89 protein-coding genes, 2 tRNA genes and 2 pseudogenes (2 of these 93 only partly in view) are annotated in these 115,343 nt (G+C 66.2%); 59 read left to right on the top strand and 34 right to left on the bottom strand.

The features are described 5' to 3' along the window. From MAAFP003_RS19010 to MAAFP003_RS18990, 5 genes are all read left to right on the top strand, one after another. Nucleotides 1–239: the final stretch of a single-stranded DNA-binding protein gene (locus MAAFP003_RS19010; protein WP_096291274.1), read on the top strand. 247 nt of this gene lie to the left of the window's left edge; 239 of the gene's 486 nt are visible here — the last part of the coding sequence; its start codon lies beyond the left edge, outside the window; the stop codon is at nt 237–239. A gap of 80 nt (nt 240–319) precedes the next feature. After that, nucleotides 320–1,996 (top strand): energy-dependent translational throttle protein EttA, encoded by a 1,677-nt coding sequence (ettA, locus tag MAAFP003_RS19005; RefSeq protein ID WP_096289369.1) that lies wholly within the window; start codon nt 320–322, stop codon nt 1,994–1,996. 103 nt (nt 1,997–2,099) lie between these two features. After that, nucleotides 2,100–6,926 carry an NAD-glutamate dehydrogenase gene (locus tag MAAFP003_RS19000; RefSeq protein ID WP_096289367.1) on the top strand — a complete coding sequence of 1,609 codons (4,827 nt, stop codon included), beginning with the start codon at nt 2,100–2,102 and terminating at the stop codon, nt 6,924–6,926. After that, nucleotides 6,923–7,336, top strand: a complete 414-nt coding sequence (locus tag MAAFP003_RS18995; RefSeq protein ID WP_096289365.1) for an acyl-CoA thioesterase — start codon at nt 6,923–6,925, stop codon at nt 7,334–7,336. The genes MAAFP003_RS19000 and MAAFP003_RS18995 overlap by 4 nt, the downstream gene beginning before the upstream one ends. A gap of 32 nt (nt 7,337–7,368) precedes the next feature. Further along, the gene (locus tag MAAFP003_RS18990) at nt 7,369–7,995 is read left to right on the top strand and encodes a DUF8185 domain-containing protein (protein WP_096289363.1); all 627 of its coding nucleotides are present in this window, start codon (nt 7,369–7,371) and stop codon (nt 7,993–7,995) included. A gap of 10 nt (nt 7,996–8,005) precedes the next feature. Here MAAFP003_RS18990 and MAAFP003_RS18985 read toward each other — a convergent pair whose 3' ends face one another. The 3 genes from MAAFP003_RS18985 to MAAFP003_RS18975 form a co-directional block, all read right to left on the bottom strand. Next, nucleotides 8,006–9,022, bottom strand: coding sequence for an FAD-dependent oxidoreductase (locus tag MAAFP003_RS18985; protein ID WP_096291273.1), 1,017 nt, complete (start codon nt 9,020–9,022; stop codon nt 8,006–8,008). Nucleotides 9,023–9,097: 75 nt separating this feature from the next. Beyond that, a complete protein-coding gene (locus MAAFP003_RS18980) occupies nt 9,098–10,663 on the bottom strand; it encodes a glycoside hydrolase family 13 protein (protein WP_096289361.1) in 1,566 nt (521 codons plus the stop codon). A 25-nt stretch (nt 10,664–10,688) separates the two neighbouring features. Continuing rightward, complete coding sequence (locus tag MAAFP003_RS18975; protein WP_096291272.1) at nt 10,689–11,084, bottom strand: globin; 396 nt, start codon at nt 11,082–11,084, stop codon at nt 10,689–10,691. A gap of 143 nt (nt 11,085–11,227) precedes the next feature. Between MAAFP003_RS18975 and MAAFP003_RS18970 the strand changes: the two genes are divergently transcribed. The 3 genes from MAAFP003_RS18970 (at nt 11,228) to MAAFP003_RS18960 (ending at nt 12,630) form a co-directional block, all read left to right on the top strand. Next, nucleotides 11,228–11,884, top strand: coding sequence for an HNH endonuclease (locus tag MAAFP003_RS18970; protein WP_096289359.1), 657 nt, complete (start codon nt 11,228–11,230; stop codon nt 11,882–11,884). A 67-nt stretch (nt 11,885–11,951) separates the two neighbouring features. Next, nucleotides 11,952–12,176, top strand: coding sequence for an aa3-type cytochrome oxidase subunit CtaJ (gene ctaJ / locus MAAFP003_RS18965; RefSeq protein ID WP_096289357.1), 225 nt, complete (start codon nt 11,952–11,954; stop codon nt 12,174–12,176). Next, on the top strand, nt 12,163–12,630 hold the full coding sequence (locus MAAFP003_RS18960; protein WP_207768555.1) for a DUF5130 domain-containing protein: 468 nt from the start codon (nt 12,163–12,165) through the stop codon (nt 12,628–12,630). Before ctaJ ends, MAAFP003_RS18960 begins: the two co-directional genes overlap by 14 nt. Before the next feature lie 86 nt (nt 12,631–12,716). Here the strand turns inward: MAAFP003_RS18960 and pepN are convergent, their stop codons facing one another. Next, nucleotides 12,717–15,320 carry an aminopeptidase N gene (gene pepN, locus MAAFP003_RS18955; RefSeq protein ID WP_096289353.1) on the bottom strand — a complete coding sequence of 868 codons (2,604 nt, stop codon included), beginning with the start codon at nt 15,318–15,320 and terminating at the stop codon, nt 12,717–12,719. Between the two features lie 118 nt (nt 15,321–15,438). Here pepN and MAAFP003_RS18950 point away from each other — a divergent pair, with 118 nt between their 5' ends. The 4 genes from MAAFP003_RS18950 to MAAFP003_RS30230 all read left to right on the top strand — a co-directional run bounded on the left by MAAFP003_RS18950 (nt 15,439) and on the right by MAAFP003_RS30230 (nt 17,841). Beyond that, nucleotides 15,439–16,062: a mycothiol-dependent nitroreductase Rv2466c family protein gene (locus MAAFP003_RS18950; protein WP_096289351.1), complete on the top strand. Its 624-nt coding sequence runs from the start codon at nt 15,439–15,441 to the stop codon at nt 16,060–16,062. Nucleotides 16,063–16,131: 69 nt separating this feature from the next. Further along, on the top strand, nt 16,132–16,611 hold the full coding sequence (locus tag MAAFP003_RS18945; protein ID WP_096289349.1) for a ribose-5-phosphate isomerase: 480 nt from the start codon (nt 16,132–16,134) through the stop codon (nt 16,609–16,611). A 1-nt stretch (nt 16,612) separates the two neighbouring features. Continuing rightward, nucleotides 16,613–17,413, top strand: coding sequence for an Fpg/Nei family DNA glycosylase (locus tag MAAFP003_RS18940; RefSeq protein ID WP_096289347.1), 801 nt, complete (start codon nt 16,613–16,615; stop codon nt 17,411–17,413). A gap of 86 nt (nt 17,414–17,499) precedes the next feature. Then, complete coding sequence (locus tag MAAFP003_RS30230; protein WP_480212829.1) at nt 17,500–17,841, top strand: Mtp family mycobacterial-type pilin; 342 nt, start codon at nt 17,500–17,502, stop codon at nt 17,839–17,841. 69 nt (nt 17,842–17,910) lie between these two features. Here MAAFP003_RS30230 and MAAFP003_RS18930 read toward each other — a convergent pair whose 3' ends face one another. Together MAAFP003_RS18930 and MAAFP003_RS18925 are read right to left on the bottom strand one after the other, a co-directional pair. Further along, nucleotides 17,911–19,101 carry a serine hydrolase domain-containing protein gene (locus tag MAAFP003_RS18930; protein WP_096289345.1) on the bottom strand — a complete coding sequence of 397 codons (1,191 nt, stop codon included), beginning with the start codon at nt 19,099–19,101 and terminating at the stop codon, nt 17,911–17,913. Nucleotides 19,102–19,132: 31 nt separating this feature from the next. Next, nucleotides 19,133–19,203: transfer RNA gene (locus tag MAAFP003_RS18925), tRNA-Gly, on the bottom strand. Nucleotides 19,204–19,337: 134 nt separating this feature from the next. Here MAAFP003_RS18925 and MAAFP003_RS18920 point away from each other — a divergent pair. The 4 genes from MAAFP003_RS18920 to clpP2 all read left to right on the top strand — a co-directional run bounded on the left by MAAFP003_RS18920 (nt 19,338) and on the right by clpP2 (nt 22,201). Next, nucleotides 19,338–19,414: transfer RNA gene (locus tag MAAFP003_RS18920), tRNA-Pro, on the top strand. A gap of 40 nt (nt 19,415–19,454) precedes the next feature. Further along, nucleotides 19,455–20,843 carry a trigger factor gene (gene tig, locus MAAFP003_RS18915; RefSeq protein ID WP_165796437.1) on the top strand — a complete coding sequence of 463 codons (1,389 nt, stop codon included), beginning with the start codon at nt 19,455–19,457 and terminating at the stop codon, nt 20,841–20,843. A gap of 126 nt (nt 20,844–20,969) precedes the next feature. Continuing rightward, nucleotides 20,970–21,560, top strand: coding sequence for an ATP-dependent Clp protease proteolytic subunit (locus MAAFP003_RS18910; protein ID WP_090604644.1), 591 nt, complete (start codon nt 20,970–20,972; stop codon nt 21,558–21,560). After that, nucleotides 21,557–22,201, top strand: coding sequence for an ATP-dependent CLP protease proteolytic subunit ClpP2 (clpP2, locus tag MAAFP003_RS18905; protein WP_096289341.1), 645 nt, complete (start codon nt 21,557–21,559; stop codon nt 22,199–22,201). Before MAAFP003_RS18910 ends, clpP2 begins: the two co-directional genes overlap by 4 nt. Nucleotides 22,202–22,220: 19 nt before the next feature. On the opposite strand, the gene mmuM is transcribed toward clpP2, so the two are convergent. Continuing rightward, nucleotides 22,221–23,132 carry a homocysteine S-methyltransferase gene (mmuM, locus tag MAAFP003_RS18900; protein ID WP_423790925.1) on the bottom strand — a complete coding sequence of 304 codons (912 nt, stop codon included), beginning with the start codon at nt 23,130–23,132 and terminating at the stop codon, nt 22,221–22,223. A gap of 288 nt (nt 23,133–23,420) precedes the next feature. Here mmuM and clpX point away from each other — a divergent pair, with 288 nt between their 5' ends. The 17 genes and pseudogenes from clpX to proB all read left to right on the top strand — a co-directional run bounded on the left by clpX (nt 23,421) and on the right by proB (nt 45,402). Continuing rightward, nucleotides 23,421–24,701, top strand: coding sequence for an ATP-dependent Clp protease ATP-binding subunit ClpX (gene clpX, locus MAAFP003_RS18895; protein ID WP_036470433.1), 1,281 nt, complete (start codon nt 23,421–23,423; stop codon nt 24,699–24,701). Nucleotides 24,702–24,750: 49 nt separating this feature from the next. Further along, entirely contained in the window at nt 24,751–25,950 is a 1,200-nt protein-coding gene (locus tag MAAFP003_RS18890) for an MFS transporter (RefSeq protein ID WP_096289337.1), read from the top strand. Nucleotides 25,951–26,221: 271 nt separating this feature from the next. After that, a complete protein-coding gene (locus MAAFP003_RS18885) occupies nt 26,222–28,177 on the top strand; it encodes a 2-oxoacid:acceptor oxidoreductase subunit alpha (protein WP_096291271.1) in 1,956 nt (651 codons plus the stop codon). 73 nt (nt 28,178–28,250) lie between these two features. Beyond that, nucleotides 28,251–29,345 carry a 2-oxoacid:ferredoxin oxidoreductase subunit beta gene (locus MAAFP003_RS18880; RefSeq protein WP_096289335.1) on the top strand — a complete coding sequence of 365 codons (1,095 nt, stop codon included), beginning with the start codon at nt 28,251–28,253 and terminating at the stop codon, nt 29,343–29,345. Between the two features lie 12 nt (nt 29,346–29,357). Further along, nucleotides 29,358–29,951 (top strand): molybdenum cofactor guanylyltransferase, encoded by a 594-nt coding sequence (mobA, locus tag MAAFP003_RS18875; protein ID WP_096289333.1) that lies wholly within the window; start codon nt 29,358–29,360, stop codon nt 29,949–29,951. A gap of 1,110 nt (nt 29,952–31,061) precedes the next feature. Further along, entirely contained in the window at nt 31,062–31,502 is a 441-nt protein-coding gene (locus MAAFP003_RS18870) for a transglycosylase family protein (protein ID WP_165796436.1), read from the top strand. A 111-nt stretch (nt 31,503–31,613) separates the two neighbouring features. Further along, nucleotides 31,614–32,870, top strand: coding sequence for a saccharopine dehydrogenase family protein (locus MAAFP003_RS18865; RefSeq protein ID WP_096289331.1), 1,257 nt, complete (start codon nt 31,614–31,616; stop codon nt 32,868–32,870). A gap of 241 nt (nt 32,871–33,111) precedes the next feature. Continuing rightward, nucleotides 33,112–33,744 (top strand): LysM peptidoglycan-binding domain-containing protein, encoded by a 633-nt coding sequence (locus MAAFP003_RS18860; protein ID WP_096289329.1) that lies wholly within the window; start codon nt 33,112–33,114, stop codon nt 33,742–33,744. A gap of 85 nt (nt 33,745–33,829) precedes the next feature. Continuing rightward, nucleotides 33,830–36,487 carry a valine--tRNA ligase gene (locus MAAFP003_RS18855; protein ID WP_096289327.1) on the top strand — a complete coding sequence of 886 codons (2,658 nt, stop codon included), beginning with the start codon at nt 33,830–33,832 and terminating at the stop codon, nt 36,485–36,487. A 27-nt stretch (nt 36,488–36,514) separates the two neighbouring features. Then, nucleotides 36,515–37,947, top strand: a pseudogene (gene folC, locus MAAFP003_RS18850) (bifunctional tetrahydrofolate synthase/dihydrofolate synthase). Beyond that, nucleotides 37,944–38,321, top strand: coding sequence for a DUF4233 domain-containing protein (locus MAAFP003_RS18845; RefSeq protein WP_096289323.1), 378 nt, complete (start codon nt 37,944–37,946; stop codon nt 38,319–38,321). Before folC ends, MAAFP003_RS18845 begins: the two are co-directional and overlap by 4 nt. Nucleotides 38,322–38,350: 29 nt before the next feature. Next, nucleotides 38,351–38,761 (top strand): nucleoside-diphosphate kinase, encoded by a 411-nt coding sequence (ndk, locus tag MAAFP003_RS18840; protein ID WP_096289321.1) that lies wholly within the window; start codon nt 38,351–38,353, stop codon nt 38,759–38,761. A gap of 319 nt (nt 38,762–39,080) precedes the next feature. Further along, nucleotides 39,081–41,894, top strand: a complete 2,814-nt coding sequence (rne, locus tag MAAFP003_RS18835; RefSeq protein ID WP_096289319.1) for a ribonuclease E — start codon at nt 39,081–39,083, stop codon at nt 41,892–41,894. 332 nt (nt 41,895–42,226) lie between these two features. After that, a complete protein-coding gene (gene rplU, locus MAAFP003_RS18830) occupies nt 42,227–42,538 on the top strand; it encodes a 50S ribosomal protein L21 (protein ID WP_096289317.1) in 312 nt (103 codons plus the stop codon). Nucleotides 42,539–42,553: 15 nt separating this feature from the next. Further along, complete coding sequence (rpmA, locus tag MAAFP003_RS18825) at nt 42,554–42,820, top strand: 50S ribosomal protein L27 (protein WP_096289315.1); 267 nt, start codon at nt 42,554–42,556, stop codon at nt 42,818–42,820. Between the two features lie 42 nt (nt 42,821–42,862). Beyond that, nucleotides 42,863–44,305: a GTPase ObgE gene (gene obgE / locus MAAFP003_RS18820; protein WP_096289313.1), complete on the top strand. Its 1,443-nt coding sequence runs from the start codon at nt 42,863–42,865 to the stop codon at nt 44,303–44,305. After that, nucleotides 44,302–45,402 carry a glutamate 5-kinase gene (gene proB / locus MAAFP003_RS18815; protein WP_096289311.1) on the top strand — a complete coding sequence of 367 codons (1,101 nt, stop codon included), beginning with the start codon at nt 44,302–44,304 and terminating at the stop codon, nt 45,400–45,402. Before obgE ends, proB begins: the two co-directional genes overlap by 4 nt. Nucleotides 45,403–45,406: 4 nt before the next feature. Here the strand turns inward: proB and MAAFP003_RS18810 are convergent, their stop codons facing one another. After that, entirely contained in the window at nt 45,407–46,057 is a 651-nt protein-coding gene (locus MAAFP003_RS18810; RefSeq protein WP_096289309.1) for a TetR/AcrR family transcriptional regulator, read from the bottom strand. A 93-nt stretch (nt 46,058–46,150) separates the two neighbouring features. Here MAAFP003_RS18810 and MAAFP003_RS18805 point away from each other — a divergent pair, with 93 nt between their 5' ends. Continuing rightward, nucleotides 46,151–47,419: a cytochrome P450 gene (locus tag MAAFP003_RS18805; protein WP_096289307.1), complete on the top strand. Its 1,269-nt coding sequence runs from the start codon at nt 46,151–46,153 to the stop codon at nt 47,417–47,419. On the opposite strand, the gene MAAFP003_RS18800 is transcribed toward MAAFP003_RS18805, so the two are convergent. Beyond that, a complete protein-coding gene (locus MAAFP003_RS18800) occupies nt 47,416–48,273 on the bottom strand; it encodes an SIR2 family NAD-dependent protein deacylase (RefSeq protein ID WP_096289305.1) in 858 nt (285 codons plus the stop codon). The two genes, MAAFP003_RS18805 and MAAFP003_RS18800, sit on opposite strands and share 4 nt — an antisense overlap. 120 nt (nt 48,274–48,393) lie before the next feature. Here MAAFP003_RS18800 and MAAFP003_RS18795 point away from each other — a divergent pair, with 120 nt between their 5' ends. Next, nucleotides 48,394–49,887, top strand: a complete 1,494-nt coding sequence (locus MAAFP003_RS18795) for an FAD-dependent oxidoreductase (RefSeq protein ID WP_096289303.1) — start codon at nt 48,394–48,396, stop codon at nt 49,885–49,887. A gap of 44 nt (nt 49,888–49,931) precedes the next feature. On the opposite strand, the gene MAAFP003_RS18790 is transcribed toward MAAFP003_RS18795, so the two are convergent. The 3 genes from MAAFP003_RS18790 to MAAFP003_RS18780 all read right to left on the bottom strand — a co-directional run bounded on the left by MAAFP003_RS18790 (nt 49,932) and on the right by MAAFP003_RS18780 (nt 53,321). After that, nucleotides 49,932–50,429, bottom strand: a complete 498-nt coding sequence (locus MAAFP003_RS18790; RefSeq protein ID WP_096289301.1) for a CHAP domain-containing protein — start codon at nt 50,427–50,429, stop codon at nt 49,932–49,934. Nucleotides 50,430–50,516: 87 nt separating this feature from the next. Further along, entirely contained in the window at nt 50,517–52,454 is a 1,938-nt protein-coding gene (locus MAAFP003_RS18785) for a serine/threonine-protein kinase (protein WP_096289299.1), read from the bottom strand. 327 nt (nt 52,455–52,781) lie between these two features. Then, nucleotides 52,782–53,321: a cysteine hydrolase family protein gene (locus tag MAAFP003_RS18780; protein WP_096289297.1), complete on the bottom strand. Its 540-nt coding sequence runs from the start codon at nt 53,319–53,321 to the stop codon at nt 52,782–52,784. Nucleotides 53,322–53,379: 58 nt separating this feature from the next. Here MAAFP003_RS18780 and MAAFP003_RS18775 point away from each other — a divergent pair, with 58 nt between their 5' ends. Then, nucleotides 53,380–55,422, top strand: a complete 2,043-nt coding sequence (locus tag MAAFP003_RS18775) for an NAD(+) synthase (protein WP_096289295.1) — start codon at nt 53,380–53,382, stop codon at nt 55,420–55,422. A gap of 53 nt (nt 55,423–55,475) precedes the next feature. Here MAAFP003_RS18775 and MAAFP003_RS18770 read toward each other — a convergent pair whose 3' ends face one another. The 6 genes from MAAFP003_RS18770 to MAAFP003_RS18745 form a co-directional block, all read right to left on the bottom strand. Then, on the bottom strand, nt 55,476–55,883 hold the full coding sequence (locus MAAFP003_RS18770; RefSeq protein WP_096289293.1) for a hypothetical protein: 408 nt from the start codon (nt 55,881–55,883) through the stop codon (nt 55,476–55,478). A gap of 124 nt (nt 55,884–56,007) precedes the next feature. Further along, nucleotides 56,008–56,553: a YbhB/YbcL family Raf kinase inhibitor-like protein gene (locus MAAFP003_RS18765; RefSeq protein ID WP_096289291.1), complete on the bottom strand. Its 546-nt coding sequence runs from the start codon at nt 56,551–56,553 to the stop codon at nt 56,008–56,010. Then, nucleotides 56,553–57,122, bottom strand: a complete 570-nt coding sequence (locus MAAFP003_RS18760) for a LeuD/DmdB family oxidoreductase small subunit (protein ID WP_096289289.1) — start codon at nt 57,120–57,122, stop codon at nt 56,553–56,555. Before MAAFP003_RS18760 ends, MAAFP003_RS18765 begins: the two co-directional genes overlap by 1 nt. Then, nucleotides 57,113–58,366 (bottom strand): aconitase/3-isopropylmalate dehydratase large subunit family protein, encoded by a 1,254-nt coding sequence (locus MAAFP003_RS18755; RefSeq protein ID WP_096289287.1) that lies wholly within the window; start codon nt 58,364–58,366, stop codon nt 57,113–57,115. Before MAAFP003_RS18755 ends, MAAFP003_RS18760 begins: the two co-directional genes overlap by 10 nt. Further along, nucleotides 58,357–59,241 (bottom strand): isocitrate lyase/PEP mutase family protein, encoded by an 885-nt coding sequence (locus MAAFP003_RS18750; protein WP_096289285.1) that lies wholly within the window; start codon nt 59,239–59,241, stop codon nt 58,357–58,359. The genes MAAFP003_RS18755 and MAAFP003_RS18750 overlap by 10 nt, the downstream gene beginning before the upstream one ends. Before the next feature lie 10 nt (nt 59,242–59,251). Continuing rightward, nucleotides 59,252–60,682 (bottom strand): MmgE/PrpD family protein, encoded by a 1,431-nt coding sequence (locus MAAFP003_RS18745; protein ID WP_096289283.1) that lies wholly within the window; start codon nt 60,680–60,682, stop codon nt 59,252–59,254. 79 nt (nt 60,683–60,761) lie between these two features. Here MAAFP003_RS18745 and MAAFP003_RS18740 point away from each other — a divergent pair, with 79 nt between their 5' ends. Continuing rightward, on the top strand, nt 60,762–61,580 hold the full coding sequence (locus MAAFP003_RS18740) for a GntR family transcriptional regulator (protein ID WP_096289282.1): 819 nt from the start codon (nt 60,762–60,764) through the stop codon (nt 61,578–61,580). On the opposite strand, the gene MAAFP003_RS18735 is transcribed toward MAAFP003_RS18740, so the two are convergent. Next, nucleotides 61,577–62,185 (bottom strand): methyltransferase family protein, encoded by a 609-nt coding sequence (locus tag MAAFP003_RS18735; protein WP_096289280.1) that lies wholly within the window; start codon nt 62,183–62,185, stop codon nt 61,577–61,579. The two genes, MAAFP003_RS18740 and MAAFP003_RS18735, sit on opposite strands and share 4 nt — an antisense overlap. Further along, nucleotides 62,185–63,060, bottom strand: a complete 876-nt coding sequence (locus MAAFP003_RS18730) for a ribokinase (RefSeq protein ID WP_096291269.1) — start codon at nt 63,058–63,060, stop codon at nt 62,185–62,187. The genes MAAFP003_RS18735 and MAAFP003_RS18730 overlap by 1 nt, the downstream gene beginning before the upstream one ends. A gap of 125 nt (nt 63,061–63,185) precedes the next feature. On the opposite strand from MAAFP003_RS18730, the gene MAAFP003_RS18725 reads away from it, so the two are divergent. From MAAFP003_RS18725 to MAAFP003_RS18680, 10 genes are all read left to right on the top strand, one after another. Then, entirely contained in the window at nt 63,186–65,399 is a 2,214-nt protein-coding gene (locus MAAFP003_RS18725) for an adenylate/guanylate cyclase domain-containing protein (protein ID WP_096289278.1), read from the top strand. Continuing rightward, complete coding sequence (locus MAAFP003_RS18720) at nt 65,399–66,802, top strand: mechanosensitive ion channel domain-containing protein (protein ID WP_096289276.1); 1,404 nt, start codon at nt 65,399–65,401, stop codon at nt 66,800–66,802. The genes MAAFP003_RS18725 and MAAFP003_RS18720 overlap by 1 nt, the downstream gene beginning before the upstream one ends. A gap of 58 nt (nt 66,803–66,860) precedes the next feature. Further along, nucleotides 66,861–68,108 carry a glutamate-5-semialdehyde dehydrogenase gene (locus MAAFP003_RS18715; protein WP_096289274.1) on the top strand — a complete coding sequence of 416 codons (1,248 nt, stop codon included), beginning with the start codon at nt 66,861–66,863 and terminating at the stop codon, nt 68,106–68,108. Between the two features lie 30 nt (nt 68,109–68,138). Further along, nucleotides 68,139–69,014, top strand: a complete 876-nt coding sequence (locus MAAFP003_RS18710) for an AAA family ATPase (protein WP_036470381.1) — start codon at nt 68,139–68,141, stop codon at nt 69,012–69,014. Continuing rightward, on the top strand, nt 69,014–70,462 hold the full coding sequence (locus MAAFP003_RS18705) for a vWA domain-containing protein (protein ID WP_096289272.1): 1,449 nt from the start codon (nt 69,014–69,016) through the stop codon (nt 70,460–70,462). Before MAAFP003_RS18710 ends, MAAFP003_RS18705 begins: the two co-directional genes overlap by 1 nt. A gap of 143 nt (nt 70,463–70,605) precedes the next feature. Continuing rightward, entirely contained in the window at nt 70,606–71,286 is a 681-nt protein-coding gene (gene nadD / locus MAAFP003_RS18700) for a nicotinate-nucleotide adenylyltransferase (RefSeq protein ID WP_096291268.1), read from the top strand. Beyond that, nucleotides 71,283–71,672 (top strand): ribosome silencing factor, encoded by a 390-nt coding sequence (gene rsfS / locus MAAFP003_RS18695; protein WP_096289270.1) that lies wholly within the window; start codon nt 71,283–71,285, stop codon nt 71,670–71,672. Before nadD ends, rsfS begins: the two co-directional genes overlap by 4 nt. Continuing rightward, nucleotides 71,669–72,343: a glucosyl-3-phosphoglycerate phosphatase gene (gene gpgP, locus MAAFP003_RS18690; protein WP_096289268.1), complete on the top strand. Its 675-nt coding sequence runs from the start codon at nt 71,669–71,671 to the stop codon at nt 72,341–72,343. Before rsfS ends, gpgP begins: the two co-directional genes overlap by 4 nt. After that, on the top strand, nt 72,333–73,070 hold the full coding sequence (octT, locus tag MAAFP003_RS18685) for a diglucosylglycerate octanoyltransferase (protein WP_096289266.1): 738 nt from the start codon (nt 72,333–72,335) through the stop codon (nt 73,068–73,070). The genes gpgP and octT overlap by 11 nt, the downstream gene beginning before the upstream one ends. A gap of 3 nt (nt 73,071–73,073) precedes the next feature. Further along, nucleotides 73,074–73,910, top strand: coding sequence for a DegV family protein (locus tag MAAFP003_RS18680; protein WP_096289264.1), 837 nt, complete (start codon nt 73,074–73,076; stop codon nt 73,908–73,910). On the opposite strand, the gene MAAFP003_RS18675 is transcribed toward MAAFP003_RS18680, so the two are convergent. The 7 genes from MAAFP003_RS18675 to MAAFP003_RS18645 all read right to left on the bottom strand — a co-directional run bounded on the left by MAAFP003_RS18675 (nt 73,893) and on the right by MAAFP003_RS18645 (nt 86,057). Beyond that, nucleotides 73,893–76,829, bottom strand: coding sequence for an MMPL/RND family transporter (locus MAAFP003_RS18675; RefSeq protein ID WP_096289262.1), 2,937 nt, complete (start codon nt 76,827–76,829; stop codon nt 73,893–73,895). The genes MAAFP003_RS18680 and MAAFP003_RS18675 overlap by 18 nt on opposite strands. Further along, nucleotides 76,826–77,254 carry an MmpS family transport accessory protein gene (locus tag MAAFP003_RS18670; protein ID WP_165796459.1) on the bottom strand — a complete coding sequence of 143 codons (429 nt, stop codon included), beginning with the start codon at nt 77,252–77,254 and terminating at the stop codon, nt 76,826–76,828. Before MAAFP003_RS18670 ends, MAAFP003_RS18675 begins: the two co-directional genes overlap by 4 nt. A gap of 200 nt (nt 77,255–77,454) precedes the next feature. Then, nucleotides 77,455–78,513 (bottom strand): NAD(P)H-dependent amine dehydrogenase family protein, encoded by a 1,059-nt coding sequence (locus MAAFP003_RS18665; protein ID WP_096289258.1) that lies wholly within the window; start codon nt 78,511–78,513, stop codon nt 77,455–77,457. Between the two features lie 70 nt (nt 78,514–78,583). After that, a complete protein-coding gene (locus MAAFP003_RS18660; RefSeq protein ID WP_096289256.1) occupies nt 78,584–80,323 on the bottom strand; it encodes an AMP-binding protein in 1,740 nt (579 codons plus the stop codon). Nucleotides 80,324–80,333: 10 nt separating this feature from the next. After that, on the bottom strand, nt 80,334–81,449 hold the full coding sequence (gene pe / locus MAAFP003_RS18655; RefSeq protein ID WP_096289254.1) for an acyltransferase PE: 1,116 nt from the start codon (nt 81,447–81,449) through the stop codon (nt 80,334–80,336). 57 nt (nt 81,450–81,506) lie between these two features. Beyond that, complete coding sequence (locus MAAFP003_RS18650) at nt 81,507–84,494, bottom strand: MMPL/RND family transporter (protein WP_165796435.1); 2,988 nt, start codon at nt 84,492–84,494, stop codon at nt 81,507–81,509. A gap of 141 nt (nt 84,495–84,635) precedes the next feature. Then, nucleotides 84,636–86,057 (bottom strand): condensation domain-containing protein, encoded by a 1,422-nt coding sequence (locus MAAFP003_RS18645; protein ID WP_096289252.1) that lies wholly within the window; start codon nt 86,055–86,057, stop codon nt 84,636–84,638. Nucleotides 86,058–86,358: 301 nt separating this feature from the next. Here MAAFP003_RS18645 and MAAFP003_RS18640 point away from each other — a divergent pair, with 301 nt between their 5' ends. After that, nucleotides 86,359–97,374 carry a type I polyketide synthase gene (locus MAAFP003_RS18640; RefSeq protein WP_096289250.1) on the top strand — a complete coding sequence of 3,672 codons (11,016 nt, stop codon included), beginning with the start codon at nt 86,359–86,361 and terminating at the stop codon, nt 97,372–97,374. A gap of 10 nt (nt 97,375–97,384) precedes the next feature. Here MAAFP003_RS18640 and MAAFP003_RS18635 read toward each other — a convergent pair. The 3 genes and pseudogenes from MAAFP003_RS18635 to MAAFP003_RS18625 all read right to left on the bottom strand — a co-directional run bounded on the left by MAAFP003_RS18635 (nt 97,385) and on the right by MAAFP003_RS18625 (nt 100,107). Beyond that, nucleotides 97,385–97,817, bottom strand: a pseudogene (locus MAAFP003_RS18635) (PPOX class F420-dependent oxidoreductase). Between the two features lie 3 nt (nt 97,818–97,820). After that, on the bottom strand, nt 97,821–98,939 hold the full coding sequence (locus tag MAAFP003_RS18630) for an acyl-CoA dehydrogenase family protein (RefSeq protein WP_096289248.1): 1,119 nt from the start codon (nt 98,937–98,939) through the stop codon (nt 97,821–97,823). Between the two features lie 7 nt (nt 98,940–98,946). After that, nucleotides 98,947–100,107 (bottom strand): acyl-CoA dehydrogenase family protein, encoded by a 1,161-nt coding sequence (locus tag MAAFP003_RS18625; protein ID WP_096289246.1) that lies wholly within the window; start codon nt 100,105–100,107, stop codon nt 98,947–98,949. A 198-nt stretch (nt 100,108–100,305) separates the two neighbouring features. Here MAAFP003_RS18625 and MAAFP003_RS18620 point away from each other — a divergent pair, with 198 nt between their 5' ends. The 3 genes from MAAFP003_RS18620 to holA are packed head-to-tail and all read left to right on the top strand — an operon-like array spanning nt 100,306 to nt 103,716. Further along, nucleotides 100,306–101,148 carry a ComEA family DNA-binding protein gene (locus MAAFP003_RS18620; protein WP_096291266.1) on the top strand — a complete coding sequence of 281 codons (843 nt, stop codon included), beginning with the start codon at nt 100,306–100,308 and terminating at the stop codon, nt 101,146–101,148. Continuing rightward, nucleotides 101,141–102,751 (top strand): ComEC/Rec2 family competence protein, encoded by a 1,611-nt coding sequence (locus MAAFP003_RS18615; RefSeq protein WP_243394127.1) that lies wholly within the window; start codon nt 101,141–101,143, stop codon nt 102,749–102,751. Before MAAFP003_RS18620 ends, MAAFP003_RS18615 begins: the two co-directional genes overlap by 8 nt. 14 nt (nt 102,752–102,765) lie before the next feature. Then, the gene (gene holA / locus MAAFP003_RS18610; RefSeq protein WP_096291265.1) at nt 102,766–103,716 is read left to right on the top strand and encodes a DNA polymerase III subunit delta; all 951 of its coding nucleotides are present in this window, start codon (nt 102,766–102,768) and stop codon (nt 103,714–103,716) included. Between the two features lie 8 nt (nt 103,717–103,724). Here the strand turns inward: holA and rpsT are convergent, their stop codons facing one another. Next, nucleotides 103,725–103,985 (bottom strand): 30S ribosomal protein S20, encoded by a 261-nt coding sequence (rpsT, locus tag MAAFP003_RS18605; RefSeq protein ID WP_025736070.1) that lies wholly within the window; start codon nt 103,983–103,985, stop codon nt 103,725–103,727. A 150-nt stretch (nt 103,986–104,135) separates the two neighbouring features. Between rpsT and MAAFP003_RS18600 the strand changes: the two genes are divergently transcribed. From MAAFP003_RS18600 to MAAFP003_RS18565, 8 genes are all read left to right on the top strand, one after another. Continuing rightward, nucleotides 104,136–105,854: a circularly permuted type 2 ATP-grasp protein gene (locus MAAFP003_RS18600; RefSeq protein ID WP_423790924.1), complete on the top strand. Its 1,719-nt coding sequence runs from the start codon at nt 104,136–104,138 to the stop codon at nt 105,852–105,854. After that, nucleotides 105,854–106,831 carry an alpha-E domain-containing protein gene (locus MAAFP003_RS18595; protein WP_096289240.1) on the top strand — a complete coding sequence of 326 codons (978 nt, stop codon included), beginning with the start codon at nt 105,854–105,856 and terminating at the stop codon, nt 106,829–106,831. The genes MAAFP003_RS18600 and MAAFP003_RS18595 overlap by 1 nt, the downstream gene beginning before the upstream one ends. Continuing rightward, nucleotides 106,831–107,670, top strand: coding sequence for a transglutaminase family protein (locus MAAFP003_RS18590; RefSeq protein WP_096289238.1), 840 nt, complete (start codon nt 106,831–106,833; stop codon nt 107,668–107,670). Before MAAFP003_RS18595 ends, MAAFP003_RS18590 begins: the two co-directional genes overlap by 1 nt. A gap of 157 nt (nt 107,671–107,827) precedes the next feature. Continuing rightward, nucleotides 107,828–109,267, top strand: coding sequence for an EspB family ESX-1 secretion system-associated protein (espB, locus tag MAAFP003_RS18585; protein ID WP_096289236.1), 1,440 nt, complete (start codon nt 107,828–107,830; stop codon nt 109,265–109,267). A 193-nt stretch (nt 109,268–109,460) separates the two neighbouring features. Further along, complete coding sequence (locus tag MAAFP003_RS18580) at nt 109,461–110,690, top strand: EspA/EspE family type VII secretion system effector (protein ID WP_096289234.1); 1,230 nt, start codon at nt 109,461–109,463, stop codon at nt 110,688–110,690. 25 nt (nt 110,691–110,715) lie between these two features. Further along, on the top strand, nt 110,716–111,033 hold the full coding sequence (locus MAAFP003_RS18575; RefSeq protein WP_096289232.1) for a type VII secretion target: 318 nt from the start codon (nt 110,716–110,718) through the stop codon (nt 111,031–111,033). Between the two features lie 41 nt (nt 111,034–111,074). Continuing rightward, nucleotides 111,075–111,692, top strand: coding sequence for a secretion protein EspD (locus tag MAAFP003_RS18570; protein ID WP_096289230.1), 618 nt, complete (start codon nt 111,075–111,077; stop codon nt 111,690–111,692). Between the two features lie 12 nt (nt 111,693–111,704). Then, nucleotides 111,705–112,067, top strand: a complete 363-nt coding sequence (locus tag MAAFP003_RS18565) for a YbaB/EbfC family nucleoid-associated protein (protein ID WP_096289228.1) — start codon at nt 111,705–111,707, stop codon at nt 112,065–112,067. 27 nt (nt 112,068–112,094) lie between these two features. Here the strand turns inward: MAAFP003_RS18565 and MAAFP003_RS18560 are convergent, their stop codons facing one another. From MAAFP003_RS18560 to MAAFP003_RS18550, 3 genes are all read right to left on the bottom strand, one after another. Then, on the bottom strand, nt 112,095–114,035 hold the full coding sequence (locus tag MAAFP003_RS18560; RefSeq protein WP_096289226.1) for a secretion protein EspK: 1,941 nt from the start codon (nt 114,033–114,035) through the stop codon (nt 112,095–112,097). A gap of 193 nt (nt 114,036–114,228) precedes the next feature. Continuing rightward, entirely contained in the window at nt 114,229–115,266 is a 1,038-nt protein-coding gene (locus MAAFP003_RS18555) for a glycosyltransferase family 9 protein (protein ID WP_096289224.1), read from the bottom strand. A 5-nt stretch (nt 115,267–115,271) separates the two neighbouring features. Beyond that, nucleotides 115,272–115,343, bottom strand: partial view of a ribonuclease Z gene (locus tag MAAFP003_RS18550; RefSeq protein ID WP_096289222.1) — the 3' portion only. 771 nt of this gene lie beyond the right edge of the window; only the last 72 of its 843 coding nucleotides appear in the window; its start codon lies off the right edge, out of view; it ends in the stop codon at nt 115,272–115,274.

Below are 115,343 nucleotides of genomic sequence, written 5' to 3'. Positions count from 1 at the left end.
GCGAGTACGAAGACCGCGACGGCAATCGCCGTTCGTCGCTGGAAATGCGCGCGACATCGGTCGGCCCGGACTGCTCGCGCGCGATCGTGCGCATCGAAAAGCCCGGCTACGCCGGTCCCGACGCGGAGTCCGCGCCGGCCAATAGCGCGGAGGAGCCGGTTAATAGCGCGGAGGACGCGGGCTCGGTCGGATCCGGTGACGGCGCCGAGAACCCCAGCGCGCTGCCTCTGTCGGCTTAGCGGGCGGGTCGGGCATCCCGGGCGATGCATAGGATGGTCCGCGAGATCGTTCTCGAAGACCAGAAAGGCATAACCCCGGCATGGCTGAGTTCATCTACACGATGAAAAAGGTCCGCAAGGCGCACGGCGACAAGGTGATCCTGGACGACGTCACGCTCAGTTTCTTCCCGGGCGCCAAGATCGGTGTCGTCGGCCCCAACGGCGCCGGTAAGTCGAGCGTCTTGCGGATCATGGCCGGACTGGACAAGCCGAACAACGGCGACGCGTTCCTGGCCACCGGTGCCACGGTCGGCATCCTGCAACAGGAGCCGCCGCTGAACGAGGAGAAGACCGTTCGGGGCAACGTGGAAGAGGGCTTGGGCGAGATCAAGGTCAAGCTCGACCGCTTCAACGAGGTCGCCGAGCTGATGGCCACCGACTACTCCGACGAGCTGATGGAGGAGATGGGCCGGCTGCAAGAAGAGCTGGACCATGCCGACGCGTGGGACCTCGACTCGCAGCTGGAGCAGGCGATGGACGCGCTGCGCTGCCCGCCGCCCGACGAACCGGTGACCAACCTGTCCGGTGGTGAGCGACGCCGGGTGGCGCTGTGCAAACTGCTGCTGTCCAAGCCCGACCTACTGCTGCTCGACGAGCCGACCAACCACCTGGACGCCGAGAGCGTGCAGTGGCTCGAACAGCATCTGGCCAGCTATGCGGGCGCGATCCTGGCCGTCACCCACGACCGCTACTTCCTGGACAACGTCGCCGAATGGATTCTGGAACTCGACCGCGGCCGCGCCTACCCCTACGAGGGCAACTATTCGACCTACCTGGAGAAGAAGGCCGAGCGGATCGCGGTTCAGGGCCGCAAGGACGCGAAGCTGCAGAAGCGGCTGCAAGAAGAACTGGCCTGGGTGCGCTCCGGCGCCAAGGCGCGCCAGGCCAAGAGCAAGGCCCGCCTCGGCCGCTACGAAGAAATGGCCGCGGAGGCGGAGAAGACGCGCAAGCTCGATTTCGAGGAAATCCAGATCCCGGTCGGGCCGCGGCTGGGCAATGTGGTGGTCGAGGTCGACCACCTGGACAAGGGCTTCGAGGGACGCACCCTGATCAAGGATCTGTCGTTCACCTTGCCCCGCAACGGCATCGTCGGCGTCATCGGTCCCAACGGTGTCGGTAAGACCACGCTGTTCAAAACGATCGTCGGTCTCGAGCAGCCGGACAGCGGCACGGTCAAGGTCGGCGAGACCGTCAAGCTCAGTTACGTCGACCAGAGCCGCGCCGGCATCGATCCGAAAAAGACCGTCTGGGAAGTCGTCTCCGACGGGCTGGACCACATCATCGTCGGCCAGAGCGAAGTCCCGTCGCGGGCTTACGTGTCGGCGTTCGGCTTCAAGGGCCCCGATCAGCAGAAGCCGGCGGGTGTGCTGTCCGGTGGTGAGCGCAACCGGCTCAACCTCGCGCTGACCCTGAAGCAGGGCGGAAACCTGATCCTGCTCGATGAGCCGACCAACGACCTCGACGTCGAAACGCTGAGTTCGCTGGAGAACGCCCTCGAACAATTCCCCGGCTGCGCGGTGGTGATTTCGCACGACCGCTGGTTCCTCGACCGCACCTGCACACACATCCTGGCTTGGGAGGGTGACGAGGACAACGAGGCCAAGTGGTTCTGGTTCGAGGGCAACTTCGGTGCATATGAGGAAAACAAAGTCGAACGACTTGGAGCCGAAGCCGCCAGGCCGCACCGGGTGACGCACCGCAAGCTCACGCGGGACTAGTGTCACCTTTGCCAGCAGCCCCGCAACGATGCGCCCGGTTCGGTCGCCGAGATGTGGGGTGACTGCGCGTAGTGCCAACCGTCCTGAGTAGGGAGCTAACGGCATGACGATCGGTTCCGGACCGAAGCAGGCAACCATCCCGTGGACCGCGTTCTCCACGATGTCGGACGTTCCTGACTGGATTTCCAAGGCCTACGTCGAGACCTATCGCGGCCCCCACGACAAAGAACCCGGAACCCTCGAAACCGGCGTCATCGACCTGACCATCCCGGCCACCATCCTCACCCCGGCGCTGCTGAACGCGCACTACCGGCTGGGCCAGCACCGACCGCCCGGCGAGAGCTGCGTGGCGGTCTATCCGCCCGAGGATCCCGCGGGCTTCGGGCCCGCGCTGCAGGTCGTCACCGACCACGGCGGCATGCTGATGGACTCCGTCACCGTGCTGCTGCACCGGCTCGGTGTCTCCTATTCCGTGCTGATGACCCCGGTGTTCGATGTGCAGCGCAACCCGGCGGGCGACCTGATCAGCATCGAACCCAAGGCGCCGGGCACCCCGCAATACGTCGGCGAGGCGTGGATCCACATCCAGTTCGTGCCAACCGTCGACACCAAAGCGCTCGCCGAGGTCGAGAGGGTGCTGCCCAAGGTCCTCAGCGACGTCCAACAGGTGGCCGCCGACGCCGCGGCGATCATCGCCGCCCTGAGCAACCTGGCCGCCGACGTCGAAAACAACCCCGGCGGGCGTTTCACGGCGCCCGACCGCGAGGATGTCGCGGCGCTGCTGCGCTGGCTGGGTGAGGGGAACTTCCTGCTGCTGGGCTACCAGCGGTGCCGGGTGCACGACGGTCTGGTCTCTGGCGACGGGACCAGCGAGCTCGGCGTGCTGCGCAGCCGGACCGGTTCTCGCCCGCGACTGACCGATGACGACAAGCTGCTGGTGTTAGCCCAGGCCACCGTCGGTAGCTACCTGCGCTACGGCGCCTATCCCTACGCCATCGGGGTGCGCGAATACGTCGACGGTGGCGTGATCGAGCACCGCTTCGTCGGGCTGTTCACCGTCGCCGCGATGAACGCCGACGTGCTGGAGATCCCGTCGATCTCGCGCCGGGTCCGCGAAGCCCTGGCGCTGGCCGACAGCGACCCCGTCCACCCGGCTCAATTGATCCTCGACGTGATCCAGACCGTCCCGCGTTCGGAGCTGTTCACCCTCAGCGGCGAACGGCTATTCACGATGGCCAAAGCCGTGGTGGATCTGGGATCCCAGCGCCGGGCGTTGCTGTTCGTCCGGGACGACCGGCTGCGCTACTTCGTCTCCTGCCTGGTCTATGTGCCCCGCGATCGCTACACGACTGCCGTGCGGTTGCAGATCGAGGACATCCTGGTCCGCGAATTCGGCGGTACGCGACTGGAATTCACTGCGCGGGTCAGTGAATCACCTTGGGCGCTCATGCATTTCATGGTGCGACTGCCCGAAGATGCGGGCCCGGTCGACGTCTCCGAAAAGAACCGGATGCGAATCCAGGCGCTGATCAGCGAGGCCGCGCGCACCTGGTCTGACCGGCTCGTCGCGGCCGCACCCACCGGAGCGATCTCGCACGCCGACGCCGAGCACTACGCCGGCGCCTTCTCCGAGGCCTACAAGACGGCGGTCACCCCGGCCGATGCCATCGGCCACGTCAACATCATCAACGACCTGACCAGCGATTCGGTCAAGCTCGTGTTCACCGATCGCGGCGAGGGAACCGCACAGCTGACCTGGTTCCTGGGCGGGCACAGCGCCTCGCTGAGCCAGCTGCTGCCGATGCTGCAGAGCATGGGTGTCGTAGTGCTCGAGGAACGGCCGTTCACGGTCATGCGACCGGACGGATTGCCGGTGTGGATCTACCAGTTCCGGATCTCGCCGCACCCGACCATCCAGGTGGCGCAGACGCAGGCCGACCGCGACGCCACGGCACAACGCTTCGCCGAGGCCGTCACCGCGATCTGGCACGGCCGGGTCGAAGTCGACCGGTTCAACGAGTTGGTGATGCGCGCCGGGCTGAGCTGGCAGCAGGTCGTGTTGCTGCGTGCCTACGCAAAGTACTTGCGGCAAGCCAACTTTCCCTACAGTCAGTCCTACATCGAATCGGTGCTCAACGAGCACCCCTCGACAGCGCGATCGCTGGTGCGGCTGTTTGAGGCATTGTTCGATCCCAGCGGATCGGCGACGAGCCGCGACGCGCAAACGGCCGCCGCCGCCGTCGCCGCGGACATCGACGCATTGGTCAGCCTGGACACTGACCGCATCCTGCGTGCCTTCGCGTCACTGGTGCAGGCCACGCTGCGCACCAATTACTTTGTGACACGCGAGGGTTCGGCCCGCGTCCGCAACGTGCTGGCGATCAAGCTGGATGCCCAGCTGGTCGACGAGCTGCCGTTGCCGCGGCCCAAGTACGAGATCTTCATCTACTCACCGCGCGTCGAGGGCGTGCACCTGCGGTTCGGCCCGGTGGCCCGCGGCGGGCTGCGCTGGTCGGACCGGCGCGACGACTTCCGCACCGAGATCCTGGGTCTGGTCAAGGCCCAGGCGGTCAAGAACGCCGTCATCGTTCCGGTCGGGGCCAAGGGCGGTTTCGTCCTCAAACGCCCGCCGCTGCCCACCGGCGACGCCGCGGCCGACCGTGACGCGACCCGCGCCGAGGGCGTCGCCTGCTATCAGCTCTTCATCTCCGGGTTGCTGGACGTCACCGACAATGTCGACCACTCAACCGGAAAGGTAAGCCCCCCACCGCAAGTGACACGCCGCGACGGTGACGACGCCTACCTGGTGGTCGCCGCGGACAAGGGGACCGCGACCTTCTCCGACATCGCCAACGACGTCGCCCACTCCTACGGGTTCTGGCTGGGTGATGCCTTCGCCTCCGGCGGATCGGTCGGCTACGACCACAAGGCCATGGGAATCACTGCCAAGGGCGCCTGGGAGGCCGTCAAACGACACTTCCGCGAGATGGGCGTCGACACCCAGACCCAGGACTTCACGGTGGTGGGCGTCGGCGACATGAGCGGTGACGTATTCGGCAACGGCATGCTGCTGAGCAAGCACATCAGGCTGGTCGCCGCGTTCGATCACCGGCACATTTTCCTGGACCCCGACCCCGACGCGGCGAGAACGTGGCCGGAGCGCCAGCGGATGTTCGACCTGCCGCGCTCCAGCTGGGAGGACTACGACAAGTCGCTGATCAGCGAGGGCGGCGGGGTGTACAGCCGCGAGCAGAAGTCGATCCCGATCAGCCCGCAGGTGCGCGTGGCCCTGGGCATCGACGACGAGGTCACCGAGATGGCCCCGCCCAACCTGATGAAGGCAATTTTGCTCGCACCGGTGGACCTGCTGTTCAACGGTGGTATCGGCACCTACGTCAAGGCCGAGTCCGAGTCCGACGCCGACGTCGGCGACCGGGCCAACGACCCGGTGCGAGTCAACGGAAACCAGTTGCGCGCCAAGGTAATCGGCGAGGGTGGCAACCTCGGCGTGACGGCCTTGGGCCGCGTCGAGTTCGACCTCGCGGGTGGGCGGGTCAACACCGACGCGATGGACAACTCCGCCGGCGTGGACTGCTCCGACCACGAGGTCAACATCAAGATCCTGATCGACTCGCTGGTCACGGCCGGCAAGGTCCACCGGGACGAGCGCAGCGCGCTGCTGGAATCGATGACCGACGAGGTCGCGAAACTGGTGCTCGCCGACAACGAGGACCAGAACGACCTGATGGGCACCAGCCGCGCCAACGCCCCGAGCCTGCTGCCGGTGCACGCCATGCAGATCAAGTTCCTCGAAGAGAACGGCGTCGACCGCGAGCTGGAAGCGTTGCCGTCGGAAAAGGACGTCGCGCGGCGCACCGAAGCCGGTCTGGGGCTGACCTCACCCGAGCTCTGCACCCTAATGGCCCACGTGAAGCTGCTCCTGAAAGCGGAGATGCTGACCACCGAACTGCCAGAGCAGGACGTCTTTGCGTCGAGGTTACCCCGCTATTTCCCGACGCCGTTGCGGGAGCGATTCACCCCGGAGATCCGCACTCACCAGCTGCGCCGCGAGATCGTCACGACGATGTTGATCAACGACATGGTGGACGCCGCCGGCATCAGCTACGCGTTCCGGATCACCCAGGACGTCGGGGTCGGGCAGATCGACGCGGTACGCACCTGGGTGGCCACCGACGCCATCTTCGGGATCGACGAGATCTGGCGCGGTATCCGCGCGGCGGATATCCCGGTCGCGCTCTCGGACCAGATGACGCTGGATACCCGACGTCTGATCGACCGCGCCGGACGCTGGCTGCTCAACTACCGCCCCCAGCCGCTGGCCGTCGGCGCCGAAATCAACCGCTTCGCCGCCAAGGTCAAAACGCTGACCCCCCGGATGTCGGAGTGGCTGCGCGGTGACGACAAGGCCATCGTCGAACAGGAAGCCGCGGCGTTCGCTGCCGGGGGTGCGCCGAAAGAGTTGGCCTACCTGGTGGCGGCCGGCCTGTACCGCTTCAGCCTGCTCGACATCATCGACATCGCCGACATCACCGATACCGAAACCGCCGACGTCGCGGACACGTATTTCGCGCTGATGGACCGGTTGGGCACCGACGGCCTGCTCACCGCGATATCAGCGCTGCCCCGATACGACCGCTGGCATTCCTTGGCGCGCTTGGCAATCCGCGACGACATCTACGCCTCGCTGCGGTCGCTGTGTCTCGACGTGCTCGCGGTGGGGGAGCCGGACGAAAGTGGGGAAGAGAAGATCGCGGAGTGGGAGCACATCAGCGCGTCCCGGGTGGAGCGGGCCAGGCGAACGCTCACCGAGATCTATGCAAGCGGCGCCAAGGATCTCGCGACGCTGTCGGTGGCCGCGCGCCAGATCCGCCGCATGACCCGCACCAGCGGACGGGGGACTTCCGGGTGACCGTCGGATTCGTCGCCCAGGTGCCGGTGCGCTGGTCGGACATCGACATGTACCAGCACGTCAACCACGCCACGATGGTCACGCTGCTGGAAGAGGCGCGGGTTCCCTTCCTCAAACCGGCGTTCGAGGTCGATATCTTGGAGATCGGGCTGTTGATCGCCGACGTACGGGTCACCTATAAGGCGCAGCTGAAGTTGGTCGATTCGCCTCTGCAGGTCACCATTTGGACCAAACAGCTGCGGACTGTCGACTTCACGCTCGGCTACGAGGTGCGTTCGGTCGGCGCCGATCCGCAGTCCAAGCCGGCCGTCATCGCCGAGTCACAGCTGGCCGCGGTTCACATCCAGGAGCAGCGGTTGGTGCGCCTCGGGCCACAACATCGGGAGTACTTGCAACGGTGGCTGCGTTAGCTGATCGCGGATTGTGGCTGGGCCCGGCATCGATGGCGGCCCATCGCTCCGATCTGGCTGCGTTCGTCGACCGTGCTCTGCGCCTCGACGATGCCGCGGTCGTTCGGCTGCGGACTCGCTCATCCGGTTTGCTAACAGCTTGGATGGCAACGGGTTTCGACGTGCTCGCCAGCCGGGTAGTGGTGGGCCGGGTGAGCCCGGACGACATGACGGTCGCCGCGGACGGATTGGGTCGCGGGCTGTCGGCGATGGATGACACCGGCTACGTCGACCCGGGTTTCGCGATGGACTCGTCCTGGCGCGGTGCACTGCCGCCGGAGTCCGGCTTCACCCACCTCGACGACGTGCCGGCCCAGGTGATGCTGGATCTGGCCCAAGAAGGTGCCCGGCTGGCCAAGGAGCACAGCAGCTCGCACGGCCCGCCGGCCTCGCTGCTCGACCAGGAGGTGATCCGGGTCAGCTCGGCCGACACCAGCGTCGGGTTACCGATGCGTTGTGTGTTCGCTTTGACCGCAATGGGTTTCCTGCCGCAGTCAAGGGATGCAATCGACGCGAGCGAAATCATCCGGGTTCGTACCCTTCCGGCCTGGTTGCGTCTGGACGCCCGCTTCGGATCGGTCTACCGCCGGCGCGGCGAGGCGGCGATGGTGCTGCGCTGAGTGAAGCGGCTCAGGTCGGGTACAGCAACCACAACGGCAAGACGGCATCCAGGTAATCCATAAACTTCTTGAGCCCCACCCGGTATTGCCCGAATCCGTACGGATCTTCGGCATATTCCGGAAACCCGATGCCCAGCCCGAAGAGTCCCGGGGCAAGGATTCCGTTTCTCCTGTTGTAATCCAGCGGGCCCCACTGCGGCGTCTCGGGCAGCTTTCTGCGCTCGAAACCGACGGTGTAGACCACGCGATCGCATTGCGCGAGTTTGTCGTCGAACTCCGGGCTTGATACCCAGCATCTGTCCAGCCGTTCCGGATAGACGCCGTCGATGTTCTCCCGCGCCCACGCGGCCGCCTGGCCTTTGAGGCCGGTGTCGTCGAACAGAATCCAATCATCCAGATACACAGCGTATTTCAGCGGGCTCTGGTAGAAGTTGATCACCCGTTCGACGGGGTTGCGCAGCAGATTCGGCAGCACGATCATCGACGAGTGCGACGAGCCGAAGACGGCCACCGTCGCGCCGTCGAGTGACTGCTCGGCCAGCCGGTCGGGATCCAGCGCGACCTCGACGTCAATCTCCTGCAGGCCGGGGTAAGCAAGCTTCTTGGGCACGGCGCCGACGGCGAGGATCACATTTTCGGCGACGACCTCTTGTTGTCCGGTTTCAATTCTCCATTGCCTGTTGCCCAGGAAAAGCGAGGTCGCCGTTGTCTGAAAAACGTGTACCCGCTCGCGCAGGTGCGAAGTAATCCACACCAGCGGATCGGCCACCAGGTCCAGGGCGCACGTCTGGCCCGGCTCGACGTCTCGCAGCGGCAGCGGCGGTGCCTCCGAGAACCGAAATGCCGCAGAGCCGTTCAGGAAATGCAGGAAGGTTTCGGCGATGGTATTACTCGACACCGCTCGCCACTTCTGGCCGAGATCGCCTGCCGCAAAGGCGGGATCGATCCAGGCGATCTTCTCCGCCGCGATGCCGTGATCTAAAAGCCTTCCCACCGCAGCTATTCCGGCGGGGCCGGCTCCGATCACTGCCCACGCATACGCTGCCATGTAACACATATAGGCCAGCGCGGGCCGCGGCGCGAATCGGCCCCCGGTGGAAGGTTAGGCCAACCAGGCCGCCGCATCGGCCGGCAACTCACCGTCGACCAACGGTGCACTGGCGAAAATGAGTTCGCCGGCGGGCAGCGCCATCGGACGATCTCCGGTATTCAGCGCGCACACCAGGCCGCCCGGCCGCCGGAATACCAGCGCATCGTCGGTTGCCGTCAGCCACTGCAGCTCGACGCCGTCGAATTCGGTGCGCTCCCTGCGCAATTTGAGCACCGTGCGAAAAAACGCCAACGTCGAATCGGGATCCGTGTCCTGCTTCTCGACCGTCAGCGACGCCCAGTCGGCCGGCATCGGCAACCAGGTGTCGGGCGAACTGGAGAACCCGAATGGGGGAGTGTCGCCCGACCACGGCAGCGGAACCCGGACCTTGTCGCGGCCCCGCTCGGTGTGCCCGGACCGTTCCCAGGTCGGGTCCTGCAGCACCTCTTCGGGCAGGTCCAGCACGTCGGGCAGCCCGAGCTCCTCGCCGTTGTAAATGAACACCGTGCCGGGCAGTGCGAGCATCGCCATCGCCATCGCCCGCGCCCGGCGCAGCCCGATCTCACCGCCGCCGTAGCGGGTGACCTCGCGGTCGATGTCGTGGTTGGACAGCGTCCAGGTCGGAACGGAGTCGTATATGGCGGTGGCCTTCAGCGAGTTCTCGACGGCGTCGTGAATTTGGTGCGCGTCGAAGGCGACCTTGGTGAGCCGGAAATTGAAGCCGAGATGCAGTTCGTCGGGCCGCAGGTACTCGGCCCAGAGCATGTTGTCCAGCACCCACACTTCGCCGATGGTCACCGCGCCGTCGTACTCGTCGACGATCTTGCGAATCTTGCGATGGATGTCGTGCACGGCCGGGTTGTTGAAACGCGGGTCGTCGTCGCGGTGCGACAACACCTTGACGGCTTCCTGTGCGTCGGGCAGGCCGGCCGGCTTGGCCATCCCGTGCGCCACGTCGATGCGGAAGCCGTCCACCCCACGCTCCAGCCAGAACCGCAGCGACGCCTCGAAGTCGTCGAAGACCTCGGGGTTTTCCCAGTTCAGGTCCGGCTGGTGGGTGTCGAACAGGTGCAGGTAGTACTGGCCGGGATTGCCGTCGGGCTCGACCACCCGCTCCCAGGCCGGCCCGCCGAACACCGACGTCCAGTTGTTCGGGGGCAGTTCCCCGTCGGGTCCCTTGCCGTCGCGGAAGTAATACCGCTCCCGCGCTTCGGTGCCCGGGCCGGCGGCCAGCGCCGCCTGGAACCACGCGTGCTGGGAGCTGGTGTGGTTGGGCACCACGTCCATGGTGATCTTGATGTTGCGCTCGTGGGCCGCCGTGATCAGCCGTTCGATCGCCGGCATCCCGCCGAACAGCGGGTCGATGTCACGCGGATCGGCGACGTCGTAGCCGTGGTCGGCCATCGGCGAGACGGTGACCGGGCTGAGCCAGATCGCGTCGATGCCCAGCCGCTCCAGGTAATCCAGATGGGCGACGATGCCGTCGATGTCCCCGACGCCGTCGCCGTTGCTGTCGGCGAAGGAGCGTGGATAGACCTGGTAAAAGACGGCGTTCGACCACCATGCGGCGGGGCTCATATTGCTCCGTTCGGTTGCGAGGTATCTACAAGGGCGAATTGACGAGCGAGTGAGCTGCCATTTCCAGATAGTTGAGCAGCTCTCGGCGATGCTCGTCGTCGAGAGTGTGTGCGTCGATCGACGCGACGGCGGTGTGCATGCAGCGCAACCATGCATCGCGCTCGATCGGGGTGATCCGGAACGGCACGTGACGCATCCGCAGCCGCGGGTGCCCGCGCTGGTCGGAATAGGTGCGCGGGCCGCCCCAGTACTGCTCGAGGAACATGCGCAGCCGCTCTTCGGCGCCCTGCAGGTCATCCAGCGGATAGAGCTCACGCAGGATTTCGTCCTCGGGGACCTGGGCATAGAAGCGCGCCACGATCGTTTTGAAGGTCTCGGCACCGCCGACGGCGTCGTAAAAGGACTGTTGTACCTGATCCATCACCCCCCATTGTGGTGCATCGGCAAGCCGGCGCAGTCAAACGGGCGGAGTCGCTCCTGCTGTTCACCGGTTCGACACGGCGTGCACCAGCAATTAGGCGTGCGATTGGCGACGAATCATGGTGGACTATCGGCGGAGGATTTATGGCGCAGGGCAAGAGACGCCGCAGCCACCGAAGTTCAGGGGCCGCGGCAGGGCTGACCGGACCCACACCCGCGTCGTCCCTGCATAGTCTTTCCCACCGCCCCGCCCCCGGCGTCGATACCCACGAAAGCGCTTCGATCTGGAGTCGCCGCCGGGTTCTGCTGCTGAATTCCACCTACGAACCGCTGACCGCGCTGCCGATGCGGCGCGCGATCGTGATGGTGATCTGCGGCAAGGCCGACGTGGTGCACCACGACCCATCCGGGCCGGTCATCCACTCGGCGAGCGAGTCGATCCCGGTGCCGTCGGTGATCCAGCTGCGGACCTACGTCCGGGTTCCCTACCGGGCCCGGGTCCCGATGACCCGCGCGGCCCTGATGCACCGCGACCGCTTCTGCTGCGCCTATTGCGGAGCGAAGGCCGACACCGTCGACCACGTCGTGCCGCGCAGCCGCGGCGGCGGCCATTCCTGGGAGAACTGCGTCGCCTGCTGCTCGACCTGCAACCACCGCAAGGGCGACAAGCTGCTCGCCGAACTCGGTTGGGCACTGCGCCGGGCGCCGCTGCCGCCGACCGGGCAGCACTGGCGACTGCTGTCCACCGTCAAGGAAATGGATCCGTCCTGGGCCCGATACCTCGGCGAGGGCGCGGCCTGACGGCCAATCTCGTGTCCAAGCGCGCCGCGGGATCACTCGGTGGGATACGGTTTCCGTCGTGAGCGCTATGGAGATTCACCTGTACTTAATCGGAATCCCGGCGTTGCTGGTGATCGTGCTGGCGGCGCTGATCTGGTCGCGCAAGGGGCCGCACCCGGCGACTTACAAGATGTCCGAGCCGTGGACGCATCCGCCGATTCTGTGGGCGGCTACCGACGAATTCGTCGGCCACTCGCACGGACATCACGCATCGGAGTTCTCAGTCGGAGGTGGCGCCAGTGGCACATGGTGAGGTAGCGACGAAGGCCCCGGCGGAACTGCCTGCCGGCTTTGCGATCACGTCCAGCGGCCGGGTTTCCGGCGTCACCGAGCCCGGTGAGCTGTCGGTGCATTACCCGTTCCCGATCACGGACCTGGTCGCGATCGACGACGCCCTGAAGTACGGCTCGCGCCAGTCGATGACGCGGTTCGCCATCTACATCGGCGACCTGGGTAGCGACACCGCGGCCCGGGCGCGCGAGATCCTGGCCGACGTGCCGACGCCCAACAACGCGGTGCTACTGGCCGTTTCGCCCGACCAAGCGGTCATCGAGGTGGTCTACGGCTCCGAGGTCCGCGGACGCGGCGCCGAATCGGCCGCCCCACTGGGCGTTGCCGCGGCCTCGTCGGCGTTCGAGCAGGGGCACCTGGTCGACGGTCTGGTCAGCGCGATTCGCGTGCTGAGCGCGGGTATCAGCCCGGCTTAGAGCCATGAGCCACTGCACGTCCCGGTTCGCGACCACGGGGCGCGCCATTGCGGCGGTGACGTTCGCTGATGGTGCTCGGCCCGCCGTTACTGCTGGCCCGCGTCGAACGTGCGCGCGCGCAACGCCCGCTTCACCCCGGCCTGGCCCTCCAGCACCAGGCGGCGCAGCGCTGGGGGCACCTCGGAGTCCGGCGCCGACAGGAACTCGTCGGCGGCGGCGATACCCTCCTCGCTGATGTTCCAGGACGGGTACAGCCCGATCACCACGGTCTGCGCGACCTCGCTGGAACGCCGCGCCCAGACGCCGGGAATGGCCTGGAAATAGCGCGCGGTGAACGGCTTGAGCAACTCACCCTGGCCGGGCGCCGCGAATCCCCCGACGATCGAACGCGCCGACGTGTTGGCCACGGTGTCGTCCTCGACCACCGTGATGAACGCCTGCTCCTTGACCTCAAGCTGGGGACGGGCCGCGGCAGCCTGGGCGCCGTGGCGCTTGCCGGTCGCGGTCGGGTCGCGTCGCACCTCGGCGTCGATGAACGGCGTCTCGATGCCGTCGGCGTCGATATCGCCGGCGGTGGCCAACGCGGTCACGATGCGCCAGCGCAGGTCGGTGTCGATCTCGAGGCCCGCCAGGCCCAATTCGGACGGATCCCGATCGAGCAGATCGGCCAGCGCCGCGATGTGCCGGTCGGCAAGCACCGACGAGCACAGCGTGTTGACGAAGGCGAGCTGGTGATCCGATCCCGGTTCGGCCGCCCGCGCCAGCGCCAGCACCCGATCGGTGAACTGCGGCCAGCCGTGCTCGCGGGCCCAGCCCGGCTCGGCGTAGGAACCCAGCGCGGTCTGCGCCTGCATCAGCAACCGTTGTGCCACACCGACTTCCGTCTCGGCCTGCACGCCGCCGGAGACCAGCGCGACGAAGTCGCGGGCACGCAGCTCGGCCTCGCGGGTCATCTCCCACGCGGCCGACCACACCAGCGAGCGGGGCAGTGGATCGGCGATGTCGGCGACGCGCTCCAGCGCGGTCCGCAACGACTGTGCGTCCAGGCGAAGCGAGCAGTAGGTCAGGTCGTCGTCGTTGACCAGAATCAACTTGCCTGACGAAATACCAACCAGTCCAGGCACTTCCGTCTGTGGCCCGTCGACGTCGAGTTCCTCACGGTGCACCCGCACCAGCTTGCCCGCACCGTCGTCGTCGTAGATCCCGACCGCCAGCCGATGTACCCGGGTTTCACCGGCCCCCGGGGCCGCGCCGCTCTGGGTCACCGCGAAACGGGTGAACTTCCCGTCGGCATCGGTGTCGAATTCGGGCCGCAGCGTATTGAGCCCGGTGGTCTTCAGCCACTGCTGTCCCCAGTTCGACAGGTCGCGGCCCGAGGCCTGCTCGAGCGCGGACAGCAGGTCGCTGAAGGTGGCGTTGCCGAAGGCATGCGTGCGGAAGTAATCGCGCAGTCCGGCCAGGAAGTGCTCCAGCCCGACGTAGGCCACCAGCTGCTTGAGCACCGAAGCGCCCTTGGCGTAGGTGATGCCGTCGAAGTTCACCTCGACCGCGTGCAGGTCGGGGATGTCGGCGGCGATGGGATGCGTCGACGGCAACTGGTCCTGGCGGTAGGCCCACGACTTCTCGACCGTCGCGAATGTCGTCCAGGCTGAGGTGTATTCGGTCGACTCGGCCTGGCACAGCACCGACGCGAACGTCGCGAACGACTCGTTGAGCCACAGGTCGTCCCACCACGTCATGGTGACCAGGTCGCCGAACCACATGTGCGCCATCTCGTGCAGCACCGTTTCGGCGCGCCGCTCGTAGGAGGCGCGGGTGACCTTGCTGCGGAAGACGTAATCCTCCAGGAAGGTCACCGCCCCCGCGTTTTCCATTGCGCCGGCGTTGAATTCGGGAACGAACAGCTGGTCGTATTTGCCGAATGCGTATGGCACCCCAAAGTTCTTGTGGTAGAAGCTAAATCCCTGCTTCGTCTCGGTGAACAACCGCTCGGCGTCCATGTGTTCGGCCAGCGAGGACCGGCAGTAGATGCCCAGCGGGATCTCGCCGTGCTCGTCGCGATAGGAGTCGGTCCACTGCGAGTACGGGCCCGCGATCAGCGCCACCAGATAGGTGCTCATCCGCGGGGTGACCGCAAAACTGTGCACGCCGTCCTCGACCGACGTGGTGGCGCCGTTGGAGATCACCTTCCAGTGCGCGGGCGCGGTCACCCGCAGGTCGAACGTCGCCTTGAGGTCGGGTTGGTCGAAGCAGGCGAACATGCGCTTGGCGTCCGCGGTTTCGAACTGCGAGTACAGGTAGGTCTCGTCGTCGACCGGGTCGACGAAGCGATGCAGTCCCTCGCCGGTGTTCGAGTAGCGGCAGTCGGCGTCGACGACGACCACGTTGCGGTCGGCCAGTCCCCGCAACGGGATGCCGGTCGACTCGTCGTAGCCCGAGACGTCCACGTCGCGCCCGTTGAGGGTGGCACTGCGCACGGTCTCGGCCGACAGGTCGATAACCGTGTCGGCGCCGGCGAGTGCGTCGAACACCACCGTGGTGGTGGACCGGAAAGTACGCGAGGTTCGTTCGCCGGGCCCGCCTGAAACACCGGAGCCGTCGGTGACGTCGAGGCTGATCTGGTAGCTGTCGACGGTGATCAGAGCCGCGCGTTCGACGGCTTGGTCGCGGGTGAGGTTAGGAAGGGCCACCCGTCCAACTTAATAGCGTCGCGGGCTCACAGTGCGGAACGGGAACACGCGCGCGGCGACTACGGTTGTGCACAACGGTGCCCTAACCGTTTCCGATCTCTTCCGAGAGGACTGCGCAATGTCCGAGAAGGCCCCCGCGAAAGACAAGGCCGATTTCTGGTTCGACCCGCTGTGCCCCTGGGCATGGATCACGTCGCGCTGGATCCTCGAAGTCGAAAAGGTGCGCGACATCGAGGTGAACTTCCACGTGATGAGCCTGGCGGTGCTCAACGAGAACCGCGAAGACCTGCCCGAGCAGTACCGCGAAAACATGAAGCGGGCCTGGGGTCCGGTGCGGGTGGCCATCGCCGCCGAGCAGGCGCACGGCGCCGAGGTGCTGGCCCCGCTCTACACCGCGATGGGCACCCAGATTCACAACAAGGGCAACAAGGAACTCGGTGACGTCATCAAGCTGGCGCTCGACGAGGTCGGCCTGCCGGCCGAGCTGGCTGCCGCCGCCGACAACGACTCGTACGACGAGGCTCTGCGCAAGAGCCACCACGCCGGCATGGACGCGGTGGGCGACGACGTCGGAACGCCCACCATCCACGTGAACAACGTCGCGTTCTTCGGGCCGGTGCTGTCGCGGATCCCGCGCGGCGAGGAAGCCGGCAAGCTGTGGGACGCCTCGGTGACCTTCGCCGGTTACCCGCACTTCTTCGAGCTCAAGCGGTCGCGCCACGAAAAGCCCGAGTTCGACTGAGCCGTCTGGCGCCGCCCGGCGTGACCCCGCGCGTTGCGTCGCCCGGGCGACCAGGTAAGGATTGCGGTCATGCGCGTCTACCTGGGTTCAGACCACGCTGGATTCGAGCTCAAGCAAGCGATCATCGACCACCTCAAAAAGACCGGCCACGAGCCGATCGACTGCGGCGCGTTCACCTATGACGCCGAGGACGACTACCCGGCCTTCTGCATCGACGCCGCGAGCCGCGCGGTGGCCGACCCCGACAGTCTGGGCATCGTGATCGGGGGATCGGGCAACGGCGAGCAGATCGCCGCCAACAAGGTGCCGGGCGCGCGGTGCGCGCTGGCCTGGAGCGTCGAGACCGCGTCGCTGGCGCGCCAGCACAACGACGCACAGCTGATCGGCATCGGCGGCCGGATGCACACCGTCGACCAGGCGCTGACATTCGTCGACGCCTTCCTCTCCACGCCGTGGTCGAAAGCCGAACGCCACCAACGGCGTATCGACATTCTCGACGAGTACGAGCGCACTCACCAGGCTCCGCCGGTGCCCGGCGCGCAGGTTTAAGGTGCCCGAAGGCCATACCCTGCACCGCTTGGCCCGGTTGCACCAACGGCGTTTCGGTGGCGCGCCCGTCGCCGTGTCCAGCCCACAGGGCCGCTTCGCCGATGCGGCGTCCGTGGTCGACGGTCAGGTGCTGCGCACGTCCAACGCCTGGGGCAAGCACCTGTTCCACCACTACGCCGGGGGCCCGATCGTGCACGTGCATCTGGGTCTCTACGGCACCTTCACCGAATGGCAACGCTGCGACGAGCTTCCCGAACCGGTCGGGCAGGTGCGGATGCGGATGGTCGGTGCCGAGTTCGGAACCGACCTGCGCGGCCCGACGGTGTGCGAGGTGATCGACGAGGCTCAGGTCAGCGACGTCGTCGCGAAGCTCGGTCCCGACCCGTTGCGCAGCGATGCCGACCCGGCGTGGGCGTGGAACCGAATCACGAAGTCCCGCAGGCCTATTGGCGCGTTGCTGATGGACCAGGGCGTCATCGCCGGGGTGGGAAATGTGTACCGAAGCGAGTTGTTGTTCCGTCATCGCATCGATCCGTACCGGCCCGGGCGAGGGGTCGGTGAAGCGGAATTCGACGCCGCATGGACCGATCTGGTCGCGCTGATGAAGGTCGGCTTGGGGGGCGGCAAGATCGTCGTGGTGCGCCCCGAACACGACCACGGCCCGCCGTCGTATGCACCCGACCGCCCCCGCACGTATGTGTACCGGCGCGCCGGCGAGGCGTGCCGCGTGTGCGGCGGCCCGATCGGCACGGCAGTCCTCGAGGGCCGCAACGTGTTCTGGTGCCCGAACTGCCAAAAGTGACGCGTTCGAACTGCCAGGAAACTGACAGGAAGAAACGCTGGCGTCTCTAGTTTTCGATCGTCTTATCGTGGGTAGAAGTTGCGCTTGTGAAACCGATACCGCGTTTAGCTGCAACGATTTTCGCGGGAGCCGCGTTGGCTCTGGCGGGCGTGGGCGTGGCCGCCGAGGCTGCGGCACAGCCCGGCCCGTTCCCGCAATGGTGTCCGGGGGAGTGGTGGGACCCGGGCTGGGGCAACAACTGGGACTGGAACAACTGCCATGACTGGCGCGGAGGCCCGCCGGGGCCGCCCGGAAATCCGTGGGACCGTGGGCCCGGATGGGGGCCGCCCGGACCTCCGCCGCCGCCTGGCTGGGGCCCGCCCGGACCTCCGCCGCCGCCCGGCTGGGGCCCGCCTGGACCGCCGCCGCCTCCCGGATGGCACCCCTGATTCACACGTCCGTAGTGACAACTGCGCCCTGCCGGCGTTGTCCGGCAGGGCGCGGTTAGCTCGGGTGACTCAGCAGACGTCGACACCCAGCACGGTGTACACCGCGTTGGACAGGGCGAGGCTGCGGGGGTCCGCGTTGGCCTTGGTGGCGTCGAAGCGGTTCGCCACATACGCGTAGCCGATGCCGTGCTCCAGGTCGACGAACCCGAACGAGCCGCCCAGCCCGCCGTGACCGAAGATGCGCGGGTTCGGGCCGTTGACGCACCGCTGGTTGAGCATGTAACCCAGGCCCCAGCCGTGGTCGGCGACACGGGGGCCGAGCACCAGATCGTTCTCCAGCCCGCCCTGCGACACCCGGATCAGATCCATGTGTTCGCGGCTGAGCAGCTTCTCCTGGGCGAGCGCGTTGTAGAACGTGGCCAATCCCAGGGCCGACACCTGCCCGTTGGTGCCCGGGAATTCGAGCCGGCGCCACAGCTCGAGGTCGTAGGAGCTGACCTCGTCGTCGGGCGCGAAGCCCATGGCGACCGCCAGCCCCGCCTTGGGGTGGTCGGACAGGCTGGTCGGGTCGCTGGGGATATGGGTGAGCAGGTCGCGCATATGCGGCTTGTTCACCCGCTCGGCGCAACGCCGTTGCTCGGCGTCGGACAGGCCGATGTGGATATCGGCGCCCAGCGGCTCGGCGATCTCGGTGCGCAGGTACTGACCGATCGTGCGGCCCGTCGTGCGGCGGAAGACCTCACCACAGATGAAGCCGAAGGTCGTCATGTGGTAGCCCTGCGCGGTCCCCGGCTCCCACCACGGTTCGGCGGCGGCGATCTGTGCGCAGGCGTAGTCCCAGTCGGTGACCTGTTGCCAGCTCATCGGCACCCGCGGTCCGATGACCCCGGATCGGTGGCTCATCACCATGGCCAGCGTGATGTCCTGCTTGCCGGCTTGGCCGAACTCGGGCCAATAGCGCGCTACCGGCGCGTGCAGGTCCAGTTCACCGCGGTCGATGAGCTGGTGCACACAGGTGGCCGACAGGCCCTTGGTGCCGGACAGCACCGTCGTCAGCGTGTCTTGCTCCCAGGGCCGGGTGCCGGCCGCGTCGGCCCAGCCACCCCAGAGGTTGACGACGAGGTTCCCGTCGACCCATACCGCGACGGCCGCGCCTTGCTCCAGACGCTCGGCAAAGTTGCGCTCGAACGCGTCGCGGACTCCCGCGAAGTCCGGCGTGCATGAGCCCTTGATGTCCACGTCCAGTTTCAGGTCGCTCATGGCGCCTTTCTGTGGAGCACTACTTACCCGGAGCGGGCGACGGGAATCGAACCCGCGTAGCTAGTTTGGAAGACTAGGGCTCTACCATTGAGCTACGCCCGCATGTATTAGTCGAGCGTGACTTTATCTGGCGGCGAACATCAAATCTAATCGACGCGGCCTTGTGACCGCTCTGTTAGGTCTGCGAGGCCGTTGGTGGGCCGACGCCGTCGCGCCGTAGGATCGCGAGGTCAGCGCGGGGTGTAGCGCAGCTTGGTAGCGCATCCGCTTTGGGAGCGGAAGGCCGCAGGTTCAAATCCTGTCACCCCGACCACGCGCCGCACCACCGAAAACAAAGAACGAGGAGCACATCCGTGAAGAGCAGCGTCGAGCAGTTGAGCCCCACCCGGGTGCGCATCAACGTGGAGGTGCCGTTCACCGAACTCGAGCCCGACTTCCAGCGCGCTTATAAGGAACTGGCCAGGCAGGTCCGGCTGCCCGGGTTCCGGCCCGGCAAGGTGCCGATGAAGTTGCTGGAGGCGCGCTTCGGCCGCGAAGAGATGCTCGACCAGGTCGTCAACGAGGCGCTGCCCACCCGGTATGGACAAGCGGTCACCGAGACCGAGGTGCACCCGATCGGCCGGCCCGAAATCGAGGTGACGAAGAAGGAGTACGGCGAGGACCTCGCATTCACCGCCGAGGTCGACGTCCGTCCCAAGATCACCCTCCCGGACCTCAGTGCGCTGAAGGTGTCGGTGGACCCGATCGCGGTCAGCGACGACGATGTCGACGCCGAGCTGCAGTCGCTGCGGGCCCGATTCGGCACCCTGACCGGAGTGGACCGTCCGGCGGCGGAGGGCGACTTCGTCTCGATCGACCTGTCGGCGACGATCGACGGCGAGGAGGTTCCGGGCGCCGCCGCGCAGGGCCTGTCGCATGAGGTTGGCTCTGGACGGCTGATCGAAGGCCTCGATGACGCGATCGTCGGGCTGTCCGTCGACGAGTCCAAGGAATTCACCGCCAAGCTGGCCACCGGCGAACACGCCGGCAAGGACGCGTTGGTGACCGTTACCGTCAAGACGATCAAGCAACGCGAACTGCCCGAGCCGGACGACGAATTCGCGCAACTGGCAAGCGAATTCGACACGATTGAGGAGTTGCGCAGCAATCTGCGCGATCAAGTGGCCAACCTCAAGCGCGCCGAGCAGGCGGGCAAGATTCAGGAAGCCACGATGGACGCCCTGCTTGAGCAGGTCGAGGTGCCACTGCCGGAGGGCATCGTCGCCGAGCAGTTCGACAGCGCCATGCACGGCGCCATCGACAGCGTCAACCATGACGAAGCCAAGTTCGTGGAGGTGCTTGCCGAGCAGGGCAAGACGCGCGAGGAGTTCGAAACCGAGACGCGCGCCGCGGTAGAGAAGGACGTCCAGCGCCAGCTGTTGTTCGACGCGCTGGCCGATGAATTGGAAGTCCAGGTCGGCCAGGATGACCTGACCGAGCGACTGGTGGCCACGTCGCGGCAGTACGGCATCGAGCCGCAACAACTGTTCTCCTATCTTCAGGAAAACAACCAGCTGCCGGCCATGTTCGCCGATGTGCGGCGCGGTCTGGCGATCGCCGCGGTGGTGTCCAAGGCGACCGTCACCGACACCGACGGCAACACCATCGACACGAGCGAGTTCTTCCCGGACCGCACCAAGAACGCCGATGCCGAGGACGCAGAGGACGCTGACGACGCGGCCGAAGAGTCCAGCGAGGAATGACCCGACCGTGACGCTGTGAGCGAACGCGCCCGTTTCGGGGGTGCGTGGCCGCGAAACGCTGCGCTTGGTTGGTTAGTGTCGTCAGTACAGATCGCAAAGAAAGCAGGTAACCCAGTCGTGACTGATATGCGTTCGAATTCGGTGGGTCTCAACCTCACGGACTCGGTCTATGAGCGCTTGCTCTCCGAGCGCATCATCTTCCTGGGTTCGGAGGTGAACGACGAGGTCGCCAACCGGTTGTGCGCGCAGATTCTGCTGCTCGCCGCCGAGGACAGCGACAAGGACATCAACCTCTACATCAACTCCCCGGGCGGATCGATCAGCGCGGGCATGGCGATCTACGACACGATGGTGCTGGCGCCGTGCGATATCGCCACCTACGCGATGGGGATGGCCGCGTCGATGGGCGAGTTCCTGTTGGCGGCGGGGACCAAGGGCAAGCGCTACGCGCTGCCGCACGCCCGCATCCTGATGCACCAGCCGCTGGGTGGGGTGACCGGTAGCGCGGCCGACATCGCCATTCAGGCCGAGCAATTCCACGTCATCAAGAAGGAGATGTTCCGGCTGAACGCGGAGTTCACCGGTCAGTCGATCGAGCGCATCGAGGCCGACTCCGACCGCGACCGGTGGTTCACCGCGCAGGAGGCCCTGGAATACGGCTTCGTTGACCACATCATCACCCGCGCCGCCCACATCACCAATGGAGAAGCCCGATGAGTTTCCAGAACCCCGAAACCCAGCCCCAGGCGCGCTACATCCTGCCGTCGTTCATCGAGCACTCGAGCTTCGGCGTCAAGGAATCCAACCCGTACAACAAGCTGTTCGAGGAACGCATCATCTTCCTCGGCGTGCAGGTCGACGACGCCTCAGCGAACGACATCATGGCGCAGTTGCTGGTGTTGGAGTCGCTGGACCCCGACCGCGACATCACCATGTACATCAACTCGCCCGGTGGCGGATTCACCTCGCTGATGGCGATTTACGACACCATGCAGTACGTGCGCGCCGACATCCAGACGGTTTGCCTGGGTCAGGCCGCCTCGGCCGCGGCGGTGCTGCTGGCCGCCGGCACGCCGGGCAAGCGGATGGCGCTGCCCAACGCGCGGGTGCTGATCCACCAGCCATCGCTGCAGGGAGTGATCCAGGGGCAATTCTCCGACCTGGAGATCCAGGCCGCCGAGATCGAGCGGATGCGCACGCTGATGGAGACCACGCTGGCCCGGCACACCAATAAGGAGCCCTCGGTCATCCGTAAGGACACCGACCGGGACAAGATCCTGACCGCCGAAGAGGCCAAGGACTACGGGATCATCGACACCGTTCTCGAGTACCGGAAGCTGTCCGCTCAAACGGCATGAGTTTGCGCCGAACGTGCGCTCACTGCGAATTTTCGGCGGCGGTTTCGCGCTGAGTGCACACTCGGCGAACATCGGCAATGTCGGCAATGTCGGTGGGCCCGACCCGGCAGCATCCGCCGACGATGCGCGCGCCGGCGGCGATCCACTGCCGGACGAGTCCGGCGGAGAACCGCGACGTTCCGGTCCAACCATGGCCGTCCCACCGTTGGCCGCTGTTCGGGTAGACGATCACCGGCTTGCCCAGCGTCGAGGCGATCTCGATGGCTCCCAGCACGTCGTCGGGTGCGCAGCAATTGACACCGACCGCGACGATCTCGTCGACCCCGGCAGCCACCGCGAACGCCTCGGCGAGCGGCTGGCCGGCACGCGTGGTCGGCCCGTCGATCGTGTAGCTGAGCCAGGCCGGCACGCCGACCGTACGCACCAAGTCGACCAGCGCCTGGGCCTCGTCGGCGTCCGGCACGGTTTCGCAGGCGAGCACATCGGGGCCGGCCGCGGCCAGGGTCTCCAGTCGCGGCCGATGCCAGCGCCGCAGCGCCTCAACCGAGAGGCCGTAGCGACCCCGGTATTCGGATCCGTCGGCCAGCATTGCGCCATAGGGCCCGACCGAGGCGGCGACGAGAAGGCCGGCGGCGCCGTTCTCTTCGCGCGCCACCCGGGCGAGTTCGACACTGCGGCGCAACAATTCGGCGGAGCGGTCGCGGTCGAACCCGCGGGCCGCAAAGCCGTCGAACGACGCCTGATAGCTGGCGGTCGTCGCGATCGCGGCGCCGGCCCGAAAGTAAGCGGCATGCACCGCGACGATTTCCTCCGGGGCATCGGCCAGCAGCCGCGCCGACCACAGCGGGTCGGACAGGTCGTGACCGCGTGCTTCCAGCTCGGTGGCCAGACCGCCATCGCTGATCAGGACCGATTCGTCCGCCCTGAAAATTCCCCCAGCCAATCCCACCTGGCCACTGTATGGTGGTGGCCTGGCAACCAGCCCGTTTGGTGTTAGCAGCCTCGGTGGGGTAACGACCGCGACACGCCAAAGACACGGAAAGCGCGTCTGCGGCAGTGACGGGGGTTGTCGGGCTATATGTTTTCGGACAGGCATGAATACCACCGACGCGATTCGGCGCTAATGGTCGCGGCGGGCCCGATCCAACGGGTAGCGTCGGGGGAATACATGCGGCACGTTAAAAGACGTACGGCAACAGGAAGTAGGCACTGAGGCACCATGGCGCGCATCGGAGACGGCGGTGATCTGCTGAAGTGCTCATTCTGCGGAAAGAGTCAGAAGCAGGTCAAGAAACTCATTGCGGGCCCCGGGGTCTACATCTGCGATGAGTGCATCGATCTTTGTAACGAGATCATCGAAGAGGAGCTGGCGGACGCCGACGACGTCAAGCTCGACGAGCTCCCCAAGCCCGCTGAGATCCGGGAGTTCCTCGAGGGCTACGTGATCGGGCAGGACACCGCCAAGCGCACGCTGGCCGTCGCGGTCTACAACCACTACAAGCGAATTCAGGCCGGCGAAAAGGGCCGTGACTCCCGGTGCGAGCCGGTCGAGCTGACCAAGTCCAACATCTTGATGCTCGGCCCCACCGGCTGCGGCAAGACCTACCTCGCCCAGACCCTGGCCAAGATGCTCAACGTGCCGTTCGCCATCGCGGACGCCACCGCGCTGACCGAAGCCGGTTACGTCGGTGAGGACGTCGAGAACATTCTGCTCAAGCTGATCCAGGCCGCCGACTACGACGTCAAGCGCGCCGAGACCGGCATCATCTACATCGACGAGGTCGACAAGATCGCCCGCAAGAGCGAGAACCCTTCGATCACTCGCGATGTCTCCGGCGAAGGCGTCCAGCAGGCCCTGCTGAAAATCCTGGAGGGCACGCAGGCGTCGGTTCCGCCGCAGGGTGGCCGCAAGCACCCGCACCAGGAGTTCATCCAGATCGACACCACCAACGTGCTGTTCATCGTCGCGGGTGCGTTCGCCGGTCTGGAGAAGATCATCTACGAGCGCGTCGGCAAGCGCGGCCTGGGCTTCGGCGCCGAGGTTCGTTCCAAGGCCGAGATCGACACCACGGACCACTTCGCCGAAGTGATGCCCGAGGACCTGATCAAGTTCGGTCTGATACCCGAGTTCATCGGCCGGCTCCCGGTCGTCGCCTCGGTCACCAACCTCGACATGGAGTCGCTGGTCAAGATCCTGTCCGAGCCGAAGAACGCGCTGGTCAAGCAATACACCCGCTTGTTCGAGATGGACGGCGTCGAGCTGGAGTTCAGCGACGACGCGCTCGAGGCGATCGCCGACCAGGCGATCCACCGCGGCACCGGTGCCCGCGGCTTGCGCGCCATCATGGAAGAGGTGCTGCTGCCGGTGATGTACGACATCCCGAGCCGCGACGACGTCGCCAAGGTGGTCGTGACCAAGGAGACCGTGCAGGACAACGTCTTGCCGACGATCGTGCCGCGTAAGCCCTCGCGCACCGAGCGCCGCGACAAGAGCGCCTAACTAGGACTCGGGCACGCCCGTTCCGTCCAGCGACGCAGTTCCGCGCCGACTGGCTCGTCCGCTGGACCTGCTGAATTTCCTGCTGGCCGACGTGCGCGACGGGCTGGGGCCCTATCTCTCGATCTACCTGCTGCTGACCCACCACTGGGACCAGGAGTCGATCGGCTTCGTCATGGCGATCGGCGGTGTCGGCGGCATTCTTGCGCAGGCACCGGTGGGCGCGCTGGTCGACAACACCACCGCCAAGCGAGCCCTGATCATCGCCGGTGCCTCGACAGTCACGGTCGCGTCGCTGGCGATGCCGATGTTTCCCGGCTTCTACTCGATCTCGGTGCTGCAGGTGCTGGCCGGAATCGCCGGCTCGGTATTCGCGCCGGCGCTGGCCGCGATCACCCTGGGCATCGTCGGGCCGAGATGGTTCTCGCGCCGAATCGGCCGCAACGAGTCGTTCAACCATGCCGGAAACGCCACGGCCGCAGCCATTACCGGGGGGCTGGCCTATTTCTTCGGTCCGGCGGTGGTCTTCTGGGTGCTTGCCGTGATGGCGGCGGCCAGCATCGCCGCGACCCTGGGTATCCCGCGCGATGCCATCGACCATGACGTCGCCCGGGGCATGGATCACGTGCCCGGCGCGCAGCACACCGAGCCCTCACACCTGAGCGTGCTGTGGCACAACCGCAGGCTGATGATCTTCGCCGCCTCGGTTGTCGCGTTTCATTTTGCGAACGCCGCGATGCTGCCGCTGGTCGGCCAGTTGCTCGCGCTGCATAACAAGCAAGTCGGGACCGCGCTGATGGCTCTCTGCATCGTCGCGGCGCAAGTGGTGATGGTGCCGGTTGCCTATTTGGCCGGCGCCAAGGCCGACTCCTGGGGACGAAAGCCGATCTTTTTATTCGGATTCGCGATTCTGACGGCTCGCGGCTTTCTCTACCCGCTGTCGGGCAATTCGTATTGGTTGGTCGGCGTACAGCTACTGGACGGGGTGGGTGCCGGCATTTTCGGGGCGCTGTTTCCTCTCGTCGTGCAAGACGTGACCCATGGGACGGGCCGATTCAACCTCAGCCTGGGAGCGATCACAGCGGCGACCGGATTGGGTGCCGCGGTGTCGAACTACGCCGCGGGCGCCATCGTGGTCGCGGCCGGCTACAACGTCGCCTTCTTGGCTCTGGGCGGCCTCGCCGGTGCGGGTTTCGTGCTGTATCTGCTCGCGATGCCGGAGACGGCGGTGCGTGAACAACATGCCGGATAACGATCGATTACGGCAGACAAACGCATTGGCGACGACGTGACCAAGACCACAGTTTTGTGTCGTACTCGTCGGTAGCCCTTGCTGACTACGTGTTTTGCTTAAGATATTGGTAAGTACGCGTAGCCAAGGATGTCCTTGTGACACGAAAACCAGTGCAATAATTGGTACTACGAGTCTCATACAACCCTAAGTGCGTGGGACTCACTTTGACGGCGCGTAACCTGAAACTTCGGCAGTGTGCCTGTCCGGTTAACAAATGGAAGGCGGAGACGTGGATCCGAACGGCAGTGGAGCCGGGTCAGATTCTCATGGCGGGGCCCCTCTTGTCGGGTCGGACCGTCAACGCCTGGAACAGGTCGTCATCCGATTCGCCGGCGATTCCGGCGACGGTATGCAGCTAACCGGTGACCGGTTCACCTCGGAGGCCGCGCTGTTCGGCAATGACCTCGCGACCCAGCCGAACTATCCCGCCGAGATCCGCGCCCCCGCAGGCACATTGCCCGGGGTCTCGTCATTCCAGATTCAAATCGCCGACTACGACATCTTGACCGCCGGCGACCGGCCCGACGTGCTCGTCGCGATGAACCCGGCCGCGCTGAAGGCCAACATCGGCGACCTGCCGCGCGGCGGAATGGTGATCGCGAACTCCGACGAATTCACCAAGCGAAACCTGACCAAGGTCGGTTACGTAGCAAACCCGTTGGAGACCGACGAGCTGTCCGACTATGTGGTGCACTCCGTCGCGATGACCACGCTGACGCTCGGCGCCGTCGAGGCGATCGGCGCGTCCAAGAAAGACGGACAGCGCGCCAAGAACATGTTCGCGCTCGGCCTGTTGTCGTGGATGTACGGGCGACCGATCCAGACCAGCGAGAACTTCATCAGGGAGAAGTTCGTCCGCAAGCCCGACGTCGCCGAGGCCAATGTGCTCGCGCTCAAGGCAGGCTGGAACTACGGCGAGACCACCGAGGCCTTCGGCACCACGTATGAGGTGTCCCGGGCGACCCTGCCCACCGGCGAATACCGTCAGATCTCCGGCAACACCGCGCTGGCCTACGGCATCGTGGCGGCCGGCCAGCTGTCCGGCATTCAGGTCGTGCTCGGCAGCTACCCGATCACGCCGGCGTCGGACATCCTGCACGAGCTGTCCAGGCACAAGAACTTCAACGTGATCACCTTCCAGGCCGAAGACGAGATCGGCGGCATCTGCGCCGCGATCGGGGCTTCGTATGGCGGCGCGCTGGGCGTGACCAGCACCTCCGGGCCGGGTATCTCGCTGAAATCCGAGGCACTCGGCCTGGCCGTGATGACCGAACTGCCGCTGCTGGTCATCGACGTGCAGCGAGGCGGACCCTCGACCGGCCTGCCCACCAAGACCGAGCAGGCCGACCTGCTGCAGGCGCTCTATGGCCGTAACGGCGAGTCACCGGTGGCGGTGCTGGCGCCGCGGTCGCCGTCCGACTGCTTCGAGACCGCCCTGGAGGCGGTGCGCATCGCGGTGTCCTACCACACGCCGGTGATCCTGTTGTCCGACGGCGCGATCGCCAACGGCTCGGAGCCGTGGAAGATCCCGGACGTCTCGACGCTGAAGCCGATCACGCACAACTTCGCCAAGCCCGACGAGCCCTTCCAGCCTTACGCGCGGGACCCGGAGACGCTGGCCCGCCAGTTCGCCGTTCCGGGCACGCCGGGTCTGGAGCACCGGATCGGCGGCCTGGAGGCCGCAAACGGTTCGGGCGCAATCTCTTACGAGCCGGTCAACCACGACTTGATGGTTCGGCTGCGCCAGGCCAAGATCGACGGGATCTCGGTGCCCGACCTGGAAGTCGACGACCCGACCGGGGATGCCGAGCTGTTGCTGATCGGCTGGGGCAGCTCGTACGGCCCGATCGGTGAAGCCTGCCGGCGCGCGCGGCGCAAGGGCATCAAGGTCGCCCACGCCCACCTGCGTTATCTCAATCCGTTTCCCGCCAACCTCGGCGACGTGCTGCGTCGGTACCCGAGGGTGGTGGCACCGGAGATGAACTTGGGGCAGCTGGCAATGCTGCTGCGCGCCAAGTACCTGGTCGACGTGCAGTCGGTCACCAAGGTGCAAGGCGTTGCCTTCCTCGCCGACGAGGTCGGACGGCTCATCCGCGCGGCCCTGGCCGGGACCCTGGCCGAGATCGAGCAAGACAAAGCGATGGTCGCCAGAATGGCGGCAGCAACGGTTGGAGCTAACGCATGACGCGTGACGGCGACGATGCAGTGGGGCTACCTCCCGCTGGCGGGGGACAAAGCGATGGGGAGGAGCGGCGCTCGTGACTAACGCGATCAGCGGCGACCTGGCGGGCACCGACCTCGGCTTGACTCCGAGGTTGAAGAAGAACGATGGTGTGCCCACCACCGATCAGCCGCAGAAGGGCAAGGACTTCACCAGTGACCAAGAGGTCCGCTGGTGCCCGGGCTGCGGTGACTACGTCATCCTCAACACGATCCGCAACTTCCTGCCGGACCTCGGCCTGCGCCGCGAGAACATCGTGTTCATCAGCGGTATCGGCTGCTCGAGCCGCTTCCCCTACTACCTCGAGACCTACGGGTTCCACTCGATCCACGGCCGCGCGCCGGCGATCGCGACCGGCCTGGCGCTTTCCCGCGAGGACCTGTCGGTCTGGGTTGTCACCGGCGACGGCGACGCGCTGTCGATCGGCGGCAACCACCTGATCCACGCGCTGCGCCGCAACGTCAACATCACCATCCTGCTGTTCAACAACCGGATCTACGGGTTGACCAAGGGCCAGTACTCACCGACGTCCGAGGTCGGCAAGATCACCAAGTCGACGCCGATGGGTTCCCTGGATCACCCGTTCAACCCGGTGTCGCTGGCACTGGGCGCCGAGGCGACCTTCGTCGGTCGGGCGCTGGACTCCGACCGCGCCGGGCTGACCGAGGTGTTGCGCGGTGCCGCAGAGCACCGCGGTGCCGCGGTGGTCGAGATCCTGCAGGACTGCCCGATCTTCAACGACGGATCGTTCGACGCGCTGCGTAAAGAAGGAGCCGAGGACCGCGTGATCAACGTGCGTCACGGCGAGCCAATTGTGTTCGGCGCCAATGGCGAATACTGCGTGGTGAAATCGGGCTTCAGTCTCGAGGCCGCCAAGACCGCCGATGTGGCCGTCGAGGAGATCGTCAAGCACGACGCGCACACCGACGACCCGGCCTACGCGTTCGCGCTGTCGCGGCTGTCGGACCAGAACCTCGATCACACCGTGCTGGGCATCTTCCGGGATGTCTCGCGGCCCACCTACGACGACGCGGCCCGCGCTCAGGTCGCCGCGGCCCGGGCCGCCACCGCGTACGACGCGGCCGCGCTGCAGTCTCTCCTGCGCGGGCGTGACACCTGGACCGTCGACTAAGGGGCTGCGCTCGTGTCCGATGCAGTGTCATTGGCCGCAGTAGTACTCGCCGGGGGCGAATCGCGGCGCATGGGCCGCGATAAGGCCACCCTGCCGGGTCCCGGCGGAGCCGCCACGATGGCCGAGTATGTCGTCGGTGTCGTGGCGCAGCGCTGTGAGCCGGTATTCGTCGTCGCAGCGCCGGGCCAGCCGCTGCCTAAGCTAGCGGCGCATGTCATCCGTGACGAGATCCAGGGGTTGGGGCCGCTGCCCGCAACCGGGCGAGGACTGCGCGCCGCCGCGGCGGCGGGTGCCCAGTTCGCCTTCGTCTGCGCGGTCGACATGCCGCTGCTGACACCGGAATTGATCGACGAGCTGATGGCCCTCGCCACCAAGACCAACGCCGAAGTGATCGTGCCTTGGGACGGCCGCAGCCACTTCCTGGCCGCGGTGTACCGCACCGTTCTGGCCGACCGCATCGATGCACTGGTGGCCACCGGGGAGCGCAGGATGAGCGCGCTGATCGACGCGTCCGACGCCCAGCAGATCGTGCTGCCGGATTCACGTGCGTTGACCAACGTCAATACCGACGCCGAGTTGCGCGCCCTGGTCCTTCCCGGCGCCTGACGCGCCCCGGCGAGTTTTCGCCATTCTTGAGATTAGTTATTCGGTTTCATCTGGATTTATCGCGATAAAGAAATCGCTTAAATGCGCGATCAGTTAACCGTTCGTTCATCCTTGTTTGCGATTCAAATGCAGGGAATATCCGGCTGGTCGGCGCGTTATTGCCGCATGTGCCGGAATCAGGGCGATTCCATCAGCAGCGGATCACGTTGTGCCACAATAGTTTTCGAGCACTGCTCAGCCCGCCGGCGGGGCCGGGTCGTCACCGGCACGGTCATGTGGGCCGCTGAAGGAGCGAGGCAGATTTTCTCCAGCAAATTGCTTTGTGTAAATGCGGGGGGTGCGCCGCGCACCTTCTGGCCTTAGGCGCGACGGCCGACGCGCCGGACGGACGTTGCGGCGTCGCTGGGCATATTTCTCGCTAAAGCCGTTGAAGCACTGCGTAACTCGACTGAAACGGTTGTCGAGACATGTTTACGCGATGCTAACGCCCGTGGTTTGGGTGCCCCGCGCTTGCGTCGACCAACGGCGTTGTGGAAGAGCATGTTTCAGCTGCTAGCGGCATATTTTTTGGAGTGATTCGAGTCGAGCTGAACCGATCAAGATCAATGTTCTCGTGCCGGCCGATCGATCTCGGTCGCGGCTGCCGGCAAGCGGAACCGGCTGATACCTCGACTGTCTGGCAAACGGGTGGCCCAGCTCACAAAATGTGCGTGATTCGAGTCACGAAAACGGCATGATCTTGACCTGGGAGTTTGCGAAGAAAAGGCGTCGCTGACCTGCATAAATTATTCTCGGTTCACGTCGTGATCTGCTCGTTATTGTTCCGAGATATCGGCGTGTCGGATATGACGAATGCTTCCTAGTCCCATACGGTGCCTTTTAGCCCGAAAGGGGTTAAACAAAATTTAATCCACATACCCGTGTGTGAGCGAGGTTGCGGACGGCTATCGCCGCCTGGCAGCCAGCGGCTTTGTGCCTGCTGGGCAGACCCTGCCCTCGCTGTCGTGCCGGAACGAGACGGCATGGTCCAGAGCACCTATTTCCACTTCACGAACCACCTAAACCCATCCGTGGGTTTGCTTTGGCGCGCGCACTCGCGAAAGGAACGCTTTGAAAAACGTCCGTAAGACGCTCATCCTCGCTGCTATCACAGGTTCGCTGGTGACGCTTCCGTCCGCCACCGCGAGCGCGGATGTGCCCCCGCCGCCGGCTCCCGACGCCCCGGCTCCCGGCGCGCCCGCGCCGGTGGGCTTCGACGTTCCGCCGCCTCCGGCACCGGACGCCCCGCCGCCTGCGCCGGTGGGCTTTGACCTCAAGGCGTACAGCGTGAACTGGGATGCCATCGCGCAGTGCGAGTCGGGTGGCAACTGGGGGATCAGTACCGGCAACGGCTTCTCCGGTGGCCTGCAGTTCACCCCGAGCACCTGGCGTGCCAACGGTGGGTCGGGTTCCCCGTCCGGCGCGAGCCGCGAGGAGCAGATCCGGGTGGCCGAAAACGTGCTGCACTCGCAGGGGATCGGCGCGTGGCCGGTCTGCGGCCGTCGCGGCTGACCTCAACGACCACAGAAAATGCCGGGCCTTGTGCCCGGCATTTTCTGTTGAGGAAGCCGCGGGTACGCGCGGCCGCGGATCAGCCGATGTCGATCCGGTACCGTCGCGACGATGACCGCATCGGGGCGTGAATTCGACATCGTGCTGTACGGGGCGACCGGCTTCGTCGGGAAGCTCACCGCCGAATACCTGGCACGCGCCGGAGCCGGTGCGCGGATCGCCTTGGCCGGCAGGTCGGAAGATCGCGTGCGCGCCGTTCGCGACAGCCTGGGGGAGACCGCGCAGTCCTGGCCGGTGCTGAGCGCCGATGCGGCGTCGCCCTCGACCCTGGACGAGATGGCCGCTCGCACCCAGGTCGTCGTCACCACGGTCGGGCCCTACGCCCGCTATGGAATGCCGTTGGTGGCTGCCTGCGCCGCGGCGGGCACCGACTACGCGGACCTGACCGGCGAGCCGATGTTCATCCGCGAGGCCATCGACCTGTATCACAAGCAAGCCGCCGACAACGGCGCCCGCATCGTGCACTGCTGCGGATTCGATTCAGTTCCTTCGGATCTGACGGTCTATGCGCTGTACCGGACGGCACAAGACGACGGCACTGGCGAGCTCGGCGACACCAACTTCGTGATGCGCGCGTTGATGGGTGGGTTCTCCGGTGGGACGGTCGCGTCGCTCGTCGGCGTGCTGCGAGCCGCGTCCAGTGACCCGGGTGTCCGCAGCCTGATCGCCGACCCCTACACGCTGAGTACTGATCGCGGCGCCGAACCCGAACTCGGGCGGCAGCCCGATCTGCCCTGGCGGCGAGGTCGCTATATCGCGCCCGAGCTGACGGGAGTATGGACAGCCGGTTTTCTGATGTCGTCGATTAACACCCGAATCGTGCGCCGCAGCAACGCATTACAGGATTGGGCATACGGCCGGCGGTTCCGCTACACCGAGCACATGAGCCTGGGTTCGTCGCCGCTCGCGCCGGTGGCGTCGGCGATCATGGCCGGGATCGGCAACGCCTCGTTGGGACTGGGCAGTCGCTACTTCCGGCTGCTGCCGGGCGCGCTGGTGGACCGCATCACACCCAAACCCGGCACCGGTCCGAGCGAAAAGGCGCGTGACCGCGGCTACTACCGGCTCGAGACCTACACCACCACAACCCGTGGTGCCCGGTATGTGGCGAGGATGGAGCAGCGGGGGGACCCCGGATACAAGGCGACGGCGGTGTTGCTGGGGGAGTGCGGCCTGGCCCTCGCACTGGACCGGGACAAGCTCACGGACCTGCGCGGTGTGCTCACTCCGGCGGCCGCGATGGGTGACGTTCTGCTGACCCGGCTGCCCGCTGCCGGCGTGTCGCTGCGGACCGAGCGGTTGGATTAAACCAGCTGCCACAACGGCTTTCGATCGGCACTGCATCGGACTAATGTCCTACTCGGCTTGCCCGAACATCCGCAAGAGACGATTCGTCGCCACAGACCGCGCCGCGCGAAGTAGTCAAGCGTCACAGCACGTCTGGCGCGATCGTCGAAGATTTCCGATGGTTTCGATTCCGTCGAGGGAGGTATGCCAGCAGACGTGTCCGGCGTCATCGCGCCGGCCCAGATCACGAGAGGGAAAAGCCATGTCAGACACGCTTACTGAAGGACAACAGTTGCAGCGGGGGCAATCGCTGGCTTCCAAGAACGGGGCCTACACGCTGACGCTGCAAGACGACGGCAACCTCGTGCTGGCCGCCCGCGGCGAAGCGTTGTGGGCGACGGCGACCAACGGCCAAGACGTGCAGCGCGCCGAGGTGCAGCGCGACGGCAATTTCGTCCTGTACACGTCGGACAGGCCGGTATGGCACACCGACACCAAAGGCAAGAAGGACGTGCGGCTGGTGCTTCAGGACGACTGCAACCTCGTGCTTTACGCAGCGGACGGACCGGCGTGGTCCACCCACACCGAGACCGACGGTCCGCCACCTCCGGCGCCGGCCGCCGAACCCGCGGACACGACGACCGATACGTCCGAGCCCGTCGCCGAGCCCGCCCCGGAACCGATGTCCGGTCCCGTCGGCGGCGTTCCGGAGCCCGCGGGCGAGGCGCCCCCCGAGCCCGCGCCGCGCACCTACACCGTCGTCTCCGGCGACACGCTGTGGGCGATCGCGGAGCGGTTCTACGGTGACGGCAGCAAGTATCAGGTGATCGCGGACGCCAGCGGTGTCTTTGATCCAGACCTGATCCACCCCGGTCAGGTGCTCACGATTCCCTGATCGGGGCGGTGGTACCGAGAGTGACCGAGCACACGCGTGTTCGGGCGCTTACACGCGGGCCTGTCGCGGTTCCTAGAATTGACCGGTGACCGCCAGCCCCCGCTCCGCCGCCGACCTGCCCAAGTCGTGGGATCCCGGCGCGCTGGAGTCGGCGATCTACCAGAAATGGGTTGACGCCGGTTACTTCAAGGCGGACCCGACCAGTTCCAAGCCCGGGTACTCGATTGTGCTGCCGCCGCCGAACGTCACGGGCAGCCTGCACATGGGCCACGCGCTGGAACACACGATGATGGACGCCCTGACCCGCCGCAAGCGCATGCAGGGATACGAGGTGTTGTGGCAGCCGGGAATGGACCACGCCGGCATCGCGACGCAGAGCGTCGTCGAAAAGCAGCTCGCGGTGGACGGCAAGACCAAAGAGGACTTCGGCCGCGAGCTCTTCGTCGACAAGGTCTGGGATTGGAAGCGCGAGTCCGGCGGCGCCATCGGCGGCCAGATGCGCCGCCTCGGCGACGGGGTCGACTGGGACCGCGACCGGTTCACGATGGACGAGGGCCTGTCCCGCGCGGTCCGGGCCATATTCAAACGGCTCTACGACGCGGGGCTGATCTATCAGGCCGAACGACTGGTCAACTGGTCGCCGGTGCTCCAGACGGCGATCTCCGATATCGAGGTCGACTATCAGGAGGTCGAAGGCGAACTGGTGTCGTTCCGGTACGGGTCGCTCGACGACTCGCAGCCGCACATCGTGGTGGCCACCACCCGGGTCGAGACGATGCTCGGTGACACGGCGGTCGCGGTGCATCCCGACGACGAGCGCTACCGTCACCTGGTCGGCACCACGCTGCCGCACCCATTCCTCGATCGGCAGCTGATCATCGTCGCCGACGAGCACGTGGACCCCGAATTCGGCACCGGCGCAGTCAAAGTCACGCCTGCGCACGACCCGAACGACTTCGAGATCGGGTTGCGGCACGAGTTGCCGATGATCTCGATCCTCGACACCAAGGGCCGGATCGCGGCTACCGGAACACAATTCGACGGCATGGACCGCTTCGAAGCTCGTGTCGCCGTTCGTGAGGCGCTGGCCGCGCAGGGCCGGGTGGTCGCGGAGAAGCGTCCCTACCTGCACAGCGTTGGGCACTCGGAGCGCAGTGGCGAACCGATCGAGCCCCGGCTGTCGCTGCAGTGGTGGGTCAGGGTGGAGTCGCTGGCCAAGGCCGCCGGCGACGCGGTGCGCAACGGGGACACCGTGATTCACCCGGCCAGCCTGGAACCGCGCTGGTTCGGTTGGGTTGACGACATGCACGACTGGTGCATCTCGCGACAGCTGTGGTGGGGCCACCGCATCCCGATCTGGTACGGGCCCGACGGCGAACAGGTCTGCGTCGGCCCGGACGAGACCCCGCCGGAGGGCTGGACTCAAGACCCCGACGTGCTGGACACCTGGTTTTCGTCGGCGCTCTGGCCGTTCTCCACGCTGGGCTGGCCGGATAAGACTCCGGAACTGGAAAAGTTCTATCCGACAAGTGTTTTGGTGACCGGATATGACATCCTGTTTTTCTGGGTGGCGCGGATGATGATGTTCGGCACCTTTGTCGGCGCCGACGACGCGATCACGCTCGGCGGTTCCCGCGGACGGCAGGTGCCGTTCACCGACGTCTTCCTGCACGGGCTGATCCGCGACGAGTTCGGCCGAAAGATGAGCAAGTCCAAGGGAAACGTGATCGACCCGCTGGACTGGCTGGAGATGTTCGGGGCCGATGCGCTGCGGTTCACCCTCGCCCGCGGCGCCAGTCCCGGCGGCGACCTGTCCGTCGGCGAGGATGCCGTCCGCGCGTCGCGCAACTTCGTCACCAAGCTGTTCAATGCCACCCGCTTCGCGTTGCTCAACGGCGTGGCATGGCGCCCTGAAAAGACACTGCCGCCGGTCGCAGAGCTGACCGACGCCGACCGATGGATCCTGGGGCGGTTGGAAGGGGTTCGCGCCGAGGTGGATTCGGCGTTCGACAGCTACGAGTTCAGCCGGGCCTGCGAGGCGCTCTACCACTTCGCGTGGGACGAATTCTGTGACTGGTATGTCGAAGTGGCGAAGGTGCAGCTCGCCGACGGGCTCACCCACACCACCGCGGTGCTGGCCGCGGCCCTCGATACGCTGCTGCGGTTGCTGCACCCGGTCATCCCTTTTGTAACCGAGGAGCTATGGCAGGCGTTGACCGGTGAGGAGTCCCTGGTCATCGCCGAGTGGCCGAAGCCCTCCGGTATCAGCCTGAATTCCGTTGCGGTGCAGCGTGTCAGCGATATGCAGCGGTTGGTCACCGAGGTTCGCCGGTTCCGCAGCGACCAGGGTCTGGCCGACCGGCAGAAGGTGCCGGCCCGGCTGGCCGGAGTCGAGGACAGCGGTCTGAGCACTCAAGTGTCCGCGGTGACATCGCTGGCGTGGCTCACCGCGCCGGGCGCCGAGTTCAACCCGTCGGCATCGGTGGAAGTTCGGCTGAACGGCGGCACCGTCGTCGTCGAACTCGACACGTCGGGCACCATTGACGTCGCCGCCGAGCGCCGCCGCCTGGAAAAGGACTTGGCCGCAGCGCAGAAGGAATTGGCCTCCACTGCAGCAAAATTGGGTAACACTGACTTCCTGGCCAAGGCGCCGGAACAAGTCGTCACCAAGATCCGCGATCGTCAGCGGGTTGCCCAAGAGGAAACCGAACGCATCAACACCCGGCTGGCCGGGCTGCAATGACCGACGAGCCCGACTGGCTCGACGAACCTGGGGCCACCAGCTCTGCTCCGGCGCCGGATGCCGCTCCGACGCCGGACGAGATCGCGTCCCTGTTACAGGTCGAGCACCTGCTGGACCAGCGTTGGCCCGAGACGAAAATCGAACCGAGCCTGACCCGTATCAGCGCCCTGATGGATCTGCTCGGCTCGCCGCAGCTCGGTTATCCGTCGATCCACGTCGCGGGGACCAACGGAAAGACGTCGGTGGTGCGCATCATCGACGCGCTGCTGACCGCGCTGCACCGGCGCACCGGCCGCACCACCAGCCCGCATCTGCAGTCGGCGATCGAGCGCATCGCGATCGACGGAAAGCCGATCAGCCCAGCGCAATACGTGGCGACCTACCGCGAGATCGAGCCGTTCGTCCAGATGATCGACGCGCAGTCGCAGGCCGCGGGTGGTCCGGCGATGAGCAAGTTCGAGGTGCTGACGGCGATGTCATTCGCGGCCTTCGCCGATGCGCCCGTCGAGGTCGCCGTGGTCGAGGTCGGCATGGGTGGGAGCTGGGATGCCACCAACGTGATCAACGCGCCCGTCGCGGTCATCACCCCGGTCGGCATCGACCACGTCGAATACCTCGGTGAGGACATCGCCGGGATCGCGGGCGAGAAGGCGGGCATCATCACCAAGGCTCCAGAAGGTGCGCCCGATACCGTCGCGGTCATCGCCCGCCAAGTGCCGGAGGCGATGGAAGTGATTCTGGCACAGACTGTTTCGGCCGATGCCGCCGTCGCGCGTGAGGACTCGGAGTTCGCGGTGCTGAGCCGTCGGGTCGCAATCGGCGGGCAGGTCCTGGAGCTGCAGGGCCTCGGCGGGGTGTACTCCGACATGTACCTGCCGCTGCACGGCGAGCACCAGGCGCACAACGCGGTGGTGGCTCTGGCGGCGGTCGAGGCCTTCTTCGGCGCCGGGACGCAGCGTCAGCTCGACGTCGAGGCGGTGCGGGCCGGTTTCGCTGCTGTCACCAGTCCGGGCCGGCTGGAGCGCATGCGCAGCGCGCCAACGGCTTTCATCGACGCCGCGCACAATCCCGCCGGAGCGGCCGCGCTAGCGCAGACGCTGGACAGTGAGTTCGACTTTCGCTTCCTGGTCGGGGTCCTGTCCGTGATGGCCGACAAGGACGTCGACGGCATCCTGGCCGCGCTGGAGCCGGCGTTCGATGCCGTCGTCGTGACCCACAACGGGTCGCCGCGGGCACTGGATGTCGAGGCGCTGTCGCTGGCCGCCCAGCAGCGGTTCGGGCCCGACCGGGTGTTGACCGCCGAAAACCTTCGTGACGCGATCGACGTCGCGACCGCGCTGGTCGACGACGCCGCCGCCGAGGGCGAGGCGGAAGAGTTTTCCGGCACCGGGATGGTGATCACCGGCTCGGTGTTCACCGCTGGGGCGGCGCGTACCTTGTTTGGTCGTGACCCCGAATGACCGATAGCGAGCAGAGTCCGCCGCCGGCCGACCCCTGGAAGAGCTTCCGGGGCGTGATGGCCGCGACGCTGATCCTGGAGGCGATCGTGGTGTTGTTGGCGATCCCGGTGGTCGGCGCGGTCGGCGGCGGACTGACCTCGGTGTCCCTGGGCTATCTGGTCAGCGTGGCCGGGTTGCTCATCGTGCTGTCCGGAGTGCAGGGCAGGTCCTGGGCGATCTGGGTGAACCTGAGCGTGCAGCTCGTCGTCCTCGCCGGGTTCGCGGTGTACTCCGGCATCGGATTCATCGGCGTGTTGTTCACCGGGCTGTGGCTGCTGATCGCGTACTTCCGCGCCGAGGTCCGCCGGCGTCAGCGGCAAACACCGCCGGGCTGAGTCGCGATTCTTTCTGTACGCTGACCGCCGTGACGGAACGGACCCTGGTACTGATCAAGCCCGATGGCGTCGAACGGCGGCTGATCGGCGAGATCATCAGCCGCATCGAGCGCAAGGGCCTCGCGATCGCGGCGCTTGAGCTGCGCAGCGTCAGCAAAGAACTGGCCACGCAGCACTACGCCGAGCACGACGGCAAGCCGTTCTTCGACTCGCTACTCGACTTCATCACGTCGGGACCAGTCGTGGCGGCGATCGTCGAGGGACCGCGCGCCATCGCGGCGTTTCGGCAGCTCGCGGGGGGTACCGACCCGGTGGAGAAGGCCGTCCCCGGCTCCATCCGCGGCGATTTCGGGCTGGAAACGCAGCTGAATCTGGTGCACGGATCCGACTCGGTCGATTCAGCCAAGCGCGAAATCGCGCTATGGTTTCCCGGCGCTTAGGCCCTTAGACCCACGCCCCGTCGCCGGGGTTCCAGGTCAGGCTCGTTTGGGCCAGCGGCGTGATGTGGGATACTGACTGCGGGTGAACGTCGCCGGACCGGCGTCAGACACCCGAATGAAGACTTAGACAAGCGCGACCATTGCCAGCTCGCGATGTTGCGCCGCATGTCAGGCCGACATTCAGCACGGCGCCGAGTGGGTTCAAGCCAAGTCGCTCGGGGCAAGACCATCACAAGTCCGGGAGAAGTGACCCGGGCACATAGCGAAGCCCTCGCGTGGCCGCGTCGACATGACGCGCCCGGGGGCTTGAGGAGAATACGTGATTGACGGTGACCAAACTTCAGACAGTTCAACTACGCCGGCTCAGGAGGACCTGCCGGACCGTCTGAGAGTCCACTCCCTGGCGCGAGCGCTGGGTACCACCAGCAAGCGGGTGGTCGACGCGCTCAGCGCGCTGGACGGACGCATCCGCAGCGCGCATTCCGGCGTCGACTATGAGGACGCGATTCGGGTGCGCGATCTGCTGTCGCCGCGGCCACCGGAGAACTTCGTGGCCTTCAGCAGCGCCGAGGTCAGCTCGCCCGGGGCATCCGAGTCCCGGGTGGCGGTCGAGAACGCGATCGACCGCCCCGCCTACATGCCGCTGTTCGTCGCGCCACAGCCCGTCGCAACCGACGTTCAACGCCGGGCCGACGACAGCGCCGACACCGACACCGACGATTCCGATGACGGTGACGACGATGACGAGGAACAGGCCGATCGGCCGGCTAACCGGCGGCGGCGCCGGGGCCGGCGGGGTCGCGGCCGTGGCCGTGGCGAACAGGGCGGTCCCGACCCGGACGACGACGGCGACGGCGATCAGCGCGGCCAGAGATCCGCTGACTCCGACGACTCGGACGACTCCGACGACGACTCGGACGACTCCGACGACGACAACGGCGCCGATGACGGTTCGCCGGACGGCGCCAACCGGCGTCGTCGCAGGCGTCGTCGTCGTAAGTCGGGTTCGGGTGACGACAACGACGACAGCGCCGCACCGGACGATCCGCCGAACACCGTGGTGCACGAGCGAGCGCCGCGCGGCAAGGGCGGCTCCTCCGATGACAGCAGGGGCAACAACGCCTCGAGCAACGCCGAGATCAAGGGCATCGACGGGTCGACGCGGCTAGAGGCCAAGCGGCAGCGCCGCCGCGACGGGCGTGACGCCGGACGGCGCCGCCCGCCCGTACTCACCGAGGCCGAATTCCTGGCGCGCCGCGAGGCCGTCGAACGGGTCATGGTGGTGCGCGACCGGGTCCGCACCGAGCCGCCGCACCCGGGTGCGCGCTACACGCAGATCGCCGTGCTCGAAGACGGCATCGTCGTCGAGCATTTCGTGACGTCGGCGGCATCGGCGTCACTGGTCGGCAACATCTACCTCGGCATCGTGCAGAACGTGCTGCCCTCGATGGAGGCGGCCTTCGTCGACATCGGTCGCGGCCGCAACGGCGTGCTGTACGCCGGCGAGGTCAACTGGGAGGCCGCGGGGCTGGGCGGGTCGGAGCGCAAGATCGAAAAGGCGCTCAAGCCAGGCGATTACGTTGTCGTTCAGGTCAGCAAGGACCCGGTCGGACACAAGGGTGCCCGGTTGACCACCCAGGTCTCGCTGGCCGGCCGCTACCTGGTTTATGTGCCGGGCGCGTCGTCGACCGGGATCAGCCGCAAGCTGCCCGACACCGAGCGCCAGCGGCTCAAGGAGATCCTGCGTGAGGTGGTGCCGTCCAACGCCGGAGTGATCATCCGGACCGCGTCCGAGGGTGTCAAAGAAGGAGACATCCGCGACGATGTCACCCGCCTGCAGGAGCGGTGGGAGCAGATCGAGGCCAAGGCGGGCGAGACCAAAGAGAAGGCCGCCGGCGGGGCGGTCGCGCTCTACGAAGAGCCTGACGTGCTGGTCAAGGTCATCCGGGACTTGTTCAACGAGGATTTCGCCGGTCTCATCGTCTCCGGCGACGAGGCGTGGAGCACCATCAACGACTACGTGAATTCCGTTGCCCCCGATCTGGTTTCGAAGCTGACGAAATACGATGCCCCGCCCGTTGCGGAAGGGCAGCCCGGGCCGGACGTGTTCGCGGTGCACCGCATCGACGAGCAGCTGACCAAGGCGATGGAACGCAAGGTGTGGCTGCCTTCGGGTGGCACCCTGGTCATCGACCGGACCGAGGCCATGACGGTGGTCGACGTCAACACCGGCAAGTTCACCGGATCCGGCGGCAACCTCGAGCAGACGGTCACCAAGAACAACCTCGAAGCGGCCGAGGAGATCGTGCGTCAGCTGCGGCTGCGGGACATCGGCGGCATCGTGGTCATCGACTTCATCGACATGGTGCTCGAGTCCAATCGCGACCTGGTGCTGCGCCGGCTCACCGAGTCGCTGGCCCGGGACCGCACCCGCCACCAGGTGTCCGAGGTGACATCGCTGGGCCTGGTGCAGTTGACCCGCAAGCGACTGGGAACCGGTCTGATCGAGGCATTTTCGACGTCGTGCCCGAACTGCGGCGGACGCGGGATTCTGCTGCACGCCGACCCGGTCGACTCGGCCCCGTCGAACGGGCGCAAGTCCGAGTCGGGCGGCGGCCGTCGCGGCAAGCGATCGAAGAAGAATCGATCCGAAGAGCCCGCCGATCAGCCCGCCGTCGCCAAGGTGCCCGTGCATGCGCCGGGCGAGCATCCGATGTTCAAGGCGATGGCCACTCGCGACAACGGTGACGCCGAGGAAGCCGGCGAGGACGTCACCGAGATCGACGAGCAGACCCAGGTGGAGGGTCCCGCCGACCTGGAGGACACCGACTCCGATGCCTTCGAGGACGACGACACCGATCAGGACACCGACGACGTCGACGAGGAGGACGCGGTCGACGAGGATCTCGACGACGAGGATCTCGACGATGACGACGAGGATCTCGACGACGACGAGGATCTCGACGATGACGACGAAGACCTTGACGACGAGGACGAGGATCTCGACGACGACGAGGATTCCGACGACGAAAACGGTTCGGCGAACGGGTCCGAGAGCGACCCGGGCTTTGGACGTCCGCGTCGCCGGCGCGCCGCGGGCAGGCCGGCAGGTCCGCCCATTCACGCGGACTGAACCGTCACGCGGCGGCGGGAACATCGTGCCGAGCAGCGCTTTGGCCGGCCTCCCGTGCCGTGTGGAGTTAGCTAGAAGCTAAGATATGCCTGAACAAAGCGATTTGCCCGGTTGCCAAGCCGGCCTCGGGAACGCGGGTAGCCTGCTGCGGCTCGCCCGGGTGCTGGTTTGACCCTGTAGCCGCTGGTCACGTACCCTTGGACAGTTGTCGTCAAGCCGGGCAGCTGACTTCGGCGGACGACAGGCGGGAAGATTCTCCCGCTCCCCAGACCCACCACGCGCGTCGCAGTTGGTACGCGCGCGGAAGACGTGAAGAAGAGGCAGGAGCAACGATGGCGACCTACGCAATCGTCAAGACCGGTGGCAAGCAGTACAAGGTTGCCGTCGGTGACGTGGTCAAGGTCGAGAAGCTCGAATCCGACCCCGGCGCCCAGGTGTCGCTGCCGGTGGCGCTGGTGGTTGACGGTGCGACCGTCACTTCCGACGCTGCCGCGCTGGCCAAGGTAGCCGTGACCGGCGAGGTGCTCGAGCACACCAAGGGCCCGAAGATCCGTATCCACAAGTTCAAGAACAAGACCGGATACCACAAGCGTCAGGGTCACCGTCAGCAGCTGACGGTCCTGAAGGTCACCGGAATCAAATAGCGGGAGGCGACAGACATGGCACACAAAAAGGGCGCTTCCAGCTCGCGCAACGGTCGCGACTCCGCCGCTCAGCGGCTTGGCGTCAAGCGATTCGGCGGCCAGATCGTCAAGGCCGGCGAGATCATCGTCCGCCAGCGTGGCACCCACTTCCACCCCGGCGTCAACGTCGGCCGTGGCGGCGACGACACGCTGTTCGCGACGGCGGCCGGTGCGGTCGAGTTCGGCAAGAAGCGCGGCCGCAAGACCGTCAACATCGTCGCGGCCGGGCAGACCACCGACTGAGGTCGTCGCGCCCGTGCATGCGGGTAGCTGAGAGGACCCCCGATGCCTCGGTTTGTCGATCGAGTCGTCATCCACGCCCGAGCTGGCTCCGGCGGTAACGGCTGCGCCTCGGTTCATCGCGAGAAGTTCAAGCCGCTCGGCGGTCCCGACGGCGGCAATGGCGGCCGCGGCGGCAGCATCGTCTTCGTCGTCGATCCCGCCGTACACACGCTGCTGGACTACCATTTCCGTCCGCACGTCACCGCTCCCAACGGCAAGCAGGGGGCGGGCAGCAACCGCGACGGCGCGGCCGGTGCAGACCTGGAAGTCAAGGTGCCCGACGGCACTGTCGTGCTGGACGAAAACGGTCGGCTCCTCGCCGATCTGGTCGGTGCGGGCACCCGATTCGAAGCGGCCGCCGGCGGCCGTGGCGGCCTGGGCAATGCGGCGCTGGCGTCGCGGGCGCGCAAGGCGCCCGGCTTCGCGCTGCTCGGTGAGCCCGGCCAGGCGCGCGACCTCACCCTCGAGCTCAAGTCCGTGGCCGATGCCGGCTTGATCGGCTTTCCGTCGGCGGGCAAGTCGTCGCTGGTATCGGTGATCTCGGCGGCCAAACCCAAGGTCGCCGATTATCCGTTCACCACGCTGGTCCCCAATCTCGGCGTCGTCTCGGCTGGCGAGCAGTCGTTCACCGTCGCCGACGTGCCCGGCTTGATCCCGGGCGCCTCGCAAGGGCGGGGCCTGGGGCTGGATTTCCTGCGCCACATCGAGCGATGCGCGGTGCTGGTGCATGTCGTCGACTGCGCCACTGCCGAGCCCGGCCGCGACCCGATCTCCGACATCGATGCGCTGGAAGCCGAACTTGCCGCCTATACCCCGACCCTGCAAGGCGATGCGGCGCTGGTCGACCTGGCCGAGCGGCCGCGGGCGGTGGTACTCAACAAGATTGACGTACCCGAGGCGCGTGAGCTCGCCGAGTTCGTCCGCGACGAGATCGCCGAGCGCGGTTGGCCGGTGTTCCTGGTATCGACGGCAACCCGGGAAGGGGTGCAGCCGTTGATCTTTGGGCTGCAGAAGATGATCTCGGAGTACAACGCCTCGCGCCCGGCGCCGGTAGCGCGACGCCCGGTGATCCGCCCGGTGCCCGTCGACGACAGCGGTTTCACCGTCGAGTCCGACGGCGAGGGCGGCTTCGTGGTCACCGGGGCCCGGCCCGAGCGCTGGATCGGCCAGACCAATTTCGACAACGACGAAGCGGTGGGCTATCTGGCCGATCGCCTCGCGCGCCTCGGTGTCGAGGAGGAGCTGTTGCGGTTGGGCGCCCAGCCCGGCTGTGCGGTGACCATCGGCGATATGACATTCGACTGGGAGCCGCAAACCCCAGCGGGCCAACAGGTTCCGCTGACCGGCCGCGGCACCGACGCACGGCTGGAACGCACCGAGCGCATCGGCGCCGACGAGCGCAAGGCCGCCCGGCGCCGGCGGCGCGAACGCGGTGACGAGCTGTGAGTCATCGCGAAGCCGTCCGCACCGCTCGCAGTCTGGTCGTCAAGATTGGGACCAACGCGCTGACCACACCGTCCGGGGTGTTCGACGGGGGTCGGCTGGCCGGCCTGGCCGATGCGATCGAGGCCCGCATGAAAGCCGGCACCGACGTCGTCATCGTGTCCTCGGGTGCCATCGCCGCCGGGATCGAGCCGCTCGGATTATCCCGTCGTCCAAAGGATTTGGCGACCAAGCAGGCTGCGGCCAGCGTGGGTCAGGTCGCGCTGGTGAACGCGTGGAGTGCCGCGTTCGCCCGTTACGGGCGTACGGTCGGGCAGGTACTGCTGACCGCACACGACATTTCGATGCGGGCCCAGCACACCAACGCCCAGCGCACCCTGGACCGGTTGCGCGCGCTGCATGCGGTGGCGATCGTCAACGAAAACGATACGGTGGCCACCAACGAAATCCGGTTCGGCGACAACGACCGCCTGTCGGCACTGGTGGCCCATCTGGTGGGTGCCGAGGCGCTGGTGCTGCTCTCCGACATCGACGGCCTCTACGAGGCTGATCCGCGAAAGACCAACGGGGCCCGCTTCATTCCCGAGGTGGCCGGAACGTCGGACCTAGTCGGTGTGGTGGCCGGTCCGGGCAGCGCGTTGGGCACCGGCGGCATGGCGTCGAAGATGTCCTCGGCGCTGCTGGCCGCCGACGCCGGGGTGCCGGTGCTGCTGGCCGCGGCGTCGGATGCCGCGACGGCGCTCACCGACGCCTCGTCGGGTACGGTGTTCGCCGCCCGGCCCGCGCGGATGTCGGCCCGGCGGTTCTGGGTGCGATATGCCGCCGAGTCCACCGGCTCGCTCAACCTCGATGCGGGCGCGGTGCGCGCGGTGGTGCAGCAACGCCGCTCCCTGTTGGCCGCCGGCATCACCGCCGTGACGGGCCGGTTCTACGCAGGCGACGTTGTCGAATTGCACGGACCGGACGCGACCATGGTGGCCCGCGGCGTGGTCGCCTACGACGCGGCCGAGCTGGCGACCATGATGGGCCGGTCGACCTCGGAGCTGCCCGACGAGCTGCGCCGGCCCGCGGTGCATGCCGACGACCTGGTTGCCGTCTGACGGATCAGCCAGCCGACAGCGGCTTGAGATACAAAGTGGCCCAGATAATTTCGGACAACGTCGTGGCCAGCTCGGCGTCATAGGAGCCCGGCGCGCCGGGCAGATTCTGCTGGCACGCCCGCTCGGCCATCCAAGTCAGAGCGCTGGCCGTGGTGGCTGCGGATAGCTCCGTGCGAATCGAACCGTCGGCCTGGCCCTCTTCGATCACCCGGGTCAATCGACCGGTGATTGCGGTCAACAGATTGCGGTAGGTTGCCCCGACCACCGGGTCATAGCCCGACATTTCGTTCAGCGCGACGAGCACCGGCTGATGGCGCCGATAGCTGGCCACCAGGCTTGTCATGGCCGCTCGCACGTCGGCCGGATCGTGGCGCCCCGCCACGCTCCACCACTGATTCGCGCTGTCGGCCAGATCGGCGAACACCTGTCCGGCGAGCCGGCGCAGCAGGTGGCCCTTGTCCTCGAAGTAGATGTAGAAGCTCGCGCGCGAGATCCCGGCCTCCGTCGACAGCCGGTCCACGCTCAGCTCGGTGAAACTGGCCCCGCCGCGCATCAGTCGCTCGGTGGCGTCCAGCAGGCGGCGCTCCATCTCCTCTCGCCGCTGCTGGCGCGACTGCTCGCGCTTCGGCTGCGGCTTGCGGGTGACCGAGGGCATTTGCCGAGCATAACCGACATTTCAACATCTTGACTAGACATGATGTCTAGGCATAGTGTTCCAGCAGTTTCACGACCTGATGGAGGACACACGATGGCAGTAATGACCGGGCGGTCCGGCCGCCCACGCGCCTACGACGCGATTGACCTGTCCTCACGCGAGTTCTGGTCGACGACGGCCGCCGACCGCGAGCGCTCGTTTGCGGTGCTGCGGTCCGAGCGGCCGGTGAGCTGGCATCCTCCGGTCGAAGACGCCCTGATGCCGGACCCCGACGACCCCGGCTATTGGGCGGTCACCCGGCGCGCGGACATCGTCACGGTCAGCCGCGACAGCGACGTCTTCCTATCCGGCAAGGGGGTGATGTTCGAAAGCATTCCGGTGGAGCTGCTCGAGGCGTCCCAGTCGTTCCTGGCGATGGACCCACCGCGGCACACCAAGCTGCGCAAACTCGCCCACGCCGCATTCACGCCGCGGCAGGTCCGCCGCATCGAGGAGTCGATCCAGGCGAACGCGAAGGCGATCGTGGAGGAGCTTCGCGACGCCGGCAGCGGTGCGGATTTCGTCGACCTGTGCGCCAAGGAGCTGCCCATCCGCACGCTGTCGGACATGGTCGGCATTCCGGAGTCCGAGCGCGAGCGCATGGCACACGCCACCGACGCGCTGGTGTCGTGGGCCGACCCCGAATTTCTCGATGGGCACCCCGCACTGGAGGTCATCTTCGAACAGCAGATGTACCTGCACCGGGCCGTCGGCACGCTCGCCGCGCAGCGCCGCGAGAAGCCGGGCGAAGACCTGATCAGCAGCCTGGTGCATGCCGAAGTGGACGGCGACCGGCTGACCGACGCTGAGGTGGCCGCGTTCTTTGTGCTGCTCTCGGTGGCGGGTAACGACACCACTCGTCAGACCATGAGCCACGCCATGAAAGCGCTCACTGATTTCCCGGCCCAAAGGGCTTGGCTGCTAGCCGATTACGAGGACAGGATCGGCGTGGCGGTCGAGGAGTTCGTCCGCTGGGCGACACCGGTTATGACGTTTCGTCGGACGGCGGCAACCGATTTCGAACTGGGCGGCCAGAGAATCGCCGCGGGTGAGAAAGTGGTGATGTTCTATTCGTCGGGTAACTGGGACACCGATGCCTTCGCGCATCCGGATCGCTTCGACCTGAGCCGCAGTCCCAATCCCCATGTCGGATTCGGGGGCGGCGGACTGCATTTCTGCCTCGGTGCCCACGTGGCGCGCGCGCAACTGCGCGCCTTCTTCGGTGAGTTGCTGAGTCAGCTGCCCGACATTCAGGCAAGCGAGGCGACGTACGTGGCGGGCAATTTCGTGCACGCGGTGCGCACCCTGCCCTGCACGTTTTAGTGCAAGGCCAGCGGCGCCGGCGCACCTCCCAGTTCCGAGGCGAGTAGCACCAACAGCTCCGAGCATCCGGTGTCGAGTTTGACGGTGGCCAGTTCGTCACCGCGGGTGGGTCCGCGGTTGACGATGGCGACCGGAATGGCTCGTGCGGCAGCGTGCCGCACGAATCGGTAGCCGGAGAATACGGTCAGCGACGATCCCGCGACCAGCAGCGCGTCGGACTCGTCGAGCAGCGAAAAGGCTTGCGTCACAGTATCTTTAGGGACGCTCTCACCGAAATAGACGATGTCGGGTTTGAGCATGCCGGTGCAGCGCGGACAGTCCAGATACCGAAATGACGTGGTATCGGCGACGACGGCGTCGGCGTCGGGCGCCACCGCCAGACCGCCGATGGCCTCGGCGCGCTCGATGAATCCCGGGTTGAGTGCCTCGAGTTCGTCGGCCAACGCGGCGCGACTCATGGTGTCCCCGCAGGCCAGGCAGATCACCCGCGCGTAGGTGCCGTGCAGATTGATCACGTTGGCACTGCCGGCCTTGGTGTGCAGCAGATCGACGTTCTGGGTGATCACGCCGGTCACCACCCCGGCCAGCTCCAGCGCGGCCAGTGCCCGATGCCCCGCATTTGGCTGCGTCGCGTCCATGTGCCGCCAGCCCACGTGGTTGCGTGCCCAGTAGCGCTGGCGGAACGCCGGATCCGAGGTGAACTGACGAATCGTCATCGGGTTGCTCGGCGGCGAATCTGGCCCCCGGTAGTCGGGAATGCCCGAGTCGGTGGAAATCCCCGCGCCGGTCAGCACCGCGACCCGGCGTCCAGCCAACAACGCGACCAGTTCCGGAGATTCGGTTCGGCGAGGCACGTATTCGAGAGTACGGGTTCATCGTGCAGCGATGCCGGCGCTAGTGGGGTAGTCGATTACGCATCCCGGCAGTGCGGGTGCGTACCCATACTTGACGCCTCGGCACGGAAAGGCGGGATCATGTCCGAATCCCAGTCCCCGCGGGTGGAAACCTGCGACCTCTGCATCATCGGGGCCGGCATCGCCGGGCTGAACGCTCTGTTCGCGGCCAGCCGGTACCTGTCGCGGGACCAGAAGGTGATCCTGATCGATCGTCGGCCGCGTCCGGGCGGCATGTGGGTCGATGTGTACTCGTATGTGCGCCTGCATCAACCGCATCCGATGTTCACCGCGGGCAATATCGAGTGGACCCTCGACCAGGATCGCGCCCACTTGGCGACCAAAAGGGAGGTGCTCGACCACCTTCGCTATTGCGTTGACGTGATAGCCGAACGCGTGCCGGTCGACGAGTACTTCGGCTGGGAATTCGAGTCTCACGACGAAGTGAACGGAGTCGTGCGGGCCACTTGCCGGGCTGCGGACGGCCGGATGCTCGTCGTGGAGGCCAAGCGATTGATCAAGGCATTCGGTCTGGCGGTCACGCCGAACGAGCCTCTGGACATCTCCAGCAAACGGGTCCATTCGGTGTCGCCTGACTATTGCGACATCCGGTCGGGCGACATCAGGGAAAGCCGTGCGCCGGTGTGGATCATTGGTGGCGGGAAAACCGCGATGGACACCGCGCACGCACTGATTACGGCCTACCCCGGTCGCCAGGTGAATCTGGTCGCGGGCCGAGGAACATTCTTCTCCAGCCGCGACAGGCTGTTACCCAGTGGCCCCCGGAGGTGGTGGACGGGCACCGTGCCGAGCACCCTGGCCGCACAGCTGAGTCGCCGGTTCGACGGCACCAACGAATCGGAGGTCCAGGATTGGTACCGCGCGACCCACGGCACGTTCCTGACACCTCAATCGGACAACTTCGTGTTGGGAGTGTTATCGGAGGCGGAGAACGACACGATCTCCGCCGGCCTCAACGATGTCGTCATGGACTATCTCGCAGATGTCGTCGATTGCAACGGCACGACCGAGTTGCTACTCCGAAGCGGATCGACGAAGACGATCGAGCCGGGCAGCTGGGTGGTCAACTGCACGGGCTACGTCAAAGTCACCGATGACTACCCCTACGAACCCTACGTTTCACCCAGCGGCGCAGTCGTTTCGATCAACGTGCGTTCGGCTGTGCTGCATTTGCCCGCATTCATGGGGTACTTCCTGGGGCATCTGCTGTTCTTGGACAAACTCACGCAGATTCCGCTTTATGAACTCGACTGGCGGGGACTGAGGGACAAGGCGCCGATGGCATTTCCGTATGTGCTTTTCGCGCTCGTCCAACACAACCTCAGCCTGATCTACGACAACGTCCCGAGAGCTGTGTTCAGCGAGAACGGTCTTGATTTCGATAAGTGGTATCCGCTACCGCGCCGCCTACCGGGACTGGCACGGTTCGTGCTGACGCATCGCCGCGAACGCGAGCGGCAGCGTCATGTTCTCAACACGGTGCGGGAGCGATTCGATATCCGTTGCGGACCAATCACTGAGCAGCGGACACTGCGCGCCAAAACGTACCAGTGACAGCGGCCGAATGTGTTGGCGTGTCGAATATTTCGTGGTCCCGTTCATGGGATCAGGATGTAGGTCATTCCCGGTGCCTGTGCGACGCTGCGCGTGTCGAACTGGTGGAAACCCGTGGTTCGGAATCCGTTGGCCGCGGTGGCCCCGTAACCCATGTTCATTTCGGTGATCGTGAGGCGATTGCCGTCGACAGCGTCGACCCAGGCGACGTGTCCGACGCCGCCGACGAGCGCGCTGCTGAAGACCGCGATCGAGTGGGCCTGCGCATCGTTGCTGACCGTCCAGCCTGCCGCTCGGGCTTGGTTGGCCCAGTCTTCAGCGTTTCCGGTCAGCGCTTTGATGTAGTAGCCGGTATGGGCGTGAATCTGTTCTTGGGCGCCCCACGTGCAGTACCCCTCGTAGTCGCCGCTAAAGGGGTTGTGGTCAATCGTGCGGCCTACGCTTGCTGCCGGGTCTCCGCTGGCCGGTGCCGGGGCCATGGACGCTCCCAGCGACAGGGCGCTGCTGACGGCGACTGCGGCCATGATTCCGGTGCGCTTCATGGGCGTCCTCTCGCCGGCCGGCGAACCGTTACCTTCCTGTTATCGCGGCGAGATCAGAATTCGTTTCACGGCTTCGGCTTCGACCGGTCAGTCGCCGGTGCGTTCGAACTTCACGTTTTCGTCATACGAGCCGGCGCAGCTATCGGTGCCGCTTACCTGCTTGTGGCCGTGTCCGGTCAACAGCGTGATCGGGTCTTGCGGTGGCTGCGGCAAGGGGAATTCCCAATAGAAGTTGGTCGCGTCCCTGGTTTCCGATTTTTCGCAGGTCCGCTTGGTGTCAAGGTTGAAAACCCATTTTCCGTTCGAAAAGTGGTAGACGTCGTACCCGACCTTGCTGACGCAGCGTTCGCCCGTGCGCAAGCAGTCTGTCGCAACGATGGGTTCCCAGGTGCCCGTTTTGTGAATGTCCAGTGGCGTCTGCGTCGCGTGGTAGCGGCCGTGGAATGCGCTGGCCGGGGACCCCACAGGCGCGGGCAGGCCGGCCGGGTCCGGGAGCGTGTTCACATCGACGTCGCCGATCCGGGTGAAGGTGACCGTGCGCTCGGTCTCGCACTCGGGGGGGCCCGTTGCACGGTACTGGCCGGCCACTGTTCCGTCAGGTCGCTGTTGCACGGTGATGACCGTCCAGTATTCGGCGGGGAACTGGCAGCCGTCGAAGCCTGACACGCCTGGTGGCGGCGAGGCCACCGGGTATGCGCCGACCGCATGCCACTGTCCGCCGAAGTCATCGAACACAAACGACGATTGCAGGGTTGGCCCTCCGTTTGCCGTCGCTGTTGCTATGCAGCCCGTTTGGCGGCATACCGAACGGACCGACCACTGCCCGGTTGACGGCGTCCCTCCGTCATCCGGCTTGCCATTGGTGGCCGAAGGGCCGAAGTCGGCGCGGTAGACGCCGGTGAAGGGGCCGGTGTTGGGAACCGCGACCGGCTTCGGGTTGTCGGGTGGCTTGGAGGATCCGAGGTTGGTGAATGCGATGACAAGGACGACCACGACGGCCGCGGTGGCCACCGCCCCGCCCACCATCGCGATCCGCCGGCGTCTCTGGTTGCGTCCGTCCGCAGCGGGTGGCGCCGGCGGCGAGCTGGTGTCGGCCGGTGCACCGAATTGGGTGGGCGCGGTCGAAGACGCGTAAGCGGTGGCCGGCAGGCGGGGATCCGGTGCCAGCATGGTGGCGGGCTGCGCGGCACCGGCCGTCGGCGTGTGGATGCGGTCGGTGACCGCGTCGCGAGCAGCGTTGGCCAGTTCCACCGTGGTCGCATAACGCTGTGCAGGATCTTTGGCCATCCCGGTCGCGATCACGTCGTCGACTTCGGCGGGCACGTCAGGTTGGGTGGTTGAGGGTCGAGGCGGCGGGGTGTTCAGGTGTGCGGTGATCAGGTGCGCCGCCGAGCTACCGGGGAAAGGTGGCTGGCCGGTGAGGGATTCGTAGAGCACACACGCCAACGAGTAGATATCGGCGCGGGCGTCTTCGTGCGCGGTGGCGTCCAGACGCTCGGGTGCGATGTATTGGAAGGTGCCAATTGTGTCGCCGGACTTGGTCATTCGTGTTTCTTCGATCGCGCGGGCGATGCCGAAGTCGATCAGGTAGGCGAAATCGTCGTGGTCCAGCAGGATGTTGGAGGGTTTGATGTCGCGGTGCAGCAGCCCAACCCGGTGGGCCGCTTGCAGGGCATTGGCGACTTGCTCGATGATGCGTACCGCGCGTACCGGATCCAGCGGCCCGTCGGCCAATATGGTCTGCAGATCGCGGCCCTCGATGAGCCGCATGTCGACATAGAGTTGGCCGTCGATTTCGCCGTAGTTGTGAATCGGTATGACGTGCGGGTTGTTCAGCCGGGCAGCGGCGTGGGCTTCCCGGCGGAAACGCTGTTGGAACTCCTCATCGTCGGACAAGAACGCGGGCAAGAGTTTGATCGCGACAATGCGGTCGGTTGCGGTGTCGTGAGCGCGCCACACCTCGCCCATGCCACCGCGGCCCAATAACTCCACCAAGCGGTACCGCCCGAACGGGGTCCCATCCATTTCAGCCTCCCGGCAGCCACGGTCGAGAACACGATAAATCGGGCGACGGCCCCGTACCTAGGAAATGCAATACCCGGGCCTCAGTACTTAAGGCCATTCTCATTTCTCAGGCAGAGAACATTCGGGTGCGCCCGCACGCCTCATCGCGGGCGGAGCATTCGTTCGCTGATTGCGATTCCGTTCAACGCTGCGCAACGATGAAGACATGACGCTGGTCCGTGCAGGCCAGGCCGGCGCGGGCGCCCATAGGCCTGCTTCAGACGATTTGCCACATTGCGTCAGCCGAATACCGTTTCGGCACAACCGAATTGATGCGAACTACGCTCCCTACCCGAGGCAGTATGCCGCAGTCGTCAGCTCGGCAGACATGTTGCGTTCCATCATCTTGCATGCCGCCGCGCCGAGTTCTTCGTCGATGTGGGCGACGGCATCCGTAGGAATGACGACCTGGAAATGCCGCACATAGGCGTCCAGCGCGCTGTAGAGGATGCACTGCTCGGTGACCTGTCCGGTCAGGACCAGCCGTTCGGTGCCGAGGCGATTGAGTAGATACGCCAGCGACGTCGAATAGAACGCGCTGTGGCGGACCTTGGTCAGCAACCGGCTGCCCTTGGCCGGCACGATCGGCTCCACCAGCTCGGGCCGTGCGCCGTGGCATGCGGATTCGACGAGGTCGGTGAACTCGGCGGTGAAGTCGCCGTAGTTGTCGTTGACGTAAATCAGGTCTACGTCGTCGGATTCGCGTGCGCGGCGCACCACATCGGTCAGCGGGTCGACGATCTTGCCGACATTGGGTATTAGGAGATCAGCGTCGGGATGCTGATAGCTGTTCATCATGTCGACCACCAGGACAGCGGTATCACTCATGTCGAGGTGATACCCGGCGCATGCTTGTTAACACCGATCGGGCGACAATGGGAGGGCGATGGACTTCTACAACAGCTACCGCCAGGGGTTTGTCCGGGTTGCCGCGTGCACGCACCACACCACGATCGGCGATCCGGCAGCCAATGCGGCCTCGGTGTTGCGGTTGGCCGCCCAGTGTCACGACGAGGGTGTCGCGCTGGCCGTCTTCCCGGAGCTGACGCTGTCCGGGTACTCCATCGAGGACATCGTCCTGCAGGACCTGTTGCTCGACGACGTCGAAACCGCGCTGGCCGACATCGTCACCGCATCCAACGACCTGCTGCCGATCTTGGTGGTCGGCGCCCCGCTGCGCTACCGGCAGCGCATCTACAACACTGCCGTCGTCATCCACCGCGGCGTCGTGCTCGGAGTGGCGCCCAAGTCCTACCTGCCCACCTATCGCGAGTTCTACGAGCACCGCCAGATCGCGCCCGGTGACGACGAGCACGGCATCATCCGGATCGGCGAGTTCGAGGCGCCGTTTGGGCCCGATCTGCTATTTGTGGCCTCCGACTATCCCGATTTCATCCTGCACGTCGAGATCTGCGAGGACATGTTCGTGCCGATTCCGCCCAGCGCGCAAGCGGCGCTGGCGGGTGCGACGGTGCTGGCCAACTTGTCCGGCAGCCCGATCACGATCGGGCGTGCCGAGGATCGTCGGCTGCTGGCTCGCTCGGCGTCGTCGCGATGCCTGGCCGCCTACATCTACGCCGCCGCGGGCGAGGGCGAATCGACGACCGACCTGGCCTGGGACGGGCAGACGATGATCTTCGAAAACGGGGTGCTGCTCGCCGAATCCGAGCGCTTCCCCAAGGGAGAGCGACGTTCGGTCGCCGACGTCGACACCGAGTTGCTGCGCTCGGAGCGGCTGCGCATGGGCACTTTTGACGACAACCGGCGACATCACCGGTCCCTGACGGACACGTTTCGGCTCATCGAGTTTCCGCTCGACCCGCCGACCGGCGACGTCGGATTACGCAGAGCGATCGAGCGTTTTCCCTTCGTTCCCGCCGACCCGCAACGGCTGCAACAGGATTGCTACGAGGCCTACAACATCCAGGTCTCCGGGCTCGAACAGCGGCTGCGTGCGCTGAGCTACCCCAAGGTCGTCATCGGGATTTCCGGCGGGCTGGATTCCACCCACGCGCTGATCGTTGCCGCGCGGGCGATGGACCGCGAAAACCGGCCGCGCAGCGACATTCTGGCCTTCACTCTGCCGGGGTTTGCGACGGGTGAGCGCACCAAACGCAACGCGGTCGAGCTGTGCCGCGCGCTCGGCGTGACTTTCGCCGAGATCGACATCCGCGATACGGCGGCGCTGATGCTCAAGGAGATGGATCACCCGTTCTCCCGCGGCGAGAGCGTCTACGACGTGACCTTCGAAAACGTCCAGGCCGGATTGCGCACCGACTACCTGTTCCGGCTGGCCAATCAGCGTGGCGGGATCGTGCTGGGCACCGGCGATCTCTCCGAGCTGGGCCTGGGCTGGTCGACCTACGGCGTCGGCGACCAGATGTCGCACTACAACGTCAACGCCGGTGTGCCGAAAACACTGATACAGCATCTGATTCGCTGGGTCATCTCGTCGGGACAGTTCGAATCCGACGTCGACGCGGTGCTGCAGTCGGTGCTCGACACCGAGATAACTCCCGAACTCGTCCCCACCGGCGAGGAGGAAGAACTGCAGAGCAGCGAGGCCAAGGTCGGACCCTATGCCCTGCAAGACTTTTCGTTGTTTCACGTACTGCGCTATGGGTTCCGGCCGTCGAAGATCGCGTTCCTGGCCTGGCACGCCTGGATGGATCCCGAGCGGGGCAGCTGGCCGCCAGGATTCCCGGCGGACAAGCGACCGTCCTATCAGCTCAAGGAGATCCGGCACTGGCTGCAGATCTTCGTGCAGCGGTTCTACTCATTCAGTCAGTTCAAACGCTCGGCACTGCCCAACGGCCCCAAGGTGTCCCACGGCGGCGCGCTGTCGCCGCGAGGAGACTGGCGCGCCCCGTCGGACATGTCCGCGCGCATCTGGCTCGACGAGATCGACCGTGAGGTTCCCGAGGACTAGCCGGCTCGAAGCCCCCCCGGATATGACCGAGCGGGCCCGAGCTGTGGCGGGGTTTATGCCCGCGCGCGGCGCCAGCCCTGGTATTGCAGCTCGGCGAAGAACAGGGTGTAGATGCCGGATGCCAAGGTGAGAACCACACCCGAGGTGGTCAGCGGGAAGACATCGGCGAGCACGAGAGCGACGGCGGCCACCGTGAAGAGCAGGTTGCCGATCACGACGGCCATGCCGGCGCGGCGCACCGATGGCAGTGAGGCCAGCCAGAGCACCAGCACGCCGTAACTGATCAAGAAGCCGGCCATGCCGTACTCGAACGCCGTGGTGGTGCCCGATGTCGCGGCCAGCCAACCGGCCAGCGGGACGCCGGCCAGGCCGGCCACGCCGCTGATGGCGGCGTCTGCGCGCATCGCGAGGCGAAGAAATCCGTCGCGGGTACCTGTGCGGTCGACAGTGGTGGCGGACATGAGGTTCCTTTCTGGTTGGTTACCGATGGCATCGACGTTGCTCGCAAAGCACTGCCAGATCGACGCCAGGCGCTGCCAGTTACTGCCAACCGCAGCTCAGCCATAGTCCGGCGGCCGCCGCCGGCTAGCGCTCGTAGGTGCCGGTGAGTGTGCCGCGGGCCAGTACATGCCCGGCCATTGCCGCCAATAGAGCCCTTGGGGTACTGACATTTTCCGGAATCGGCGAATCGATCGCGAACAACTGGAAGCGGTAGTGATGCGCTCCGTGGCCGGGAATCGGCCGCGGGCCGGCGTAGCCGCGGTGACCCAGATCCGCGCGGATGAACCGGACCCCCGCCGTTCCCGGCTGCAGCGCGCCCGCCGCGACTCGGTCAAGTGACGGTTCGATCAGCGCGACCGTGTGCAGCAGCGGGCGGTGCAGCGGAACATCGATGTCGTCGATGATGAGGACGGTCTGCCGGGTCTCGGGCGGCAGGCCGTCCCAGTGCAGCGGCGGCGAGGTGTTCCCACCCACGCCCTTTCCCGCACTGGATGACGGCATCGCGGCGCCGTCGGCGAACGCCGCACTGGTGACCGTGATGGATTCGGGCGCTGCAAAGTCAGCACCGCACAACGGGCCTCGCTGTGCACCGGCGCGGACACCCCGCAGCAGCGGGCCAAGTAGCGCCATCAAGCGCCGCTTCCGGCGCCGCGCATGGCGACCGCGCTGGAACGCAGCACGTCGGCGAGTTCGGCGGGCAGATAACCCTGCGCCGCCAGCCGGGGCATGACGCCGCCGCTCTCAATGATCTCGAGAATCAGGGTGGGCAACTTCGGAACCGTTCCCGACGCTCCGGTGCTGTCATTGCGCCAGGTGCCATCGGTCAGGTTGAAGCTGCCGGTATCACCCTCGGTGAACACGGCGGTGGCGCCCGGCACGGTGATCGCAGGCAGTCCGGCATTCACGGCATTGCGGAAGAACAGCGAATTGAATTCCTCGGCGACCAGCCCGGCGACACCGAGTTCGGTGAACAGAGCAGCCACCGGGCGCGACGAGCCGATCCCGAAGTTCTTGCCGGCCAGCACGATATCGCCCGGGGAAACCTGATCGGCCCAACCCGGCCGGACCTCGTAGAAGATGTGCTTGGCCGCTTCGGGAGGATCCATCTTCATCGCGAAGGCCGGGTACATCGCGTCGGTGTTGAGATTGTCGCCGAACACCCATACCTTGCCTTGAAACGTCAGCGAACTCACCGCCATGCCGCCACACTCCTCGGATCGGTGATGTAACCGGTGATCGCCGACGCGGCAACGGTCGCGGTAGAGGCCATGAAGATTTCGGCCTCGGTGCTGCCCATGCGTCCGGTGAAGTTGCGGGTGCTGGACGTGACGCACACTTCGCCGGGGCCGATGACGCCCATGTGGTAGCCGAAACAGGCGCCGCACGTCGAGTTGGTGACGACACCACCCGCGTCGGCGATGTCCTGTAGGTAACCGAGCCGCATGGCATCTCGGTACACGGACTGGGAGGCTGGCGTGACGAGCAGCCGCACCCCTGGGGCAACGGTATTGCCGCGCAACACTTGTGCGGCGATCTCGAGATCCTCGAGTTGACCGTTCGCGCATGACCCGATGAACGCCTGGTTCACTTTCTGCCGGCCCAGCTGTGACACGGGCAAGCCGTTGCGGCTGACTGTGCCAGGCCGCGCCACATAGGGTTCCAGCGCGGACAGGTCGATGTGCCGCACATCGTGATAGGTAGCGTCGGGATCCGGTGCGGCCGAGGTATATCCGGTGACGCCGGTGTCGTCGAGGAATGCGGCCAGCACGTGGTCGGCTTCGAAGGTGCTGAAATCGGCCGACACCTCCGCGCCCTGGGTCGCGATGGTGCGCCGGTCGTGCATCGGAATCCCGCCCAGGCCGGGGCCGCCGAATTCCAGATTGAGGTTGGCGGCGTCGCCGTATTTGTCGGCGATGTATAAGAAGATGTCCTTGCCGCTCAACGTGTTTGGTTTGTTTCCCTCGAGTTCGTAGCGGACGGTCGGCGTGACTTGGAACCACGTGGTGCCGGTGCACATGATCGAGTAGATCTCGGCGGGGCCGAGTCCGCGGGCCGCGGGGTTGTAAGCACCCGCAGCGCAGGTGTGAGAGTCGGTGCAGGCCAAGATTTCTCCGGGTCGGGCCAGGCCATTCTCGGCGATGACCTGATGGCAGATGCCGTGGCGCCCGACATCGTAGAAGCGTTCGATGCCGAAGTCGGCGACGAATTTGCGGGCCTGCGGACCGCCCGCGGCGTCCTTGATGGTCGGTGCGGGCACGGCGTGGTCCATGACGACGGCCAGTTTGTCGGGGTCGTGAATCCTGTTGGGCTGGATCCACATCGTCGCGAATTGCAGATCGATCAGCACGGTCATATCGACGTCCACCACCACGGTATCGCCGGGCGCCACCGAGTCCAGGCCGGCCTTGCGCGCGAAGATCTTCTCGATGACGGTCATGCCCATGAGGCATCCTTAACTGTGTACTTGGCGTCGAGCTCCAGCCACTCTGACATGCCGACCAGGTTGAAGAAGTCGGCGGGGCTGGCGGGCAGATGGGTGACCACGTCGCTGCCGTTGAGTTGGCAAAGGCTTTGCAGCATGCCGAATGTCGCTTGCATCAGCAGGTTGCCCGGGTGGATCGAGATCGCGTAGCCCAACTCCTGCAACCGGGACGCCGATTCCAGCGGGGTCAGCCCGCCGAGCACCAGATTGATCAGCAAGGGCGCATCGACCTCGCGTGCGATGCGCTCGACCTCCTGCTCGTCGCGTGGCGCTTCGACGAAGATGATGTCCGCTCCCGCTTCGGCATAACGATTCGCCCGCTCGATCGCGACGTCCAGCCCCAGCGGGCCGCGGGCGTCGGTGCGGGCCACGACGAGCAGGTTGTCGTCGGACCTGGCGTCCAGCGCGGCAGCCAGCGTCTGTTCGAACACCGCGGCGTCGACGACCCGCTTGTCGGGCAAATGGCCGCAGCGTTTCGGAAATACCTGGTCTTCCAATTGAATTGCGGCTACTCCGGCCGCCTCGTAACAGCGCATCGTGCGTACCACGTTCATCGGTGCCCCGTAGCCGGTGTCGGCGTCGGCGATCAGCGGAATGTCGCCCAGTGCGCCGGCGATCATCCGGACCCGGTCGGCCATCTCGGTCGCGGTGACCAACCCGATGTCGGGCAGGCCGAACCCGGACGCCGCGACACCCGCTCCGGTCATGTACGCAGCTACATGTCCGGTGCGCTTGGTCAACTGTGCCGAGATACCGTCGAAAACCCCTGGTGCGACGATGAGTTCGCGCGTGTCCAACAGGTCTCGCAGCCGTTGGCGGGCCGGTGTGCTGGCCATGGCCGTCCTTTCAGTCCAGGGCGCCCGCGACAGGCGCGGCGAGCAGGTCGTTCAGTTCGTCGATGTCATCCAGGTTTTCCAGACCGACCATCGCCCGCTCGATGGCATCGGCGCGTCGCCGGCTCGTCACCCGATCGGCGAGGCAATGAAACTTCGCGACGAGTTCGTCGTTGGTGACCGGGTCGGTGGGCGCGCCGTGCGGCAGGTCGACGCGGGCCCGGTGCACCGCGCCGTCTCGCGTGGTCACTGTGACATCGGTCCGGAACCGCTCGGTGATCGGCGCGTTGGTCAGCGATTCATCGAGGTGCACCGAGGTATTGGAGATCAGCGACCAGATGTCGTCGGCGTCCAGCCGTGCCGGGGTGAACTGCTCGGTCAGCACGTTGCCGTCCAGCAGTGCTGCGGCGGTGGCGTAGCCGATATTCATCTGCGCGCCGATCGGCGTGAGCGGACGTTCCGGACGCCACCAGCCGTGCTTGTAGACCGTCTCGCCGACGGTGATGTCTACCGTCGAGATATCTTTCGGCGCAATCGAACTCCGCAATCGCCGGGCCGCATCGATCGCCCCGTGCAGACCGCCCATTGCGGCGTAGGACTTGACCATGATGAAGGTGGTCTCCCAGCGCTGGCCGAGCTGACCGGTCAGCACAGCGGCATCGGGATTGTGGCCTTCACCGAAAACACTGAGGAATCCGCCATATTCGCGCTCGAACACCCGCTTGATGCCGGTATAGCCGGCGGCGGCAAGCCCGGCGGCGTAGCAGCCGTTGCGGGCGGCCAAGCCATGGTGCATGCGCTTGCTCATTGCCTCGTACTGCGCGGCCATCAGCCCGGCGGACTGGGTGCCGGCCAGGCCGAGGGCGTCTTCGAGCTGGGCGGGCGGCAGACCGCGCAGCTTGCCCGACGCCATGGCCGCCGAATGGGTGCCAAAGACCGGGCCGGAGTGCCAGCCACGGTCGAGCATCTGAGTTCCGTGCAGTGTGTAGCCCACGCGCGGACCCACTTCGAACCCGGCGATCGCCCCGAGCAGGAACTCGGCACCGGTCGTCGGATGCGGCCGAACCGACGCCGTCGACAGCAATGCCGGAATCAACAGCGAGCAGCTGTGCAAGGGCGCCAGTGGATGGAAGTCGTCAAGCTCGAAGCCCTGGATGAAGGTTCCGTTGAGCACCGCGGCCGCGGGTGCGCCGGTGGTGTGGCCGGTGCCGATCACCACGGTGTCGCCGGCACCCTCCAGCTCCAGCACCGCGCCAGTCGCGATCCGTGACCAGGGCAATTGCGCACCGACCAGTGCGCAGCCCAACCCGTCGAGCAGGAGATATTTCGCCCGTTCAATCACGTCCGCGGGGACGTCGCCGAGCGTGAGGCCCGCGACCCAGGTGGCCAATCGCCCGGTCGGGCCCGCCGGATCGCTGGCGGCGTGCTGCTGAACCGCGGTCATCGAAACTCCTTCACGAACGGTCAGTTGTTATAGCTATATAACAACTGATCCACGGGCGCAAGGAAGGCGGTGTGGGAGCATGGCGAACATGCAGGGGGCCGATGCAGAAAGCAGTGCGGTGTCCGCCGGCGCCGGTGTGCCGCTGCACCGGCAACTGTTTTTGGTGTTGCACGACGAGATCGACCGCGGCGTGCTGGCTCCCGGCGACGCGCTGCCGACCGAGCAGACGCTGTGTGATCAGTTCGGGGTTTCGCGCATCACGGTTCGCCGCGCCCTGGCGGACCTGGCCGACCAGGGATACATCGAGCGCAGGCAGGGCGTCGGCTCGTTCGTGCGGGAGCACGCGCCGGCCGACCTGCCCGCGGCCGGCGGCTCGTACATGGACGGGCTGCGGCAGGCCCAGTTCGAGACCGAGGTCGACGTGCTCGAATACGACTCGCACCGGCGCCCGCCACGTCCCGTCGCCGACGCGCTGGAGACCTCCGGCGAACTGTTGCACATCGTGCGGGTGCGCCGCCAGCGCCGGACCGGTGAGCCGTTGATGGTCACCGAAGCCTGGCTGCCAAACGCGTTGGCGGACAAGCTGCCCGAGTCGGCGATGCGGCGCAAACCGCTCTACGAACTGCTGGCCGATGCCGGTGTCGTGGTGGAGCGGATGCGCCATGAGATCACCGCCGAGATCGCGGGTCCGCGCTTTGCCCGGCTGCTCGACACCGCGATCGGCACCGCGCTGCTACGGGTCAACCGGCTCGCATTCGTGGCAGACCTGCCGCACCATTACCTGTCGATCGTGTTGTCGCCGAGCCGCAGTCGCGTGCTGATGAGTCAGTCAGCCGTCGAGTTGGAAACGGGCGACGGCCTGGCGATCGCCCACGATGTGCGGCGGGACTCGCGCTAACGAATCAGGCCGACCCCCGGGACGAAGCGGCCGACGGTGGCGGCATAGTCCCGATACGCGTCGCCGTGGGTTCGCAACAAGTGCGGCTCCTCGACACGGCGTACCTGTAGCTCGACGGTGGCGACGAGCAGGATAAATCCGGCACAGGCAACGACATTCGGGGTTACCAACGCGATCCCGAAGCCAAAGATGAACATCGCGGTATAGATCGGGTTGCGCACCTGCCCGAATACGCCGGTGTGCACCAGCGTCGTGGTCTCCCGTTCGTCCACCCCGATCCGCCAGGAATCGCCCATCTCGAGTTGCGCGTAGACCGTGGCGGCGATGCCCAGGATCGCGACCACGATCCCGACGTACTGGATCCATCCGGCGGTCAGCGCACGCAACGGCTCAACGACGTTGCAGAGCTGCAGGATTGGAGCGCTCGCCGTCACCGCCAGTGCGACGGCGAAACCGGCGCCCGCGACCCATTCCGTCGACCCGCCGCGGATGCCGCGAAAGCCGGTGGATCCGGTGCGGCGATACTGCAGCCAACTACGCCAACCGAATCCGAGCACCCCGAAAGCGGCAAAGAGCGTCAGGGCGACGACGGCGACGCCGTCCATCACGTGGGCCCGGACAGTGCCGCGGCGATGGCGTCGGCATCCGGCGCGCAGTCACCGGCTCCGGGCACCAGTGTCGACAGCGCGGCCGCGGTGCAAGCCCGTTCCAAGGCCGCCAATCGCTCAGCCCGCGAACCCGGGTCGCGCGGCCAGCTCGCTGCCAGCACTCCGGCAAAGACATCACCGGCACCCGTGGTGTCCACCGCGTGGACTACGGGCGCGGGTACCCACAGCTCATCGTCCCGGCCGACATAGCGAGCGCCGCGGGCACCAAGCGTGGTCACCAAATGATTTGGTCGCCAAGGTAATTCCTCGGTTTCGTTCTCGTTGGCGATCACCACGTCCGCGAGATCCGCCAGTTCGGCGAGCGCGCTTCGCACCTGGTGGCACGGCGAGGCGTTGACGATGACGACCGCACCCGCCGTCTTGGCTTCGCGTGCCGCGGCCACCGCCGTGGCGATCGGAATCTCCAACTGGGTCAACAACACATCGCTGTCGGTGATCACCCGGGTGGCCGCCGTACTCGCGGTGAGCTGTCCGTTGGCCCCCGGCGCCACCACGACGGTGTTCTCGGCGCCGGCGTCCACCACGATGATCGCCGTGCCGCTGGGACCGGGGACGGTCACGGTCGCGTCCAGCCCAACACCGTTGGCCACCAGATGTGCCCACAAGCTCGCAGCCGCGCCGTCGTCGCCGAGCGCCCCGACGAACTGCACGTGCGCCCCCGCGCGTGCAGCGGCCACGGCCTGGTTGCCGCCTTTGCCGCCGGGGGCGTAACTCAATGACGACGCAAGCACCGTCTCACCCGGGCGGGGAAGCGCGGCGACGTCGCAGGTGATGTCCATGTTGACACTGCCGACGACGCAGACCCGAGCCATCTGTTCAACGTTAGTCGCGTGTTGCTTGCCATTCGACGGCAATCGCATGCCGCAAACGACAATTTTGTGATGTCCGCGCGCTAATGTGCTGCGTGAACAGCGCCTCGTTGGGAAGAAGGAAGCCAGTGACATCGAGTGAGCTGACCGACGCCGCATCGGACACCGAAACCCTCCCGGCCCAAGAAGCAGTGACCCAAGAGGGTGCGTCTCGCACGACGCGCAGGTTTCGCCGCCGGCGTTTCCTGCGGGTAGGCATCCAGTCCAAGCTGTTGATGACTCTGTTGATCTGCAGCATCTTTTCGGTGGCCGTCGTTGGCCTCATCGGGGCTCTTACCGGCCGCAGCGCACTACGCCAAGTCGAGGCCGAACGGCTGACCGAGCTGCGCGAATCTCAGCAGCGGCAACTGGAATCGCTGTTCAAGCAGATGACGAACTCGCTCATCGTCTACAGCGGCGGGTTCAGCATTGTTCAGGCCATGGAAGCGTTCTCCGCCGGCTTCAACCAGTTGGGCAACGCGACGATCAGTCCCGCCCAGCAGCAGTCGCTAGTCAACTACTACGACAACGAGATGATCAAACCGATCAAACGCATCACCGGCGACACGATCGATATCAACGCCGTGATGCCGAGTACCAACGCGCAGAAATACCTTCAGGCGAACTACACCGCGCCGCCCAGGACCAGTGCTGACGGGCTGCCGGTAGTGGACGCGGGCGACGGCAGTGCATGGTCGGCCGCTAACGCGCGATTCGACTTCTACATGCGCGGCATCGTCACTCGCTTCGACTACCGAGACGTGCTGTTGCTCGACAACGGCGGCAATGTCGTCTACTCCGTGGCCAAGGGGCCCGACCTGGGCACCAACATCTTCACCGGCCCCTATCGCGAATCCAATCTGCGCGATGCCTATCAAAAGGCCTTGCGTTCCAACGATGTCGACTTCGTCTGGATCACCGACTTCCAGACGTATCAACCGGCGCTGGATGCTCCCACCGGGTGGGTGGTGTCGCCGATCGGCATGAACGGCAAGATCGACGGCGTAATGGCTTGGCCGCTGCCAACTCCGAAGATCAACCGGATCATGACCGCCGACAAGCAATGGGAAGCCGCCGGCATGGGCCCGTCGACCGAATCGTATTTGGTGGGTCCCGACGGCCTGATGCGCTCCGATTCCCGGATATTCCTCGAGGATCCGGAGGAATATCGCAAGGAGGCCATCGCGGCCGGAACTCCGCCCGATGTGGCCAACAGAGCGATTCAGTTGGGGACGACGATCCTCGTGCAGCCGGCGGAAACGGCGGGCTTTCGTGCCGCCCAACGCGGGCAGACCGGAACCGTCACCGGCACCGACTACACGGGCAACAGCGAGATGGAGGCCTATACCCCGTTCAACGTGCCCAATTCCGATCTGCACTGGTCAATCTTGGTGACGCGCGACGACTCGGATGCTTTTGCGCGGCTGGGCAGATTCAGCCAAACACTGGTGGTCGGTGTCGCGTCGATGATCTTCGTCGTGTGTGTCGCCTCGATGGTGCTTGCCCAGATCATGCTGCGGCCCGTCCGCCGGCTACAAGCCGGTACCCAGAAGATCAGCTCCGGCGACTATGAAGTCAATATCCCGGTCACCTCGCGCGACGAAATCGGGGACCTCACTCAGGCTTTCAACGAGATGAGCCGGAACCTGGCAATTAAGGACGAGCTGCTCAACGAGCAGCGCAAAGAAAACGACCGCCTGCTGCTGGCGCTGATGCCGGAGTCGGTGGCGCAACGCTATCGCGAGGGTCAGGAGACCATCGCCGAAAAGCACCAGGACGTGGCCATCATCTACGCCGATATCGTTGGCCTGGACGAGATTTCGATCGACCTGTCCGGCGACGAACTGGTGGGCATCGTCGATGATCTCTTCCGTCAGTTCGACGCGGCAGCCGAAGCCCTCGGCGTCGAACGGATTCGCACCTTCCACAACGGCTACCTCGCCAGTTGTGGGGTCGTGACGCCGCGGCTGGACAGCATCTACCGAAGCCTCGACTTCGCCCTGGAGATGCGTCAGATCATCGATCGGTTCAACTCCCAGAGCTCACACGAGCTGAAGCTGCGCGTCGGCATCAACACCGGCAACGTGATCAGCGGACTGGTGGGACGATCAAGTCTCGTCTACGACATGTGGGGCGGCGCGGTGAGCCTGGCCTACCAAATGCACAGTGGTGCACCGCAACCCGGCATCTACGTCACCGCGAGCGTGTACGAGGCTATGCGGGACGCCCGGCAATTCACGCCGGCCGGCACGATTTCGGTCGCCGGATCAGACCAGGCGATCTACCGGCTGTCGGAGCGGTAATGAACGCCTTCCATTCGACGTGGTTCTACTGGGCCATCGGCGTCGCGATCGGATTCCCGGTCATGCTGATCCTGCTGACCGAGCTGCACCATGCACTGCTTCGCCGAAACAATCGCCTGGCCCGCCAGGTCAGCCTGCTCCGCAACTTTGTGCTGCCGCTGGGCGCGCTGTTGGTGCTGCTGGTCAACGCCGCACAGGTCTCGGCCGGAGACGGTCTGGTACGCATCCTGTCCACGCTGTTCGGCTTCCTGGTGCTGGTCATGTTGCTGTCCGGGCTCAACGCGACCGTATTCGAGGGCGCACCGCAAAACAGCTGGCGCAAACGACTGCCCACGATTTTCCTCGACGTGGCCCGGTTCGCGCTGATCGGTGCCGGCCTGGCCGTCATCTTGTCCGTCATTTGGGGTGTGCGGGTCGGCGGTCTTTTCACCGCGTTGGGGGTGACGTCGGTCGTCCTCGGTTTGATGCTGCAGAACTCCGTCGGCCAGATCGTGTCCGGCCTGTTCATGCTGTTCGAGCAGCCCTTCCGCATCGACGACTGGCTCGACGCGTCCAACGAGCGCGGCCGCGTCGTCGAGGTCAACTGGCGGGCCGTGCACATTCAAACCGGCAGCGGGATACGGGTCGTGCCGAACTCGATGCTGGCCAGTACCTCGTTCACGAACCTCAGCCGCCCGCAAGGCACCCACAAGCTGTCGATCAAGACGACGTTCGCGGCCGCGGACCCGCCCGATCGGGTCTGCGCAATGCTGACGCGTGTCGCGAGCGAGCTGCCGCAGCTCAAGGCCGGCAGCGTTCCCCGGTCGGTTCCCGTCGGCAAGGGCGAGTACGCGACCAGCTTCGGGCTGAATTCGCCCGCTGAGGACGGCGCTGCGCGATCGACCTTTCTGCGCTGGATCTGGTACGCGGCCCGGCGCGAAGAACTGCACCTCGACGACGCCGACGACGACTACTCGACCAGGGAACGGGTCGAAGACGCGTTGCGATCCGTGGTGGCGCCCGCATTGCGGCTCAGCGTTGCCGATCAGCAGGCGCTGCATTCCTCGGCGCGAATCGTCCTGTACAGCGCGGACGAGATCGTCGAATACGCGGGGCAGGTGCCGGCGGGGATGACGTTCGTGATCGCCGGGCGGGTGCAGATGATGGCCACGACCGAGGACGGGTCGGTGGTGCCGATCAGCACGCTGGAGGCGGGCTCCTTCCTCGGCCTGACCGCGCTCACCCGCCAACCCAACCTCGCCAGCGCGTATGCCCTGGAAGAGGTCACTGCCCTGATCATCGATCGCGATCACCTCGAGCACCTGGTCATGCGTGAACCGTTGCTGCTGCAGGACTTTGGCAACATCCTGGAGGAACGGCAGAGCAAAGTGCGGCAAGCCGAACGTGGTGAGCGCGTCGGTTGAGCCCGGTCGCCACCCAGGCCGCCTTACCTGGCCAGCTCAAGCCCGATACCCTGGATCAATGAGTCTGCAAGCACCGTCGCGTCCTGACTTGCGTCAGGAGGTTCACAACGCCGCCCGCCGCGCCCGCGCCGCGTCCCGCGTGCTGGCGTTGTTGCCAACGGTGGCCAAGGACCAGGCGCTGCAATCCGCCGCCGCGGCGATCGTTGCCGACACCCGCCGGATTCTGGCGGCAAACGCCGAGGATCTGAAGGCCGCCCGGGCCGCCGGGACGTCCAACGCGATGCTCGACCGGTTGGCGCTGGACACCACGCGTGTGGAGGGAATCGCCGCTGGTCTGCGGCAGGTCGCGGGCCTGCCCGACCCGGTCGGCGAGGTGCTGCGCGGCTACACGTTGCCCAACGGGCTGCAGCTGCGCCAGCAGCGGGTTCCGCTCGGCGTGATCGGCATGATCTACGAGGGCCGGCCCAATGTCACCGTCGACGCGTTCGGGCTCGCGCTCAAGTCCGGCAATGCCGTGCTGTTGCGCGGCAGTTCGTCGGCGGCACGATCCAACCAGGCGCTGGTCGAGGCGTTGCGGTCGTCGCTGGTCAGCGAGGACTTGCCCGCCGACGCCGTCCAGTTGCTCTCGTCCGACGACCGGTCCACGGTCACCCACCTGATTCAGGCGCGCGGCCTGGTCGACGTGGTGATCCCGCGCGGGGGAGCGAGCCTGATCGACGCGGTGGTCCGCGACGCCCAGGTGCCCACCATCGAGACCGGTGTCGGCAACTGTCACGTCTACGTGGACGGGGGCGCGGACCTGGACGTCGCGGAACGGGTCCTGCTGAACTCCAAGACACGGCGGCCCAGCGTCTGCAACGCTGCCGAGACCCTGTTGGTGGACGCCGCGATCGCCGCAACCGCGGTGCCCCGGCTGGTGGGCGCCCTGCAAGATGCCGGCGTGACGGTGCACCTCGACCCGGATGAGGACAATCTGCGTCGCGAGTACCTGTCGATGGACATCGCGGTGGCGGTGGTCGACGGTGTCGACGCCGCGATCGCCCACGTCAACGAATACGGCACCGGACACACCGAAGCCATCGTGACCACCAATATGGCTGCGGCCCAACGATTTTCCGACGGCGTCGATGCGGCCGCCGTGATGGTCAACGCATCGACATCGTTTACCGATGGCGAGCAATTCGGCTTCGGTGCCGAGATCGGCATCTCGACACAGAAGCTGCATGCCCGCGGTCCGATGGGCCTGCCCGAACTGACCTCGACAAAATGGATCGCATGGGGTGACGGCCAGATTCGTCCAGCCTGACCCCGATCTAGTTTTAGGAGAACTGAGATTGTGAGCGTGCCCGCCCGGTCCACTCCGCTGTTCGCGGACATCAGCGACGTCTCACGACGGTTGGCCGAGACGGGTTATCTGCCCGACACGGCCACCGCGACCGCGGTGTTTCTCGCCGATCGGCTGGGCAAGCCGCTGCTGGTCGAGGGGCCCGCCGGCGTGGGCAAGACCGAGCTGGCGCGTGCGATCGCGCAGGCCACCGGCTCGGGTCTGGTTCGGCTGCAGTGCTACGAGGGCGTCGACGAGGCTCGCGCCCTGTACGAGTGGAACCACGCCAAGCAGATACTCCGTATTCAGGCCGGCTCCGGCGACTGGGATCAGACCAAGGACGACGTGTTCAGCGAGGAGTTCTTGCTGCAGCGCCCGCTGCTGACCGCGATCCGGCGCACCGAACCGACGGTGCTGCTGATCGACGAGACCGACAAAGCCGACATCGAAATCGAGGGCCTGCTGCTCGAGGTGCTGTCCGACTTCGCGGTGACCGTGCCGGAACTGGGCACCATCACCGCCGAGCGAACGCCGTTGGTCGTGCTGACCTCGAACGCCACCCGTGAACTGTCCGAGGCGCTCAAGCGTCGCTGCCTGTTCCTGCACATCGACTTCCCGACCCCCGACCTGGAACGGCGCATCCTGTTGTCCCGGGTTCCCGAGTTGCCCGCGCATCTCGCCGAGGAGCTGGTGCGCATCATCGGCGTCATGCGCGGCATGCAGCTGAAGAAGGTGCCGTCCATCGCCGAGACCATCGACTGGGGCCGCACGCTGCTGGCGCTGGGGCTGGACACCATTGACGACGCGGTCGTCGCCCAGACGCTCGGCGTGGTCCTCAAACACCAATCCGACCAGCAACGCGCGGCCGGGGAACTCAGGCTCAACTGATGCCCCCGCGCCGCGTCCGCCCCAAACGGCCACTCGCCCCGCACGGGTTGCCGGGCCACCTGGTGGGATTCGTGGAAGCGCTTCGCGGAAGCGGTATTTCGGTGGGTCCGTCGGAGACGGTGGACGCCGGCCGGGTGATGGCCACCCTGGGTTTGAGTGATCGCGAGGTGCTGCGCGAAGGCATCGCGTGCGCGGTGCTGCGCCAGCCCGACCACCGCGACACCTATGACGCGATGTTCGACCTGTGGTTCCCCGCGGCGATGGGTGCGCGGGCGGTCGTCGTCGGAGACGAAGGTGGGGCCGGCCAAGACAACGACGCCCTGCCCGCCGACGACGTCGACGCGATGCGGCAGATGCTCCTCGATCTGCTGACCCAGAACGAAGATCTGGCCGACATGGACGAACGGCTCGTCGCGATGATCGCGCGAATCGTGGAGGCCTACGGCAAATACAGTTCCAGCCGCGGTCCCTCGTTCTCGTCGTATCAGGCGCTCAAGGCGATGGCGCTGGACGAGCTGGAGGGCAAACTGCTCGCCGGCCTGCTCGCGCCCTACGGCGACGAGCCGAGTCCCACGCAAGAGCAGATCGCCAAAGCCCTTGCCGCACAACGGATCACCCAACTGCGCAAGCTGGTTGACGCCGAGACCAAGCGGCGCACCGCCGAGCAGCTGGGCCGTGATCACGTCCAGATGTACGGCATCCCACAGCTTGCCGAGAATGTCGAATTCCTGCGGGCCTCCGGTGACCAGCTGCGCCAGATGCAGCGGACGGTGGCGCCATTGGCCCGCACCCTGGCGACCCGGCTGGCGGCGCGGCGACGCCGTAGCCGGGCCGGGACGATCGACCTGCGCAAGACGCTGCGCAAGTCGATGTCCACCGGCGGCGTGCCGATCGACGTGGTGCTGGCCAAACCCCGTCCGGCCCGCCCCGAACTGGTCGTGCTGTGCGATGTGTCCGGTTCGGTGGCCGGCTTCAGTCACTTCACCCTGCTGCTGGTTCATGCGCTGCGCCAACAATTCTCGCGGGTCCGGGTGTTCGCCTTCATCGACACCACCGACGAGGTGACTCACATGTTCTCCCCGGATTGCGATCTGGCCGTGGCGATCCAGCGGATCACCCGGGAAGCCGGCGTCTACAGCCGCGACGGCCACTCCGACTACGGGAATGCGTTCGTCTCGTTCCTCCAGGCCAATCCGCATGTGTTGTCGCCGCGCAGCTCGCTGCTGGTGCTCGGCGACGGGCGCACCAACTACCGTGATCCGGCCATCGACGTGTTGTCCGACATGGTCAACGCCGCCCGGCACGCGCACTGGCTCAACCCCGAGCCCAGACACCTTTGGGGCAGCGGAGATTCGGCGGTGCCACGCTACGAAGAAGTGATCACCATGCACGAATGCCGGTCCGCTAAGCAGCTCGCCACGGTGATCGACCAGCTACTGCCGGTCTGAGACTGCGCCTGGGCGCCGAGTGTGGGCCCCATGTACGCGAACTGTCGTGAATTCATCCATAAGCCCCACACTCGGCGCAGAGCTAACGGGTGACCACAGCGCGGCGACTGCCCGGCTCGAGCGGCCCGGTAAGCTGGCAAATCGTGCAAAAGCGCCGCCGCAGGCTGGGAGTGATGGGTGGGACATTCGACCCGATCCATTACGGGCACCTGGTCGCCGCCAGTGAGGTGGCCGACCTGTTCGACCTCGACGAAGTCGTGTTCGTGCCCAGCGGTCAGCCGTGGCAGAAGACCCGCAATGTCTCCGCCGCCGAGGACCGGTACCTGATGACGGTGATCGCCACCGCGTCTAACCCCCGGTTCTCGGTCAGCCGCGTCGACATCGACCGCGCCGGCCCCACCTACACCAAGGACACCTTGCAGGACCTGCACGCCCTCAACCCGGAGTCCGAGCTGTTCTTCATCACCGGAGCCGACGCCCTGTCGTCCATCCTGTCCTGGCAGGGCTGGGAAGTGGTGTTCGAGTTGGCGCGGTTCATCGGCGTCAGCAGGCCGGGTTACGAGCTGCGCCACGAACACATCACCGAAGTGCTTGGCGAGCTGGCCAAGGATGCGCTGACCCTGGTTGAGGTTCCGGCGCTGGCGATCTCGTCGACCGACTGCCGCCAGCGTGCCGCCCAGCGCCGCCCACTGTGGTACCTGATGCCCGACGGCGTGGTGCAATACGTCTCCAAACGCCGGCTCTACCGCGCCCCCGTCGAGGGAGAGGCCAAAGCGACGCTCGGCCCCACGCAGTCCAGCCTGTCGACGGGGAACAACTCATGAGCGCCACGCAGGAAGCCATCGACATGGCGACGATCGCGGCGAACGCCGCGGCCTCGAAGCTCGCCAACGATGTTGTGGTGATCGACGTTTCGGGGCAACTGGTCATCACCGACTGCTTCGTCATCGCCTCGGCGTCCAACGAGCGGCAGGTCAATGCGATCGTCGACGAGGTCGAGGAGAGAATGCAGAAGGCCGGCTACAAACCCGCGCGCCGCGAGGGTGCCCGGGAGGGACGCTGGACGCTGCTGGACTACCGCGACATCGTCGTGCACATTCAGCACCAGGACGACCGCAACTTCTACGCCCTCGACCGGCTGTGGGGTGACTGTCCGGTCATTCCCGTCGACTTGTCGGACGGTTCGCAGGATTCGGCGAGCGCGCAATGAGTATTCGTCGGCTGCTGATGTTGCGCCACGGGCAAACTGACTTCAATGCCGGCAGCCGGATGCAGGGACAGCTGGACTCCGCGCTCACCGAACTGGGCCATGCGCAGGCGGCTGCCGCGGCCGAGGTACTGGGCAAAATGCAGCCGCTGCTGATCGTGTCCTCCGATCTGCATCGCGCCTACGACACGGCGGTCAAGCTGGGGGAGCGGACCGGGCTGCGGGTACGGGTCGACGAGCGGCTACGTGAGACGCACCTGGGTGAGTGGCAGGGCTTGACGCACACCGAGGTTGACGGACAGGCTCCCGGTGCCCGGCTCGCCTGGCGCGACGACGCCACCTGGGCACCGCACGGCGGGGAAAGCAGGGTCGACGTCGCCGCCCGCAGCGTGCCGCTGGTCGCCGAACTGGTGGCCGGTGAACCGGAGTGGGGAAATGCGGACGAGCCGAGCCGGCCGGTGGTGCTGGTGGCCCACGGCGGTCTGATCGCTGCGTTATCGGCTGCGCTGCTGAGGCTTCCGGTCGCCGACTGGCCGGTCCTGGGCGGGATGGGCAATGCCAGCTGGGTGCAGCTCTCCGGCCACTCCCAGGACTCCGACGGTGAATTCGACAGCATCCGCTGGCGCCTCGACGTGTGGAACGCTTCGGCGCAGGTCTCCAACGATGTCCTCTGAGGTAAGGCCCACGCTGCTGGTCTTCGCCGACTCGCTGGCCTACTACGGTCCCACCGGGGGATTGCCCGCTGACGATCCCAGGATCTGGCCGAATATTGTTGCCACCCAATTGGGTTGGGATGTCGAGTTGATCGGTCGGATCGGCTGGACGTGCCGCGACGTGTGGTGGGCCGCCACGCAGGACCCGCGAGCATGGGCGGCGTTGCCGCGAGCCGGCGCGGTGATCTTCGCGACCGGCGGGATGGATTCGCTGCCGTCGGTGTTGCCGACCGCCCTGCGCGAGCTGATCCGATATATCCGGCCGCCGTGGTTGCGGCGCTGGGTGCGCGACGGCTACGGATGGCTGCAGCCGCGGCTCTCACCGGTGGCCCGACCGGCGCTGCCTGCGCACTTGAGTGCGGAGTATCTCGAACAGACCCGCGGTGCAATCGATTTCAACCGTCCGGGTATCCCGATCGTAGCGTCGCTGCCGTCGGTGCACATCGCCGAGACGTATGGCAAGGCCCACCACAGCCGCGCCGGCACCGTGGCGGCGATCTCACAATGGGCGCAACAGCACGACATTCCGCTGGTCGATCTCAAAGCTGCGGTGGCTGAACAGGTGATGAGTGGACGCGGCAATCCCGACGGCATTCACTGGAATTTCGAAGCCCACCAAGCCGTCGCGGAACTGATGCTCAAGGCGCTGGCCGAGGCCGGCGTATCGAGCGAGAAGTCACGCGGCTAAGCAATGACAGTCGTGGTGGTGACCGATGCCTCGTCGCGCCTGCCGGCCGATCTGCTCGCACAGTGGGCGATACGCGTCGTCCCGCTGCATGTCCTGCTCGACGGCGGCGACCTGCGCGACGGCGTGGACGAGATCCCCGACGACGTCTACGCGCACCACGCCACGACAGCGGCGGCCACCCCCGCCGAACTAGGCGCCGCCTACCGCACGGCGCTGGCCGACTCCGGCGGCGATGGTGTGGTGGCAGTGCACATCTCATCGGCGCTATCGGGCACCTGTGGCGTGGGTGAACGGGCCGCGGCTGAAATCGGTCCGGCCGTGCGCGTCATCGACTCGCGGTCGGCGGCGATGGGCACCGGATTCGTCGCACTGGCCGCCGCACGGGCCGCGGCCAGCGGCGCGGATCTGGAAGCCGTTGTCGCCGCGGCGAACTCGGCGGTACAGCGCGGTCACGCGTTCATCGTGGTGCACGGCTTGGACAATCTGCGGCGCAGCGGCCGGATCGGTGGCGCCAAGGCGTGGCTGGGCACCGCATTGTCGCTGAAGCCGCTGCTCCGTATCGATGACGGCAAACTCGTTCTGGCCCAACGGGTACGGACGGTCAGAAAGGCGACGACGGCGATGCTGGACCGGGTCTGCGAAATCGTCGGCGACGAGGCCGCGGCGGTTGCGGTGCACCACGTCGTCAACCCCGACGGCGCGAACGAAGTGGCGGCCGCGTTGGCCCAGCGGCTACCGGCCTGCGAGCCCGCCATCGTCACCTCGCTGGGGCCGGTGCTTGGCCTGCATGTCGGCCCCGGCGCCGTCGCGGTGTGCCTGGACCTAGCTCCTGGCAGCTGACGCGGCCGGCGCCACCCGGGCGGGCGGCAGACCGTAGTCACCGCGCGGATGCACGACTTGCGGCCACCAGAACCAGCGACCGAGCAGCGTCGCGATGGACGGCATCAAAAGCGTTCGCACGATCAGCGTGTCGAGCAGCAGACCGATGCAGACGGTGGATCCGAACTGGCCCAGCACTCGCAGGTCACTGCCCAGCATCGATGCCATCGTGAACGCGAACACCAGACCCGCGGCCGTCACCACTCCACCGGTGCCGGCCATCGACCGGATGATGCCGGTCTTGAGTCCGTGGTGGATCTCTTCTCGGAATCGGGAGACCAGGAGCAGGTTGTAGTCCGATCCGACCGCCAACAGGATGATCACCGAAAGCGCGGCGACGATCCAGTGGATCTTGATACCGAACAGATCCTGCCAAATCAATACGGACAGACCGAATGACGCGGCGATGGAACTGGCCGCGGTGCCGACGATGACCAGCGCGGCCACCACGCTGCGGGTGAGCAGCAACATGATCATGAAGATCAGCGTCAGCGCGGACACCACCGCGATCATCAGGTCGTATTTCTCGCCGTCGGCCATGTCCCGGAAGGTCGCGGCGGTTCCACCGAGATACACCCTGGCGTCGGACAGCGAGGACTGCTTCAAGCCCTCCTGCGCGGCGGTGCGTTCGGCGTCGACCCGCGAAATCCCTTCCGGCGTCATCGGATCGCCCTGATGGGTGATGAAGAACCGCGCCGACTTACCGTCCGGCGACAGGAACATACGAAGACCCGTCTGGAAGTCGGGGTTGTCGAACGCCTCGGGGGGCAGATAGAAGAAGTCGTCGTTCTTCGACTGGTCGAAGCTTTGCCCCATCACGATGGCGGTGTTGCTCATCGCCTCCATCTGGTTGATCATCGCCTTGAACGTCTGGTAGAGCGTCAGCGTGATGCCCCGGGTGGTCTTCAGGGTGGTGATCAGCGTGGGGAACAGCTCGGTCAGGTCGCGCGAGGCCTTGGCGGTGTGCTTGATGTCCGTTGTCAGGTAGTGGAACTGCTCGGCGAGTTGGTCGAAGCCGTCCAATGTGTCGAACAGCGACCGGAAGCTGTAGCACAACGGAATGTCGTAGCAGTGCTTCTCCCAATAGAAGTACGTCCGCACCGGCCGGAAGGTGTCGTCGAAATCCGCGATGTGGTCGCGCAAGCTGTCGGTGATCTGTGACGTCACTTCGGTCGTCTTCGCGCTGTCCTCGGCGGCATTGGCCAGGTCTTTCGACACCTCGTACTGGCGCTGCGTGGTGTCGATCTGGGTCTGCAGGTCGTCGGCCATCCTGAGGATGTCGGCGATGCGGTCCTTGAGGAAGCCCATGTTCTGCATCGTTGTCTGGCTTTGAATGCTGTTCTGGAACGGAATCGAGCTGTGCTGAATCGGAATGCCCAGCGGCCTGGTGATGTCCTGCACCATCGCGATGCCGAGCGTGCGCATCTCGTTTTTTGCCACCCGGTCCAGCACCAGCATGTCGGCCGTGTTGCGCATGTCATGGTCGGACTCGACCATCAACAGGTCGGGGTTCATCCGGGCCTCGGAGAAGTGCCGGTTGGCGGCCTCCTGTCCCTGGTTGGACGGCGCCGACAGCGGCAGGTAGAAGCGGTCGTTGTAGCTCGTCACGTAGCTCGGCAGGGCGATCATGCCGACCAGCACCACGGCCGCGCTGACGGCCAAAATCGGTGCGGGCCAACGCACTACGGCGGTGCCCACCCGGCGCCACAGTCGGCCTTGTTTGGCGGCGCGCTTGGTCTCGAACAGGTGAAAGCGACTGCCGATGAAGATCACCGCGGGACCCAGCGTCAGGCCGGCCAAGACCACGACCAGCATGCCGATCGCCACGGGTGCGCCCATGGTGTTGAACCAGGGCAGCCGCGAGAAACTCAGGCAGTAGGTCGCCCCGGCAATCGTCAAGCCCGACCCCAAGACGACCGGCGCAACTCCCTTGAATGTGGTGTAGTACGCCGATTCTCGATCCTCGCCGGCGCGCAGGGCCTCTTGATAGCGGCCGACGAGAAAGATCCCGTAGTCGGTTCCCGCCGCGATCGCCAGCATGGTGAGGATGTTGGCGGCGAACGTCGTGAGCCCGAATGCGTTGTGGTAGGCCAAAACCGCGACCACGCCACGTGAACAGGCCAGCGCGACAAAGGTCATGAACAACTGAACCAGCGTGGTGACGATGGACCGGTAGACCAGCAGCAACATGACCGCGATCGCGCCCAGGGTGAACAGCGTGATCGTCGCCAGGCTGGCGTTACCGATCAAGTGCATGTCGTCGGACAGCGCGGCGGGACCAGTGACATAGGCCTTCACCCCGGGCGGTGCCTTGTTCTCGTCGATCACCTTGCGGACGGCGTCGACGGACTCGTTGGCCAGCGTGGTGCCTTGGTTACCGGCAAGGTTGATCTGTACGTACGCGCCCTTGGCGTCGGCGCTCTGGGCGCCCGCCGCCGTCAGCCGGTCCCCCCAGAAGTCCTGGATGTGCTGGACGTGCTTGGGATCCTGGCGCAGTTGCCGAATCAGCTTGTCGTAGTACTGGTGTGCCTCCGGGCCCAGCGGTTGCTGGCCCTCCAGCACGATCATCACGGTGCTGTTGGAATCGAATTCGTGGAAGTTGTGGCCCATGCGCATCATCGCCTTCATCGACGGTGCGTCCAGGGGTGTCATCGGCGCCGAGTGGGCCTCGCCGACGACCTCCAGGGTGGGAACGATGACGTTGACCAGGACCGTCACGGCTACCCAGATCAGGATGATCGGCACCGCGAAGATGCGAATGGTGTGGGGGAGGTAGGGCCGGTGTCCGCGCTCGGGCTTATCCGAACCCTGGGTGCCGATCGGCCCGGTGTCGGCGGCGTCGTCGACACCCAGGTGGCTCTTGCTGTTGAGATCGCTCATGCGGACTTCACCAAGCAGAAGGTTTGGGCGTTGTGGCCATCGGAGTTTTGCGTGTCGCGGACGACGCCGTCCACGGTGATCTTGCAGACGATTCGGCTGCCGTCACTTTGCGCCATGATGTTGGCGCTCACCGACGGCAGCGTGGTCGAGATGGTGGTCGTCCACGGCAGCGGCGCGTTATCGATCTGATGAGTGTTGGCGTCCGCATCCCAGTAATTGATGTTCGCGGTAGCACCCGGCGGGCCGGAGATCTCGTAGACGACGACCTTCGGATTGAACTGCACGATCTCGATCCCCTTGCCGGCATTCGCGTTGAGATCCTGCGAGCCAAATATCTTGTGCAGCCGCGACACGACCAACGCCGAGACTGCCAGTACGACAATCAGCAGCAGCGGAATCCACGCCCGTTTGAGCACCTGGGATATGGCATCCGAGTTCGGCGAACCGCTCACCTTGACCGCCCTTCCGCTCACCGCTGCGGCGGCCTGCCGTCCTGCCTCGGAACGCTCGCCACCGTGTCGACAACCTTAATTGTCGGCGGAACCTTTGCTCGGCTAAGCACTCTAAACCTTAGAGGACGGAACCGTTCCTCCGGGGGCCCCTGACTATGGCCAAAGTCATATGGTTAGCGCGCCAGGCGGCCGGTCACCGGCGGCAGGTCGGCGAGGGTCACGATCCCGGGCCGGGCGGCCACCACCGCGGGGACCGCATTGGTGACCGGCATCGCGGTATAGATCATGCCGAGGCCCATGAACCCGGGCTCGGTCCAATCCTTCGGCGGCAGGCAATGCAGGACGGTGCGCATGTTGGGCATTCCGAAGACCTGAATTACGTGGCCGTGCTCTAGTGGCTTGGGCGGGACGACGTGGTTACCCATGGTCCAGTTGAACCCGACACTGACGACGTTGCGGTCGCCTTCCCAGCCGCGGTGAAAGCCGTACACACCGCCGACCGTGCCCGCGGGGATCTTCATGAAGCCCAGATCGGAGTCACCGGTGGCCGCGGTGAACGTGACGTCGAAGGTCATCTTGTCCAGCTTGGCGCCGATCGCGTCGGCCATCATCGCCGCCGACTCGGCGAAGACTTCGCTTTCCCGACGAACGTTCTCGGCCAGCCCCGGCGTCTCGGGGTCTTGGGAGAACCCCATCGCCGTCTGGGTTTCCGCGGATTCGTAGGTCGAGCAGTCCACCGATTCGGTGATCCGGATTTCGTCCACGCGCTCGCAGGAGGCCGACAGCACCATGCCGACCATGTTCGTCATGCCGGGATGCGCGCCGCTGCCGAAGATCGTCGAATGGCCCTTCTGGCAAGCATCCTCGATGCGTTTGCGGTCCTGCGGGGTCTGTTTGCCGCCGGTGATCCAGGCCGCGCTGGTGCACACGTTGACCCCTGACTCCAGCAGCCGCACCAATTCGTCGATGTTGGGCCACAACGGGTTGTAGCAACACGCGTCGGCGCCCAGCGCGATCAGCGAGTCGATGTCGTTGGTGGCGTGCACCCCGGTCGGCTCCGGCCAGCCGGAGAGTTCGGCGGCATCGACACCGACCTTGTCCGCGCCGTGCGCGTACACCCCGACCAGTTCCAGGTCGGGCCTGCCGATGATGGCGTGCAGCGAGCGCCGCCCGATGTTGCCGGTCGTCCACTGAATGACACGTAACGGACGGTCTGGGCGGACTGTGCTCATCGTGGCTCCTTTGCCGCTGCGGGGGTGGAACCATTATGCGAAGGGTGCAACCCGAGTATCGGTCGGGGTGTCAGGCGTCCAGCCGGACGAATTGGTCCTGGCGGTATTGCTCGACACAGGCGGCGCGGCGGATCTTGCCGCTGGTCGTGGTGGGGATCGACCCGGCAGCTACCAGCACGAGGTCCCCGACATTGAGACCGTGCGCATTGGATATCGCCGAGGTGACCTCGCTCTTGACACCGCTGAGCCATCGCGTCGCGTCCTCGTCGAAGTCGGCTCGCCTCTTGAGCTCGACGACGGTGACCAGTTGCTCGGTACCGTCGGTCGGAACCGAAATCGCCGCGACCCGGCCACGGGTGATCTCCTGAACCGTGGTCTCGATGTCCTCGGGATAGTGATTGCGCCCGCGGATGATCAGCAGATCCTTGATGCGCCCGACGATGAACAGCTCACCGGAGTAGATGAAGCCCAGGTCCCCGGTTCGCAGCCACGGACCATCCGGCGTGCCGGGCGACGGGTCGACCAGTGTTGCGCCGAAGCAGCGCTGCTCAGAAGCTGGCCTGCACCAATAGCCGTCGGCGACATTCGCGCCATGCACCCAGATCTCGCCGATCAAGTCCGGTGGGCATTCCCGATTCGTCTCACCGTCGACGATGCGCACCGTAGGGGAGTGCGGTACCCGGTATTTGACCAGCGCCGTGCCGTTCCTGGCCCCGCACGGCTCTACCCGGCCCGCGCCCAGCGCTTCGGCATCGAAATGGGCCGCCGGCGAGGATTCACTCCAGGTGCCGGTGGTGACGAAGACGGTGGCCTCGGCCATGCCGTAGGAAGGGCGCATCATGTGGTCTTGAAAGTTGAAGTGCGCGAACCGATCTACGAAGCGTCGCAAGGTGGCCGGCTCGACACGCTCGGCACCGCTGATGATGCCCAGCACACCGCCGAGGTCGAGCCCGGCCAGGTCTTTGTCGGTGGTCTTGCGCGCGGCCAGGTCGAAGGCGAAGTTGGGTGCCGACGACCAGGTGTGAGGATTCTCGGCCAACGCTCGGACCCACCTGGCCGGTCGCTCTAAAAATCCGACCGGACTGGTCAACTCGGCACGATGGCCGCTCAGGATCGGAGCGCAGACTCCCAGCACCAAACCCATGTCGTGGTAGAAGGGCAACCACGACACCAGGGTGACGTTCGACGGGACGGTGATCCGCGCGGCCGCGAAGAAGCTGTGCATCAGCTGCTCGAAATTCGCCTCGAGGTTTCGGTGCGAGATCATCACGCCGGTCGGCGTCCGGGTCGAACCCGAGCTGTACTGCAAATACGCGATGTTCGGCAAATCGGTTGTCCGAGCACTCTTTTCGACATCGACGTCTAGATTCAGCGAATCGATTTCGATGATCTTCGGCACATCGTCCAGGTGTGCTTGGTCGACGAATTCGGCGACGTCTTCGGCGAAGGCGGATGTGGTGAGAACCACCGAGGGCGATGTGTCGGCGAGGACCGCGCTTACCCGCTCGTGACTCGAGCCGCGATGCGGCAGCGGAAGTGGGACGGCGATGAGCCCTGCTTGCATGGATCCCAGGAACGCCGCAATGTAGTCAAGGCCCTGCGGAGCCAGGATGACCGCCCTGTCCCCGACCGACCCGTACGGGCCGAGATCGCCTGCGACATTCAGTGTTCGGCGCGAGGTCTGCGCCCAGGTGAGGCTCTCGCGAGCCCCGTCCGGATTGCCTTCGTAGTTGGTGAACGTGTACGCCACGTCATGCGGCCGCAGGCTGGCCCGCCCATGCAGCATGGCGAGAATCGATGATCCGGACATCGGCGTGTTATCAGCCGGTGCCGTGGGACAGCACCGACGTGGCACCGGCGAGAATCTGTGACAGCGGATCGGCGCCGCCGCCGAACGTCGCCTGGTTGGCCGGTGCCGTGACTTCGGCTGGGTCAAACCCGTGCACCGGGTCCACCTGAACCGGAGCGGTCGCCGGGTCGTCGTTGCGCGAGTACCCGGCATTCACGCGGGGGATCAGGATCGCGTCCAGCTTGTTGAGCGTGTCTTCGTCGATCCCGACGTATTTCAGCGGCATGACAAGCGGCAGATGCTTTTCCGGCACCATGATCGTCGTGTCCCTGGCACCGCGAGAGTTGATCGTCGTCCTGATGTTCTGCGGCGGCACCATGCTCGGATTCGTGAAGGCCACCGCGGTGTGACCGGTGGCGAGGCCCAGCAGCGTGTTGGCGAGCGCGAACAGATTGTCCGGTCGGTCGGGGAAGTCCGCGATCGAGTCGTACGCGGCCACGAACCTGTTTGTGTCGTACTGACTTTCGTATGGCGGTGGCATGGTGTAGTCGAGAGCGGGGACGGTGCTGCCGACCGGGAACATGGCGCTCAGGAAGCTCTGACCGAAGGCGTGGCGCCCGATCGGGTCGCCGAAGGTGGCGAAGTTCAGCCGGTCCGGTGGGGGAGCGGTCGGATCATTGGCCAGCCGCGCCTGCTCGCCGTCGACCACGAACCCGCCCTCGGACAAACCAATCGCGGTTCCGGGGCGACCGCCACGGATCGCCGCATCCAGGTTGTTCACTCCGACGTCGACCGACTCGCCGACGCTGGGGCCGTCCAGACCCAGGCCCGGGAAGAGTTCATCGAAGCGGCCGATGCCGGGGAAGAGTCGCTCCAGCACATGGCCCTGCACCTGGCCCGCCGGGTAGCGGACGATTTCGCGCTGCTGCCCAGGGAACCATTGCGCGCCCTCTTGGCGGATGTATTCGTCGTAGGGGATGCCCAGCACGTGAGCGCCGCCGAGTGCGAACGCGGTCTGGTCACCCGGCGCGCCGGGAGTCGGCGGTCCGCCGATCGGCGTGTCGTCAGCCGACGCGGTTGCGACGCCGAAATAGCCTGTGGCGCCCACAGTTACCAGCGCCGAAACTCCTGCGAGTAGCTTCTTCATTCCTGATCCTGACCGCTCGGATTCGTCTCGTAGTCTCACATAGATCATGCGTACCCCCTAACCGGGCTGTGGCTCGGCGCGTCGGCGCACGCCCACTCGCGATGGCCACCAATTCGCCCGCCCGACCAGCGCAGCGATGGCGGGAACCGTGACGGTGCGCACCAAAAAGGTGTCCAGCAAAATCCCCACACCGATCACGAAACCGCCCTGCACCACGGTGCCGATGCTGGAGAACAACAGTCCGCACATCGACGCGGCGAAGATCAGGCCGGCCGCGGTGATCACGCCGCCAGTCGAACTGAGCGTACGAATGATGCTGTAGCGCATGCTGTGTCCGGACTCCTCGCGCATTCGCGAGACGAGGAGCATGTTGTAGTCGGCCCCGACCGCTACCAGCACCACGAACGCCAGCGGTGGCACGCTCCAATGCAATTGCTGACCCAGTACGTATTGAAAGGTCAGTACGCCGATACCGACCGCCGACAAGTAGGAAATGACCACGGAAGCGACCAGATACAGCGGCGCAACGATCGCACGAAGCAGCGCGACCAAGGTCACCAGGACGACGAGCAGGGTGACCGCGATGATGAACCTGATGTCGTGCTGGTAGTAGTCACGGGTGTCCTTCAAACCGACCGTGTACCCCGCCATCGAAATCGTGGCGTCGGACAGCGCGGTATTCGGTTGTGCTCCGCGGGCGGCCGCGGTGATCGCGTTGACCTGATCCATCGCTTCGGTGCTGAACGGATTCAGTTTGGTTTGAACCAGATACCGCACCGAGTGGCCGTCCGGCGAGATGAATACCTTGGCCGCTTTCCGAAACTCCTCTAACTGCAGCAGCTGGGGCGGGATATTGAATCCGGCCATGGCCGGCTGTGCCGCATCGCGTTTCAGTGACAACAGAAATGCCGCGGACTCGCCGAGCCCGGAACCTAGCTGTTTGACTTGGTCGACGAGCTGGGCCACGGCGTCGGCTATTTGCCGGCTGCCGCCGGCGAGCCGGTTCGCGCCGTCTTGCACGCTGTTCAAATTCGCTTGCAGGCCACCGGGTTTGTCCATGCCCATCGAGTGCATCACCTTGGTGAGCTTCCCCAACGCGGCGCGCACCCGGTCCGTCGACGCCTTCAGCGCCCTTTTGTCCTGGTAATCCTGCAGTTGGTGGGCCAGATCGTTGATCGCGTCGAGGTCCGCTTGATCGCGGGAACCCACCAGCTGTTCGAACGTCCCGCGGGTCGCGCTGCACGATTGATCGGCATCGCAGATCGGGTTGCCCTGCAGCGCTGCCAGCACCGGGCCTATCCAGGCGAACACGTTCTTGGCCGCCGAGAAATTCCAGCCCATCGCGTTGCTGAGCGAGTTGACGTGATCGATGAGCTGGGCTGCGATGTCGACCTGTTTGACCAGCGCGTCGCCGCTGTACTGGCTTTTCGCCGACGAGAAGGCGCTTTGCAGTTCCTCCAGGCTGGCCGCGAGCTGGCTGACCTGACCGCGGACCTCGCTCAGGCTGTTGGCCAGCGTGCCGCTCCCGGCGACCAGGCGGTTGAGGTCACCGGTGTGGTCGCTGATCATGGTGGACCCGCCGGCCAGCAGGGTGCCGATGGCGCCCGCCTGATAGGTGGCCCGGAATTGTTCGGGCACGGTTCCGGTAGGTCGCGTAATGCCGCTGACCGCGGCGATATTCGGCAGTTGGCTGACTCGGTCCGCCAGCTGCTCCAAGTCCGCCAGGGCCTTCGGCGTGCGAAGATCATGCGGCGACTGGATGAGGATGTACTCCGGAATGGATTGATTCACCGGGAAATGACGGTCCAGCGCGGCATACCCTGCGGAGCTCGGAGCGGACGCCTGCAGGGCCTTGCGGTCGTCGTAGTTGTAACGCACCAGCCCCGCGCAGCTGGCCAGGATGATCAGCACCAGCACACTGGCGACCAGGTTGGCCCTGGGCCGGCGCACGATGCGGATCCCCGACCGCCGCCAGAATCGGGCCGTCAATTCGCGACGCGGCTTGACCCAGCCACGCGGCCCCGCGATCACCAGAATCGCCGGCAGCAATGTCACCGCGGCGAGGAAGGCCACGCCGACCCCGATCGCCGACGACGCACCGACCGTTTTGAACACGCCCATTCGGGCGAAGCTGATCAGCAGAAAAGTGATGCCGACGGTGGCCGCGGATGCGCCGATGACTTTGCCGATCGACATCATTGCGCGTTTGATCGCCTGATCGGAATCCGCCCCCGAGCGCAGATAATCGTGATAGCGACTGATCAGGAAGACCGCGTAATCGGTACCGGCGCCGGCCATTATGGCGCTCAGAAAAACGATGGACTGATTCGAGACGCCGGCTCCGGTGAATAGGGAATAAGCCGCCACCACGGCCTGCGCGATGACCAGCGATATCCCGATCGTCAGCAACGGCAGCAGCATGGTGACCGCACTGCGGTAAATCACGAGCAGGACGATCAGCACCAGCACGGCGATCGCCAGCTCGATGGGAAGCCGGTCCCTGTCGCCGGCGACGGTGAGGTCGGCGACGGTCGCCGCGGGGCCGGTGAGGTTGACCGTCACGGGCGTTCCGGCGAGGGAGTGTTTGACGGTGTCGCTGATCCGGTTGAACGCGGCGTAGGACTGCGGCGTGCCCAGCTCGCCGGCGACGCCGACCGGCAGCACCCATGCCTTGTGATCCTTGCTGGTCACGACCGAGCGCAGCGGCGGCGTGCTGATGAAATCCTGCACCATCACGACGTCTCGCGTGTCGTGGCGCAGCGTGTCCACCAAGGAGCGGTACGCGGCTTCGTCGGCGGGGCCGAGCCCCTTGTCGTCCGTCAGGACCACCAGCAACAGGTCCTCGGAACCCGATTCGTGAAAAGCCTTGGTCATCTCGCGCGCGGTGACGCTGGAGGGGGCATCATCGGGCAGGAGCGCCAGCGGATGCTTCTGGGCCATCTCCCCCAGCGAGGGCAAAGTCAGTGCCAGAGCGACCGCGGCCGCGACCCAGGCCCCGATCACTACCCAGGGCCACCGCACCACGAAATCGGTCAGCCGTCGCATATCGCCCTCGCCCCTGGTCGGCGCGGTCGGGTGTGCCCGCCGGCGGCGCTTGCCGGCGTTCTGCCACGCCGCGCTCGTTCATACCGTGCGCGACCGCAGTTCGCGCACTTGAGAAAAGCCCTAGCCTCGGATGGACCCACGCTACGCGACGCGCCCCCAGTGCCCACTGCCGGCGACGCGGCCGCATACGGACTTCATAGCCGCCATGTAGCGGCTGACTGATTTCAGGGCGACCGGATTGTCGGGGTGCATGATCGCCATGACGGTGCCCTCGCCGTACCGGAATACGTAAATGGTCAGCTGATAGGAGTACCGGCCGTCGGGATAGATCCCGATATTGTCCGCGAGGCCCAACTCGGCCGCGGCGAGAATCGCATTGAGCGGAGCGGCGCCGCCATGAAAGAAGTTCGACACTGGAAAGTTTGGCTGCGGCCAGCGCAGCCACGGCGCCAATTCCAGTACGCGGTAGTACGGCACCTTCGCCATGTCCAGACTGGAATCAAAGGAGGCCTGTGCGGCCCATGCCGCATCACCGAAAGACGCGGCCGCGATGGGCACGGTGATCGGAATCAATCCGGTAAACCAGCCCTGTGTCATGAAATTGTCGGCGGCGGTGCGCGAATCTCTAGGCGTGAGTCCGTAATACGTCAGGGCGCCGGTGAATTCATGCTCGAGCAGGGCGAAGCAGGCGAACAGGCCACCGACGAAGCGTGCACCGGCGGCGGTGCAGGCGGATTCGAATCGCTCCGTCTGGGCCACGTCCATCAGAAGTTCGGAGGTCATCTGACTGCGACTGGACTCCAACGGGTTGCCCAGTGGTAGCGGGAACTCAGGGAACCCGCCATTGTTGTTGTCGGCGAAGTCGATCCACGCACGCACCTCGGGCGAATCGACGGTCAATGTCGAGGTGTACTCGTGTTCGCGGATGCAGAATTCGTCGAAGCTACCGGCATCGGGGAGAGCCAGCGCCGCACCGCCGCTGCTCAGGGCCGAATACATTCCGTTGGCTTCCATCATCGTGGTGCCGATCAGCGTCGCGTCCCCGTGCACGTGATCCATGGCGGCAAAAAATGTGAAATGGCTCTCGTTCTGGATGATCCCGAAAGTGAAACAGCCCCACTGCAACGGGTTTGGTATGGCCACGACATGAGCGTGTATTTCGTCAACGGTCATCTGGCCGTGGTCGATTGGCGCGAACTCGATATCCGCCGGATCGTGCAGGGTATGCCGGACGAACTCACCGGTGTCGGCTTGTGCGAACCAACTGCGGAATGTGTCGTGTCGCCGCAGATAGGCGTTGACCGCGTGGTTCATCGCCGCGACATCACAAGTCCCAGCTAACTCACAGGTCGCGATGATCTGCCGGGAGAAGTTCAGCCCCGCCGCCGTCCGTTCGCAGTAATTCCGAAGGTGCTGGCGCTGCATGTAACTGACGGGCACAGAGCTGACCGGCGCTTGTCGGACCTTGTCTTTTGCCGCATCCGTCGGGTGCCACGAGGTGACGGAGCCCGGGGTCAGCGTCCAATCATCGAGCGCGCCGATCGTAATTTTCCCGATGCGCAAAACTACGTCCCCCTCGGTGTAAACAGTCCCCGTCCGGCCACTGGCGGCGCCACCAAGATAACCCGCCGGGCGATTGCCTCCGCAGACACGCGCGGTCCACGGCCTACACTCACTGACGGATCCGGCGTGCGGTTGTGGCGATCGAACGCCCGGGCGGGAGACGCAGAGCGGCGGACACAGTGGCTGTCGTTGCGCGGTGGGGGTGCTGCGATTGCAGTGCTGGCCTTCGGAAAATGACTCTGAAGCGCAACCGCCCGTGGGGATCCAGTCTTCATCCGCCAACGCAGGGGAGGTCAAGGAAATGGCATCCGTCGAAGAGCTGGACGAGCCGGCTTCGGGTTTCGCGATCGTCGGCTACGCCGCTCGGTTTCCGGGTGCCGCGGATGCGGATGAGTTCTGGGATGTGTTGCGGCACGGCCGGGATGCGATATCCGAGGTGCCGCGGGACCGCTGGGACGTCGACGAATTCTTCGACCCGGAACCGGGCGCACCGGGCAAGGTCGTGACCCGTCGTGCCGGATTCGTCGATGACGTGACGGGCTTCGACGCGCCGTTTTTCGGCATGTCGACGCGCGAGGTCAGATTGATGGACCCGCAACACCGGATCTTGCTGGAGACGGCATGGCGTGCGGTGGAGCATTCGGGCACTGCGCCAACGGCCCTGGCCAACAGCAACACTGGCGTCTTCGTCGGTCTGGCGACCCACGACTACCTCGGAATGGCGTCCGACGAGCTGACTTACCCCGAGATCGAGGCCTACATGGCCATCGGTACCTCGAATGCCGCTGCGGCGGGCCGAATCAGCTATCGACTCGGGCTGCAGGGTCCCGCGGTCGCCGTCGACACGGCGTGCAGCTCGTCGCTGGTGGCGATCCATCAGGCCTGCCAAGCGCTTCGCCTCGGCGAATGCGACCTCGCGCTGGCCGGGGGGGCGAACGTTCTGCTCACGCCGGCAACCATGATCACGTTCTCCAGTGCTCACATGCTCGCGCCGGACGGCCGGTGCAAGACATTCGACGCGGCCGCCGACGGCTATGTTCGGGGCGAGGGATGCGGCGTCATCGTGATCAAGCGCCTGGACGACGCGATTCGCGACGGTGACCGGATTCGGGCCGTGATCCGCGGCAGCGCGATCAACCAGGACGGTGCATCGGGTGGATTGACGGTGCCGAACGGCGTTGCCCAGCAACGGGTCATCGCCGAGGCGTTGAAGCGCGCCGACCTCCAGCCCCGCGACGTCGGGTACTTGGAAGCGCACGGCACCGGGACATCGCTGGGCGACCCCATCGAGGCCCAGGCCGCCGGTGAGGTGCTCGGCGCCGGCCGCGAACCCAGCCAACCGCTGCTGATGGGGTCGGTGAAGACCAACATCGGTCACCTGGAAGCGGCCGCGGGTATCGCCGGTGTGATCAAAGTCATTCTCTCGCTCGAGAACGAGCTGCTGCCGCAGCACCTCCACTTCGAGAACCCGTCGCCGCACATTCCCTGGGACCGCCTTGCGGTGCGGGTGGTCGACGAGGCCACTGCCTGGGAACGCAACGGTCGGCCGCGCATTGCCGGGGTCAGCTCTTTTGGGTTCGCGGGGACCAACGCGCACGTCATTGTCTCCGAAGCGCCAGCGCACGCGGCAGCACCGCTGGCCGCACCGGTTCCGGTCGAGCAGCCCGGGGACCGACGGTTGCGCATTCTTCCGCTCTCGGCCCGAACCCCCGCCGCATTGGTGCGGCTCGCCGGCGAGTACCGCAGCTGGTTGAGCACCCACCCGCAGGCCTCCCTGGCCGACGTGTGCTTCACCGCGGGCACGGGGCGAGCGCACTTGGAGCACCGCGCCGCGTTGGTGGTCAACTCGCGAGAATCCGCGATGGAGCTCCTCGGCGCACTTGCCGACGACCGGCCGGCGCCCGGTTTGTTCCGCGGCGAATCCCATGACACCCCGAAGACCGCGTGGCTGTTCACCGGGCAGGGCAGCCAATACCCCGGCATGGCCCGGGAGTTGTTCGACACCGAGCCGGTGTTCGCCGAGACGCTGAACCGCTGCGCGGCAGCGGTCGCTTCGATTCTCGAAAAGCCGTTACTGGACGTTGTTTTCGATATCGACGGCCCCGATGGCGAAGCGACGCTGCGGCAGACCTCTTACGCACAGCCCGCCTTGTTCGCGGTGGAGATGGGCATGGCCCGGCTGTGGCAGTCGTGGGGTTTCGAGCCGGACGTCGTGCTCGGCCACAGCGTCGGCCAGTATTCGGCGGCCTGCGTCGCGGGCGTCGTCGGTCTCGAGGATGGCGCGGTGCTGATGGCCGAACGCGGTCGCCTCTTCGCGAGCTTGCCCGAAGGTGGCCGGATGGTCGCAGTGTTCACCGCCGCCGAGCGTGTCGAGAACCTGACCAATGACTTCCCGAGCCTGTCGGTCGCCGCCTACAACGGCGCGAATACCGTATTGTCAGGGCCTGCAGCGGATTTGGAACTAGCCGTTGCGGGGCTGGCTGCCGACGGTGTCCGGTGCGAGTGGCTCGACACCAGCCACGCGTTCCACTCGGCGCTGCTCGACCCGATTCTGGACGAATTCGAGTCGTTTGCGGATCGGTTCGATTACGCTGCACCACAACGGATGTTGATTGACAACCGAACCGGCGCCGCGCTCGGCCGCAGCGTGAAGCTCGACGGTGCCTACTGGCGGCGGCACGCACGCCAACCGGTGCAATTCGCCAAAAGCGCGCACACCCTCGCCGGGCTCAATTGCAAGGTCTTGCTCGAGGTCGGCCCACGACCGGTGCTCACCGCGGCGGCGCTGAGCTGCTGGCCCGAGCCGGCCACCGCGCCGCGGGCGATCGCATCGTTGCGGCGCAACACCGCCGACCACCGACAAATCACCGAAGCCGTTGCCGAGGCGTACGTGTTGGGCCACCTGCCCGAATTCGCCGCCTTGCGGCAGGCGCAGGCGCGCAAACTGGATCTGCCCACCTATCCGTTTGAGCGTCGCCAATATTGGTTCCGCGACGACCGCGACCGCCCCGACCACCAGCAGCGGCCCGGCGGCCCACCTACCGAAGCCGTCCGTCTGCTCGAGGACGGCCGGATCGAGGAACTGGCGGCCTTGCTCGACGCCGACGGCGACGATCCTCAAATCCTGCGCGTGCTGACGAAGCTTGCGGCACAACATAATCAAGAACGGACTACCCGGTCTATCGCCGACGACCGTTACGAGATCCGGTGGGAGAAAGCCCCTGCTGCGCCGTCCCGCGCGCAAGCCGGCGAGGAGCTGCTGCTGATCGGCCAGGATTCTCCGGCCCTGCAGCCGTTGGTCGACGAACTCGTCGCCCGTGGACAGCGGTATCGGTTCCTCGGGTTGCCGATGTCCGACGCCGAGGAGGATCAGTTCGCCGATGCGTTGCGCGCTGCGGCACAGGCGGATTCGGCGCTGCGCATTGTCAGCGTTGCGGCGGTGGATGCGGATCTGGGTGGGCAGGCCGCGTCGTCGATGCAGTCACTGTTGCGGATGCAACACCGGATCCTGGGCGGAACGCGGCGCCTTTTCCGCGCCGCGGTCGCCGCCGACCTGCGCGCCCCCATCTGGCTGGTAACGGCCGGCGCCCAGCGAGTCGTTGACCGGGACACCGTGGTGCCGGAGCAGAGCTCGCTGTGGGGATTCGGGCGTGCCGCGTCGCTGGAACATCCGCAGCTGTGGGGCGGACTGGCGGATCTGGCCGACGGCACCGCCGACGAGTGGGCCCGTCTCCTCGGCCGGATCTCGACGTCGCAGGATTCGGCGTCGCGTGAAGACCAAGTGGCGCTGCGCGATCAAACCGTCTACGTGCCGCGGCTGGTTCGACGGGGCCCACAGCCGAGCGGAACTCCGCTGGAAATACATGCTGATGCAACGTATTTGGTGACCGGAGGGCTGGGTTCGATCGGACTGGAGATCGCCGGCTACCTGGCCGCCCAAGGCGCCAAGCATCTCGTTCTGACCAGCCGTCGTTCGCCCGGTGAAGCCGCACAAAAGCGTATCGACGCGCTGGCCGCCCAGCATGGCTGCCAGATCCGAGCCATCGCCGCCGACGTCGCCGACGCGCACGACGTCACCCGGCTGTTGGCCGGTCTGCAGCCGCCGTTGGCCGGCATCGTGCACGCCGCCGGTGAGATCGGCACCACCCCGCTGAGTGACCTCGATGACGCCGAAGTCGACCGCGTCTTCGCCGGGAAAGTCTGGGGTGCTTGGCATCTGAGCGAGGCGGCGGCCGACCTGCGGCTCGATTTCTTCCTCAGCACGTCCTCGATCGCGTCGGTATGGGGCGGATACGGTCAGACCGCCTACGGCGCGGCCAACGCGTTCCTCGACGGGCTGGCCTGGCGCCTGCGCGAACGAGGCGTCTCGGGGACAAGCGTCAACTTCGGTCCCTGGTCGGCGGGTATGGCCGACGCCCAGTCCCGTGCGCGACTGGATAAGCGCGGCATCCGTACGCTGTCACCCGCCGATGCGCTAGCGGGGCTGGCCGATGCCGCCGCGTCGGCGTCCGCGCAGGGCGTGGTGGCCCGGATCGACTGGGCCCGCTTCCTGCCGCTCTACGAGCAGGCCGGCCGACGGGCGTTCCTGACGGAATTGGAGCGCGAGGTGCCCGGTGCGGTGCCGCCCGTGACGCCGTCGGGGAAGACCGAACTCGTCGAGCAACTGACCAACGCCCCACTGCAGCAACGTAAGCGGCTGCTCACCGATTACCTGCGTGACGCGGTCGCCGAGGTGACGCGGGTCGATGTCGCGGAGATCCGCGAGGACGCGGGTTTCTTCGACCTCGGCATGGACTCACTGATGGCCGTCGAATTACGGCGCCGGATCGAGCACGGGGTCGGCCGGGAGATTCCCATCACCCTGGTGATGGATCACCCGCGGCTGTCCGACGTGGCCGACTACCTGCTCGGCGATGTTCTCGAGCTCAGCGTGCAGTCGGCGCCTCGGCCGGTGGCAGCGGTGACGACGCGCACGGACGAACCGATCGCGATCGTCGCGGTGTCGTGCCGATTCCCCGGCGCGCCCGACCCGGAAGCCTTCTGGGAGTTGCTGTCCAGCGGTGTCGATGCGATCCGGGAAGTTCCGGAGGACCGCTTCGACATCGACGAGTTCTACGATCCGGACCCCGAGACACCGGGCAAGACCTACACGCGCTTCGGCGGATTCCTCGACGAGATCGACGGATTCGATCCGGAATTCTTCGGCATCTCACCGCGCGAGGCGGTTTGGATCGAACCGCAGCAGCGACTAATGCTCGAAACCGTTTGGGAGGGGCTGGAACGCGCCGGGTACGCGCCGGGTGCGTTACGTGGCAGCCGAACCGGCGTCTTCGCGGGGGTGGCCGCCAACGAGTATGCGCACCTGCTGTCCGCGGAGCCGATCGACAAGATCGAGCCGTACTTCATCACCGGCAATGCGCTCAATGCCATTGCCGGCCGGGTCGCCTTCGCGCTCGGGCTCGAAGGGCCCGCGGTGGCCGTCGATACCGCGTGCAGTTCGGCCCTGGTTGCCGTGCATCAGGCGTGCCAGGCATTGCATGCCGGTGACTGCGACCTCGCGTTGGCCGGCGGCGTGAACGTGCTGCTTTCTCCGGTGACCGTGATTGCGGCCTCGCGCGCCCGGATGCTGTCGCCGGTCGGCCGATGCAAGACCTTCGATGCCTCCGCCGACGGCTACGTGCGCAGTGAAGGCTGCGGAATTCTGGTGCTCAAGAGGCGCAGCGACGCGGAGCGCGACGGCGATCGGGTCCTCGCCGTCATTCCGGGCAGCGCGGTCAACTCCGATGGCGCTTCAAGTGGTCTGACGGTACCCAATGGTGGTGCGCAGCAACGACTCATCGGGGCGGCGCTGAGCCGCGCCGGTCTGGTGGGCGGGGATGTCGACTACCTCGAGGCGCACGGAACCGGTACCCCGCTGGGTGATCCTATCGAGGTGCAGGCGGCCGCGGCCGTATACGGAGGTTCGCGCAGTGCGGACCGGCCGTTGCTGATGGGATCGGTGAAGACCAATATCGGACACACCGAGTCGGCATCGGGCGCGGCGGGTCTGATCAAGGTCGTGCTGTCCCTTCAGCACGAATTGCTGCCGCAGAGCTTGCATTTCGACACACCGTCGCCGCATATCCCATGGGAGTCGTTGCCGGTGCGGGTGGTGGACGAGTCGACCCCGTGGCAGGCCAACGGCAGGCCGCGGCGCGCCGGCGTGAGCTCCTTCGGGTTTACCGGCACCAACGCACACGTGTTGATCGAGGAGGCGCCGGCCTGCACCGGATCGGCCGTCGAAGACCCGTCGGACTCGGCGGACGACGCCGCGGTCGTCGACACCGGCGAGGTCAATGTGCTCGCGTTGTCCGCCCGATCACCGGAAGCGCTGGTGGCGTTGGCGCAACGCTATGAGGCGTGGCTGAGTGCCCACCCGGATGCGGACCTCGCCGATGTGTGCCTCACCGCGGGCACGGGTCGTTCGCATTTCGAGCACCGCGCTGCGCTGGTCGTCGATTCGATCGAGGGCGCGCGTGAGGGTCTGGCCGAACTGGCCGAGAACCGCCTGCGGCCCGGCGTAGTCCGTGGTGAGCACGCCCACCACCCGACAACGGCGTGGTTGTTCACCGGGCAAGGCAGCCAATATCCCGGTATGGCACGCGAATTGTTCGACACCGAGCCAGTTTTCGCCGACACCGTGACACGGTGTGCGGCCGCGATCGAGGATATGCTGCCCCGCCCGTTGCTGGAGGTGCTGTTCGCCGCGGATAGGGAAGCCGGAGAAGCGGTGCGGCACACGTCGTTCGCCCAGCCGGCGCTTTTCGCCATCGAGATGGGCCTGGCGAGGCTATGGCAGTCCTGGGGCGTCGAGCCTGACGTGGTGCTGGGGCATAGCGTGGGCCAGTACGCGGCGGCCTGTGTGGCCGGCGTCTTCAGCCTCGAGGACGGCGCGCGGCTGATGGCCGAACGTGGCCGGATGTTCGGCAGTCTGCCCGAAGGCGGGCGAATGGTGGCCGTGTTCACCGACGCCAAGCAGGCCGAGCAGATCGCCGGCGAGTTCCCGCGGGTGTCGGTCGGCGCTTACAACGGACCCAACACGGTGCTCTCGGGTCCGGGCGACGATCTCGAACAGATCGTCGCCAAGTTCAGCGACGAGGGGGTTCGCTGCACCTGGCTGGACACCAGCCACGCCTTCCACTCCGAACTGCTGGATCCGGTGCTCGACGAATTCGAGTTGTACGCAGCGCAATTCGAATTTGCCGCACCGACGTTGCCGTTGGTCTGCAACCGCACCGGCGCCGTGCTCACGGCCCAGACCCCGCTCGATGCCCAGTACTGGCGGCGACATTCCCGCCAGCCGGTGCAGTTCGCCGAAAGCGTGCGCACCGTGGCGGCGCTCGGCTGCTCGGTGGTGATGGAGATCGGCCCGCAACCGGTGTTGACCGCGGCCGCGGTGCAGGTCTGGCCGGAGCACCTGGCCGCACCGCGCGCGATCGTCTCGCTGCGTAAGGGCGTGGCCGACCGGCGCCAGATCGCCGACGCGCTGGCCGCGGCGTACGTCGGTGGGCACCGCCCCGATTTCGCTGCGCTGCATCGGCCGAACGGTCGCCGACTCGAATTGCCCACCTATCCGTTCCAGCGCCGCCGGTTCTGGCCCAAGTCGTCCGGAATCGCGATCGATGGACCGGCCGTGTCCGGAATTCTGGGTAGTGCGAAAGACCTCGCCTCCGGTGACTCCGTCTACACCAGCAGGTTGTCGGTGAAGTCTCAGCCGTGGCTTGCCGACCACGTCATCTACGGCACCGTCGTCGTCCCCGGGGCGACGTATGCCGCGATGGCGTTGGCCGCGGTCGGTACTCCGGCGCGGGCGAAGGATGTCTTCTTCTACGAGCCGATTATCCTGCCCGAGAAGAGTTCTCGTGAGGTCCAGCTGACACTGCACCCGCACGAGGACGGTGACGGGTGGAAATTCCAGGTACACAGCCGACCGTATGGTGAACGCGGCGCCGAATGGCCGCTGAACGCCGAAGGTGCGGTGGTCGCCGGTGCCGACGGTGAGCCGGAATCCGAAGATGATCCGGTCGACGAAGCGCTCGAGCGGTTGAACCGGATGCGGCCGCAAGAGTTGTTCGAGACCTTCGCCGACCTGGAATTGTCCTGGGGCCCGACCTGGTCGGGTTCGCTGAAGTCGCTGTGGCTCGGTGACGGCGAGGCGATCGGTGACATCGTCGTCGGCGAACAGCTCGCCGAGCAACTCGGGGCCGAGCCGATGCACCCGGTGCTGATGGACCTGTGCACCGGCGTCGCTTTCCCGGCATTCCCGGCACTTCTCGCGGCCGAACAGGGTGTCAACGATCTGTTCCTGCCGCTGCGGTACGGGCAGGTGACCCTGCGGGAGAAGATGCCGCGGCGGTTCTACTGCCGGGCGAAGTGGCATGCCAGCGCGCTGGACAGCGAAACCCAGGTATTCGACCTCGAGTACCTGGACCGAGATGGCCGGCACCTGGGGGGAATTCGCGAGTTCACGGTCAAACGGGCACCCCGCGAAGCCTTGCTGCGCGGCCTGGGTGGCGACGCTACTCGGCTGCTCTACACCCTCGGCTGGCACGAGGTGCCGCTGCCGGTGCCGAGCGACGATGCCGGCAGTGTCAGCGGCACCTGGCTGATCGCCGGATTCGAAGAACTGGCGGGCAAAGTCGCGGGCTGCATTCCCTTCGACCGGAATACTGATCCGGAGCTGCTGGGTGAGCTGTTGGCACAGGCCCACGAGCGTGGTCTGCCGTTCGCCGGAGTCGTCTGGCGCAGCGCCGCGCCCACCGGAACGGAGTCGAGTCCCGAGAGCGCGGCGCGGCTCGAGACGGAGATCGCCAACCTGCTCAGCGCCGTACACACGGTGCAACGCGGCGAGGTGAAACTGCCCGGCGGACTGTGGATCACCACCGAACGAGGTGTGGCCACCGAATCCGGCGAGCCGGTTGATCCGGTACAGGCGGCGCTGTGGGGCTTCGGGCGCACCACCATCAACGAGGAACCGGCTCTGCACTGCAAGCTCGTCGACTGTGACGGATCCGAGGAAGCCGTGCAAGCGTTGGCCGGTCTGTTGGCCACCCCGGGCTCGTCCCTCGAGGAGCCGGAACTCGCTTTGCGCCAAGGCAAGCTGCTGGCGTCTCGGTTGTTGCCATGGTCGCGCAGCGGTCATCTCACGGTGCCTCGCTCGTCGGACTACATCCTGGCGCCCACCGAACGCGGCGCGATCGACAACCTGCGGCTGACCGAGGCGGAGGTATCGGCGCCGGACGAGGGCTACGTGCAGGTTCGGGTGGAGGCCGCCGGCCTCAACTTCCGGGATGTGCTCAACGTCCTTGGCCTTTACCCGGGTGATCCGGGCCCGATCGGCGGCGACTTCGCCGGGACGGTCACCCAATTGGGCGGCGGCGTCACCGGACTCGAGGTGGGCCAGCGCGTCTACGGCTTCATGCAGGGTGCGTTCGCCAGCCGGTTCAATGTGCCGGCCCAGTTGCTGGCGCCGATTCCCGACGGGGTGGGGGCGGTGGCCGCGGCGACCATTCCCGCTGCGGCATTGACGGTCCGGCTCGCGTTCGACTGGGCGCAGGTGCAGCCCGGCGATCGGGTGCTCATCCACGCAGCCAGTGGTGGTGTCGGCTTGGCAGCGATCCAGATGGCACAGCAGTGCGGTGCCACCGTCTTCGCCACCGCCAGCACCTACAAGCGCGCGACGCTGCGCAAGCTGGGCGTGCAGTACGTGTACGACTCGCGCACTACGGATTTCGCCGACCAGATCCTCGCGGACACGGACGGTGCCGGGGTCGACGTGGTGCTCAACAGCCTGACGAACGAAGGATTCCTCGAAGCGACCGTGCGGGCCACCGCGCAGAATGGCCGGTTCGCCGAGATCGCCAAGCGTGACATCTGGACGCCCGAGCAGATGGCGCAGGTCCGCCCCGATATCGCCTACGAGATTGTGGCGCTGGACACGGTGACCTTCCAGGAGCCCGAGCGTATTCGTGGCTTGTTGACCGAGGTGTCGGAGGGACTGGGCAAGGGGGAGTGGGCGCCACTGCCCGCCGAGATCTACCCGCTCACCGAGGCGAGGGCCGCGTTCCGGCGCATGCAGCAGGCCCGGCACATCGGAAAGATCGTGGTGCAGATACCGAATCCGCTTGCGCCACGGACAGATCGAAGCTACCTGATCACCGGCGGACTTGGAGCCATCGGCCTGCACACGGCGTCGTATCTGGCCCAACTCGGTGCCGGTGACATCGTGTTGACCAGCCGGCGCCAACCCGATGTGGACGCACAACGCGCAATCGAGGAGATCGCCGAGCGCTTCAAATGCCGCGTCCATGTCTTCGCGGCCGACGTCAGCGACGAGTCCGAGGTTGAGAAGCTGCTGGAGCGGATTCGCGCGGAACTGCCACCGCTCGCGGGTGTGGCGCATCTGGCCGGGGTGCTCGATGACGCGCTGCTGTCTGCACAGAGCCTGGAGCGATTCCGGACGACGTTGGCGCCCAAGGCGTTCGGTGCCTGCCACTTAGACAGGCTGACGAAGGACGACGAGCTGGACTTCTTCATCGTGTCCTCTTCGGTGTCCAGCTTGTTCGGGTCGCCCGGTCAGTCCAACTACGCGACGGCCAACGCCCTGCTCGACGGTTTGGTCGCGCAACGAAGGGCGCAAGGCCTGCCCGCCACGGGTGCCAACTTCGGCCCCTGGGCCCAGGGCGGCATGGCCTCGTCGGAGGCCGCAATCGCGAATATCACCGCGCAAGGCCTGATTCCGCTGGAATCCTCGGCGGCGCTGAGCGCGCTGGCCGAAGTCGTCGCGAACGGGACCGGCCAGGCCACCGTCCTCAAAGCCAACTGGCAGCGTGCCGCGAAGGTGCTGGGCAGTTCGCGCCCACCGATTCTCGACCTCGTATTGCCCAGTGCCGTCGGGGAAGTCACCGGTGACAGTGAGCTGCTCAAGCAGCTGATGGAGATACCCGTGCCGCAGCGCGCGGGCTTCGTGACCGAGTTCCTGCAACGCGAGGTGCAGCATTTCCTGCGGCTCGCGCAGCCGCCGGCGGCGACCAGTCGGTTCCTGGACCTGGGCACGGATTCGCTGATGGCGATCGAACTGCGCAACCGACTGCACAGTCAGTTCGGTGGCAAGTTCACGATCAACGCCACCGCGGTTTTCGACTATCCGACCATCGGTGGTCTCGCCGAGTACCTGGTGGCTCAGCTGCCCGACGCGGAATCGCCGGTCGGACAGGCGGAGTCGAGCACCGAACAGGTCGCGGGGGCAGAGGCGGTCGCGGGGCCGGAGGCGAGCTGAGTCCGGCGGGTCAGCCGCTGATATCGAATCCGGCGACGACCCTGGTCGGGTTGACCCGCACCACCAGTTCGCCGGCCGAGGAGTTACGCCGACCGAACTCCTCGGCACGCTCGGCGCCCATGTAGCGGCCGCCGGTGCGGGTCGCGATGTCCAGCACGTCGGCCGGATCCTCGCTCACCGTCGCTTCTTTTATCCCAGCCCTGCACCTGTACGAAGGAGTAGGGCGGGTGCGGATCGTCGACACAGATCACGACACGCGAATCACGAGCCAGCGCTCGCCCTTTCGACGTGTCACGGCCGGTGTTGAACGCCAGTTGCCCATCGTCGACGACGAACCACACCGGGGCGACCAGCGGCCTGCCGTCGGCGGCCACATACCCCAGCATCCCGGTGCGGGTGCCGGTGGAGAGGAACTCGACGACTCTGTCGGACAGCTCGGCCATCCGCTAGAGCCGGGCCAGGTCGTAGTCGCCGAGATGGTCGATCAGGTTGTGCATGTGATCACCCGAGGTGCCCAGGGTGTGCTCGATGGCAGTGAGCCGAGCGGCGTAGTGGCTCACCGGATATTCGGCGGTAACTCCGATTCCACCGTGCATCTGGATCGACTCCTGCGCGATGTGTCGGCCCGACCGGCCGATCTGCACCTTGGCCCGCGACGCGATCAGCGGGTCGAGGTTGCCGTCGGCGATCGACATCGCCGCGTACAGGCTCATGCTGCGCGCCATCTCGAGCGAGACGTACATGTCGGCGGCTCGCTGCGTAAGCGCCTGGAACTTGTTGAGCGTGACGCCGAACTGCTTGCGCGTCTTGAGGTAATCGGTGGTCAGCCGCAGCGCTTCCTCCATCGCCCCGACCGCCTCGGCGCACAGCGCCGACTGGATGCGAACGAGGGCGCCGCTGATGGCACCCGACGCGTCGACGGCGTCACCCAACGGCTCGGCGGACGCGCCGTCCAAATCGACCTGCGCACCGCGCTGTCCGTCGAAGGTGCGGTAGGGATGACGGGTCACTGACGTGTTGTCTGAGCCGGCGTCGACCAGGAACAGGCCGGTGCCGCCGTCCGGCAATGCGGCGCTGACCACCAGCGCATCGGCGCAGTCACCGGCAAGAACCGGGTTCTTGCGTCCGGTCAACGTCCACGAATCACCTTGCCGCGCAGCCTGAGTCGTGACCGTTGCGGTCGGCGTGCGATGTCCCGGCTCCAGGTGGGCGAAGGCCAGTAGCCGTTGGCCCGCCGCGACGTCGTCGAGTTGTTCTTTCTGTGCGTCGGTGCCCAGTTCGGCGATCAGCGCACCCGGCGCCAGCGCGGCGTGCAGGATCGGTTCGGGGGCCAACCGGCGCCCGGCCTCGGCGAGCACGACCATGATCTCGATCTGGCCGGCTTCGTCCGGGTCGAAGCCCAGGCCCAGGATCCCGGTGTCGGCGAGCTGACTCCAGACCTCACGGCTCCAGCCGAGATCACTGCCGATGACCTTGATGCGGCTCTCCGGGTCGTAGGTGCGGGACAGCAGATCGCGGGTCGTGTCGCGCAGCAGGCCCTGCTCGTCGGTCAACTGAAAGTCCATGGCTGCCTCACAATCCCAGAATGGTGGACGCGATGATGTTGCGCTGCACCTCGCTACTGCCGCCATAGATCGACGTCTTGCGGTAGTTGAGGTAGCGCGGCGCACTGTGTTGTGCCCAGTCCGGAGACGCGATGCCGTCCCCATCGGCGGGCAGCGCGTCCGGGCCGGCGACCTCGACAAGGAGCTCGGTGGCGATCTGCTGCAACTGGCTGCCGCGCAGCTTGAGCACCGACGACGCCGGGTTGGGTTGGCCGTCCGCGGAATCCGTCACCACTCGCGACTGCGTGAGTTCCAGTGCCAGCAGCTCATTTTCGGCCTCGGCCAGCCGGGCCGCGAACAGCGGATCGGCGATGATGCCGGTCTCGGTGGCGAACTTCTTCACCTCGGCGAGGCGCACTTTGGTACGTCCGACGCCGGCGATGCCGGTGCGCTCGTTGCCCAGCAGGAACTTCGCGTAAGTCCAACCCTTATTCTCTTCTCCGACAAGCTGATTGGCGGGCACCCGGACATCTTCGAAGAACAACTCGTTGACCTCGTGGCCGCCGTCGATCGTCTTGATGGGCCGTACGGTGATGCCCGGCGTCTTCATGTCGAAGAGCAGGAACGAGATGCCGGCCTGGCGCTTGGGCGCCTGCGGGTCGGTGCGGACCAGGCAGAAGATCCAGTCGGCGTACTGGCCGAGCGTGGTCCAGGTCTTCTGTCCGTTGACGACGTAGCTGTCGCCGTCGCGCACCGCAGTGGTGCGCAGCGACGCGAGATCGGAGCCGGCTTCGGGCTCGGAAAAGCCCTGGCACCACCAGATGTCGAGGCTGGCCGTGGGCGGCAGGAAGCGCTCCTTGATCTCCTGAGACCCGAATTCGGCGATCACCGGGCCCACCATCTTGGTGTTGAAGTTCAACGGCTCCGGGACACATGCCAGCTGCATCTCGTCGGCCCAGATCTGGTGCTGGGTGGGCGTCCAGTCCTTGCCGCCCCACTCCACCGGCCAGCTCGGTACGGCCAGACCGTGCTCGTGCAGGATCTTGTGGCTGGTGACCACGTCGTCGTGCACCACCTCCGCCGAGCCCCGGCGTACCCGGTCGCGCGCGTCTTGCGGGATCTTGGTCGTGAAAATGGTGCGGAGCTCGTCGCGGAACGCGGCTTCCTCCGGCGTCAGCGCCAGTTGCATGCAGACTCCTTTGCCTGGGTTGAGCGTGGCGACCGCTGTTCCGACGGAATGGGCGCCCCGTCCGGTCGTGCGCTCCGAGTTCCATCTTGACCCATCCGGGGCTGTGCTTGTGCACAGCCTCCGGTTAATCCACAGCGTGCGGTGGAGACGGCGCCGGGCGGAACCGTGCGGGCGGTCGGCGCACCTACCGTCGGGCGCATGCGAACAGAACTTCCCGCCGAGCGGTTACACCGGCGCCTCGGCGCCGACCCCGATGCCGATTCGGATGCCGAGGAGCCGGGCCAGGACGAACCGGACGAGGACCAGAACTCGTTGCTGCCGCGTTGGCTTCCCGCCGTGTCGGAGAGCGGGAACTGGCGGGCCCGGCTGCGTGCCGATCCGGGCCGCGCCGGTGCGATCGCGTTGGCCGTGATTGCAGCCCTGGCCGTGCTGATCACGATATTCACGCTGGTTCGCGACCATCCCACACCGGTGATGTCCGCAAAGCTGCCCCCGGTCGAGAAGGCGTCCACGCCGAGCCCTAGGTCCTCAGCGACTCCCGGTCCGGACCGGCCGGTGGTGGTCAGTGTGGTGGGCCTGGTGCACAAGCCGGGTCTGGTGACGTTGACCCCGGGTGCGCGGATCGCCGATGCGTTGCAGGCCGCCGGCGGTGCCCTGGACGGCGCCGACACGATCGGCCTGAACATGGCCCGCCCACTCGGTGACGGTGAGCAGATTGTCGTCGGGCTGGCACCGGTGTCCGGGCAGCCGACCGCGCTGGGCAGCTCGGTCACGCCCGGCTCGTCGCCGTCCGCGAAGACGCCGGTGCCGACGGGGTCGGTCAAGGCCTCCGGGCGGCCGAAGGCGGGCGAGGTGCTCGACCTGAATACCGCGACCGTGGAGCAATTGGACGATCTGCCCGGGGTCGGCCCGGTCACCGCCGCCGCGATCGTGAGCTGGCGGCAGGCCAACGGCAGGTTCACCAGTGTCGACCAGCTCGCCGACGTCGATGGCATCGGGCCGTCTCGGCTGGATAAGCTGCGCGCCCTGGTTCGTGTCTGACGCGCCGGTGCGGGCGCTGTCGGAGCTCGCCCGCCTCGATGTACGGCTGGTCCCCGCCGCACTCACCGGCTGGATCGTCACCGCGTCGGGCATCGTGTGGCCCGTCGGCCGTGTGCTGGCGTGGTGCTGCGTCGCACTGGTCGCCGCGGCCGCAGCGCTGGCCTGGCGAGGGGCACGACAAGCCGCCCGCCACCGGCGGCTGCGGGCCGTCGCTGCCGGTCTGGTGGCGATCGGAGCGGTCGGCTCCGGATTCGGATTCGCGATCGCACTGCGCGCCGACGCGGTGGCTCGGCATCCGATGACCGCGGCGTTCGGGACGGTCGCCCCGGTGACCGTGACGCCCAGTGAGAGCGCGCTGTCGTTGGGCGCGGGCCGGCTGATGTTTCGTGCCACCCTGCAACGGCTGCGCGACGACGCGATATCGGGCCGGGTAATCGTTTTCGCGCGAGCATCGGACTTCGATGTGATGGTGGGCCAACCGGTGCGGTTCTCCGCGCGGATCAGTCGCCCCACTCGCCACGACTTGACCGTCGCGGTGCTCAACGCGGCGGGCCGGCCCGTCCCGGGCCGGGCGGGGGCGGTGCAGCGGGCCGCGCACGTGGTGCGCGGCCGCTTTGCCGCCACCGCGCACGAAGTGCTGCCCGCCGCGCAGGCGGCGATGCTGCCGGCGCTGGTCCTGGGCGACACCTCGGCGCTCACCGCCGACACCGGCCGCGAATTCCGGGCGGCCGGCATGACGCACCTGACGGCCGTCTCGGGAGCCAACGTCACGATCGTGTGCGCCGCGGTGCTGTTCTCGGCGAGGCTCATCGGTCCGCGAGCGGCGGTGCTGCTCGCGGGTGTGGCATTGGTGGCGTTCGTGATCGTCGTCCAACCGACCGCCAGCGTGTTGCGGGCGGCGGTGATGGGCGCCATCGCGCTGGCGGGGATGTTGACTGCACGCCGGCGGCAAGCGATTCCGGCGCTGTCGGCCACGGTGCTGCTGTTGCTTGCCCTCGCTCCCCAGCTCGCTGTCGATGCCGGCTTCGCGCTGTCGGTGCTGGCGACCGGCGCGCTGGTGGTCATCGCGCCGGTCTGGTCGCGTCGGCTGGCGGCCAAGGGTTGTCCCAAGCCGCTCGCGGATGGACTCGCTGTTGCGGTCGCCGCGCAGCTGGTCACCGCGCCCCTGGTTGCCGGCATCTCGGGGCGCTTCAGCCTGGTGGCCGTGGCCGCCAACCTGGCCGCCGCGCCGGTCATCGCACCCATCACCGTGCTGGGCAGCGCGGCGGCCGTCATGTGCGTGTTCTGGCTGCCGGGGGCGCAGCTGCTGATGCGTTTCACCGGCCCGGAGGTGTGGTGGGTGTCCGCGGTGGCGCACATCGCGGCCGGGGCGCCCGCGGCGACCGTGCCGGTACCCGATGGCCTGGCCGGCGTGCTGCTGGTTGGCTGCGCCACCGCGCTGCTACTCGCGCTCGCGGTGCTGCTGTGGCGACGGCCCTGGTTTCGCGCGTCGACCCGGGTGGCCGGGCTGCTCGCGGTGCTGTGTGCGCTGGCCTGGTCGGCGTCGGAGCTGCTGGATCCCCGAGCGGATTGGTCGGCCCTTCGTGACACCATCGTGGGGTGAGTGAGGCGTCGCCGTTGCACCTGGTCCTGGGAGACGAGGAACTACTGGTCGAGAGGGCCGTGGCGGACGTGCTGCGGGCGGCACGCAAGCGTGCCGGTAGTGACGACATCCCGGTCAACCGCATGCGGGCCGGCGACGTCAGCACCTTCGAGCTCGCCGAGTTGCTCAGTCCGTCGCTGTTCGCCGACGAACGCATCGTGGTGCTGGAGGCCGCGGCCGAAGCGGGCAAGGACGCGGTCACGATGATCGCCGCGGCCGCCGCGGACCTGCCGCCGGCCACGATGCTGGTGGTGGTGCATTCGGGCGGCGGGCGCGCCAAGGCGCTGGCCGACCAGATGAAGTCGTTGGGCGCCGAGGTGCATCCCTGCGCACGGATCACCAAGCTGAGCGAACGCATCGACTTCATCCGCAAGGAGTTCCGCGCGCTGCGAGTCAAGGTCGACGAGGACACCGTCACCGCCCTGTTGGACGCCGTCGGCTCCGACGTTCGCGAGCTCGCCTCGGCGTGCTCGCAGCTGGTTGCGGACACCGGCGGTGAGGTCGACGAGGCCGCGGTGCGCCGCTACCACAGCGGCAAGGCGGAGGTGAAGGGCTTCGATATCGCGGATAAGGCCGTGGCCGGCGATGTCGCGGGCGCTGCCGAGGCACTGCGGTGGGCAATGATGCGCGGCGAGCCGCTGGTGGTGCTGGCCGACGCACTGGCCGAAGCCATCCACACCATCGGTCGGGTCGGGCCGCTTTCCGGCGACCCGTACCGGCTGGCCGGGCAGCTGGGGATGCCGCCCTGGCGGGTGCAGAAGGCTCAGAAGCAGGCCCGGCGCTGGTCGCGCGACAGTGTGGCAACCGCGATGAAAGTGGTCGCCGAACTCAACGCCGACGTCAAGGGTGCCGCCGCGGACGCCGACTACGCGTTGGAGTCAGCGGTCCGAAAGGTAGCGGAACTGGTCGCCGAGCGGGCCCGATAGCCCAGGGCTCAGATCTTGTTGAGGGAACGCGCCAGCGCCGACTTCTTGTTCGCGGCCTGGTTCTTGTGGATGACGCCCTTGGTGGCCGCCTTGTCCAGCTTGCGGTTGGTCGACACCAGCAACTCCGCGGCCTTGTCCTTGTCACCGGCTTCGGCCGCCTCGCGGAACGCGCGCACGGCGGTGCGCAGCGACGACTTCACCGACTTGTTGCGCAGTCGGGCGCGCTCGTTGGTCTTGATGCGCTTCTGCTGCGACTTGATGTTGGCCACGCGGAACTTTCCTTCGTCGTCTCTGGTGTTTGCAAGTATTCGTCTCGGGGGGCGCCCCACACCCGATTGCGACTGCTCAGGTTAGCAGTCGGTTACGTTTTCTCCCAAAACGGGAACTCGTGGCCTGCCATAACGTCGATTTGAGGCAGCATCCTAAAAGTGAGTCTTGCGAACCAGGTTGAAACAGCCAGGCGGGGTTCGCGCGGCGCTGCACAGGCGCCGGCGCGGTCCGAGCGCATCTTCCGCGGGTACAACTCGTCGGACGCCTACGAAATGGCCTTCGACGAGATGTTCGACGCGCAGGGCAACGTGCGTGGCCCGTATAAGGGCATCTACGCCGAACTGGCGCCGTCGGACGCGTCGGACCTGCGAGCCCGCGCCGACGCGCTGGCCCGAGCGTTCATCGACCAGGGCATCACGTTCTCCTTATCGGGCCAGGAAAGGCCGTTTCCGCTGGACCTGGTGCCGCGGGTGATCTCCGCGGCCGAATGGAACCGACTCGAGCGTGGCATCGTCCAACGGGTCAAAGCCCTGGAGATGTACCTCGACGACATCTACGGCGATCAGGAGATCCTCAACGACGGCGTGATTCCGCGCCGTCTGGTCACCTCCTGCGAGCACTTTCACCGTCAGGCTGTCGGCATCGTCCCGCCCAACGGTGTGCGTATCCACGTCGCCGGCATCGACCTGATCCGCGACGAGAAGGGCACCTGGCGGGTCCTCGAGGACAACCTGCGCTCCCCGTCGGGCGTGTCGTATGTGATGGAGAACCGGCGCACGATGGCGCGGGTCTTCCCGAACCTGTTCGCCACCCACCGGGTGCGTGCGGTCGACGACTACGCTTCGCACCTGTTGCGAGCACTGCGCAATTCCGCGGCGACCAACGAGGCCGACCCGACCGTGGTGGTGCTGACCCCCGGCGTCTACAACTCCGCCTACTTCGAGCATTCGCTGCTCGCCCGTCAGATGGGCGTCGAACTGGTCGAGGGCCGCGACCTGTTCTGCCGCGACAACCAGGTGTACATGCGCACCACCGAGGGGGAGCGCCAGGTCGACGTCATCTATCGGCGCATCGACGACATCTTCCTCGACCCGCTGCAGTTCCGGGCCGACTCGGTGCTGGGGGTGGCCGGCCTGGTCAACGCCGCCCGCGCCGGCAACGTCGTGATCTCCAGCGCGATCGGCAACGGCGTCGGCGACGACAAGCTGGTCTACACCTACGTGCCGACCATGATCGAGTACTACCTCGGCGAGAAGCCGCTGCTGGCCAATGTGGACACCTACCGGTGCTGGCTGGACGACGAACGCGAGGAGGTGCTCGACCGGGTCGACGAGCTGGTCATCAAGCCGGTCGAGGGATCCGGGGGTTACGGCATCGTGTTCGGTCCGGAAGCTTCCGAAAAAGAACTCGCGGCGGTCAGCAAGAAAATCCGTGACGAGCCCCGCAGTTGGATCGCGCAGCCGATGATGGAGCTGTCCACCGTGCCGACGCGGATCGGCAACGCGCTGGCCCCGCGCTACGTCGACCTGCGACCGTTCGCGGTCAATGACGGCGACGAGGTGTGGGTGCTGCCGGGCGGGTTGAGCCGAGTGGCCCTGGTCGAGGGCTCGCGGGTGGTCAACTCCAGTCAGGGTGGCGGCTCCAAGGACACCTGGGTGCTGGCGCCGCGCACATCCGGCGCCGAACGCGAGCTGGGCGCCGCCGAAGTCGTGCGGTCGTTGCCGAAGTCCAGGTCGGATCACGAGGCCGACGACTCGTCGGCCTCGTCGCATCAGCAGCCGCTGCAGGGTGAGCAACCGCAGGAGGAGAAGCGGCCGAAAAAGCAGAAGCAAAAGCAGCAGCAACAACAGCAGAGGACGGTCCGCTGATGTTGGCCCGAAATGCCGAGGCGCTCTACTGGATTGGCCGCTATGTCGAGCGGGCCGATGACACCGCGCGCATTCTGGATGTGGCGCTGCACCAACTGCTGGAGGATTCCAGCGTCGACCCCGACCAGGCCTCCCGGCTGCTGTTGCGGGTGCTCGGCATCGAGGCGCCGGACCACGACTTGGACGTCTGGTCGTTGACCGACATGGTGGCCTACAGCACCGACAACAAGGGCGGTTCCTCGATCGTCGACGCAATTACGGCGGCGCGCGAGAACGCCAAGTCGGCCCGCGAGGTGACGTCCAGCGAAATCTGGGAATGTCTCAACACCACCTACCACGCCCTGTCCGAACGCCAACGTGCCGCCAAACGCCTTGGGCCCCATGAGTTTCTGTCGTTCATCGAGGGCCGGGCCGCGATGTTCGCCGGCCTGGCGGATTCGACTCTTTCGCGTGACGACGGATACCGATTCATGTTGTTGGGCCGCGCCATTGAGCGCGTCGACATGACGGTGCGGCTCTTGCTGTCTCGGGTGGGGGACAGCGCCTCCTCGCCGGCCTGGGTCACCCTGCTGCGCTCGGCGGGCGCTCACGACACCTATCTGCGTACCTATCGCGGGGTGCTGGACGCCGGCCGGGTGGTCGAATTCATGATGCTCGACCGGTTGTTCCCGCGTTCGGTGTTCTACTCGCTCAAGCTCGCCGAGGAGAGCATCGAAGAGTTGGTGCGCAACCCGATGAGCCGGGTGGGGGCCACCGCGGAGGCGCAGCGACTGCTCGGACAGGCCCGCAGCGAACTGGAATTCCTGCCACCGGGCGTATTGCTCGACACGCTCGAGACGCGGCTGGACGGCCTGCAGACAACCTGCCGAGATGTCGGAGATGCGTTGTCGCTGCAGTACTTCCATGTCACGCCATGGGTGGCATGGTCGGATGCGGGCAATAGCGCCAGCCTGGTCGCCCGGAACGGGGATACCTGATGTGGCGGCTGCGCGTGGTGCACACGACCGGGTTCGCCTACCAATCGCCGGTGACCGCGTCCTATAACGAGGCCAGGCTGACCCCGAGTTCGGACACCCGGCAAAACGTCATCCTCAACCGGGTCGAAACCATTCCGGCAACCCGGTCTTACCGCTACATCGACTACTGGGGCACCGCCGTCACCGCGTTCGACTTGCACGCGCCGCACACCGATCTGACGGTGACGTCGTCGTCGGTCGTCGAGACCGAGCAGCCGGAGCCGGCCGCCAAGGACGTCAGCTGGACGGACCTACAGTCCGCCGCGGTGATCGATCGGTTCGACGAATTGCTCCAGCCCACCGACTACACCCCGGCAAGCAAGCGGCTCAGCTCGGTCGGCAAGAAGATCATCAAAAGCCACGAGCCACAGGAAGCCGTGATCGCCGCGGCCAACTGGGTGCACGGCGAGCTGGAATACCTTCCGGGGACCACCGGGGTGCACTCGCCCGGGATCGAGGCGCTCCGGGCGGGCAAGGGCGTCTGTCAGGACTTCGTTCACCTGTCGCTAATGCTGTTGCGCGAGATGGGAATTCCGGCCCGTTACGTATCGGGGTATTTGCACCCCAAACGGAACGCCGTCGTCGGGGACACCGTGGACGGTAGAAGCCACGCGTGGCTCCAAGCCTGGACGGGTGGGTGGTGGAACTACGACCCGACCAACGACACCGAGATCAGCGAGCAATACGTCAGCGTCGGCGTCGGGCGCGACTACACCGACGTGTCCCCGCTCAAGGGCATCTTCTCGGGGCAGGGCGCAACCGACCTCGACGTCGTCGTCGAGGTCACCCGCCTGGCCTAGCGGCATCGGATCGGCGATCGCACGATCGCGCTGCGACTCCGACCTTGCTGCATTACGATGAGCCTCGCCCGCACGGCGCAGCAAAGCTGACGAGTGCAGTTTCAGCCGGGCGATTGGTTCTCGTGATGATCGCTTCGGCGCCGAAGGAGAGTCGTTCATGGCCGAGATGCTCAAGGTCGAGTACGACGAGCTGATGGCCCGGGCGGCCGAACTCGAGGTGCCACTGCCCATTCCGCCGCAGCAGAACGCCCGGCCCCCGTGCGCCATTTCTTTTGTCGAGGATTCCGGCACCCAGCTGGATTATTCTGCCGCCGCGATTCGCGAAAGCATCAAACGTGCCGAGCAGGAATACCTGATACTTGCGGAATCGCTGCGGAACGCGGCGCTGGCCTACGAGGAAGCCGATCAGGCGGCCGCGGACGCGCTCACCGCGGGGTCATCCACCACGCCCGAGTCCGCGAGCACGCCTGCTGCGCAGAAAACCGGCAGGGACGACCAATTCCCGCCACCGCCGGAAACGCCGGGATATGACGGTTATTACGACCTCAGGAAAGCGATCGCGGATATCGAGGCGCCGGATCAAGGCATCGCATACGCCAGATTCGAGGCCGAGTGGAACAACTATGTTTTGGTGCTGCAATCCGCTGCCGTCATGCAGCGGTTCCGGCCATTCGAATATTGGGAAGGCGAGTCCGCGGCCGCGGTCGAAGCCAATTTCGAACAACAGAAGAAATATTTGATCCAGCTGGGCGGCGGCTCGTGCTATCAGATCACCGGTCAATCCAGAGCTGTTTTAGACGCCCACAAATGGGCCGTCACGGTCCACCCCACGTCCTACGACCTCTACATCGCCGACTTCTGGTACGACGAGTACGGAAGGAGGGGAGACATCAACCGGCAGAACGAAATTCTGACGTGGTACGTGGATATGCAGGAAAGGTCGGAGACGGTGCTGGCCGATTACAATCAGCGCGCCGCGTTGCCGCTGGCGCTCGTGTATCCCTCCAATCCGCCGGCCGCGGTCACGATCAAGGCGCCGCTGCAAATACCGGATAACGCCGGGGAAGTCATCCGTGGCGCTATCGGTGGTGTCGTCGACTCGGGGACCGGTGTCGCCAACCCCGGTGCGCTCGCGTCGCAGCTGGGCAACACCAACATCGCGGACACGGTGAGCAGCCTCAGCAACATGGCCCCCAGCCAACCCGCCCCGGCGGGTGCCCCATTCGCCCAGGCGGCACCGCCACTGCCGACGGGAGTGCCCGGACTCTCGACCGGCGGTGGGGTCAAGCCGGCGTCGTTCGGCGGCGGCGGCATGCCGTCGATGCCGTTGCAGGGCTCGTCGGACGCGGAAGCGGGTTCGGGTGGTTCGACACGACCCGCGGCCGGCGGGGTTGGCGTTGGTCCGGGTGCGGGCGGCGCGGCGGCCGGCCGCGGCGCGATGGGCGGCGGGATGCCGATGGGCGCCGGCGCTAATCAGGGCCAGGGCAAGGACTCCAAGGCCAAGCGCTACGGGGACGAAGAGGACATCTACACCGAGGATCGACCGTGGACTTCGTCGGTCATCGGTGTTCGCCGACGCAACGACACACCCGAGTAATCGTGCGCCGGCGTGGCTGAGATGGCGTTGCCAGCAAAGGTGAACAACAGTCGACCAACGAGCGTCGCACAAGTGTCGGTAGGCGAAAGTGCCTGCTGCGCAGCAAGATTGGTGCACACTTCATCCAGTGCGCTGTTAGACTCCATTCGAATTACGGCCGCCGGGTTCCGGTGAAATTCGGAGGAAATCAACGATGCCCAAGATTTCGGATACCTGGAAGCCCGGCTTCAGCGCGGTCGCGGCCGGCAAAGCCTTCGCGACGGGCAATTACGCCGACGGCGCCCTCAACCTTTTCCTGGCGCTGGGCCAAGGCGGATATGCGATCGGTAAGAACTACCTGCCCAAATCCAAGGGCCTCGACTTGCTCTCGGGCAACTGGGGTAGCGAGGAATCGTTAAGGGACGCCTTCGGGGTCGAGGCCGTCATCCTGGAACGCGGCATACAGATCGTGACCGCTTTGACGCTTCTCCTCGGCAGCGGCAAGGAGCAGGGTCAGACGTACGAATCGGCTTCCAAAGACTTCGACCTGGCGTGGCAGAACCTCAAAGATGCTGCGGTGGACAGTGAATCCTGGTCGGGCGCGTCGGCCGACGCCTACAACGCCCGCAACGCCGAACAAATGCAATGGGCGTCAACGGCGGCGGATCTCGATCTCCAGGTCGCGGCGCTGCTCTTGCAAAACTCCGACATGCTGGGAAATTGCAAAATCACCCTGACGAGTGTCAGGGCCTTTTTCACCGTGTGTATCCCGATAGCGGCGACCCTGAGATGGGCCGCGGGCCCGGCCGGCCCAGCGATTTCACGCTGGTTCCAGTGGGCGGCCTTCGGGATAGGTATGGCGGTGGCGCTCCCCACGACCGGTCTGGCTGCTCTCAAAGCCGGGCAAAACGCGAATCAGCTCCAGCTCATCAACCTCGAATACACCGGGATCGCCGCCAGCGCGGTTGTCACGGGTTCGGAGTCGACGACGCCGGAGGTGGCGCCCGCGCCGAAGTCCAGCGTGAGCGGGTTCGACCAGATCAACGCGGGGTCCTCGGCCGCGGTATCGGGTGGTTTCGACGGGCCGGCATCGCAATCCGCCGGGACACCTTCCCCGGGCGCGGCGAGCACCGGCGAAGGTGAAAGTCCGCAGGGTGTTTGGGCCGGCGAGCCGTCCGAACGGGCTGTCCCGCAGACCGGTACCGCGGCGGCATACGCCATGCCCCCCGTCGGTCAGGTGTCGGGCCGACAGTCGGGCTCGCGGGCCGCGTCGGGGTCGGCCGCGTCCTCGGAGAAGTCGCCTGTCCGGGAGAGCGCCGCCGCCGAGGAAGACGTTCTCAGTCGGGACTTCGAAACGGCGGCCACGGGCGCCGGAGTCGGAGAACGTGCCCCCGTCGATACCCCCGCGGCCGGCGCCGAACAGGCGCAGGAACGCGTCCGCTGAGACACCAAGGTCGAGGAAAGAATCCATGACAGACAATCTGCAAGTCGAGCCCGCCGCCCTGGAAGCGGCCGCTGTCGAGCAGGATGAATCCGCCGTCGCAATCGGCAACGCGATGGCAACGGCCAATGGGTTGGCCCAAAAGCTGATCTGGGACCACGGTTTGATCTCGGCGGCGTTCTGGGGCGTCATGTTCGTCACGGAGCGAGAACGAGAAGCCGCGTGCACCAACATGATCAGCGTGTGCGAGGACCTGGCCCAAAAATTGCGTGACAGTGCGACCGCGTATGGCAGCACCGACACCCAGACCGGCGCGAACCTCAAACGGCAGGTGTTACCCGGCTGATCGGCCGCTTACCGTTATCAGTTCGAAGGAGAGACGCCAGAGTGGACACCACACAGCACGGGCACGGCGACGACGGAAATTACGCCGCCTGGGATTTCGGCGATAACCCCGCACCCGACAGCGGCGACGGTTTCGGACAGGAGAGCGGCGCGTTCCTGGATTTCGGGGACGGGGTCGATGCCGCCGAGCCGTCGGTGATCGACTCATTGGTGGTCAGCGAGCCGGCCCCGCCCCTGCACACCGGGGACGAATTGATCGATGCGCTGGCCGAGAACGATGGTGACCCTGACGCCGCCGGCGCTGAAGATGACGATGCCGTACCGACGGCCAAGGTGACCAATCCCCCCGAGACCGTGTCGGTAACGGCGACCATGGACGGCAGAGTTTCACTGGTCGAGCTGTCGGCGGATGCGGCGAAGATGACCGAATCCGGGCTTGCGGCAGAGATATTCGCCATCGCGGACCTCGCTCGGCAACGGGCACTGTCGATTCAGCACTCATTCGTGCTCGACGCCTTCCGGCACTTGGGGATAACAGATCAAGAGGATGAAGAGTTTATTGCCGAAGCACTGGAGACCGGCGTAACGCAGTTGCGATCGCCTGATCAGGCTATTCGCGCACAGGCGGATGTGTTCGCCACGCGCTACGGCAACGATTAGTAAGGACGTCAGATGAGTACCGAGATGCACCCCGTCGTGGCCGAGGTGCTGCGCACCGCGCAGCAGATCCAATCGATGGCAGACGCGCAGACGGACAATCTGAAAGCCGAATCCTTCAGTGGCTCAGATGAAACCGAAACCGTGCGGGCCACGGTCGACGGTCACCAATGGCTTACCGGCTTGCACATCGACGACGGCCTGCTGCGACTGGGTATCGAAACCGTGGCGCTGCGGGTCAACGAGGCGATACAAAACGCGCAGGCCACCGCGGCGCCGGTGGTCGATGCCGAACAGGAGCAGTTGATCGAGTCGCTGGGACAGATGGCGGACTCGCTTACTGCGGCGACGAGCTCGTTTCAAGCGAAACCGGAGTAGCAGCAAGGCATTTGATGGCCGTTGGGATTAGGGCGTGGTCGCGGGCTGCGCCGGTGACGGCGCGGTTGCGGCATCGAGCAACGCGGTGACGTGCTTCCAGTAAAGCCAGTCGCTGACGGCGCAACGCTGGGCAACCGGATCGGCCGCCACGCGCGCTTCGCCGAGGATCACTTCTTGGGCGTGCGCGGCGTAGCCGCGGAAGGCCCGCAAGTGGGCCTTCTCGCGGCCACTGGCACGGCTCGCCAAGGGACGCATCACCTCCAGCCACAACTTCGAGCGCCCGTCCGTGGGCGCGCTGGCCGGCGGCGCCGGCAACAGGGCAAGCAACCGCGAATCGGGAGTACCCGCCAGGCGCTCTGCCGACGAAGGATCGACCACCTCCAGCCGGGACCGCCCGGCCATTGCGCCGCTTTCCGGGATGTCCTCGGGCTTCAGCACGACCTTGGCCACGCCCGGATCGGAATCGCCGAACTGCTCGTCGGTCGCAATCACCGCTCGCAGCTTGGTGTTTCGGTGTGCTGCCCAACCCTGCACGGCGACCACCGGGTAGGTGGCCCAGCGTGCGCGCTCGGTGGCCGGAATCGCCGTCTCGGCACTGGCCAGGTGAACCTGTTCGGGTAGCCGCACGCCGTCGGGGAGGTAGGCCAGTCCGTAGTTGTTGGCCACCACGATGACGCCCTCGGTGGTCACCGCGGTCACCCAGAAGAACTTCAAATGGCCGGCGCCGCCGCTGTCGGGTGCATTCAGCGCAGCCGCGATGCGCCGCGCGAGCACCAGGGGATCGGCCCCGCCGCGACGCGCCGCCGCCGCAGCGGCATCGCGTTCGGCCCGCGCCGACGAAACCGGAATCGCCGCGGCCGCATCGGATTCGGTGCGCTGAGCCTGGGCCGCAGCCGCCTTCGGGCCGGCCGCTGCGGCACTGCGCGGCGACGGATGGGCCGCAGCCGGTCGCATACCGGCCGATGAACCGGGCGAGTTTTGCCCGACCGGCGCACCGGACCCCGTGCTCGAACCCGCGGCGGCACCGCGCGATCCGGCGGGTGCCGCCGGTGCGGCAGGCATTCCGGTCGCCGACGCCGGCGCCATCGCGGGACCCGTGTCGCGCGGCCCCGCCCACTGCGCGGCCGGCGCGGCCGGCATGGCGGTGTTGCGGCCGCCGGCGCCCAGGGGTGGCGCGGATTCCGCCGGGCTCAACGGTTTCGGTGCGCTCGGTGGCACGGCCGCAGCGGTCCCGCCGGTGGTTGCCGGCGCTACCGGCGCTGGCGGTGCCGGGGCCATAACAGTTGTCGGCGGTGTGGCGGTGGGGGGCGGCGGGGGAGCCGCGGTCGAGGGCGGCGCGGCGCCGTCCGGGGAACCCTGTCCCCAGGAACGGCCACCCCGGTCACGATCGCCCAGCAATGGGTCCGGGGACGAGGAGTCCGGCGGTGCCTTCTGGTCGAGCAGATCCTGCAGCGCGCGCTCAGGCGGCTTCCAGTCCTTGCTCTCCAAAATCTGCTCCGCGGTGCCTTGGACCACGCCGACATTAGCGGTATGCGTCGCGGCGACCACCGAATTGATGGCGGCGGTTCGTTCGGCGGGCTCGAGCTTGGCATCCTGCTCGATCAGATTGATCCGCCGGTGCGCGGCCTCCACGTTGTCGCCGATGTCCGACTTCGCTTGCTCGATCGATCCGGCGACCTTCCGCTGCCAGGTGATCGCGGTCGCCAAATCGTCTTGCAACTTCACCAATTCGTCGATATTCGATTCGACCCGGCCGTTGGCGGCTCCCGCTGCACCGCCCGACCAGAGTCCACTGGCGAAGATCTCGCCCTGCTGCCGGCGGAAGGTGTCCAGCACTTCGGTTACCTGCCGCAAGACCTGCAGGTACTGCTGGGCTCGGTCGTAGAAGGCGTCCTCGGCTACGTCGGGCCATCCGCCACCGTCGAGCATGGCCTCGGCAAACCCGCCCGTCGGCTTGACCATGCCCATAACCTAGGTCCTCTCCCGTTGCCGAACCCCCCGCATCAGGGTTGGCGGCCAGCAACCTAACGGTCGCGGGCTTGGCGTGCTTGGTCAATAAGCTTAATCGAGTTGAGGCCAAGGTATTTCCGCAAAATTGCGCCAGCGGACGCCTTGCCACAAGCCGGATTTCGGTTAACGGGAGCTGAGCAGTGGCCATCGTTCAGAAATGTTCGTCGGCAATGTCGTGCAATGCGGCGAACACCTCTTCGACGCTGATGTCGGCCATCCGCAGTTGATCGAGGTGCCGGTGCGGCCCGAATCTGAATCCCCACGTCAGCGATCGCGTCGGGCCGAAGAGTCCGACGCCCGGCACCCTCGCCAGGTCGGCGGCATGCAGCATGCAGGAGTCGATGCCCAGGAATAGGTCCGCGTGGGCGACCATGCTCATGCTCAGATCCAGCGGGAGCCCGAGATGGGGGACGATGCGATCCCGTTCCCGCCCGACGGTGAGGTCCTCGAGTCCCATCCCGACGACCCATGCCACGAAGTCGGGCCGACTCGACAGGAATCGGTTCAGCAGATCGATGAATCGTGTGACGGGCCAACGCTTTTCCTTCCAATCGGTGTCCGCGTGCACGACCAGTAACTTGGTCCCGGGCCGCAGCGCCGCACGCATCGACCGGGCTTGCTCTTGCACCGACGACGGAATGGACACCGGCTGGGCGTAGTCCTCGATCCGCAGCGACCGATCGAACAGACGCGCCAACTTGAACAGCAGGTCGCAGGCGTGCCACGCCTGTTTGGGAACCGTGACGTCGTATTCGGCGTAGTCGCCGGCGAAGCCGATGGTCGTGGTAGGGCCGAGGCGCCGCCGGAGGTCCCGAAAAGCGTCCATCGGCAAGTTCGTGCTCACGGCGTTGATGAGCACGTCGACGGGACCGAGCTGTGCGGCCAAGGCCGCACAGTCGGGGGACCGAACGGGAAGAGCGGACGGCCCCGTTTCCGGCACTCCGGTGACGTCGACAAGGCGGGGGCTCACTTCCCGGAAGCAGAGGTCGAAGGACACCTTGGGGGAAAGCACCGTCAGTGGGGCGTCGAACATGTCGCTTAAGGCGCGCACCGTCGGCAGCGTCAGGACGGCGTCGCCGATGTTGGCGGCGAAATATAGCGCGGGTCGAGGCACCTGCAGCAGATGACTCAGCGCGCCGGGTTCGATATCTGCCCAATTCTCGTCCTCGTGGACTGCGACGTCGTTCACCCCAGCTACGACCGCGGCGGGACTTCGACCCGGTGCAAGTCGTCGCCCAGCTCGATGCGGCCGCCGAATTCCTGGGC

It is taken from the genome of Mycobacterium ahvazicum, from assembly GCF_900176255.2.
Taxonomy (GTDB): Bacteria; Actinomycetota; Actinomycetes; order Mycobacteriales; family Mycobacteriaceae; genus Mycobacterium; species Mycobacterium ahvazicum.
Note: the sequence above shows the minus strand (reverse complement) of the source record. Positions and strands in the feature narration are given on the sequence as shown.

Bases quoted from the DNA above. Each gene is read 5' to 3' on its own strand.
- ettA (WP_096289369.1), top strand. From the start codon at position 320: ATGGCTGAGTTCATCTACACGATGAAAAAGGTCCGCAAGGCGCACGGC.
- MAAFP003_RS19000 (WP_096289367.1), top strand. From the start codon at position 2,100: ATGACGATCGGTTCCGGACCGAAGCAGGCAACCATCCCGTGGACCGCG.
- MAAFP003_RS18990 (WP_096289363.1), top strand. From the start codon at position 7,369: ATGGCGGCCCATCGCTCCGATCTGGCTGCGTTCGTCGACCGTGCTCTG.
- MAAFP003_RS18980 (WP_096289361.1), bottom strand. From the start codon at position 10,663: ATGAGCCCCGCCGCATGGTGGTCGAACGCCGTCTTTTACCAGGTCTAT.
- MAAFP003_RS18975 (WP_096291272.1), bottom strand. From the start codon at position 11,084: ATGGATCAGGTACAACAGTCCTTTTACGACGCCGTCGGCGGTGCCGAG.
- MAAFP003_RS18970 (WP_096289359.1), top strand. From the start codon at position 11,228: ATGGCGCAGGGCAAGAGACGCCGCAGCCACCGAAGTTCAGGGGCCGCG.
- ctaJ (WP_096289357.1), top strand. From the start codon at position 11,952: ATGGAGATTCACCTGTACTTAATCGGAATCCCGGCGTTGCTGGTGATC.
- MAAFP003_RS18950 (WP_096289351.1), top strand. From the start codon at position 15,439: ATGTCCGAGAAGGCCCCCGCGAAAGACAAGGCCGATTTCTGGTTCGAC.
- MAAFP003_RS18945 (WP_096289349.1), top strand. From the start codon at position 16,132: ATGCGCGTCTACCTGGGTTCAGACCACGCTGGATTCGAGCTCAAGCAA.
- MAAFP003_RS18930 (WP_096289345.1), bottom strand. From the start codon at position 19,101: ATGAGCGACCTGAAACTGGACGTGGACATCAAGGGCTCATGCACGCCG.
- MAAFP003_RS18910 (WP_090604644.1), top strand. From the start codon at position 20,970: ATGCGTTCGAATTCGGTGGGTCTCAACCTCACGGACTCGGTCTATGAG.
- clpP2 (WP_096289341.1), top strand. From the start codon at position 21,557: ATGAGTTTCCAGAACCCCGAAACCCAGCCCCAGGCGCGCTACATCCTG.
- clpX (WP_036470433.1), top strand. From the start codon at position 23,421: ATGGCGCGCATCGGAGACGGCGGTGATCTGCTGAAGTGCTCATTCTGC.
- MAAFP003_RS18865 (WP_096289331.1), top strand. From the start codon at position 31,614: ATGACCGCATCGGGGCGTGAATTCGACATCGTGCTGTACGGGGCGACC.
- MAAFP003_RS18860 (WP_096289329.1), top strand. From the start codon at position 33,112: ATGTCAGACACGCTTACTGAAGGACAACAGTTGCAGCGGGGGCAATCG.
- MAAFP003_RS18845 (WP_096289323.1), top strand. From the start codon at position 37,944: ATGACCGATAGCGAGCAGAGTCCGCCGCCGGCCGACCCCTGGAAGAGC.
- rplU (WP_096289317.1), top strand. From the start codon at position 42,227: ATGGCGACCTACGCAATCGTCAAGACCGGTGGCAAGCAGTACAAGGTT.
- rpmA (WP_096289315.1), top strand. From the start codon at position 42,554: ATGGCACACAAAAAGGGCGCTTCCAGCTCGCGCAACGGTCGCGACTCC.
- obgE (WP_096289313.1), top strand. From the start codon at position 42,863: ATGCCTCGGTTTGTCGATCGAGTCGTCATCCACGCCCGAGCTGGCTCC.
- MAAFP003_RS18810 (WP_096289309.1), bottom strand. From the start codon at position 46,057: ATGCCCTCGGTCACCCGCAAGCCGCAGCCGAAGCGCGAGCAGTCGCGC.
- MAAFP003_RS18805 (WP_096289307.1), top strand. From the start codon at position 46,151: ATGGCAGTAATGACCGGGCGGTCCGGCCGCCCACGCGCCTACGACGCG.
- MAAFP003_RS18795 (WP_096289303.1), top strand. From the start codon at position 48,394: ATGTCCGAATCCCAGTCCCCGCGGGTGGAAACCTGCGACCTCTGCATC.
- MAAFP003_RS18790 (WP_096289301.1), bottom strand. From the start codon at position 50,429: ATGAAGCGCACCGGAATCATGGCCGCAGTCGCCGTCAGCAGCGCCCTG.
- MAAFP003_RS18785 (WP_096289299.1), bottom strand. From the start codon at position 52,454: ATGGATGGGACCCCGTTCGGGCGGTACCGCTTGGTGGAGTTATTGGGC.
- MAAFP003_RS18780 (WP_096289297.1), bottom strand. From the start codon at position 53,321: ATGAGTGATACCGCTGTCCTGGTGGTCGACATGATGAACAGCTATCAG.
- MAAFP003_RS18775 (WP_096289295.1), top strand. From the start codon at position 53,380: ATGGACTTCTACAACAGCTACCGCCAGGGGTTTGTCCGGGTTGCCGCG.
- MAAFP003_RS18770 (WP_096289293.1), bottom strand. From the start codon at position 55,883: ATGTCCGCCACCACTGTCGACCGCACAGGTACCCGCGACGGATTTCTT.
- MAAFP003_RS18765 (WP_096289291.1), bottom strand. From the start codon at position 56,553: ATGGCGCTACTTGGCCCGCTGCTGCGGGGTGTCCGCGCCGGTGCACAG.
- MAAFP003_RS18760 (WP_096289289.1), bottom strand. From the start codon at position 57,122: ATGGCGGTGAGTTCGCTGACGTTTCAAGGCAAGGTATGGGTGTTCGGC.
- MAAFP003_RS18755 (WP_096289287.1), bottom strand. From the start codon at position 58,366: ATGGGCATGACCGTCATCGAGAAGATCTTCGCGCGCAAGGCCGGCCTG.
- MAAFP003_RS18750 (WP_096289285.1), bottom strand. From the start codon at position 59,241: ATGGCCAGCACACCGGCCCGCCAACGGCTGCGAGACCTGTTGGACACG.
- MAAFP003_RS18745 (WP_096289283.1), bottom strand. From the start codon at position 60,682: ATGACCGCGGTTCAGCAGCACGCCGCCAGCGATCCGGCGGGCCCGACC.
- MAAFP003_RS18740 (WP_096289282.1), top strand. From the start codon at position 60,762: ATGGCGAACATGCAGGGGGCCGATGCAGAAAGCAGTGCGGTGTCCGCC.
- MAAFP003_RS18735 (WP_096289280.1), bottom strand. From the start codon at position 62,185: ATGGACGGCGTCGCCGTCGTCGCCCTGACGCTCTTTGCCGCTTTCGGG.
- MAAFP003_RS18730 (WP_096291269.1), bottom strand. From the start codon at position 63,060: ATGGCTCGGGTCTGCGTCGTCGGCAGTGTCAACATGGACATCACCTGC.
- MAAFP003_RS18720 (WP_096289276.1), top strand. From the start codon at position 65,399: ATGAACGCCTTCCATTCGACGTGGTTCTACTGGGCCATCGGCGTCGCG.
- MAAFP003_RS18715 (WP_096289274.1), top strand. From the start codon at position 66,861: ATGAGTCTGCAAGCACCGTCGCGTCCTGACTTGCGTCAGGAGGTTCAC.
- MAAFP003_RS18705 (WP_096289272.1), top strand. From the start codon at position 69,014: ATGCCCCCGCGCCGCGTCCGCCCCAAACGGCCACTCGCCCCGCACGGG.
- rsfS (WP_096289270.1), top strand. From the start codon at position 71,283: ATGAGCGCCACGCAGGAAGCCATCGACATGGCGACGATCGCGGCGAAC.
- gpgP (WP_096289268.1), top strand. From the start codon at position 71,669: ATGAGTATTCGTCGGCTGCTGATGTTGCGCCACGGGCAAACTGACTTC.
- octT (WP_096289266.1), top strand. From the start codon at position 72,333: ATGTCCTCTGAGGTAAGGCCCACGCTGCTGGTCTTCGCCGACTCGCTG.
- MAAFP003_RS18680 (WP_096289264.1), top strand. From the start codon at position 73,074: ATGACAGTCGTGGTGGTGACCGATGCCTCGTCGCGCCTGCCGGCCGAT.
- MAAFP003_RS18675 (WP_096289262.1), bottom strand. From the start codon at position 76,829: ATGAGCGATCTCAACAGCAAGAGCCACCTGGGTGTCGACGACGCCGCC.
- MAAFP003_RS18665 (WP_096289258.1), bottom strand. From the start codon at position 78,513: ATGAGCACAGTCCGCCCAGACCGTCCGTTACGTGTCATTCAGTGGACG.
- MAAFP003_RS18660 (WP_096289256.1), bottom strand. From the start codon at position 80,323: ATGTCCGGATCATCGATTCTCGCCATGCTGCATGGGCGGGCCAGCCTG.
- pe (WP_096289254.1), bottom strand. From the start codon at position 81,449: ATGAAGAAGCTACTCGCAGGAGTTTCGGCGCTGGTAACTGTGGGCGCC.
- MAAFP003_RS18650 (WP_165796435.1), bottom strand. From the start codon at position 84,494: ATGCGACGGCTGACCGATTTCGTGGTGCGGTGGCCCTGGGTAGTGATC.
- MAAFP003_RS18640 (WP_096289250.1), top strand. From the start codon at position 86,359: ATGGCATCCGTCGAAGAGCTGGACGAGCCGGCTTCGGGTTTCGCGATC.
- MAAFP003_RS18630 (WP_096289248.1), bottom strand. From the start codon at position 98,939: ATGGACTTTCAGTTGACCGACGAGCAGGGCCTGCTGCGCGACACGACC.
- MAAFP003_RS18625 (WP_096289246.1), bottom strand. From the start codon at position 100,107: ATGCAACTGGCGCTGACGCCGGAGGAAGCCGCGTTCCGCGACGAGCTC.
- MAAFP003_RS18620 (WP_096291266.1), top strand. From the start codon at position 100,306: ATGCGAACAGAACTTCCCGCCGAGCGGTTACACCGGCGCCTCGGCGCC.
- MAAFP003_RS18595 (WP_096289240.1), top strand. From the start codon at position 105,854: ATGTTGGCCCGAAATGCCGAGGCGCTCTACTGGATTGGCCGCTATGTC.
- MAAFP003_RS18590 (WP_096289238.1), top strand. From the start codon at position 106,831: ATGTGGCGGCTGCGCGTGGTGCACACGACCGGGTTCGCCTACCAATCG.
- espB (WP_096289236.1), top strand. From the start codon at position 107,828: ATGGCCGAGATGCTCAAGGTCGAGTACGACGAGCTGATGGCCCGGGCG.
- MAAFP003_RS18580 (WP_096289234.1), top strand. From the start codon at position 109,461: ATGCCCAAGATTTCGGATACCTGGAAGCCCGGCTTCAGCGCGGTCGCG.
- MAAFP003_RS18575 (WP_096289232.1), top strand. From the start codon at position 110,716: ATGACAGACAATCTGCAAGTCGAGCCCGCCGCCCTGGAAGCGGCCGCT.
- MAAFP003_RS18565 (WP_096289228.1), top strand. From the start codon at position 111,705: ATGAGTACCGAGATGCACCCCGTCGTGGCCGAGGTGCTGCGCACCGCG.
- MAAFP003_RS18560 (WP_096289226.1), bottom strand. From the start codon at position 114,035: ATGGGCATGGTCAAGCCGACGGGCGGGTTTGCCGAGGCCATGCTCGAC.